Raw genomic sequence first — 115343 nt, 5'->3', positions numbered from 1 at the left:
GGCTAGTCTTTTAAGGCACTCTCCCGCATTCTCAGACAAACACGGATCGTCGGATCGCCTAATTTGTAAATTAGAACTGATAGAATCTGCTGTTATCGAGTTAAGCGTCACTCTGACATCTACCCCGGTTATCCAGAATCATTTGTTTGAATTTGAATGAATTATAAAAAATACTTTTAGATGAGGCTATAATGTAGGTATTAAGCGAATTATTTGTTGATGAGGATTTGAGAACAAAGTACATGAATTATTTATTGGGAATAAACAAGTAGCCTATCTACTCATTAGGTATAGGAGCTATTCTATTATGAATCGATATCATCCCATTCCAGTCCACTGGTATTTTGATTCATCGATTTATGAACTTGAAAAAGAATATATTTTTAAACAAAGCCCTGAATATGTCGGGCACCAACTGATGGTACCTCATTTAAATGACTACTATGTCCTGAAACGCAGTAACGATAAAGAAATGCTGATTCGTCATGAAGAAGGAATCAGTGTACTCTCCAATATTTGTAGACATCGTCAAGCTGTAATCTTATCCGACTCAGGAAATGTAAAAAGAATTCGCTGCCCTATTCACAGTTGGTCCTACAATACACAAGGTGAATTAGTCCATGCGCCGCAATTTAAACAAACCCCCTGCGTTAACTTGAAAAAAGATCAGGTGAGTGAATGGAATGGACTTTTATTTAGAGGCAACAATAAAATAGAAGCTAGCGCCTTTGATGCGAAAGCAAGCACTTTATTTGATTTTTCTGATTATGTGTTCACGCAGGCAAAACAGCAATATTATTCCTTTAACTGGAAAATATTCATGGAAGTCTATCTGGATGATTATCACATCCCATTTTTTCATAACGGATTAAGGCGATTGGTCGATGTGCGTCAACTGGAATGGACGATTAATGATGGACATTCCATACAATATGTGGGCCTACAATCTGATTTATCAAAATCAGGTTCTGCCAATTTTAAAGTGTACCAAGATAATTTACTAACCCAAGCACGTGATGACTTACCGAAATATGGCGCAGTTTGGTTAGCTTATTATCCCAATATCATGATTGAATACTATCCTTATATGCTGGTGATTAGTACGATTACACCAGTAGGAGTCGAACAGTGCATCAATAGTGTAGAGTTTTTTCATCCCAAAGATGTTTGGTTATCTAATCCCATTTTATGTGCAGCAGCACAAGCCGCTTATATAGAAACCGCTCAAGAAGATGAGGAAATATGTATTAAAATTCAGCAAGGAAGAAAAACGCTCTATGAGCAAGGCGAGAATCAAACTGGCCCTTATCAGCCTACAATGGAAGCGGCGCTCCCCTCATTTTATGACTATCTCTATGAAAAATTAAAAAATGAAAATTAGAGTCTGGTTTTCATTCGATTATCTTTGCCTACCCTATGCCCGAAATGCAATCAGGGATTACCAGATCCTAGAAACACACTACAGCAAGAGATCCTTTGCTAGGCTTGGGTTAACCATGGGTGTCATTATCGAGCAGAGTTCAAGGCCTCTGCTTCGAGCACCAAAGCGCTAATTAGCTCACCAGCAGGCATGCTTCTGCAAAGTGGAGCAGATTGTCCTGCCCACATGGACATGAAATCAATATTGTTTTTTTCCTTTGCTTTTCTTCTCATCGCTGTTGTTAAAGCATTTTGAATTGGATAGTCTAAAATATTTATTTTCTTTTTATCCATTCGCGCAATAAACTGGTTGTGAATCCCCCGTGCTAATTTTCCAGAAAAAGCTCGGGTAAGTACCGTATTATCCTGCTGCTGGTTCAGTAAAGTATGCTTATAAATCTCTGGAATACCGGCTTCAAAGCAACTGAGGAATGCCGTTCCCATTTGTACCCCCTCAGCACCTAGATCAAATGCAGCAATAATCCCTCTTCCATCCATAATTCCACCCGCAGCAATAATGGGAATTTTTATTTGATCGACTAATTGAGGTAGAAGACTAAACAAACCAATCAAACCATCTTCCTCTTTACCGATAAAAGTCCCCCTATGCCCCCCTGCTTCACTTCCTTGGGCAACAAGCGCATCAATACCACTTTCTTGAAGTGCATAGGCTTCTGCGAGTGTTGTTGCTGTACCGATTAAAAAGGTATCGTTTTTTTTAAATTGAGCGATCCATTCTGCATCCAATAGACCAAATGCGTAACTAAACACCGGGATCTTTTCTTCAATGAGAATATTGATTTGCTCCTCAAAGGACGGCGCGTAGGGTTCTGCAAGCGCTTCAACTCGTATCTTTAACTCAGCACAGGATTGTTCAATATCGTTGCATGATTCCTGAATTTGAGCTGTTGTGGCATGGTATTTCCCAGGAATAAAAAGATTAACCGCAAAAGGTTTGTTCGTTAATTCGCGAATTGCTTTTAGAGCCGAACGCAGTTCAGGGGGATTCATATATCCTGCACCCAATGAACCTAGGCCACCCGCATTACTTACCGCAGCAACTAATTCCGGCGTTGTGGCCCCACCAGCCATAGGCGCTTGAATAATTGGAAATTTTAAACCTATTTGTTCAGCCATTCTTGTCTGCCACATGTTTTTCCATCCTTTTTGCATTTCATTCATCATAAGGGCTATGCGCAACGAATACCATAAGTGTAGATTTCGCTCAAAAAAAATCCAATCTGTTATGTACCACTAATATTTTGAGAAGTGAGCCAGTCATCAGTTCTGGTAATTGCCCGCTTATTTTCTTAGAATGATATTTTTGTATGAAGGTTATTCTTTCCTTTTCATAATTTTTAAGAAAAATATCTGCTGCATCAAGTTAGGAGGACGCCATGAAAGCACAAGCGATATCATCTTTTGGTGATTCTTCAGTCTTTAAAACGATTGAACTTCCCAAACCTCAAATTAAACCCGGCTATGTACTCATTCGAGTTGTAGCAACTAGCGTAAACCCGGTTGACTGTAAAGTTCGATCTGGAGAATACGCCCATATTTCCCCCCCCTTCCCAGCTATCCTGCATAGTGATGTAGCAGGCATTGTTGAAGAGGTTGGTGATGATGTCACTGCGTTTTCTGTTGGTGACGAAGTTTATGGATGTGCTGGTGGCTTTCTTAACGAAAGTGGCGCTTTGGCAGAGTTTATGCTAGCTGATGCCCACCTCATTGCGAAAAAACCCAAAGAATTGAGTATGGTAGAAGCTGCTGCATTGCCCCTGGTTGCAATCACGGCTTGGGAAGCATTATTTGAAAAAGTAAAAATTAAATCGGGACAAAAGGTATTAATTCACGCAGGCACTGGCGGAGTTGGTCATATTGCAATTCAGTTGGCAAAATGGGCTGGGGCGGAGGTCTATACTACAGTATCCTCTTCAGATAAAGCAGACATTGTGAAATCACTAGGGGTTAAAGAGACGATTAATTACCGGATTGAATCAGTCCAAGATTATGTTAATCGACTGACTAAAGGCATCGGATTCGATGTGGTATTTGATACGATTGGTGGCGAAAATCTTGAAAAATCATTAGCGGCCGTTGCTCCATATGGCCATGTCGTCAGCATCCAGGCTAAGTCCACCCATGATATTTCCCATTTACATGCGAAATCAGCAAGCTTGCACGCCGTTTTTATGTTATTGCCTTTATTGCATAATAAACACCGCGAACGTCATGGCAATATTTTAAAAGAAATTGCACGCTTGACGGATGAGGGACATTTAAAACCACTTATTGACCCACATCTTTTCTATTTTGAGAATATTGATAAAGCGCACGCATTACTCGAATCAGGAAAAGCAGTAGGAAAAATTGTAGTTCAAGCTTATTAAAAACTTCGCGAACTGAGCTGTGCCCGAAAAGGTAACACATCCTTTAACCGGGCACGCATATGTAAATGACGCCCCTGGGTGCAGAGGCGTTTTAATTGATAGGTTTTGGACTAGGCTTTAGCAAACATTTATTGAATCTACAGTAAAGCATGGTGCTCGCGATAACTGCCGCAGGCATGCTCAATATATTTAAAAAAGGAATAAAACTGCTCAGGTTGATAGACAAACCAAACCCCAGTGAAAGCATTTTATTGTTGGCAACTTTTTTACGCGTTTCTTTAAAACTAATCAAATTATTATCCATAGCAAAATCTTGATACTGAATACTCAGGATCCATGCGTTAAAGAGAAACCATAAGAGCGGATAAATCGGTTGGAGAAAAGGTACAAAAAATAAAATACCCATGAGTAAAAAGCGAGGAAAAAAATAACCAAGAAATTCAGCTTGACGTTTTATACTACGGAGTACCATTTTAGAAAATGGTAAGGAAGGAATGGCACTGCCAAAAAGTAAATTTTGTGCTTTCTCAGCGAGTAAACCATTAAAAGGAGCGGCGATTAGATTAAAAAATACAGTAAAAAGAGATAAAAACATTAAGAAAAAGCTCAGTATAAAAAGAACAAACAAGACACTACTGAGAAAACTTAACCATGAGGGCAATTGATCAAGATAGTGATAAGCGTAAGGAAGTAAATAATGATAGATAAGATAAAACAAACCCGCAAACATGATCAAATTAATTGCTAAAGGCACGAGAATAAAACGCTTCAATCCAGGCGTAAAAAGATGATGAATCCCTTCTACCATGTAGCGCATCCCAACAAAAAAATTCTTCATTGTTTTATCCTCAAACTTTATTCCGAAATCAATGATCGCACTTGTCACTAAGCTTAAGTCATTTTTACAAGGAAAATCCTATTTTATTAAAATTTCTTTTTTAAAATGTTGAACAGAATAATGACCCGTTAACTTATTGTTATATAATAGGTTCTATTTGATAAGAATAAGGTCAATGCATGCCAGAGCAAAATATACCTGAAAAACAACCATCTCCATCGACAGAGGTTCCCAAGTTAGCCACCCTGGCTGCTCAAACAATTACAAAAACAAATCCTCATCTTTTTTTTACTTTATTCAACAATAAAAAACTACCCGCTGAAATTGAGAATAACTATATTATTCCTCCTGTACAGAAGCTGATAAATGAGCATGAAAAAATTTATTGGTCGAATGTGAACGAACGAAAACAGAGAGTGGAGAACTGTTCTTCTCGACTTGATAGTGACCCTTGTTATAGAAAATGTGCCAGTCTGACTATGGCGGCTTTGAGTGGCGGGGTCCATATTGGTGTCTATTACATTCTACGTGCAAGCGGGGTACCTGCTTCGACAACCTTTACTTTCCTGGTTACAATACCTGCCACTATCATTGTTATGGGTTGTTTTAGCCCCTTTGCTGTTCATCTATTATCAAAAGGAATAGCGAATTGTGTCATCCCAAGGGTACCATGCGAAAATGTTGATTTAAACGAAGAGGTTGCTCGTATTGAATCAGAGCAGTCCAAGGGTCACTTATCGATGGTATAAGGCCTTATCTCAGGCATAACGAGGATCGCTATACTGCAAAAGCCCGTTATGAAAAGGTCATTTCGCTGCAAGCGGTATGGCGGCTCTTGGCGCCGGCTTTTGTAACAACTTTGTTACAATTACAAGGTGTCTTGTTATACCCCTGTTACATTCGTTATTTAAACTAGCCGCAGATAACAATCTAAGAGGGGAAATCAAATGATTAAAAAATTATTGCTGTGCAGCGTAATAGGCGCTGCTGCTTTATTTTCCACTACAGCGTTCGCTTATTATCATTCACATGATGATTACCCACGGTTCAAATATTTTCGCCACCACCATCATCATTCAAGATGGAAAAATGCTCATCGATGGGTACCACCGAGAGACTACGTTATTGTAGAAAATGGAGCACCCAATCCAAACTACCATCAACATTACTAATCTTGAAAAGACTGATTTCTTCGAGGTATCGTCACTTTTGTACATGGCAGAATTTTGCATGAAGAATCATATCGTGTAATCTCAATCGATGTCTTTCCTGCTCAGGCGGGATTGACATCATTTAGAAGTAACCATCAACTTGTTTCACAGTTGATGCGCTTTCAAACCATCTGGGGCACAGGATTTTTTTGCTTCATGAATCCCTGCTCATAATCTGTTAAAATTATTTTTTTAAAATGAGCCCCCTTATTGAGCGACTTATGAAGCTGTTCATACAAATTGGTATTTTGGTTTTGTTTTCATTGCTTGTTGTTTATTCGATTTTGGCTGTTTATATTATTACAACTGCTGAACAGGATCAGAGAAAAAAAGCAGATGTTATTTTAGTCCTTGGTGCTAAAGCCTATTGGGCTAACACATACAACCCATGCCTTGTAGCTCGTGTACAACACGCAGTTGATTTATATAAGGCTCGCTATGCACCGAAACTTCTTTTTTCAGGGGGTAACGATAAGGAAGATGGGACAAATGAAGCACAAACAATGAAAGAAATTGCCCTATCATTAGGAGTGCCCGCCAAGGATATCCTCCTGGAATCTGCTTCAACTTCTACTTATGAAAACCTTCTTTTTTCGCAACCAATAGTTCAAGCACATCATTTGAAAACCATTATCTTAGTGACTGAACCTTTTCATGCCCCCAGAGCTCTATTAGTGGCGAAAAAATTTCATCTTGATGCTGTCAGCTCGCCTGCGGTTAATAGCATATGCTGGACCAAACACAAATATTTTTCACGTTATTTTCTCAAAGAACCACTCGCTATGATGCTTTATCAAATGAAAAATAAATTATGAATTTTTAAACTGTTTGATGAAAAAACCCTACGGCTCAGGACCCTATTGGATAAATTGTCTTGAACTATCTGATAATTACCAAACTGCTTCTTTTGTCATTTCCGAAGCGAATTAATCCATAAGAGCACCAAGCTCAGTTTGGAAACAGAATTCACCTGCGTGAGAATGACATGCGATTGCTTTAACAAAGCTATAAAAAGTAAAGGGTTACGTTAAAAACGTAACCCTTCGTTTTTTGGATTATGCAACTGCTACTAGGCATTTATTTGCCTCTAGTACAAGTTTCTGTTCCAAGCGTGTTGTCAGATTGCAATACCCAATTGGATTGTAATGAACCATCTGGCTTCACTTCAATCATTTGAATTCCTATGGTATCGGGCTTTCTAGGATCCCAGAATGAAGCTGAAATAACGTTCGTTAAATTAGGATGCATAACACCGGTACCATAAAGAACCGGATCACCCGCACTACTATCCCATTCTAAAGTAAATGTATCACCTGTTTTTGTAATACTCATAGGATAAGAGGCGGTATTATTCGCACCGTCAGTACGTTGGCATTGATAATTTCCCAACACCGAGGAAGTACTGTTATTACTCGTACTAGTAGCCATACCGGCATTACTTGTTGAGGAACCTGTATTGCTTGTCGTAGTATTGGAATTGCTTGTACTTGTGTTATCTGCATAAGCTGTTAGCGTTGATAGGGATAATGCAGTAACTAAATAAACATTCTTAATCACAGTTTTCATAATAAATTCCTTTTCTCATAATCACCTTTAGACGCGTTAATTCTATTGTTGCGTTACTTTGGTGCACGTTTCAGTACCACCCTTATCCTTGTTACTTTCTGCAAAAACACCATCCAAAGAGCCATCGGGTTTAATTGTGAAAATTTGGACTGTTGTTACCGTTGGCGATTTAGGTTGCCAAAAAATATAGCCAATTGCATTAGGAACATTTTTATTAAACAGTCCCTTACCAATGTAATAGGGAAATACACTTCCAGTAGGAATACCTGAAATTTTATAAACATCCCCATTCTTTTTAAATACAATCGTTTCAGTTCCATCATTCGGAGTAGTGAATGGATCATGATAGGAGCATTTATAGGATCCCGAAATATCAGGTGCATCCGCAGAATAGACACTGGGGGATAAGGCCAAAACACCTAACATTGTTGCTAGAGAAAGCTTATTAATGGCACGCATAAGAACTCCTTTTCTTAATAACTTAAAATGATTTTAAGGTACATAAGTTAATAATAAATATATGTTACTCAATATGGAAAAGCAAATTTCAAGTAGAATAATTTTTAGATAAAAAATTGATTTCAAAATGCAAAGACTGATTTCTGGATTTTTAGAAAAGAGCTTTGTAACCCATGAAAAAAACAATGATGAGTTTAAATGATACCTCAGAATAAGCTCACAACATGGGAAACCACCAGCGCGATGGCTCAATTGCCCATAGAGGGAATTTCCCCAGAGGAGCTAAAATCTTCTGAGTCGGATATTGGATTCTCTTCAAGAAAATCAATTAATTTTTTTAATCGCCCCTGGCTTACGGCTAAGGTTTCAAAAAAACCTAATTTCACTGATTGGCCATTGATTGCTGCTAATTTTCTTTTTTCTGCTGCCTGACACTTTAATGACTCCCATTCAGAATGTACTGAAAACGAATTTTTGGAGTCCTCACTGAAATTAAACTGCTCAATATATTTTTCCATGCAAAAGGCACAGATTGCAGCATGGACAATTTTTACCTCACTAGGAGACAGTATCCGTGCTTGCATTTTGACCCAAAAGGCAAAACTCCAAATCGCAGTAAACGATTTATCTTTTTGGCTGTTAAAATCCTCCTTCAATAAACGAAGGGTTTCTTTTACTGAGGTATCCTGTTCTTCTAAAAAGGCTGGCGCACCTCTGAATCGGTGAATAAAAGAATAAATCCAACGATTTTCATTCGTCGCATTAAGGAAGTTTCTACGCTCTTTAGGTAATAAATGAGCCGCATTATGCAATGCATCAATTTCTTTAATTGAGCGCATATTAATGTAATCATCATGAGAACTGAAAAATTGAGCACACTCCAAAGTGTGCTGAGTAAGCCAGTTAAAAATCGCCAATTCAGAACGCCGCTCTTCATCTGTCGTATGATAACGAAAGTAAATCAAGGATGGGATTAAAGCGAGTTGCTTCGAAGTACAATATTTACACATTAAATATAAAATGGACCTCAGCAGAAACATGATGTCTTCAAGTTTCTCAACTTCTTGTCGCCTGTTTGCACTGATTTTCTCATTCAACTTTAAAAATGGATAATGTTCCAGTTGACTAACCTCAGCATAGCCGAGCATTCGACTCGCACGAATAAATAAGGGCATAAGCTCGGTAATCTTGAATGAATCATTCATCACTGACAGGTGACTAAAATGATTTTTTAATTCTTCATACAAAATGGGATGATGAAAATCAGCATTCATTAAACCAACATTCACCAAGGATTGTTGTAAACTAAGCCAGGGCATGACATATGCTGCAGTATTCCATTGCGCACTTTGTTCGCAAGGGATATTACGAATAACCAAATTCCAGAATTCATTCACGAGTTCTTTGACAGGAACCATCATATCGGAATCCAGATCAAATTGGTCATTAAGCGGCTCGAATAGCTCAGATAATTTGGAGATGAGGCCAAGAACCTCTGAAGGCGTTTTTAATGGATCGATATTGCTTCTAAGCTCTATAACCTGCTTTTTAAACTCGCCGACTTTCATCCTTTACCTCCTGCTACGATCATGTTCATGAACTAAAATCTAACACAGAATAATGGGTTTTAGTCAACAATTAATTCAAATGACTGACATTTTAGTTAAACGGATGACAAAATATACATTGTCTTAAACTTTAAGGGGATGTCGTTTATTTTCAATTTTTCAAATGATCAGCAACACAGTTGCCACAACCCCTATGATTACCGCTAAGACCTCATTATTCCCTATCAACTCGTGGTTGTTTTTTCTAAGAAATGTTACAGGAAGTGTATTTCAGCAACTATTATGGCAATATAATCCGTTTGTTATCACTGCATAGTATTTTATTGCGTACGAAGGATGTCTAATTAAAATGTTTGATTTTACCGGAAGTTATACCGATCAATATCAATTAACGATGGCACAGGTTTATTTTTTGAAAGGCCACCAAAATACGACTGCTGTCTTTGATTATTTTTTTAGAAAACTTCCATTTGGTTCGGGATACGCTGTTTTTGCCGGTTTAGCAGACTTATTGGAAATACTAGAAAACTATCATTTCAATGAAGCTGATCTTGATTTTTTAACAAGTAAAGGGATGCATCCTGAGTTTCTTGAGTATCTGAAAACCTTTCGCTTTAATGGAACTATTTATGCTCCATCAGAAGGAGATATCGTTTTTCCCACAGCACCCATTGTGACCGTAGAAGCCAATATGCTCGAGGCACAATTGATTGAAACCATTCTTTTAAATTTACTCAACTTTCAAACCCTCATCGCAACAAAAGCAAGCCGAATACGACACGTTGCAGGAGATGGTCAATTAGTTGATTTTGGTTTACGTAGAGCACAAGGCCCGGGAGGGTATTTTGCCAGTCGTGCGGCGATTGTTGGTGGTTTTGATGCAACAAGTAATGTCTGTGCAGGACGTGATTATGATATTCCTATTTCTGGAACTATGGCTCATTCATTCATCCAAAGTTATGACAGTGAATTAGCTGCATTTCGTGATTTTGCTGAAATCTGGCCTAATAATTGTACTCTGCTTGTTGATACATACAGTACTCTGGAAAGCGGTGTACCTCATGCGATTCGCATAGGCAAAGAAATGGAGCAACAGGGGCATCGATTGCATGCAATTCGCTTAGATAGTGGTGATTTGGCAGATTTGGCAAAAAAATCACGCCACATGTTAAATGAAGCAGGATTGCATTATGTAAAAATAGTTGCCTCCAATCAATTAGATGAATGGAAAATTAAAACCCTGCGTGAACAAAAAGCACCTATTGATATTTTTGGTGTGGGGACAAATTTGGTTATCGGCGCCCCGGATGCTGCTTTAGATGGAGTATATAAACTGGCTTTTGCCAATGAAAAACCACGACTTAAACTTTCTGAATCAACAACAAAAATCACTTTACCTTATAAAAAACAAGTATTTCGCCTAGTGCATCAGGATGCCTTCTTAGGCATGGACGTTGTTGGACTTATGGATGAGACGAAATTAGATAAAGTCTACGCTCCTTTTGAAATGGAGCAATTGTTATCTCACGATAATTATCGGCAAGAACCTTTATTGCAAAAAGTCATGGAAGACGGCAAGCGGCTTATGCCATCAAAAACCTTACAGGAAATCGCCGAATTCAGTAGCGCACGATTGAGTCAACTACCTGAAGAATACAAACGGCTTGATGAACCCAGCACCTATCAGGTAGGTTTAAGCGAACAACTTAAAACAAAACGCAATGAACTCATTAAAAAATATAAAAATGAGTTCTAAAAGTCCCAAACTATGATTTGCGGGTTGTTACACAGAATTGGCCCCCACACATCCAATCAATATCGATCAGAACACTCATAAAGCATCCTTTCTCCCCCCGGGGAGAAGGTGCCCGCAGGGCGGATGAGGGAGTTAGGATTTTTCCCTCACCCCCCCCCTATCCCGAATCGGGAAAGGGGGTTTTATGCCAACCGCTGGGAATTGATAGCCTGACCTCAGCATAATCGCAATCTAAGAAGTCACTACCCCTCCAACCAGACGAATCTCCGACTTCATTGCTGCCGAAACCCGATCGCCGGGTAATACAATTCCCACTAAATTCAAAGGATCTACTGATGAAATGATTTGCGGAATCTCATCCAGTTCTTCATTTCGCATCGCCCGTAAAGAGTCTACAGCATAAGGTAAAGCAAATTGTTCGCCTAAAAATCCATCGACAAAACGGCCACCGCGTACTTCACCACGTAATTCAAGGCGTCTTAAGAAAATCAATAGATCACGCCAACGTGGAATATTTTTCTCGCGCACAAGCAAATCACGAAATACCACCCCATAGCGTTTCAATAACATCCAACATGCAGCTTCCACTCGTTTCTCTTGATCTGCTTGCGCATGCACATGCAATAAAGACCAACGTCCCGTACTCAATGGAAACAATGGTCTCCGTCGATATCGGCTGCTGTATTTACGTTTTGTACTAATCAGGGTGCGTACATTATCAAAACTGTCTGCTGTCACCATACCCGCGGCTACTAATTCCCACAAACCATTTTCTACCTCTACTTTCAGATTTCCCGTACCTCGCACGATATCCGCGTAAAAGGAAGCACCGTATTTTTGTAAAAATTGGTAAATATTGCGTGCAGGATGGCTTAAGCTCTCCACCTCTTCGATATTATCTACAAGTGCATGTGGTGGAATCCAATCGGCCTCCTCTCGCACAAAAAACGTAATCGGTGCATTTCGACTAGGGGATAAACGTCTTGATTTCTTCGTTTCTTCGTCCCCAACGGCTATCGAAGGATGAGGGGACATACGCCCCCAACCGACAAGACCACTCATACACAATTTATCTAACATCAACAGATCATAATCGTGTACCCGAGCTGGAAAGATATCGGATTCCCATGCATTAGCCGCAAGTTCAAAGCCTTGAAGTTGCTTAATCACCTCCAACAGCCCACTCTCCCCACGTAATTGATTCCCTTTTGCCACATGTTGCCATTTGAGTAACCAGGCCATAAATTGATTTCGAGTAACGGGTTTAATCTGTTTGCGTAACGATTCTGTTGTGTAACGATGGATGCGTGCTAACAAACGCCGTTCACACCATTCGATAGCACCAGCAGATTCTGCTCGAAAGCTCCCACGCAAGAGATAACCACTGGCTTCCAATTTTAAGAGCGCATGTTCGACATCCAAGGGTGAAAGTTGCAAACAATCAGCGAGTGTCTTTTGTGTGATTGGTCCTGTATGCGCAAGCCAGCCACGAATTGCTTTCAAGATACCCTCATCTTGTGTGCATGGCTCTTCCTCAATATCAACTATCTCGTTGCTCAATCGTGCTTTTGGAAAAATACAGTGAAAAGTCTTCTTTTTTTCAGCAGGGACATAATAATTTTTGCCGGTGACCGTAGCTAATACCGCTCGTCCTTCGAGCTGCAATTCAATAAAATATTTTTTCCAAATGGGTACTGTTGCTTGATACTCGGATAAGTGAATCATTTCGGGAAAAACAATCACTGTTTGCAATACATCATGTAATTCATCTGCGGAGCGGATATCTGGCCAAGCTTGTTGCTGAACTTCAGTGACTGCTTTGGGGTCGAGCTTACCTACTTCTTCCAACAACGCTTCAGGGAGTACACGACGCATTTCTACTGCTCGAGAACGTCGCTCCTCTAAGGGTGCATCATCTAAAAATGCGTAAGGATTAGCATTTAAAATTTCATGAGAAAATACAGAAGGCACTGGAGTATCTACCGCGAGACACTTAATCTGTTTGCATTCAATAGCCTGGATCACCTCCGCTAAGCCATCCATGTCTAAAGCTTCTGTAAGAATGTCTTTCATGGTCTCTTCGATAAGGGGATGTTCTGGCAACACGACATCCCGACCACCCAAATTATCCTGACATGCTGCTGCATCTGGAAAAACAGCCGCCAATAAATCATCCGCCAACATCCGTTGAATGTTAGGAGGCGTTTTTTTACCGCCACGAAAACGTAAGAGTGACAAGGATCGTGAAGCGACAGCGCGAAAGCGCACACCCAATAAAGGAGATTGCAACACCGCTTGGGTAACCACGTCTTTTAAGGTATTGCTATGTAAAAAATGAAATACATCCGACAAAGGAAAGCTGTGTTGTTCTGCCAAAGAGATATTTAATCCATTATCTGTAGCCGCGGCTTGCAATTCAAAATTAAATGATCGGCAAAATTTCTTGCGTAAAGCCAATCCCCAGGCCTTATTAATACGGGCTCCAAAAGGCGCATGGATGATTAATTGCATGCCGCCGCTTTCATCAAAAAAACGTTCTGCTATGACTGTTTTTTGTGTCGGAACTGCTCCGAGAATTTGCCTCCCTAAACGGACATACTCTAATAATTGTTCTGCAGCGCAATCATCTAAGCCACAATGACTCATCAACCATTGAATGGCCTCCTTAATTTCAGGGTAATGCTTTATATCAACAATTGGTGGACTTTTTTCTGGTAACAATTCACTAATTTTTTCACGCATCTGCGAAACGTGTTGTGACAGTTCTATGCTTCGTGCCGGAGCTTCACCAAGCCAAAAAGGCACGCTAGGAGGTGCACCATGGGCATCTTCCACGAGCACACGCCCATTCTCAACACGAAGTATTTTCCAGGAATTCGTACCCAATAAAAAAATATCACCGCGACTACTCTCAACGGCAAAGTCCTCATCTAAAGTGCCTACAATAGCATTATCAGGCATTGCAATAACAGTAAACAAAGCGTTATCCGGGATGGCGCCCCCGCTGGTAATCGCCGCCAGTCGACTACCTCGCCGTGCCTTAATCATGTGATTTACTTGGTCTCTATGAATATACGCACCATAGCGTCCTCGAGAACCGGAAACTCCCTCAGACAACATCGTAAGCAGTTCATCAAACTTTTCCCACGTCAGATGGTGATAAGGGTAAGCATTTTTAAAATGGCGAAAGAGTAGGTTCTCTTCCCAATCTTGGGTGGCACAAGCGGCCACGATTTGCTGCGCTAAAATATCTAAAGGCTCTTGTGGAATGATCAACTGATCCAAATCACCTTGGCGTATTGCATAGACTAGAGCAGCACATTCCAGTAATTCATCCCGTGTTGTAGCAAAAATGCGTCCTTTAGAAATGGCAGCATGCCAGTGCCCTGCTCTACCGATTCGTTGCAAAGCGGTGGCAATAGCACGTGGTGATCCAATTTGACACACCAAATCAATGCTGCCGATATCAATTCCCAACTCCAAAGACGCGGTGGCAACCAAGACTTGGAGTTCGCCTTTTTTTAATTTTGTTTCTGCTTCCAGCCTTAGTTTTCGCGATAAGCTCCCATGATGAGCCAAAACCTTCTGCTCGCCTAAACGTTGTTCCAAATGATGGGCCACCCGCTCCGCCAATTTTCGGGTGTTTACAAATACTAGAGTGGAACGATTTTCACCAGCATATGCGGCTATTTTGTCGTAAAGTTCGTCCCACATCTCGTTGGAGGCAACAGCGGTTAACTCACTTTCAGGTACTACAACCTGCAAATCTAATTGGCGTGCATGGCCTATATTGACTAATTTCACACTGGACTTTTTAGCGCCTGTTAAAAAATGCGCTACCTTTTCTAAAGGTTTTTGAGTAGCAGACAAGCCAATCCGAACAAACGGTTTTATGGTGAGTGCCTGCAAACGCTCGAGGGATAAGGCTAAATGCGCTCCTCGTTTGTTATTTGCTAACGCGTGTATTTCATCGACAATCACTGTATGGATACCCGCTAAATTAACACGACTTTTTTCGGCAGTGAGTAAAATATAAAAAGACTCCGGTGTAGTGATTAAAATATGGGGTGGCTGCTTGAGCATTTTTTGACGTTCACTGGTTGGAGTATCTCCAGTTCTCACCGCTACACGAATTTCAGGTAAATCAATACCACGCTCTTTGGCTAATTCAGTAATTTCCTGAAGGGGGACAAGTAAATTTTTTTGGACGTCGTTACTCAGTGCTTTAAGCGGTGAAACGTATAAAATCTCGGTCAGGTCCTGCAAACTTCCTGATATTGCTTGACGTACTAAACCATCCAAGCACGCTAAAAATGCGGCCAGAGTTTTTCCTGAACCTGTAGGCGAGGAAATCAGGGTGTCATTTCCTGATAAAATAAAGGGCCATCCCTGCTCTTGCGGTTCAGTGGGCTCACCTACTTTCTGGATAAACCATTCCTGTACGAGCGGATGTGCCCAAGTGAGACTTTGATGCTTTGTCGAACTCATGAAATTAATGATAAATGGGCAAATTCAATACATAGTATAGGCGATCTTACTGCCGTATAGCAGTGTCCTTTTTTGAGATTCTCCGCTCAGTCACCTCATCCCGAGTGCAAGGAGAAATCTTCACGAGGTGGCAGAATATTAGACCGACCACGCCCGTCTAGAGCAGCGAGGGCTCTCCACCCTGTGGCACTGTGGAGATACTTGCCCCTCCATTATTGCTATTCAGCCGCAACAAGGATGCGTTCGATTTCCTTATTTTTAAATACAACATGGCGATGCAAACCTACAGCAATTACTACTGGCGCAAACTCTTTCATTGCCTCAATTGCTTCTTCCTTTTGCTGCTCTGTGCTGTTTGGATGTTCAAAAATATCGGCATTCGCTAAAAACGCCGCAATTGTTCCTTTCCTAACGCTTTTGCCATCGATTAGTGCAGTATCCACTCCATCAGGCAATATATCTTCAGGACGAACTGAATTATGATTTGACATGCTTTTCTCCTTCCTCTTACAGGATAACCAACGGGTTCTTACGGTTGACGTGCTCTCGTGCTTTCAACCATTTCAGATTCATCCGATTCTGGTTGTACCGGTTTTATAGTTTTCCTTAATTCCTCCATTAATTTGGTTTGCTTGGCAGCCCATAATGTCGAACTCACATGAATTTTCTTGTACTCCGAAATAATATTTTCAACATTTTTTTGGGTTTTTTGTATGATCTCCGGATCGAAATGAGTTTTATCCTTTTCTGCTTGCTTGGCTAATCCAAGTCCCAGCTCTATAGTATCTTGGGTTCTATTATAATTAATACCTTTTTGCAAATATTTTTCTAACATGGAGCATGCTCTGTATACTAATTGAATAATGACGCGCATTTTAGCATTATTTGTTCATTAGCAAAACTAAGTTCAGATCAGCACACATCCAAAAAAATCGGCGCATCGTAGCTCATAATAGGACCCTCTGTACAAGACACTGGAAGCTGTCCCTAATAATATAGAAAACCATTGCAGCTAATATAAAATTATCACAAAATCCAATTGACACATACATCCACTTTTGTTCATTAATTCAAGGTAAAAAATGATTATTATAGTTTGTGGCACTTCATCTTCAGGTAAATCCACACTTTGTCATGAATTACACAATAGGCTTGGTGATGGCTGGCTCAGCTTCAGTACGGATGGGTATTTGGGCATGCTGGGTGACAAATTTGCGGGGCTCCATCCTGACAATCCGCAAGTTTGTATTCCCAATGAGATTTGCTATGCGCACCAATTTGCCGATGGAACCTTTGAGATCATGCCCGGGGCATTGTGTTCAAATGCTCTATTTAACCATACCGAATGTCCTGCAACTTCTTGCCGGACAAGGCTTCAGTATTATTGTTGATTCCTTTATTACAACTATTGAGGAATTTAAAAGTTATAAAGAAGCTCTAGAACGCTATGGCGTGTTATTTGTTTATCTTGATGCTTCCGAGGCAACGATTGCACAAAGAGAAGCAGCCAGGGGCGATCGATTAAAAGGATCAGCACTTCATTGGTTAAAGCGATTTGATTTTCAGGAGCATTGTGATTTGTGTATTAATACTGAAGAGATGAATACTCAACAAATTGGTGATGAGGTTTTTCGGGCCTTAGAAACCCGTATTACGCTACCCTAATACGGGCTACAGTAGGATAATTTACGATATTATTACGTTTTTTTTACACCTATTGGACTATAAGCCAGTGTTTAGACTATATAAAATCACCACACCCAATTCAAAGATGTTTGTCTAAGCATTTATGAACAATTATGTCGAACGAATTATCCCTGTTCCGGGTTTTACACTTGCTCTAAAAATTTGGCATCCCGAAAAACCCAACCCTGTTTTGTGTTTGCATGGGAAACTGGATAATGCGGCAAGCTTTGATTTCTTGGCACCATTGCTGCCTGACAGACAGCTTGTTGCGGTGGATTATCCAGGTACTGGATTTTCCAGCCATTATCCTCCGGGGGTTATGCCGCATTGGAAAAATGATGCCTTGTTGATGTTGCATCTCATCAAAGCATTAAAATGGGAGCATTTTGATATCATTGCCCATTCATTAGGCTCTTTGCTGGCCACAACCATTGCAATTGCCCAACCTGAGCGCGTGGGAAAGTTGATATTTCTTGATATTTTGGGACCCAAGGTCAATTTTATTGAGCACGCGATAACAAACTTACAAAACGATGCAGCACATTATTTATTCTATAACCCCCAACAAAGAACGCTGTTTACTGATCGTATTGCTGCCATCCACGATCGGATGAAGATTGGTTCGATTAGTTATCAAGCCGCTGAAGCTTTAGTTGAGCGCGGTACCGTAAAAAATAAAGAGGGCTGGCATTGGACTTTTGATGAACGTTTGCATTGTGTCGCGTCGACCCTTCCCTTTGAGGATGAACTAAGAGCGATGTTGCAAGCGATTAAAGCGCCATTGTGTCTCATTCGCGCCAAACAGGGGGTACTTTATCCTGAAGAAATTTTTCAAGCAAGAATGCGCGCCATAAAAAATTGTACGCTTTATGAGGTTGACGGGGGGCATCATGTACATATGGATAAACCGGGGCCTGTAGCCAAGGCAATTGATTGTTTTTTAATCCATTAGATTATTTAAAAACCTATAAATGCTCTTTTTTTGAAAAGAACTGTTATTTTAAGATCTGTTTGTGCTAAAGTGAGCTACCTTTTCTTGGCAATAACGAAAGATAAAATTTTTAATGTAAAGTAATGAGGTGAAAACATGGCATTTTTTAAGTGGAATTGGGGTGAAAAAAAAGTAGCTCAAGCGAGCGCAGGATTAAAAAAAGCTTTTTCAGAGAAGCCCAAGATCTATAGTATCATTCGTGACCTAAGGGTTGAATTACAAGCTGAAGTAAAAGAAACCCACTCTCAAGACATCATTAATGCGTTACAACAACTCGATGCTAGGTTAGATGAAATACAGCAAAAATTCAACGCCAACACCAGTAAAGCGATGAATGTCTTTGAATACGCGCGTCATCGTCGAGAATTTGCTGAAGAATGTCGCTCTGCTCTCTATAGTTACGAGCCAACCCTAATGGCAGCTCCCGGTTTTGCAAATAAGTTCAAAGCCTACCTCAATGCCTTCATGGAAGAGTATTTTGGAATTGAGTCATGTTTTGATGTAACTAAAAGTACCCTTGGCCTAAAAGCGGATTTTAGACAACGCTTTAATGCAGCAAAACAAGAGCTCATGCCTGAGGAAAGCGATGCTGATGAGTGCAGCTCCTGCTTTGGACTAATAAAATAAAGCAATAAAATTCGTAGCCCAGGTACAGCGCTACTGTCACATTAGACTCCCTTCTCCCCTCAAGGGGAGCAGGTGCCCTTTAGGGCGGATGAGGTGCTATGATTACCCTACCCCGCCCCGTTTTCGATTAATCGGTAAGGGGAATTTTTTAGCAAAACTATTTCGTTGCCCCTGATTACTCCGTCCTTACCAGAAATAATCTCTAATCTTAATTTTTAAATTCTTATCTTAACCTATCAGTGCTACTATTAATGAATTAAAAAATTTCAAAAGGAATTGTCTTATGCGCGATGGATCTGCACTAAACCTCATATTGCTCAACCAACTCAGTTTCTAGGAGTGAGCCCATGAGTCGCATCGTTCTTTTTACATCCGGATTAATTATCATATGGATTGTCGGCTACTTTCTCATTGTAGGCAGCCATGTGCTGATTCCTTTGGTCATTGCAGTTTTTATTTGGAATCTTCTCAATACTATCAGTAACATCATTCAGCAAATACCCAGGTTAGGCGCCCTTCTGCCCAATTGGCTCAGTATGATTTTTGCATTCACAATCGTTGCTGTTTTAGTTTTTGTTTTTATTAATATCATTACCAATAATGTAAATAATGTCATCGCAGCCTCAGGTCGCTATCAAGAACATTTATTAGCCATTTCTAATGACATTGATCGAAAATTTCATATTGAATTGTTAGCAAGTATTAACAGCATGATCAAAACCCTAAACCTGCAAACCATTATTGTTAATGTTTATGGCGTGTTCACTACTTTAGCAAGTTCAACAGTACTCATTTTATTGTATGTGGCATTTTTGTTTGTAGAGCAGCATTTTTTCCTAAAAAAAATCGATGCGTTGTTCCCTACATTAGAGGGGCGCCTACTCATTAACAACATTATTATTCACATTGTCAATAACACCCAGACTTATTTGGGTTTGAAATCCATTTTGAGTATTAGCACTGCCATCGCCAGCTGGATTATTATGAAGTGGGTTGGCTTGGATTTCGCGGAATTTTGGGCTCTGCTTATCTTTTTCCTCAATTTTATTCCCAATATTGGTGCGATTATCGCGATTGCGTTTCCAGCCTCACTTGCTATTGTCCAATTTACCGGATGGATTCCTTTTACTGAAATCATTTTAGGCTTAGGTGCAGTTCAATTTGTTGTAGGAAATTTAATTGAGCCACGTTACTTAAGTAATTCATTGAATCTAAGTCCCTTAGTCATCTTAATTGCATTAGCAGTTTGGGGTGCGATATGGGGAATATTAGGCATGTTTCTCTCAGTGCCTATTACCGTAATGATGATGATTATCTTCGCACATTTTGAAAAAACCCGTCCTATAGCGATTCTATTATCTCGAGACGGGGATGTCTTTAAAACCTATGAACTCTTACCAATGGAGAATTTACCCGAACAAGATTGGATTCAATATTAGGAGATTTGCCTTCTCCCCGAGGGGAGAAGGTGCGCTTTAGGGCCGATGAGGGCATAATTCAGTATCCCTCACCCTAGACCTCCCCAATCAAATGAGAGGCGAATTTTTAAACTACAGGCAATGAAAAATCGTTACTTACTGTGAGTTTCCCAAAACGCGATGTGAGCACCTGTAGGATCTTTAATAATTGCAAAACGACCCATCTCCCCTACTTGAGTTACTCCTTTTACCTCATGAGCTCCATTTTGCTTTGATTTTGCCAGCGTCTCTGCAAGATTATTCACCAAAATATAAGCCATCCAATGTGGGGGTATTTCTTTTTGTTGATTTGCAGGAATTTGCCACATCCCACCAACATCCTTATCTTTAGTTTGTATCAGCGTATAAGTCATCGTTTCGTCAGCATGGATTTCTTTAAATTGCCAGCCTAGTACTTTGCTGTAAAACTCTTTCGCCTTGTGCATATCCGCAGTAGCTAACTCATTCCAACAGAATTGTCCCATAGAAGGTTCTGACATGATTCATTCCTTTTTATGATAAGAGGTGTTTGAATAATAGCTTATAATTTCAAAAGATGTTAGAAACTGTGCGCTAAAAAACACATCACAAGAAAGTTATCGTCCAATCAAAAAGTGAATGACTATTAAAGCGATTATTATGAATAAAGGGGCCAGGAGAGATAAATTCCCTCTATTAATCGGTTTGGTTCCGGTGTTCACATTGACAGCCAGACTGTTTAAGTTAGTTGAATCATAAAAAGTATCTTTATCAACGATAATTGCCTGTGGCGGCAATTGTTCTGATTCAGTTTTAGTGCGGTTGGTCTTTTTGACGGCAGTACCTATGGCAAGAAACTCAATCAAGCCATTCCCCAATTGATACACGTAGGTTTTAACCCCCACTACATCATCTGCCCCAATGGCCTGTGCTTCTTCATTGATAATTGCCAAGGCATTTTCGCGGGCTTGATAAATCAAACGTGTCAACTCATTAATTTCTCCACGGACAAATGCTTTAATTGCAGAGGTAATTCCACCTACTAATCCTAGAGAATACACCGATGTGCCTAAAAGTAACTTCATAGGGGCATAACCTAAACGCGCCATATTCCACATTTCGATATTCGTCATGTCGCTGGTAACTACATCATTATCCACAGCCGTGATTAATTGCGGATTTTGCGAAGCAGTTCCTATCATCAGCATTTCACTAACCCCACCAAATGGCAGAACGGTTGTCTTAATACCCAGTACTGCGTTTGCTTTATATTGTCGCGCATGGGCGATAATACGATTTAAGGCCAAGTGCCTGGTTTTATTGAAAATATCGGAGTACTCCTTGATTTCTCCACGAGCCAAGGTTTTTAAACTACCAATTATCCCTCGACCCAAGCCCATAGAATAGGCTACATTGCCAAAAGCAAAACAAATTGGTTTGTACCCGGCATCAAGCTGAGCATACAATTCCTGCCCATCAGCTGAAGTTGAAAACTTATTGTGATCTGCCCCGCTGTCCGCATAAATCACCGAACCTATGGATAAAAATTCAATATTGGCTCCATGCATTATTAATTGGCTGGTCACTCCAGTGATCCCTGTTGCATTTTTGCTCACAGCCTCCTCTAACATTCGTTTGTATGCGGTTTCCCTACCCTCTTCAATAAGTGACGTAATCTGCGTTAACTCACCACCTAATATCGCTTTAAAACCAGAACCGACACTGCCTATAACTCCCAAAGAATGAACACTATTTCCAACAACTATAGTTCCCGGAGAGTAATTTTTAAGCTGTAAACAATATATTTCATTCCCAGATAATCCTGTTGTAACAGCCATAATCTAATCCTTAAAATTATAAATTTATATACATAGTTTAGAATGTTTTTGTACTATAGATAGTCTATTTGCATTCTACTCTCTTAGCTTAAATGAGGTGATCGTAGAATACTGTATCCCACGCCTCATGCTGTGGCACACGGTATTCCGATCGGAAATCCCTTGTTGGACTTGGGGTGACGAGGTACTGTTGTAAAAATTTCAGGAGGCACGGAATTATTTTTTAATTCCTATTTAATGGAGTCAATGCGTTTTGAACCGTATTAAAATTAAAATTGTTTTTTGCATTCTTACTGCAACTCCATTCACTGCAATTGCCGATAATGATATTTGCTCGGATTTATTAAATATTATAAGCGCTCCGAGTAATGTGAATAGCCCTTGTTCCATTCCCTTTAAAAAGGTATTCATTGAACTAAACTACATTGATCAACAATTACCCTATCATGCTAGTGTCCAACAAAATGCTCCTAATGCGAATATTCGTATGGGTTTAGCAGCAAATAATGAACTTTTTGTTCTTCCCCCCAATTACATTGGTCAAAAAACTTTTCCTGGAACAGGAAGTACAGATATTCGCTTTGGTTTAAAACACTCAATCTCCTATCAAAAAAATTGGGTCTTTGCACTGCAAGGAATTGCCGATACGCCGACTGGCAGTGCTGCTTATGGCAGCAATCACTGGGGCATAACCTTCAATGGGATTGCCTACTATGAAATGAACGATCAATTGAGCATTACCGGACAACTGGGTATCAGCAGACTCAGTGATCCCAAACTGAGTGGCGGCAATTATTACACGACGATCAACCCTGATATTGCTTTGGGTTTCTCACCGAGCGCAAAGGTTTCTCTTTATGTAGAGCTCTATGGTCAAAGTAAAATTAGCGCGGCTCAAAGTGCAGGCTTTAACTTTGATGGGGGCATCTTATTTCTAGCCCTCCCTAATACAGTATTAAATCTCAGTGGAGGACAACAGTTATACAATTATTTAGGGGGTTTTATGCATTACGTCAATGTGGGCATTGCGGTCATGTTGTAATGGGGCTATTCGTGCTCCCGAAAACAACTTGGAATTTCCAATCAAGACATCGACCTACTCCAGGGAGCTCCCTCGCGATGCTCAGGATGGCTTTGGGTGCGGAATGAACGAACAAACCTTATGCAAATACCAACGTAGTGTGTTCTGATTCGTCCTGATTTAAAAGACGATAAACATCTTGGGTATCGTTATTCGTATCATGTTGTTTTTGATACACATCATATAATCGATGAGCTACATAGAGACAGGTTAAACCCAAGGCAACTGGCCAAGATGCAGCAGCTGCAGTGATGATAAAGGCGATTCCTCCCACATTAAATGCTAGAGTTTTCCAAAATTCAAGACAATTTTTGTCGCATTCAGCATTCAATTTCTTTAAAAGTTGGTGATGATGTTCATCCTCTAAAACTGCACCATTTGCCAACTCACGCCGTACCGCAATTAAAGATTTTTGATATTTTTTGTATTCTTCCGCAGTATTATAAAGGGCATTACCCAGCAAACTAAATAATGCAAGTCCTGCCAAAGAGAGTGGACCGGTGCATAACAAACTGATGGCAAAACAGGTGGCAATTAAATTTGCAGCAAGAATGTTGATTGCAAAATAAGTACATTGAGCCTCCCATTCGTCATTTAATACATCGATTTGTCGTTGAATCACTGCCCGTTCAAAAGAAGTTGCATCTTTAAATTGCATCTGTAACTCCTGTAAACGATTCTGATATTTGCTGGCTTCGAAAAGCCATTGGGCTAAATATAAAAGCATGTCAAACGTAAGAAATGCGAGGGTTATTACTGACGCTGCTGACTCTGCAATATGAAAAAACTGATTGTAGGTAGTAAGCACCCCTACTACGGACCATACCAAATCACTGGCCATAGTAAAGCCACGCTTCTCCAGTTCTTGCTGCAACACTTTTTTTGTTGATAATTCATCACTTATTGCAGACTCTATAATGTGTTTCATCAAAAGAATCATGTTAATAAGAAAACGAAGTGCATAGAGAAAAATACCCAAATCCGTAATGGCTTCACGAGAATTATTTAAAAAATTAATCCCTTCGATAAAGCTGTACTGATTACCAAGTAACTTATTAACATCTTGAATTATTTCAGCAAAAGAACTTTTTTGAAGATAAATAATTGCATAATTTGCAAAACCGCGGCTATAAGAAAATTGAGAGCGGAAGGTATTTATATTGCCGAAATAGGTGCGCAATTTAGAAATACTGGTTAACGAAGAACCATTCGATCTTATTTTCTCTACTATAAACTCTGGAAAACTTTCAATCGATTTTTGTTTTTGCGGAGGGACGACTTTATAAAGTGTTTCCAGTTCTTGACGAAGTTTTTTAAATTTCTCCAAATCAGAGCCAACATAATCCAATTGATAATAAGAAATCAATAAATCGCACAGGAAGTACAAATAAAGCACTGTAAAATTCTCTTCGTTCCAAAGAGATTTATTTGAGATAACTATTTGATATAACGATGAAAGTTCATACTTTAACCGATCCAAATTAAAATCATCTTCTTTAAAAGAAAAATCAATTTTTTTAAAGGAATTGTTAAAAAAAGTATGTTTTATGAGACTTATTTTTGTTTTTCCCATAAAAAATCATTCAGGTGAGGTGAGATGTATGGCTCAATTGTACTACGAGTTATCAAAAACAGCTTAAAACAATACTGTTAAGTTTCTGAAAAAAATTAGTTAAAAAAAAGAAAAAATACTGCAAATTGGGAGTAAAGGAAAAAAATTTAAGAACAGAACTACCCCCTTTTTTTTCTAAAAACTAATTGATACACTCACTGCCCAAATGTCCATAAATCCGAGATATAAAGTTGATTCTTGATGCAAGTAATTCATCCGATTTTAACGAAATGAATTCATCAAAAAAAGAGAAAGTAGTTATTATCATTCCAACCTATAATGAAGCGTCAGTCATTCAAACGACCATAGAACAAGTTTTTGCATCGGTAGAAAGAACAGCGCGGTATGAAATACATATTTTAATTTTTGATAGTGACTCTACAGATAACACCCAACAAATCGTTGCGGCATTACAAAATAATTATTCAAATTTACATTTATGCAACGAACCAACAAAATCGGGGCTTGGCTCAGCTTATTTGCAAGCCATGAATTATGCTTTAACCTCTCTGGATGCGGATATTATTTTTGAGTTTGATGCCGATCTTTCCCATCAGCCCAAATATATTCTCCCTATGTTGGACATGTTGCAAACCTGTGATTGCGTATTGGGCAGCCGTTATGTAAAAGACGGCAGCATTCCTAAGGATTGGGAATTACATCGGAAGTTATTCTCTATCTTAGGCAATTATGTGGCAAGAGCCATTCTTACCCCTAAGTACAAGGATTTTACCAGCGGTTTTCGGGCTACTCGACGACAACAGCTTTTAAAAATTCTACCTCGTAGCTTCCTGACGAATCATTATGCATACAAAATACAACTGTTATGGCTTTTGCATAAAAACAAAGCAAAAATTCGTGAATATCCCATTGATTTTATTGATCGAAATGAGGGATACAGCAAATTACCTAAAAACAGCATTGTTGATTCATTACGCGTTGTTTTTACACTGCGATATCATGAAATCAAACGCTATTTAAAAATGTGTCTGGTTGGCTCTTTGGGTATCGCGGTACAATTTATTACATATAATATACTGCGTGAATATTTTCAATTTTCTCCTTTTCAAGCCTCACAAATTGCAGTGTGTGCAGCAATCATTAATAATTTCATTTTGAATAATAAAATTACTTTTGGCGACAAAAATAAAACAGCTTGGTCGTTAAAATTAAGACGTCTGCTCCTCTTTACCCTCTATTCAGTTTTTATTATTAACCTGCAAAGTTTTTGGCTGCGGTTTGGTGTCCTTTGTTTTGGGGGGGGGCCCTTGCGAGAAAATATCATTATGGGGGCAGGCATCGGTTTCATGTCCGTATTAAATTACTATGCTTATTCTCGTCATATTTGGGCTGAACAATTTGTTCATAGTCATTAAAGGTAGCACTGTTGATGATTAGGAATCGGCAGGGGAGCAATTCATCCCATGTCCAAACTGGAAGGAATAGATTCGACATGTCTCAAAGCAAATTAATCTCAAGGGACTTCTTTAATTTACAAAAAATTTATCCCTATCTCATTCTTTATTTTATCTTTTTACTGTTGATAGCACCCATAAACATCTTGTCGCTGGATACCTATTATTATTGGGATTGGAGCCGTCATCTTGCCTTGTCCTATTATGACGGTTCTCCCATGATTGCTTATTTTATTAGGCTTTCAACTTCATTATTTGGCCATAATCTCTTTGCTTTGTGTTTTGTGGGCATTACCATAACTGCAGTCACATGTGGTATTATTTATAAATGCGGCCGCTTTTTTTTATCCCACGAAGCAAGCTGCATCGCAATGCTGTCATGGCTCTTTTCACCGCTGGTCACCCGCGATATATTGAAACAAACTACCTATGACACCCCGCTTATTTTATTTTGGGCATTCACCCTTTATTACACTATTAAATTTATCCAAACAAGTAAAACAAGGGATCTCTATTTTATAGGGATCAGTGCCGGACTCATGATGTTATCCAAATACACAGGCATTGTTTTAATCCTTTCACTACTTATTTTTTTAATTTCCACACCGTACCGCTCGATTTTCAAAACAAAACATTTTTATTTTGCTATTTTTCTTGCCATCATTATTTTTAGCCCGGTTATTTTCTGGAATTATCAAAATCACTGGCAATCATTTATTTACCAGTTAACCACCCACAAACTCAATCTTTCAACATCCCCTTTTCTCCATACAATCAAAACCTTTTCCAGCATATTTGTTCCATCCTTGAACATCATGCTTCTTCCTCCCTTTTTTGTGCGAAATAAAGAGTTGGATGAGAAAAAAGCACTGATGGTGAAGTTATGTCGGATTATTTGTTTCACTTTCCTCGGTTTTTACTTATATACAGCAAGCAAAGCGGAGATTAGAGATTTTTGGCTTACACCTTATTTAATGAGCAGCGCGCTTTTATTGGGATATGGATTCACCACATTTCATTTCCGAAAATTGGCAATGGCTTTGATCGCCTCCTATGCCGTAATTAGTCTTTTTGTTTTAATTGACAATACGTCAAAATTTAATTTATTCAACTCAAAAAAACTTGTTTTCTATCATTTAATTCAAAAATTTAATGCTACAAACCCTAAATTACCGGACACAATTTTCACTTCCGGCTGGTTTGCAGCACGCATGCTTTTTTTTCTGCACAACAAACCTACCATTTATACTTTAGGCTGTGGCACCGCAAAAAATCAATATGCATTATGGGGTAATGACATCAATCAACGAATTACAGACAAAACAATAAAAGAGGCGTTCTATATTGATCGCTATGACAGGTCAATTTGTTTGGAAAAATATTTTGATCATTGTCAAAAGCTACCTACCACTACTTATAGTTTTAGGCATAAGCAATATGCACTTTATGTGTATCAATGTAAAAATTTTTAGAACATAAATTCCCTTCTCCCCATGGGGAGAAGGTGCCCGTTAAGGCGGGTGAGGGTATTTACTGCGCTAAATGCCTCCTCAACCTGCCCCTCTCAACCACAATGAATCACAAAGAATAAAATCATAGAGTTTACAGTTGCCTCATCTTTTTTTAATGTATTCATCAAATTATGTTACCATCCATGTTATTCGAACTTGATAAGGAATATCGATGCTTAAATTATTCTTTCTTTTTATGGCCTTGTTTTCTTCGGTTTGTTTTGCTGATGAAAAAGAAATCGCGATTACTATGGATGACCTACCTCTTGTTGCTTCAAGAATGAATAACCCAGGAAATCGGCAGCGCTCCACCGAACGTTTTACTGCAATTGTGCAAACATTCCAAAAATATAATGTTCCAGTAATAGGCTTTGTGATTGCAGGAGCTATAGAAAAGGGTCAATGGGAGTTTCTTGAACAATTTCGAAAAGCAGGTTTTATGTTAGGTAATCATACTTATTCACATTATGACCTGGATCAAATCAGCGCTGCAAAATACATCGCTGATATTGATCGTGCGGATAAAATTCTTACCCCGATAATGACCACCCCCAAATATTTCCGTTATCCCTATTTGGCGGAGGGCAATAAAGGGAAAAAGCAAGAGGTATATGATTATCTTAAAAAGCATAATTACACGATTGCCCCCGTAACCATTGATTCCAAAGATTTTGACTTTAACGAAATGCTTTATAAAGTCCCTTATCGCTCACGAGTGAATTACATTCAAAAAATAAAACCCCGTTATCTGGCCTATATATGGAAACAAACAGTACGAGCAGAGAAAGAGGGCAAAGGCAAAAAACAAATATTATTAATTCATGCCAACCTTTTGAATAGTTATGTATTGGGCGATATTTTGGAAATGTATCAAAAGAACGGATATAAATTTATCAGCTTAACCGAAGCACTGAGAAATCCGGCTCCGGGCATCATTTTTTCTCCTGCCCAAAAAAAAGATACTTTAGGAGAAACGCTGGAAAATGAACTCATCGATCTTCCTAAAACCAAACAAAATTATGTGACCCCTGAGTAACAGTCTTGGAGCAGTTGAATTAAGTAACAGAGTCATTGCCGCGCAGTCGGGAATTCAGGTTAGTTTGGGTTTGATTAGAGATCGATATTCCCCTGCGGCGAGGACAATTTTCTACCCAGTGACTTTATGGTGCTGCGCTGAACTCAAGCGGTACCAAACTACAAAATGACTCTAAGTGGGTAGACCAGATTAAACGCCGTCGTAATCAGGATTTAAGCTTCATGAGCGTATTTCTTGGTGCTAAATAAGAGCTACACTCTTACTAAGAAGGATAATTTTTTTAAACAGGAGGTTTTATGTTAGTACTTGCTATTGTCTTATTTCTTGCTGCAGCAGTCTGTGGCCTCTTTCTTATAACAGCGGTACTACAAGACAGGCCTGTTAATCAAGTGGTGAAAACCCTCCATGGAATTTGTGCAGGATTAGGATTAGTTATCATAATCGTTTACATGCTTTCGTTTATGACAGGACAGGCTTTAATCCTGAGGGCTAGCTTCATCATCTTAATTGCCGCTGCATTAGGAGGATTAACCTTCGTATCGCTCTCTAAGAAAGGAAAACCCCTTCCGAAAGCAGTAGTCATTGTGCATCCAATAATTGCCATCGTGGGATTAATTGCTTTGATAATCTATGTACTACCCTAGATATGAAGACTATTACTTCGAATAGGCTGCGTTTCGGTGCTCGAAAACGCAGCACTTTAGCCTGAGCTGAGGTATATCCTGATTACTCAGGTTCAAATCTATTCTGTAAACGTTCACGAAGTGATGCTACCAGCACTTTGGATGCTTTGTCTGGTGAGCCTGAATTAAAAGGTGGCTCAGGATCATACTCCAGACCAAGTTGTAAACTTTGTGCGATGTTTTCATTTGTAAGTTTCGCAGCAAGATAAAACGCCATATCAATACCCGCCGATACTCCTCCGGCAGTAATGATTTTTCCATCTTCGACAAATCGTTTATGAGTGGGTATGGCTCCCCAATGGCTTAGCCGATTCATCACGGCCCAATGGGTTGTTGCCTTAACCCCTGATAAAACTCCTGCTGCCCCAAGGATTAAACTCCCAGTGCATACTGAAGTAGTCCATAGAGTATTGACATGAATTTTTTTAATCCAGGTGAGTATTTCAGAACACTCACGCAATGCAGTCGCATTACCTGCGCCAGGAATCAGGAGAACATCAGTATGCGAAATCTCATTTACTGCATGCTCCGCAATCAAAGTAAGCCCGGAACAAGTACGTACTGGTCCCTGATTTAAGGCTACTCTGTGCACTACAACTTCCGGTAAGCGACTAAGCACCTCATAAGGGCCAATTGCATCCAGAGCGGTCATTCCTTCATAAAATAAAAAAGTAATCTGTAGTGGCTGATGCATTCCTTTTATCCCTTCTTAACGAATTGAGATTTTAATTTCATGGCTCCAATACCTTCAATTTTACAATCGATATCATGGTCGCCTTCGACCAAGCGAATGTTCTTTACTTTCGTGCCAACTTTTACTACCTGTGACGATCCTTTGATTTTTAAATCTTTGATTACGGTGACTGTATCGCCGTCTTGGAGAACTTGCCCATGCGCATCTTTAATAATGCGTTGTTCATTCTGGCTTTGCTCATCTGCGGCATCTTTCGCCCATTCGTAAGAACATTCTGGACAAATCAATTGGTTTCCATCTTCATAAGTATACTCTGAATTACATTTAGGGCATTGAGGTAGTGAACTCATATTTTTCCTAGTCAAAGACTGACAGTATACCAAAAATTGCACTAGTCTCCTACAGCAGTAATGAGTAAATGGCGTTGCTGTGGTTGATAACGATGCTCATAAAGATAAATTCCTTGCCATGTACCCAAAGCTAATTTCCCCTCGTGTATCGGAATAGTCAAGCTGCTTTGAGTTAAGACCGTACGAATATGTGCGGGCATGTCATCCTTTCCTTCAATGACATGTTTGAAAAGAGGATCGCCATCAGGCACTAAGCGGACTAAGAAGTGTTCCAGATCCCTACGAACTTGGGGATCATAATTCTCACAAATGATTAAAGAGGCACTCGTATGCTTGAGAAATAAGTGGCATAAACCGTGTTTTATTGTCGTTTTTGAGAGAAAAGACGCTACTTCTGCGGTAATATCCTCAGTTCCACGGCCTTGGGTATTAAAAGTAAGAGCAAATTGTTCGATTTTCATAGGTTTAAGCGTTTATTGATGACTTTATTTACTATCGCAAAATTTGGGTCATGATTCAAAGCAAATTATCAGGCTCTACCGCAGTCCCCTTAACCAGAACTGTTTTGTGCCGAGATTTATCTCCTCGTTTTAAGGTGACTTGCTTTACAGGTATTTTAAAAAGCTGTGCAACAAACTGCAACAATGCCTTATTGGCACGACCTTCAATGGGTGGCGTATTTAAACGGATCTTAAGTGCTCCTTCATGAAGGCCGACAATTTCTGTTTTTTTGGCACCAGGCTGCACATATAAATGAAGTGTGAAACCCTCTGCATCGCGTTGATACCACACAGTACAATGATTCCTTAGTTTTTATAGAGTAAATTAAATAGTTGAAAAAATCTGCTCTTTCTTGTGGGCACTGGCATTAAAATCCTCTCTTCCGCTTGTGGGAGAGGGGCTGGGGTGAGGTGTTGATTTTGGCGATTATATCTTCTATTTGTCTCCTCATCCGCCCTAACGGGCACCTTCCCCCCTGAGGGAGAAGGGATATTTCATTTGAGCGGCCTTATCTTGCCAGAGCGCAAATTATTTAATTGGTTAAACTAAAGTAAGACGCTACTTTTCCCATAGTTTCAAGGGCACCGTTATACGTTTTACCAAATAAGCCCATCTCAGCCTGTGCCTTACCGCGATTAAGCTCGGCCATTTTTTCCTTTGTTTCCTGCATCTCAGCAGTATGGCTGAAAAAAGAGTCAGCATGAGTCGCAACACTGGTTTCCTTTTTGCCCATTTGAGATTGAAACCAGGATTTTGCTTTAGGCGCTGGATTTTCTTTAGTAATGAGACGAACAGGGAGCGTTCCATCACTTAATTCTTGAGCCAGATTATCCCCTGCTTGTTGTAATTGCTCCAGTAGCAAGGCGTCATCCGTCGCAATTGCATGTCGAATTGTGGTATCACGAACGATCTGAAACATTTTTGTGTAATCAACACGCTTGCTTTCTTTCGCATGTTCCATATTTTTCTTGGCAGTGACGTAGGCTAATTTGTCACCCTCCATAATAATTCGCGGATCTCCAGCAAAAAGTTCAAGAATATTCGAGCGTCCGGTAGATAACATTGCGCCAATAGTTGTTTGAGTCGCCCCAGAGCCTTGATTTTCAAAAGTAAGATTAGGTTGTTTAGCAATAAACCGAATCAAATCTAAGGGGGGTACCACAGCAAGAACAACTCGTCTGAGAAGTGACCTGCCATTAGTATCTACTGCATTCACCAATTCAGGATGTTTCTTAATCAGTTTTTCTACTTCATCGTATTTTTTTTCAGCCACAGCTTGCCATAATGATTCTTCTTGAGGTGACATATTTTTCTCCCTATCCTAAAAAATAGGTCATATTATACCAAAAAAAAGGCACGCTGTGATATAGTCAATCAATTGTTGCGCAAAAAGTATTACATTCCTACACTACTTTGCGGTTTATTTTTTAATTGAATTATTGAGGAAAGGCTATCTTTTACATGATCTAAAGGCTCATAATCTATCCCTAAATCACAGGCATCACAAATTTTTTGAATATGAGAAGGATTCGCTCTATCAAATCCTATTGATTTGGCATCTTTGATTAGAGTTTCAATCTCCTTTATTTTCTCTGAAACTTCGGCTCCATACTCTTGCTGCAATTCATTTAAAATGCCGGATAATTCTTTTAACATTGATTCATAATGACGCTGTTTTTCCGGATCAAAGGTAATGAATTCTGTCCCATCTCGTATGGAGTTCATAAAAAAGCGATACCGATGGACATTGAGTGGATTTTCCTCATCAGCGATTGACTGATGTTCCCTCTGATCAATCTCATCTTCAGGGGGACTTAACTTCGCCTCAATCCTGTGCTCTTCAGGAAGCGAGGTCGGTTGCAGCTTTTTGTCATTAGGCAAGGTATCTTGAGACATCTTGTCGCTGCTCTGCTCAGCAACGGGCATAAGCGATTCCACTTCAATTTTTCCCACTGCTGACAAAGGATTGGCATGAGGATTATCATCCTTAGGCGTTGTAACTTGGGGCTTCTTCACGCTTTGAGGCTCAACAACAGGCATAAGGGATTCTACTTCCATTGTTCCCTCCACTAACAAAGGAGGGGCTTGAGAATTATCATCCTCAGGCATTATAGCTTGTGGCATCTCCTTGCTTGAATGCTCAATAGCAGGCATAAGGGATTCCACTTCCATTGTTCCCGCCACTAACAAAGGAGCGGCTTGAGGATTATAATCCTTAGGCGTTGTAGCTTGCGGATTCTCCTTACTTAAACGTTCTACGTCAGATAGGTGAGATTGTCTTTCGACTTGCTGTTCCTCAGGTAAATCCAAAGGAGGATTAGAAATTATGGGATCCTCATCAGGGTTTTTTTGTTTTAAAGAGGAACTGCCCGAGGTGAGCATCATGAAATCTGCACCCTCTTTGGGTACGGCAGCAATCATCTGCTTCATTAAATTGACATTCAATTCAAAACGATTTCTTACATCTTCTGGTAATAACGGTTGAACAATACCTGCGATGGTTTCTAATTCTTTATTGCATCGACTTAATAAAAGTTGGGTTGCCTCATAACCTTCTGCTTTTTTTAGCTCATCTTTATATAAGTTTAATTGACGTATGCCGGCATCTAACTGGCTTACTTGTTCTTTATCCAATTCATCGACAGGACATTTTTTCAATTCATCGAGGATAAAATTCAGACTCGAGCTTATATCCTCTAAAGCATGTGCACGGGCATTTTCATAGTGAGTAGACAGAGTCTGCATCTCCTGTTCCCACTCAAGCTGAATTGTTTGACTTTCCTTTTTAAAATTTTGGATGTTCTCTTGATGCTCCTCGTATATTATTTTTAATTGTGGCGACTCATCACGCATTTCTTCAAAAAATTGCTCAAGAATTTCCTGAACCTCTTTCAGTTTTTCCTCTCTGATTTGACGGTGCTTTTCAATAACCTCAATGTTTAGCATCGCTACATCGTATTGCTCTGTAGCTAAAGGTAGGAGATGATTCAATTCAGTCTCCATTTCTTCTTTTTTTGCCATGATGCTCTGATAAATGGCAATTGCCTTTTGTTTTTTTACTTCATTAATACGCTCATCTTCAACGATTAAGTCTAATGCCTTGCGCATTGAGTTAATATGTTCCTCATAAGTGGTATCCATTAATTTAATCTGTTTCATATGATGAACGTAGGTAATGCGCTTCATCTCCTCTTCGTAATATTGATACAAATCCATATTTGTTAAACCATAAAGCGATTTTTCCCATTCAGATGCAGGAAGACGATGGGGTTTAGGTTCCTCAGGCTGTCGTAGGATTGCAGATTCTTTTTTTCTCGGCAGATACACAAAATCCTGGAGTTTTGCTGCTGCTGCCTTAGCATGCTCTTTTTCTATCTCATCAAGTAATGCACGTTCTTTCGCTAATAAATCCTTATCTTCAAACAGTTTGCGGATTACATCAAAACGCCCTGTAACCGTAAGAAAGAAAAGTAGATTGTGTTCGCATAAATGAATAAATTCACTAAAAATCTGTTCATTTTGACGAATCACATCGTTTTTATTTTGAACCCCATTAAGCCTTCTGAGCCATCCTAGATAAGATACTAAAAGAGGATACGTTGCTTCAGATAACTCATGTTGTTTTAAAATTGCATCACTTGGATTGCCCATTACTCTTTTCAAATGTTCATCCGGTGATAGATGAATGCTTCCCATTGCCCAGCACCTTGATCATATTTTAGTTAAGTATAGTATTTTTTTTACTTACTGATTTAATATAAATCTAAAGCGAGTTCATTGGTAAACTAAAGAATATCGGGACATAGGGCACAGCGACTGAGCTAAAGAACATGCACAGAGGATGTCTCCTCCTTTCCTTGCTCCATCATCCCGAGCATAGTGAGGGATTTTGATGCTATAGCGTCGTGTGACCATGAGGAGCTCCCTCGTTGCGCGCTGGTTGACGGAGGGGAGAGGAGAAAACTTTAGTGTCGAACATTTTTAGGAAGATAATTAATCACACAATAGCTCAAACATTTGGCATTGGTAATCTCAAGGTCACGAAAATAGGTGATTTCTTTAAAATAAAAATCAAAAGTTTCTTGTATCGCTTCAAAATATCCTTTAATGAGCACAGAATAACGCATTTTTTCAGTATGATGGATTTCGAGTAATTTGGAATATAAAAAAGTAATCTCATGGGTACATTGTGTATGTGCTATTAAAGCAACATCAAAACAGTTGGCTTCACTCAATTTGATTTTTAATTTATTAATAAAAACAAGCATGTTGGAAATACAAAAGTTAATTTTTTCTATTTTTTCTTGATATACCTCACCTAATACATCAGGTATTGAATAAATCATTTCGCGTAAAAAATTTAAATCCGCTATGTAATTCCCTAATACATTGTGTTTCTTCGTTTCAATAAATCGCGCTTGCCACTCGACTAAGTGCATCACCGTACGTTTATAAGCAATCAGTTCCTTATTTTTGGAATTATCTCCTGTAGAAACTAGGTTACTTTTTTTCAGCTGTTCTATATGGCCCATCACCATGAAACATGCATTTTTAATATCTTCGAAAGTTAACGACTCGAAATTGTTTGTTTCAATTTTTTCACTGATATTATCAATGATTGTTACTACATCACGGGATAACATTGCTGTTCCAAATCAGACATCTTCTAGATCTGAGTATAGTTCAATATTTGAACACCAAAGGAACGGATTATAGAAGTTTTTTGATAATAACCACATACTTGCAGTATTTAAAACACGTAGCGCTTGGTACAGCGCTACTATTTTTACATATTTAATGCCACTATTTCAGAAGATGAATCATTCAATTCTTGTGGCACAACAGGTATAGGGTTCTCTTGATGAGGTAAATTGACTACTTGTTCCGCTTTAAACGTCGTGAGTTGCTTTTCAAATTCAAAAAGATCCGCCGGATGAGTAATGCGCTTGACGTAAACACTACCTCTTTGTTCTTCCTCTTTTATTTTTTCATTGAGGAAAATAATTTGTTGTTTTAGTGACGCAACTTGATCCGCAGTTTTTTGCTGTAATTGCTCAAGTTGACTCAGCAACTCACTCTGTTTTTTCTCAATATTAGAACGAAAAACATTCTCTAAATTTACGGTAGGTTTATTGACTAGATAATTAAACTCGATAACCCAATCATCTATAGTTTCTGGAGTAAAAACATAACTTGATGCATAAGAATAAATCTTACCCACTAAAGATTTCGTTTTCATCCCTTCTACAATTCGCTCACGCAAATCCTTAAATCCTATTTTCAATATAATATCTTGAATTTTATCAATTTCCTCTTCTTTTAAGTCAGGAAATTCAAAGGTTTTGACTAAGTCTCTATCGAGAAAACTACTGCGAATGTTATCAGGAAAAGCACTCAAGTCCTCAGGCCTCTGATCGACAAGCCAGCCCTTTAAAACAAGAATATCATTGACCTGATCTTGAAATTGCTTCGGAAATAGCTCTTTAGTAGCTGTAATTTTTCCTTTAAATTTTAGTAGCGGTAATTGCTCTTTTATCAATTGCTGCAGCATAGTGTTTTGCACATTAGCTTGGATTAGTTTTATGTCTAAAGCATCTCGCTCTTTAGTTAGCTCGTCTGCACGTGAATTATATTGGGTAAAATCATGAAATAAAGCATGCGCGCCAGAACCTTCAATCACTAAATCAAAATAATCACTAAAACCATTATGTCCTTTTTTAAGGGTCACATGGCCTACATTAAATCCGTTTAATCCAGTCAGTTTACCCTTAAGATTTTCAGCTTTGCATGTAAGGTACTTGCTCGTATCCAGTAATTCCCTATGCTCCTGACTCAATTTGTCGAACAAACTGCGAACCTTTCCGCGCAAATGGGCGACTGGCTTTTGTAATGGAGAATTTTTTTTAGCAAGCTCTGCTACTTTAGTTGAGAGAAAGTAATACATTTCATAAAAAGCATAGATCGTATTATTTTCTTTTTGTATTGCCGCCAATCCCCTTTTAATGGCCTTCCATTCATTTTTTCCAAGTAAGCTGGAATCATCATATTCCAAAACACCAAAGGTTGTATTCAACTGTTCTTTCATTACGTCATAAAGTGCTTCTTCTTTGCTGTGGTGAATAAAATCAGCATCCAGTTCGTTTTCGCCTGAACCAATTGCCGTTAACCGGTTAAGAGTTGCTAAAGTATCTTTGATTAGGGTACGTGTATTTTTATGCCCCAAAAATGGAAATATCCATAATCCTTCAAGCTGCAATTCTTGTTGTGCTAGTACCCTATACAAATTCTTAATTGCAATTTTTTTCCCATCAAGATCGTTTGCTTCTTTTAATTGCTGCACTGCATCTAATATAGCTTCTGCAGCAGCTGCAGCGGTAGAGCGCTCAAGCAAATACTCTAGACCACGATTTTCTATCTTTGCCCAAGATAAAGTGGATTCCAACTCATCGACCAGTTCGACGACAACGTTATCCAAATAAATTGTTTTTAAATTCTGAAGTTCATTTGGCTCTTCAAGATCTGCTTCTCTAAATACGCGCATCATCTCATGAATGATGGGTTGCATGGCATATTTTTCAGTAAATTGCTCTTCAGGCAAATATTTATTGGCATAATCTCGCAAACAAACAATGAGATGATCAAAATTTTGTGCCTGGGCAACTTGAGCAAGCAATATGGATCGCACCTTTTTATTTAAATAAGGATTATTTTCTATGATACGCTTGATATCTTCAGCAAATAAAAACACCTGATTTTTAACAAAATCATTGCGATATGAATTGACATCACCGTCGGCAAATCGCAACATGGCTCCATTGACATCCAATCCGGATAGGAGATAGCGATGTGCTTTTTTCTTCTCCAACAGCATTGCTTTTTGGTTTTCACGTACTGCTATTCGACTTAGCTTCAATTGCTCAGGCAATGACACTCCGTCCAAATAGTGACAACGCAAATCATTCACTGAGCCCTCTATGATGACTGGCCTTGCTTTTTCTTTAAGAAAGGCCCGTTTCTGCTCCCAAATCAAATTTACAGCGCCTTCATAAGCAAGCACCGCATGATCCAAAATCATTTTCTGCTGGTGTTGTTTGACATCCGAACGAGCATATGGGCTTGGGTATTTTTTTTGCGGATCAGTATATTCCAGACAATCAATCCATTTTTTATTCAAATCAAGAAGTAAATCCTCTCTTTGCTTCAATAATTCAACATCCAGAGTTCTCCATTCAGATTGAGGATAAACAAGATGCAGAAACTCTTTCCATTCCTGGAATTGTTGTAAAACAACATGCTGTATTTCAGAAACTTTCTGAGTGTAATAACGCTCAACAGCACTGTCTTTAGTTTTCTTAGCTAATTCTTGATGTTGATTTTTTGGTTGCGAGGAGATGACGAACTGCTCATTGATGCCAAACAGACTACATTGCTCTGCTAACTCATCCTTTTTACTTACGGATTTACAAAGAGCAATAATCCGACCCTGTTTTTTATAATCATCAATCAATTCCTTGGTTGAACTTGAATCGACAAAACGCATCTCAGGCTCAATAGTAAACTGCCAATCCGGATGTTCCTGTTGCAGTCGAACATGTAGAAATTGATGTATCAGATAGGTAAAACCCTCTTGAGATCCTTTTTGGCTCAAGGGAATAGCAGTGTGAAGTGCTGAGTCAGAAGGTAGAATAGCAAAATCCTCCCCTTCAACTAAACGTTGGGCTTCTATGGCTGAATTGATCCATAAATATAATTGCTCATCAGGTATCGCGCGTAATTGCACCTTATGCTGACCTGTTGGCGTATGCCGGTCCAAAAATTCTTTTAATCGTTCAACATCCAGACCCTCACTCCAAACTGTACCTTGAGCTAGAGTTGTGAATTTTCGCTGATGAATAAATGCATGGACAAGTGGATAAATCCAGGCATAGGAATGATTCTCATCGGCTTGAACCAGATGATAAATGGTTTTTTGATTTAATTTTGAAAAATCAGAACCACAAAGAATTAAGTTACTTGATACAGGATGACCGTCTTGATAAGCGATTAATGGTTCATTATCAACCTTGGCCCGAGAGCGGTATAAGGCCAAATCGCCTACAGTAGAATAATTTATCCCACCCACTTGATACGCTCCCTTAGGGGAATCCGCGCGAATACGGCCTGAAGCAATACCAAGCGAGGTCAGAAAATCTTGAGTCCCTTTATCATCATGAGTCACCCTATTTCGGTTGGCAGTGCAGACATCAATGGTTCCACCCTCAGCCTCAACCCACTGCATGACAGCAAGTAATGATGCACTGACATCAGCTTCCTCGGTCTCAACTTCCATCAGCATATTGTTCTGCTGACCTCTAAGTGAGACTAAAACGGAAATAAGTTGCGTTGTATCTGCAAATAAACCGGTAGCCCGGAAATACTGTTCACGGAGTACTGCAAGCAATTTTACCTGGGCTTTCAATTTTTCCTGAGCATCAAGACCAGGTCTTCTTAGGGTGCCAATCAGTATATCGAAAAAGTCACGCAACTCATCACGGCTGACTTGAGTTAAATTCTCGTATTTGAGGATAGTCTGCTTCGAGGGCTCATCCCCTACAACCAGCGTAAATGGTTTACTTCTACCGATAGCATTGATGTAAGTAATTTGTTGTGCTAAATCGTACTGTTCTTGGCTACTTAAAGACGTTCCCTCAATACTGTCTTGAATATTGCCGATAACCCGCATTATTTGTGAGCTTTCAAATTGCTCATCAAGAATTTGCTCTGTATCCTTTATGATCATCCCAAATTCATTGTTTTTTGGCGCACGGGCTGATTTGGGATCCTTATCGAACGCATCAATATAAGCCATCAGCTCATGATTATAACCATTTAAGGCATCGATAAAACCATCTATATCCGGATAAGGTGGTGAATCAAATAATTTTGCCAATTTCTCTAGATTGTAATGATTTAATTCAAGTCCTGCTTGCACTTCTAGTATGCGATGAATGTTTTTATCGGTTGTACGCTCACCGAATGTAAGTAATATTTTTGAGCAGATATTTAAATCAGAATCGCCCATACCGTTTAATTTATCAACTAAGTTAATAAACGTCTTTTCTTTGCCATTGGCACAGGTTTTCATTAATAAAACAAGCATGGGCACCAGTGAAGGTACCTTTGCTCTGGCCTGAGTCACTGAGGTAATTTTCTCAACCATGGTTTTTAGCAAGTGTTCATCAACTTCAGGACCTGCATTTTTTATGACTTCAATTAATGCATTGAATAATTCTTTAGAGTGCTTTTCATTCACCCCTGCTAGGGATTGAAGGGCGATTATTTTCTTCAAAGGAAATAAAGAGTTTTGCGTTAAATTATAAGTACAGGACCAACGCAATAAAGATTCATACGCTTGCTCACCGAAAATTCCTCGGTATTGTGTTAAATAATGAACCTCACTCAAAACCCGATGCAATTGTTTTCCAGAATATCCCGGTGCATCTTTTAATACTTTGCCTATTATTTCTAAAGGAGATGCAGCTGAAAGTGGCTCATCTCGACTTAGGGTTTCCAATAGAGTCTGTATTTGAACTACAGTAAGCGCTTTTTTTCCTGGTAGTTTGGGTTTGATTTCATCAGCTAAGGCTGAAATACAACGGCGGAAATCGATACTGTTTTTATTTTTAATGCGAGTGAGTGAATTAATCAAGCCATTCGCTTCATCTAATCGGTGCCTCCATTCTAGAAACAGCTCATCAATAGGAAGATCGGTATCTAATTCTTCAAGGTGTGTAAATAGAAAATCCTCAAGACCCTCATTGGAGGTCTGTAACGATTCTAAAGCAGCGCTTAAGCTGGATTGTAAACTGGCCTTTATCCTGGGTTGCAGTGCAGCCATAAAGGATTGCTCTGAAAAAAATTCATCTCCCAAGACCTCCGTCATTGCTACTTTTGCTTGAGGAAATCCGGACAAAGTCCAAGAAAACATTCTACGGCTCAATAAACTCTTAACCTCTTGCTCTTCTTCAGCTAAAGCATTGAGAACCGCCCGTGGACTAATAGGTTGTTGGTTCAAATAATACAGCACCAAGTTATGTGCATCTAACCAGGGCTCCAGATACCCTTTTATTTTTTCGGGTAACGCTGCCAATCTCTTCTCGAGTTGACATTGCTCATAGTTTTGTCTCATCAGGTTAAAAAAATCGATTGCTGTTTCATGAGCCGATTCTTTTCCTATTTTTAACCCAGGCAATTCCGTGTGCACTATTTCAAGAATACTTGCTTTTTGATCTTCAGCTTCAGTAAATTCGGCCTTCCTGACTGAATCAACAGTTTTTATGAGTTGCTCTAAAGACGGCAAACGATAAGAAGCTTCTATGTTAATATCGGTCAGAATCGCTAATAACTGCTCTCTACGATTGTCTTGCATCGCACGCACTGCATAGGCGAGCGCTTTTATTTTAGTCTCAAACTCACTATCTTCTGCATCCTGTTGCGTCACTTTCGTTATTTCATCATCCAATAAGGACAAAAGTACAACAATCCGAGATAATGTTTCCGGTTGTTCCTGAAAAAGTTCAGGCAAAAATCGAGCCAGTTTAGAAGATGAAACTAAGTGGTTGAGTAAATTGGTATAAGAAAATTTTTGGATGGGCACAGTATTGGTCTGCTCCATGGCCAAACGTCTTTTATAATGCTCAATAATCAATCGGGCCTCATCACCAAACTCAGCCGTCAAACTTAAAGCGAGAGCACTCAATTCTTGAAACTCATGACGTGCTTGGTCGGGAGCTTGGGCTTTTGTTTTTTGCAGGGTTACTAGGACATCAACAAGTGAATCCAACTCATCCGCCGTAGGCATTGATTCCCAGTTTTGAAGCGCCAGTGATTTTGCGAGCCCTAAAATTAACGAGGATAATTCATGTTGCAAGTTCTCATCAAACTGCTCTGCTGTTGCAATCAATTTGCCGACAAGTTTTTGAATCGATGCATCAGGATATTCAGTATGTGTCACAGTGCGTTGACCGGTGGTCAATAAAATGACGACATGAAGTAATAGTGCTTTATTTTGATTATTTAGATTATTATTTTTACTTATTTCTCGTTCAATTTTTTGATAGACATCCAGACTGAACGCCCATTCTTGTGTCCCGATAAATCGATAAAAACGTGTGATGAACTCTTCATAGGAACAATCAACAGGAGTCAGCCATCGACTCACTTGCCTAGGAATTGTAGGAGTCGAATAATCTGGAATCTCTTCATCGACACCAGCCCTTAAATTCATATGCCGTGATACCAACTGATAATTGTAATCACGGCTGGCATAATAGGCACTGTGAACATCCAATCGATCTAAATACCTCAGTTGCTCTTCCGGATCGCCACTGTTATTTATAATGAACAGCAAGCAATCTAAGGCAGACTTCATGTGTTTGATATTTGTTACAGTACAGGAGAAGGGTAACTTGAGCTTCTTGTGCTCCAATTGCTCCAAGAAATAGTTATAAGCTGCAAATAAATCATTAAAGTCAGTAGGAACTCCTGCTGCTTTATGTTGAGCAACTAAAGTAAGCCACCAGGTTTTCTGTTCACTGCTTAATTCGCTCAATTTTTTCAGGTTTGCTAAACCTTGAGGAGACATTAAGTCAAGATAGCGTTCCGGTTTATCGAGAAATAACGCCTCAAAATCGTTAAAAAATTCTTTTTCATGGAATGTCTTAATCTGTTGCAATAAAAGTAAAACTCCGCCAGCTCCAGTATGAATGAGCACCTGAGCAAGACCCTGATAGTTACGATCAGTTAAGGGTAAAACCGCTAACAAGCTTTTTATGCATTTCAATTTTGGTGCATCATGTTCTGCTAGCTTAGATACAAAAAAAATAAACGCTGCCTGGCGTTGCTCGGTTGAACTCTTCGCGCTCAGTAACGAGTCAAATTCTGCCTTATAACGCTCAACGGACTCAGAGTCTTTTTTTAAATAAATAAATTGTAGGTAGGAGCCAACAAGGTGGCGGACCTTTTTATAAGGCTCCTCAGGGACGAGGGATAGAGGACTTATTTCAGGATGTTGATATGGGGCCTCATTATCCTTTCGCTTTCTCAGAGTCGCTTTTTGCTGTTGATGCTGCTGCTCATGGGGAATTCGGTATTGAAGCTGTAAACCAATACTCGAATGATTTGTACCCTCAACCCAATTCTTTTTGGCTTTTCGTATTTTAGGGGTATACGGTTGGATGGAGGACTTAGATAACTCTATGATTTGTTCTTGGAATTCAAGAGCAAATTTTTGACGTTTACTTAACAAATAGGCATTATCAAAAGAGAGTTGATAACGCGACTGGTGCGAGGGAAATTCGAATTTGTAAATTCGGGAACGCTCCGGGCTGAAAAGAAATGCAAGTAGTTCCTCGTAATTTTTTTGAGAAAATGCGTCACATTGCAAGGCGACCGTTACTTCTCCTGAAATGAGCTTATCTTGCTCATACGTAACTTCCAAGTGGGTAGTAAAATCCTTGACCTTATCAAAACTCGCTTCGCCCACAGTGATTTTCATGTAACCAGGTCCCCCAAATAATAAATACTAAGACTTTATTATCCAAATAGTGCTCAAATATATCACACTTTTAATAAATAAAATATTAAAGAAAATTAGAAATGGATTGAAAAATTGATTAAAAAACATCGAGAACGGAGCTTAATAACTGCTGTGTATAAACTTCTTTAGGGTTTTTAAAAATCATTTCACAACTTCCAAATTCAATACCTACGCCATCTTTCATCACAAATACCTCATCAGCAATATAGGAAACAACGCCCATATTATGGGTAATAAATAAATAAGAAATGCCTGTATCCTGCTGCAATTCTTTTAATAAATTAAGAATCTGTGCCTGAACCGAAACATCCAGGGCACTCGTTGGTTCGTCACAAATCAAAATATCAGGTTCTGTAGCTAAAGCTCGAGCAATACAAATTCTTTGTCTTTGCCCACCAGAAAATTGGTGGGGATAACGATGTAAACTGCTGACAGGCAAATTAACTTGGTTCAACAGTTTTTTCTGTCGTGCACTAATCAAGGAGCGCTTCATCCCTTGGGCATGCATGCCTTCAGCGATTATTTCACCCACAGTCATCCGCGGATTCATAGAGGAAAAGGGATCCTGAAAAATAATTTGAACTTTTTTTCTGTACTCCCTTAAAGAGCGCCCTTTTAATGCCAGCACATCCTGCTCTTTGTAAAATAAATCGCCTCCAGAAATCGGTAATAAACGCAATAAAGCACGGCTGGTCGTTGTTTTACCACATCCAGACTCACCTACTAATGCTAATGTTTTTCCTTGTTGTAGACGAAATGAAAGACCATCAACGGCTTTAAATAAGGTTTTGTGACGACTGAATAGCCCTTTTTTCTGAATAAAACTAACGGATAAATCCTCCACAGTCAGGATCGTTTTTGCTTCGGTATTAGTCCCGCTCCAGATGATTTTATTTTTTTGCAAAGGAGGTAATTCATCATACTCAGGATATAAATGACAGCGTACCAACCGCCCGTCTTGCTCCTGTATTTGCGGCTCCTCTACTGGACATCGCGAGAAGGCATAAATACAGCGTGGATGAAAACGACACCCTGAAGGCATTTCATCCAAAGCCGGTACAAATCCACGAATAACCGACAGGCGTTCCTCTCGTTTTGCCATAGAGGGCACCGAAGCCAATAATTGCTGTACATAGGGATGTTGCTTGGTGCGGGAGAAAAAATCTTCTACAGAAGATTGTGCGACTACTTGCCCTGCATACATCACACATACGCGAGAGGCCATCGCTCTCAGTACTCCAAGATCGTGGGTGATCAGCAGTAAGCTCATCTGATGAGTTTGTTGTACTTTCTTCAATAAAGAAAGAATTTGTGCTTGAATGGTTACGTCTAAAGCAGTTGTTGGTTCATCCGCAATCAATACATCAGGTTTACATGCCAAAGCCATCGCAATGACTACGCGCTGTTTCTGGCCACCGGACAATTGATGTGGGTATTGATGAATTTTAACTTCTGGCTGAGGCATTTCTACCTCATGCAGTAAGGACAGTAATGCTTCATGCAATTCGTGGTGGGTCAATGAGTTACATCGCAACAACGCCTCTGCCAGCTGTTCTCCAATCGTCATCACCGGATTAAGCGCAGTCATCGGCTCCTGAAAAATCATTGAGATCTTACGGCCTCTCAACTGTCGCATCATGTACTCTGGTAAATCCAGAATGTCTTGTCCATCCATGTGGATTTGACTATTCACGCCATAAACACCAGATTTAGGTAATAGACGCATCAAAGCCAGAGACGTTAGGGATTTACCGCAACCTGACTCCCCCAACAACACTAAGGTTTCACCAGGATGTAAATTAAAACTGATCTCATCCAAAGCCGAGACCCGTTGATGGTGATCTTGAAAAACTACAGATAATTGATGAATTTCAGCACTTGTCTCTACCATATTTTTTCTTTCAACCCAGATTAAACCTAATCCAGGAAAGCATCCCTACTGATTCCCAGATATGATTTAATCAATCCAGGTATTGATAATATTCTGAAAAAGTCAAATTTGAGTCAGGCTGAGAGAAAATGATTTCTTAAAATGCGCACACAGTTATCTATGCTGCGCTGTTTCGGGAATCACTTTCTCTCAAGATGCGCCAAATGTGGCTTTTTCCCAAGAGTCTTTACTTGTCAGTTGCAGAATAGAGGCTCTTTATAATAGATTTAGAAAAGGAATATTCGTCTTTCGTCCTACTGTATCATAATGTATGGTAAAATAAAGATAACTTTTATTAGAGAAATACCCATGTCAGAAAATTATACTGCCCAAGCAATTGAAGTCTTAAGTGGACTCGAACCTGTTCAACGACGACCCGGCATGTATACCGATACAACGCGTCCAAACCATTTAGCTCAAGAAGTAATTGATAACAGTGTCGATGAGGTATTGGCCGGCTTTGCAAGCCATATTCGTGTTACCCTTCATGAGGATGGTTCTATTGAAGTTGAAGATGATGGTCGTGGAATGCCCGTGGATTTACATCCGCAATTAGGCTTAAGTGGTGTGGAAGTCATTATGACTCGATTACATGCCGGGGGCAAATTTTCAGATAAAAATTACAGCTTCTCAGGTGGTTTACATGGGGTGGGTGTTTCTGTTGTCAACGCACTTTCTGATCGTCTGGATGTTACCATCAAACGTAATGGCATTATTTACCAAATGTCTTTTGCCAATGGCGACAAAGTATGCGAATTAAATGAAACAGGCATTACTAAAAAAAGAGATACAGGTACGATTATTCGTTTTTGGCCAAATCCTAAGTACTTTGATACTACTCGTATTTCAGTCAAACATTTAACGCACGTACTCAGAGCAAAGGCGGTGCTCTGCACTGGCTTGTCCATGACTTTTGTCAATAAAACAAGCAATGAAGAAATGCATTGGTGCTATGAGCAGGGACTTATTGATTATTTAAATCAATCGTTACCTGATGGAGATTACTTACCTGAGGAGCCCTTTACAGGCGAATTCAAAAGTGACGAAGCAACGGTTGACTGGGCCTTGGTTTGGTCCAATGGGGGAAGCGCTGGTTTCAGTGAGAGTTATGTCAATTTAATCCCCACGATTCAAGGCGGTACCCATGTTAATGGCTTACGCTCTGGCTTGTTTGATGCGATGGCAGAGTTTTGTGAACTGAGAAATTTACTACCCCGAGGCATAAAACTGACTGCAGATGATTTGTGGGAACCTTGCCAATACGTCCTATCCGTGAAAATGAAAGAGCCGCAATTTGCAGGCCAAACTAAAGAACGTTTGAGTTCCCGTCAAATTTCCGCATTTGTCAGTAATGTGGTTAAAGATGCTTTTGCACTTTGGCTCAACCAACATCGCAATCAAGGTGAGGCCATTGCCTCTTTAGCAATCGATCGAGCGCAAAAACGGTTGAGACAAGCCAAACAAGTAGCACGCAAACGGGTCAGTCAAGGCCCTGCCCTCCCCGGCAAATTGGCTGATTGTTTGCTCACTGATCTCAGTCAAGCTGAATTATTTTTAGTCGAAGGAGACTCAGCAGGAGGTTCTGCAAAACAAGCACGTAACAAAGATTTCCAAGCGATTTTGCCCCTCCGTGGAAAAATTCTTAACTCTTGGGAGGTGGATTCATCTCAAGTTTTAGCGTCGCAGGAAATTCATGATATCTCAGTAGCTATTGGGGTTGACCCTGGTTCATCCGATCTGAGCGGCTTGCGTTATGGTAAATTATGTATTCTCGCCGATGCAGATTCAGATGGCGCACACATTGCTACGCTAATCTGTGCCTTATTTTTACGGCATTTTAAACCACTAGTCCAGGCAGGCCATGTATTTGTTGCCATGCCGCCTCTTTATCGAATTGATGCAGGCAAAGAAGTTTATTACGCACTCGATGATGAGGAGAAAAATCGTATCCTCAACCACTTGGCTCAAACATCTCGAGCAAAAACCAATGTTCAACGATTTAAAGGTTTGGGTGAAATGAATCCCATTCAATTACGTGAAACAACGATGGATCCGAATACCAGACGGTTGGTTCAGTTAACTTTGGATGATGAACAAGGGGCTGAAGCAATTATGGATATGATGTTAAATAAAAAACGCGCCAGTGATAGAAAAGTCTGGTTAGAAAGCAAAGGCAACTTAGCTGAAGTGTAACTCATTAATTTTTGTCCATTGATTCACTTAATGGAGGTTGGGCCCTTGGCCCAAGAAAAACTCCATCCTTCATTTCGTCTAAAACGATGTTGGGCCAAGGCCCAACCTACATCTAAAACTAATATTACCACTTTAATAACGGAATCAGATTAGAATAATCATCGGTCCATAAGAACTGTTCGTTACTTGCATCAAACCGCCAGTTAGTCCCTTTCATCAATTGAAAAGCAAGAGCTTCATTAAAGGTCAAAAAGGCCCACTCCGAATCAAACTGAGCTAATGCCGGAATTCCTTTGTTATGTATATAAAATACCATCAGCTCTAAAGACCTGCCCGCAGCATTAATCACAGGCAATAATTGCAAATGCCGATTACTTAAATTAATTAATATCCCACCATCTTTGGTAATTTTTTGTTTGTATAAAGTAAATGCTTCAAAAGTTAATAAATGTACTGGTATTGCATCAGAATTAAAGGCATCGACTATTAACAAGTTCTGGGAATGATCGGGCAATTGTTCTACCGCTAATCGTCCATCATTTTTTATAATAGTCACCTGCGCAGGACAATCTCGTAAGTAAGTGAATAGAAAAGGATTGTTTGCCAATTGGATGACCTGATTATCAATTTCGATTACTTTAATGTGATCCTCCCTTCTAAATTGACAAGTCATCGTCCCAATGCCTAAGCCAATGACGGTTACTGACAAAGAACGCTTTTGTTGTTGCATGGCATCAACTACGGGTCGAAGCGCTCCATAATAAGAACTACTTCCATTAGGTTTTTTCTCGTCCATCACCTGTAATCCATGCACTGTGGACTGATTGATTAAAGCATGTGTTCCTTGTTTATCTATTACTTTTTTTACCCCATAAAAATCACGTTCTTGTATTAAAATAGTCTCGTCCTGTAATAAGGGTGAAAAAATAAACCCAAATAAAATCAATAAAGACAGGATTAAACTGGTTCTATTTTTTTGCCAAACAATGATCAGAATTAATGCCAGAAGAGCACACATTTGAAATGAGGTAAAACCTCCTGGCCAATGAAGATCAAGGATGAGGTAATGAAATAGCAAAAGAGCCAGTACCACCAGAGGAAGCCACCAACCGCTTTTTTTTGTCCGTTGAGGTAAAGCAAATAAACTGAGCAAGATTGCTAAAGGATATTCGTACACCTGATTAAACCAATGGGGGGCTATAACTCCATTAAATACACCGGCTAATACGCCACCAAGAGCCAAACAAAAATAAAATAAAGTGAGTGATTGTGGTTTTGGCCTACTTAAAAACAATTGGCCATGGCAGAGTAAGGCTAGAATAAAAAAATTTAACAAATGAAAGACAATACTTTGCCAAACCTTTATTTGAGTTGCAGTTAAAATAAAGCCAATGATTGGAAAAATAAGAAAAAAAATACTGTTTTGTGCTATCCATGAGAATGAAATTAACGGTTTTTTCGTAAATATCAGTACAAAAGTAAGCAGATACAATGCCAAAGGCAATACCCAAAATAAAGGCGTTGCTGCGATATCCGTAGTAATATATAGAGTCACTCCAAGCATTAAGCTACAGGGAACAAAACTGAAAAAAATCCAATAGCCTATTTTTTGCCAATGCCACTCTTGGACTCGTTTATTTTGTTCTTCCAACGGTTGATATTGAGGAACATAGAGAACAATAAACAACAAAACCACATAGAGTACATAGAGTATACTCCATAAGTAGTACTGATTTTTGAGCCCAATAAAACGCTCAACTACCCAAGGATAAAGCAATAAAGATAAAAGACTTCCCAGATTCGAAGCAGAATATAAAAAATAGGGATCCGCCGCCCCTTTTTCTTTAGTCTGGCTGTATGCAAACTGTAATAAAGGTGCTGAAGCCCCAATAACAACTAGGGGCAATCCTAATTGGGTTAACAAAGCAAATAAAATACTCCACTCTGGATAATCATTAAAACTCACAGGCTTAAATAAAAGAGGAAAAACTAAAAAACTCAAAATAACAAGTACACTGTGTATCAACCGCCATGAAAAAGAGTTATTCAAAAAGCTAAGCAATGCAGCATATAAATAAGCAAACAATAGGATCACTTGAAAAAATAGCATACATAAAATCCAAACTGCTGGCGTTCCTCCATAAAAAGGCAACAAGGTTTTTGCAACCATAGGTTGAATGCTAAATAAGAGAATGGCGCTTAAGAACAAACCGATCGGGAATAAGAAACGCACAACAATCCTTGGCTAAAAATCCAAACTGATAACAATGCATTGTAAGATTAGAAGAAGTATTCTTCAACGTAAGCCTAGATACCTAAGTAATCGAAATACGAGGGTCTATTGCTTTTAAAATGCATCAACAAAAGCTATATTAAAGGTCATTTTATATTTCTGGAGTAACTATGGATAGTTTTCCTCGAGAAGATTTTCCTAATGTCAACACGAGTAGTTATGATCAAATAAGAGATACTTTAAAAACGGGCAACCTTTTATTTGCATCCGGTAATTCTTTAATGTCTTCGATGATTAAAGGAGCAACGAACAGTGTTTGGAGCCATATCGCATTTATTGTACGTCTAGAAGCGATTGATCGCATCATGGTCATGGAAAGTGTTGAAACCATTGGCGTACGCACTGTTCCTTTAAGCAGTTATGTGCGTAACTATAACGGAAGTGGGAAGGGATATCCTGGAAGGTTAATGGTGGCACGTTATCAGGATTTTCCGACTGACGCGCTTCCCAATTTATCAAAGCAAGCCGTTGATCTACTTGGTTACCCTTATAATACAGAGGAAATTCTTAAAATCGCTGCTCGTATAGGAATGGATGCATTCGGATTTGACAACACGAGCCCCGAGGTTACCTCGCCTCATGCATTTATTTGTTCAGAATATGTAGCCATTTGTTATAAATCGGTTGGTATTACTATAGATTATAATCAAGAAGGCTTCATTGCGCCGGCAGATTTTGCCCGGTCGCCACAGGTACAGCCAATTTCTTATATTGCTACTGAGTAATAAATCTTCATTCCTCCTATTCCCGTCATCGCGAGCATAGCGGGGATCTGCTGGCTGCGGCACAACGCACTCGTTAAACTCGGGATATGGGAGGAACCAGTGGAGCTCACATCGATCGCATCAGGCAATTTGATTGCGCTAATGAACAGGGTAAACTGCCCTTCTAGCGCGAACGGGGGAGGAAATTTTTTACTTTTATTCCTAAGACGATTCACCAATTGTTTTAAAATCGTGTTCACCGAAAATTGCAGAGTCAAAAGAATAGTATTTAAATTCCAGGAGATTATTGCTTGGATCTTTCAGGAAAAAAGATTGATGTTCAATACGCGTTCCTTTAAATCTAATTTTTAGAGGAATTTCAAAAGGTATTTGTGCCTTTTTAATTTTTTCCCAGAAGGCATCAAATTCGTGTTGTTCAAGAAAAATGAGGCCGAAATGTCTCGGGTAAATACCTTCTTGCGCTGGGGGAAGAGTATCAATTTTATGTGCAACGATTTGATTATTGCCAAATTTCAAAATTAAAGCATGCTCTGATTCACGCCCTAGGGAAAAACCCAATTTATGATGATAAAAATCTTTTGCCGATGCAAGATCATGAATCGGGAATGCAAGATGGAATAAAGTATTCATAGATAGGTTTTCTTATTATTTTTATATTTTTTCCATTTTCCTTGGCATAAATTCATTTTAATCGACACAATTCTTATAACTGGTCTATGTTATAGAAAGGAAAACTGAATACATCCTAAATAATATAAAATTTATATTATTTAAGAAATAAGTATGTAAGAATATTTGCTATTTAACTTTAACTTCAAGTATAAAATGCATTTAAACAATTTTTTTGATTATATAATTCACGTTGATGTTTATTTAAATGCCATTGTTTCAACTTATGGATTTTGGACCTATTTTATTCTATTCGCGGTGATCTTCTGTGAAACTGGACTTATTGTGACACCTTTTCTACCGGGAGACTCTTTACTTTTTGCTGCCGGAAGTATTGCAGCCCAACCTGGAAATCCTTTAAATATTTCCCTTCTATTCCTACTGCTTTTTGTCGCTTCAGTCTTAGGAAACCAAATCAATTTCCTGGTGGGACGCCTACTGGGCCCACGTATTTTTTCTACTGATAAATCCTGGTTACTCAATAAAAAGCATTTGCAGGAAACTCATGCTTTTTATGAGAAGCATGGGGGAAAAACGATAGTTTTTGCACGTTTTCTTCCCATCATACGCACTTTTGCTCCCTTTGTTGCGGGTATAGGAACGATGCGAGTGGTTCATTTTTCACTCTACAATTTGATTAGCGCCTTAATTTGGATTGCTAGTCTGTTAAGTTTGGGTTATTTCCTGGGTTCAATCCCCATAGTTAAAGAAAATTTTTCCGTAGTCATTTATGGCATCATATTCATTTCTATTTTACCGCCCATTGTTACTTTGTTGGGTCGCAAACGAGCCTAGCTTGAGCCTAAATGGCCCGATTTTAGAGCACCGAAATGCTGCATACATCAGTATGTGCGCATCAGAGCACAGAAATTCAGGGCCATTTGGCCAAAATGACAGGACCTATTCCCATTTCGCTAGCTTGAGCCTTAATGGCCCGATTTTAGAGCACCGACGCGCAGCATACACCAGTATGTGAGCATCGGAACACAGAATATCGGGACAGTTTGGCCAAGACAGTAGAAATGGGGATAGGTCCTAATTGGCAATCAATAATTGCGACAACATCCCCTGTTGAATCCACCCCTTGAGATAAGAAGCAGCTTTCATCCCTACCTCCTCGGGATTAACCCATTGACAAAGCCCCTCGCAAAGAGCACCAAAGGATAATCCTTGTAATATGCCATCCAAAAGCCAAGCCTCTTCTTCAGACATACTGTAAAATCGAAGCATATATTCCGGTGCACGCCATAAAACCCAGGGAGTTGGGGCTGAATTTTGTTGCAACTCAGGTAACTCGTGATCATGAGATAAAGCTTGCCAAAGAGGAATTGTATTCCAAAAGTAATTGATTCGTTGCAGGGATGGATGAAGAACAAATTGTAAATTTGCCCAAGCTTCAGGTGGAACAGCAGCCATATCCTCGATCCGAACTACTGGTGCATCAGCAGAATCAAAGGCCAGGCTCATTCTCCACTCAAAATCAGCTAATTCGGCCAAATAGGGATATTGTGGGTAATTGTGCTTAATGAACTCAGATAATAGGTCGCCATACCAACGAATGGAGCGATAACAAGAAGGATGAGCATTGATATAATACGTTGATAACTTATTAAACTCCTCAGTTCCTAAATAAGAATATAAGGTGGGAAAATTGGTACTCAAGCTTTCAATTAGCCTAAGTTTATAAGCATCACGATAAATACCTAGGCGAGTATCCACGGAAACCAGTTCAGTTTGCACAATAGAATTATGGATTTCAATGTGTTCTGTTAATAAAAATTTTTGAAATTGATCTTGTAGCTGCATAAGCTGGGTCATACAAGCACCTCTTCAACCAAAATGGATTCTGCAATTCGGCGTGCATGATTGATTTCCGCAAGCAACTCAGCAAGAGGAGGCATATTATCATCTCGTTCAATCATCGTTGATATGGGGCCAAGATGTTGCAATGTGGCTGCATAAAGATCCCAAACGGGTTTAATGACTGGAGCATCATGGGTATCAATAATGTAATCTCCATGATTCGAGTGACCCGCTAAATGGATCTGAGCTACACGTTCGGGAGGCATAGCTAAAATATAATCCATAGCATTAAATTGATGATTTATAGAGCTGACATAAATATTATTGACATCGAGCAAAATGTAACAATCCGCTTGCCTGACAATTTCTTGAATAAATTCCCATTCGGACATTTCAGATTGTTGGTAAGTAAGATAGCTGGAAACGTTTTCGATTAACAGAGGACGTCCTAAAAAATCCTGTACCTGCTGAATTCGTGAAACAACGTGGCTTACTGCTTCACGCGTATAGGGAATAGGCAATAAATCATGAGCATTAATGCCGTTAACTCCAGTCCAGCATAAATGATCAGAAATCCATTTCGGTTCGACCCGCGCCGCTAACTCCTTCAGTTGTTTTAAATATTCTCCATCCAGAGGGTCCGTACTACCTAATGAAAGTGACACGCCATGCATCACCATAGGATAGTGAGCTCGTATTTGGTCCAGATAGTACAGCGGTTTTCCGCCCGGAACCATATAATTTTCGGTAAGAATCTCAAACCAATCCAGATTAGGTTTTTGCGTTAATATTTCTTCATAATAATCAGGTCGTAATCCCAAACCAAAACCTAAAAAAGGCATTTTTTGAGTCACTTTATATTTTGGGCTGTCCATAGATGAAATCCGAGGGAAATTTGAAACCAGGCACGCAATACATGCCTGGAGTAAGGCAATGCTTAGTGTGAATTACTCAACAACAGTACCACCAGCTTTTTGGCAATCTTCTTTAGACATTTCGCTCATGCCTTTGCCTTTGCAAGCATTTTGGCCTTTACAAGCGTTGTTTGCAGTTTTGCAAGCGCCTTGACCTTTACAAGCGTTACCACCTTGGCATTTAACCATACCAGAAGCTGCATCAGCAGCAAAAGCTGGAGCAATAGCAAACATTGAAGCTGCACCAATTGCAAGAGCAACGCCTGTTAATTGTAATTTGTTCATTTACTTAATTCCTTTTAGAGTTAGTTAAATAAGCTATAGGCAAAATAAAATTTAGCCACTTGCATTTTAGAAAGTAATATTTAATTTTGTCAAGTTACCTTTGAAAATTAATGGTTTTCCATGCTCAAAGCCTCCCATGCCGTATTATCAATTTCGAGAAGGTTCTCCACATCAGAACAGGGAATTTGCGTCGGACAACATGCTGAAATCTGGGCCTTTTAAAGATAATCCCCTCGTAATCGCTACAATTGTCTATAATCAGAATAAATATGTACTGCTTTAACGATAGATTATGAATGCACCCTTATTTACCTCAGAAGAAATTTATGAATTCATCAAACAACATGAACCCTTCAGTTTGATGAGTCAGGCTTGTCTTTTAAAACTATCTCGTGTTCTTGAAATAGAATCACAAACTGGCGATTCCCTCTTGATTAGAAAAGGGGAGAATATGAATGATCTTTACATTCTGATTAAGGGTCGCCTTTATTATCAAGTCACGGATACAGAGGGAAATGTGACTTATCAAGGCGAATTACATGAAGGGTCAATCATTGGAGAAATGGCACTGTTGTCTGACTTACCACGCTCAGCCAATGTGTACACATTACGTGATAGCATTATCTTAAAGTTATCCAAGAACAATTTTTTGAAATTATGCAAATCTCATCCGGAACTTTTGAACAAAATAACTCAATTCACGATTAAACGATTGACTGACTCACTGCAAGGAATTCAGCCTCCAGACTCTCGTAACAAATCAATCGCCCTGATTCCTATAAAACCCATTTATGACCTCGAATTTCAGTTGCAAGAAATGATTTTCCGTTTTTCTTATGGAGAAAAAATTCTCTTGTTAACCAGTAGTTATTTAAAAAATAAAAAAAACTTTCTCGATGAGAATGGAACCATGAGTGATCAAGGAATTTTATGGATTGATCAACTCGAAAAAGAATACTCTTTTATTTTTTACCTCGCTGATGAAACAATAACAAACTGGACTAAATTTTGCGTACGCCAAGCCGATTCAATCGCGTACTTAGCGCTCGCAGAAGAACATAATTCTGATTTATCTGAAGTAGAACACTATGTATTACATTCCCAACATAATTTTATTAAACGTAGCGTATTAGTGCTGATGCATCACGCTGCAACTCCACCTCATAATACTCAAGCTTGGCTCGAAAAAAGAGCGGTAAATACTCACTTCCATGTTCGAAGCAATACAGAGGCCGGTATTGCTCGGATGATGCGTATCTTTACTGACAATACTATTTCTCTGGTACTCAGCGGTGGTGGTGCTCGAGGTCTTGCTCATATCGGCGTTTATCGCTTGCTAGAAGAAAGAGGGATACCCGTAGACTATATCGCTGGAACCAGTATGGGCGCAATGCTCGGTGCCGTTTTTGCTATGGGGTATTCTTCGGCTGAGCTGTTGAAATTGGTCGAAGATTATTTGATTAAAGGCACTAAGATTGATTTTACCTTCCCCTATATTTCAATTGCTACTGGAAGAAGAGCCACAGACAGTCTGATCGAACTCTATGGTGAACACAGTAAAATTGAAGATTTATGGCTTAACTATTTTTGTGTATCAACAGATTTGGTCAGCAAAAATTTGTATGTCCATGATAGGGGTCTACTATGGGAATCAATTCGATCAAGTATTTCTCTCCCTTTTATTTACCCTCCGGTATCTTTCAACGATAAGCTACTTATTGATGGAGGTGTACTCAATAATATACCCACTGATGTCATGCGACAGTATTCACATAGCAGCAAAATCATTGCCTCTAACGTTAATAATGCCACATCGTTCAAACTGTCCCCATTGCCTTACTCACTTTCTGGTTGGAAATTGCTTTACAATAAATTTTTGGGAAAAGAGTCCATATTGCCCATTAATTTAGGTGAGTTAGTACTGCGGCTTTTAACCATAAGCTCCCATCAAAATACTGCGAAAATGATGGCTATGGCAGATTATGGTATTACTTTAAAAGTAGACAATTACGGAATTTTGGACTTTAAAAAATTTAAAGAAATTATCGACGCAGGTTACCAACAAGCAAAAGCGCAGTTATCTGTCCAAAATTTACCTGAACTCATCAAGAGTAAATCTGAGTATTCTCGCGGAAAAATGATTTAAAAAATCAACCTTCGCGACATTCTTGCACGCACTGCCCGGCTATTTTTTTGCTTTTCTCGCCATGACCTGATCAAAAATAATTCTTTTTTCTGGAGGCAAAGATGCTCGTCGCAAAGCCATCATTTCTTCGAGAGTTCCTTGGATGCAATCTGGAGTTAGCCTATCAAGAATTAAAAAGCCATTTAAGTGATCAATTTCGTGCTGTAAAACCCGCGCATAAAATCCTTCTTCAATTTGTTGATGAAACTGGCCTGATTCATCATAGTAGCTGACGGTGATTTGCTCATAACGAGGGACCTTTCCTGATTTGCTGGAAACCGAGTAACACCCTTCAAAATCGTAATTCATTCCAGAGCCTGCCACCGGTTCGTAACTGGGATTAATCATAATATGCATCGAATAGAATTGTTTCACATTATCCCGAAGTAACGTCGCCTCTTCAGGAATATAAATCGCAATAATTCTTCGCGAAACATTAACCTGAGGTGCAGCCAGCCCCACGCCCCCCAAACCATGTAATTTACGTTTCATGGCACCAATTAAATCCTTATCTGCTTGACTTAAAGGAAAGGCAACTTCCTGAGCTTTATCTTTTAGAACCTGACGATATTCAGGCTGCTCTACAGTAACTATATCCATCGCCATACTCGTTGAACTCCCCATTAGGAAAAAGAATAATACGATAGCTAAACCTAAGGTACGCATCGACTTAATTCGTTTTTTTCAAATTTAAAGTGTGTACTGAAAAATAATCATCTGCCTGATACATATGATCCGCATCAATACCCACGCGCAGTGCCTCAACCAAATCGGATTGATATTGGCTAATCACACGAATCTCAGAAGCTGGACTATCTTTAAGTTGTCTCGTCACCAAATAATTCAGTAATGACATGGTTGAACCAGGATTCATCGCTTGCGTTTCATCCTGTGTTTTAAACAGCTGGTAACGATAGGACAAACAAAGAAAAATGCCTGGTGCAATTTCAACTGGAGTTTTATCTTCTTTGACACTTACATCAACATTCCGATAAAAATTGAGGTATGGGTATTCTTTGCGCAGCAAATTAAGAATCTGTAACACATGCAATTCATTGGTATTGGCTATGAAATAAATAGGGTCCCTTTTAGGCTGAGACGCCGATGAATGGGAGGCTCCCTGTACTTGTAAATCACTTCGTTCTGCTTCACGAATTAATGCAGGAAGATAATCCGTTTTTGTTTCATCCCAACTAATTTGCGAATTCCAAGCATTTTCCAGGAGCATCATTGCAAAAGTTTTAGAATACAACTGCTTACTCCTCAGTTGCTCCAGTTCACCCAACTCAGGAGTTGCATCTTTAAGAAAAGAAAAAATGTGCAGTAACCGCTCGAGAAATTGTTCGGTGCTGAGCATCCCTAACCGATAAGGCTGAATTAATTTAGAATCATTCCTACCCAATTGATACATAAGCCAAGCATAGTTTGTCCATGATTGAAAAAAACTGGAACACGAACTGAAACAACCGGTCGAATAATGATCGCAAAGCTCTTCAAAGGACCGAACACAGGTATTTATTGGTTTTAAGGCATGTATGGAAGATAAATTAACAATGAGCGGCATGGTTACAGTCCCTGTTATTTTTTTGCGCGATTCTATCTCAAATGATGGGGCGTTTCAAATTGAGACCATCCCTGATTGCAAACCACCATTTGTTCATCTACTTAAACCCCATAAACTCTTTTTAATAATTATGATAATATTACCTTTCGCCAAACATTCATGTTTATGCATGCAGCTAAATACAATACATCTGCGTCAATTGAATCAGCTCGATGAGGGTCATTTTCTCCTGACCATGCAAAAAAGCCGTGATTTTCACTACCCTTTTGTCAGCGCACCACAAACCCATGAAGAATTTCAAAGTTATTTACAAAAATCCTTGCAAGAAGATCGTCGGTGTTATTTGGCATTAAATCAAAACGAAGACATAATTGGCGTGTTTAACATCAGTGAGATTGTGCGAAGCGTCTTTCAAAGCGCCTATTTGGGTTATTTTGCATCGGTAACCCATGCGGGCCAAGGCTTAATGAGCCAAGCATTAAAATTGGTTTTAAAAGAAATTTTTTTAAACTTAAAGTTACACCGGCTCGAAGCAAACATCCAACCCACTAATACTTCATCCATACATTTAGTCACCCGAAATGGGTTTCTCAAAGAAGGATTTTCACCAAGATATTTGAAAATAAATGGTATATGGTGTGATCATTTTCGTTTTGCCTTAACTCATGAAGACTGGCTAGCGAATCAATAAAGCGATTCCTGGATTGTAGCCTGGGTGTTTGCAACGGTATTTTTGCCCCATTACCAAACTCTCGCCAATAATTTCCTGTATCCAGTAATGACGTGATCTGCAGCTAAAAATTGATGGCGATCGTAGCTGGTCATTAAACCAATGACCTGCATCCCTGCAGCTTTGGCCGCTTTTACTCCATAGGGTGTGTCTTCGATAACCAAGCAACGCCCAGGAACAACATCTAAACGTTGAGCCGTTAATAAATATCCTTCCGGTGAAGGTTTTCCGGCCTGCACATCCTCAGCAGTAACAATCGTATCAAAATATGCATGCAATTTTCCTTGTCTTACTTTAGAAAGTACTGTGGTTATCTCACCGCGACTGGAACCACTACAAATAGCAATTTTTTTTACCTTAGGGGCAATTTTAAAGAGGAACTGGTCAAAGTCTACAATCAGTGGTAATGGGTCACACGTATTAATAAGGTTCGTATAAGCTTGTGTTTTTTGCTGAATCAAGCGTTGAACTTCTGCCTTGGAAAAATTGAGTCCCTTATTGTGAAGTAACTTAGGAAACATATCTTTGTCGGATAAACCCAGGTAATGTTCCATATACTCGGGATAACTGATGGTTATTCCAAATGGCTTAAGTACATGACTATATGCCTCATAATGAATAGGCTCACTGTCTAAAATAACCCCATCAAAATCAAAAATAATTGCATCAAACATGGTATTCAAATTTGCGTTTATCAAATTAGAAGCGATTGAGACACTTTAGCATTCCTTGCATTAAAACGTAAATCGAATCGAAACGTGACATCCTTTTTAACTCGCTAATACTCACTAGCAAATGAGGTATCTCTTGCCATGGAGAATAAAAATTAATTGCTTGTATTTATCAGAGGACTTCGTTCATAAACTTGAATTTCATTTTCTGGGTCTGCTCTTTCTTCTACACCTGCTGAATTCTTCGGCGCTTGTTTTTCCAAGGTCCCGCTCTCGGCTATCACAGGGCTCCCAAGTTGAGCCATCGCCTTGGGAGCATTGGGAATAGTTTTTCCTTCAGATGAGGAGGCATAATCAGGGTCGACTGATTTTTTTTGCAGGGGCATAGTCGCCCCCCCCGTATATTTCCCTTCAATTTTCCCCGTTTTTTGATTAATGACCAAAGCATAGGGAGGGTTATACAATGAAATCTTGTCGTTGATTTTTGTCTTATAAACTCGACGTGTTTCTCCATAGTCAAAATCAGTATCCATACCAAAAACATCTTGAAAAAAAGCTCTGAAATTTCTTCCATGCCCAAACAACCAACAATCTCGTTGAGTAACCGTATTAATCAACGTTTTAGTTTCGAGTATTTTGTCACCATGGTATTTTAGGTTTTGACAAACATCCGGTTTATCGCCATCAGAAAGAATTTTATTTTTGCCATGCTGCTCTATTTTTTCTGCAGCACTCTTTCTTTTCTCATAAAGCGGGCTGAAATCCTCATCACTATGTGTCCAGATGGACAGTTTTAAAAGAAGTTTTTTAAACGGAGAGGTCCAAAAAGAAAGCTGATCATATAACTCCTGCATATCAGCTATCGAACGCACATCAAAACCCGAAGGTGAAACACTGTTTTCTGTCAAAAAAGGCAAAACCTTTATGTCTGCATTATTAATTTCTTGGGGAATTACTAAGCTAGCAGTTTGCATGGCTCGATTCATTGGCGAGACAGCAATCAAGGGAGGGTGCTCTTGCGAGGAGTAGCACAATAAAGCGCCACTGAGTTGATTCGTTATGGCCATGTTTTTTTCAGCCTCTTCTGAAATCGCTGCATTAGGACTTAGGCCCAGTTTCTTTTGTCCCAACATGCCGCATTCCCCATGACGGCTGAATAAGACTTGAGCCGTAATTTCCATTCCGCGGGCATCAAGATACAGTCTGTCTGTCTCGTGAATTTGGGCTAATATTTGACTTGATTTTGCGCCCTGCGCGCCATTTAATTGTATGATGAGCTTCTTAATTTCCTTTAAATAAAGCGTTTCCAGAGATAGAAAGAATGCTTCTGGGTGTATGTGTTGATTCGATTCAGGCGGAAAGAATTCGGCTTGAATGCTTTTTACAGTATCAGCAAACGACATGCAACATCCCACAAAATAAACAATATTGACACTTATTGTACAAGAAAACACTCGCTTTGATAAGCCTTTTTTATAATATGGAGAGAGTGCATTGGTCTGCATTCAAAAGAACTTCTTTACCAAGAGGTAATACACAGCGTCTGGGAAAATGTCCATAAGGAAAATTTTTAATACAAGGAACTTTGAGTCGCAACGCCCACTCCTCAATCACGTCATCTACCGTTCCATCACGTTTGGGAAAATATTTTGCTGTACAACGCGCAAATTGACCAAAAATAACCCCTGCAACCTGTGTAAAGACCCCAGCTAAATCCAATTGTGAGAGGCGACTGTCTACTTGATAAGGTTCCGCACCCACATCCTCCAGCAGTAAAATACAGTGCTTAACCTCCGGTTGAAAAGGTGTCCCCATCAATGAAGTCCAAGCTTCTAAATTTCCACCCACCAACCGCCCTTTAACCACTCCAGGCTGCATGGTTTGTCCTTTTTTGATTTGAAAGGCCTCATTTTTTAGGCATGCCCAAAGAGTCTGCTCAATTAAAGAGTCAAGTTTACCTGCTGCCAAATCACCAAATACAAAGCCAGAACAAGAAACCAATCCCGTTTTCTTGTATAAAGCAGCTTGCAAGGCGGTAGTATCACTAAATCCACTTAAATGCTTAGGTCGAGATTGGATGAGTTCATAATCAAGAAGAGGGAGTATTCGTTGTGATCCATAACCTCCCCCCATAGCCATAATCATTTTGACTTCATCATCCATAAAAAAATCCATAATGTCTTTAGCCCGATACTCATCCTCACCAGCTAAAAACCGATCGACAGCATGCACATGTTGTCCTAATTTCACCTGAAAACCGTTTTGCTCTAGATAGGAAATACCCACTTCGAACAATTCAGGAAGCATAGGACTTGATGGCGTAACCAGCCCAATGGTATCTCCCGGTTTTATGGGTTCAGGGTACAGATAGCGCATCCTCATTCTCCAAACAGGCCGAGTATTTTTTACAAAATATAACATTGCAATGTCACTCTGGATACCGCTCATCAAACCAGATGCTCTCCATAAAGTGTGAGGGTTTGCTTCAAGGCTCTATTGACGCATATTATCTTTCATCCCAGCGCACCAGGATTCCCTCCTGGTAGACCGGCCCTCTAGGACAGGATAATGAACAAATTGCTCCTCTGAACTTGACAAAGTAAAAAGATAAACCAGACTTTAAGAACCCTAAATGGAATTTGGTGTTATGAAAAAGCATCCCTATTCTCCAGCAGAGGTTTATCATCTTTTGGGGCCTAGTCCAGTGGTATTGGTCACAAGCTCTCTTGATGAAATGAACAATATCATGACTATGACATGGCATACGATAATGAATTTGCCCCTCCCATTATTGGGACTATGAAGTGTACGTGGAGGAAACTATGGCTACTTCAAAAAAAAATAAAGAAGTAAAACCTCTAATGAGTGAAATTGAAGCAATTTATAAGCGACGTGCTGTACGTAATTACACCGCAGATAAACTCGACAAAGCCGTCATTCATTCATTGCTTGATTCTGCAGTTCAAGCGCCAACGGCCATGCATGAAGAGCCTTGGTCCTTTGTTGTCATTCAAGACCAGGATACCCTAAATCAGTTATCCAACAGCGTGAAAGCACTGATCTACACTGAGGCCCATAATTATCCCAAAATACAAATGAGGCATCTGCAACAACTCGTAAATAATCCTGATTTTCATGCATTTTATAATGCAAGTACGCTCCTTGTTATTTACAGCAAATACCACGGCCCTTTTGTGGCAGCCGATTGTTGGTTGGCTGCTGAAAACTTAATGCTGACTGCCTGTGCCCAAGGACTAGGGACCTGTGTTATTGGTCTTGCCGTTTCAGCACTCAATACCCCCGAGTGGAAGACAAAACTCAATCTTCCCTCTGATATCACAGCAATTGCGCCAATTATAGTAGGTATTCCAGCGAGTGTCCCCGCGGTGGTACCTCGTAAATCACCAGAAATTCTGGCGTGGAGATAAATTGGCCCTATGCACTAAGTCACCAAGCAATCGCCCATTATAAGATTCCTTTATCGGTCAGCAGATCATGGGTTGCTTTTTGATAAGTGTTTAAAAAATTATCTTGAACCACTACAGCCATATTATCAATCGCTTGTACCGTTTCTTCTCTCTTAATAAGCCCCATTTTGAATTTCCAATTCTTGGGTAAAGTAAGCTTTGAACCCAGCTCAGCCAGGGATTGCTGCGTTTGAGGTATTTTCTGGACACTAAAGGATTGCATCACAAATACATTACCGTGGGGATCGATGAGCTCATAAACAGGTTTGCCAGCATCATAGATCCAAGTTGTTTTACGGGCTACTTTTCGTTGTTCGTAAGCAGGTTTTACTAATAAATCCTTTAAACTGATATGAATTACGCCAGCTTCTCGCATGGCCAGTCCATTAAATTTCTTAATTTTGGTACTCACTAGCTCGGAATTCTGCATTCCATCAATCATCCAAAAGCGAGGACCATTAAGATGGACATGGGGAGAACCTACTTCTTTTTTCACGTCATCAAGGGTTATTTTATCCCAGAGTGCTGATGGGCAATCATTGAGCCCTATTGTATTGTAAACAGCATAGTCCATCAGATTTTTACTGTAAATAATCTCGCAATAACGTTGCCCGCGAAGATGAGTTATTTGGGCCGCAGAGGAAAACGATGGAATAATCGCTAAAGCCAAGGATACAGCAATAAAAGTGTGTGCATAACCTCTACGCCACATGGTTACCTCCTGTATGTTTTATTTATTGGAAAGATCTTGCAAAAAATAATACATAAGAAATGGATTAAAATACAGTTAAACTGTTTTGGAGCAATCTAAAAACGGGGGGTTGCCAAGTTATCGCACCTATTTTTCATGCATCCTCTTTATCAGCTAGCCAGGCGCTCGACTCGTAGAACTACTGTGCTCCATGATTGATTCATATGCTTTTGTAGTTTGTTTGTCCCTTAGTGCTTTTCTAAAGAAATTAGCTGAGCTTGCATTTGTAGCAATCTTATTTATTTCGTTCATCGCCTCGTCAGCTTTTTGGGGATCTGTCATGCCCAATTTAGCTTGTTCATAAATTTTAAAAATATGAGGGGGAACTATTTTAGATTTCCCATCCACTTCGATTTCTTTTCCAGTCAAGGGTCCTAATTTTACCTTCCACTTCGTATCTTCAATTAGCTCCTTTATCTCGTTAAGTGCAACAACAGCATTTGCTTTTTTAATAACTAGTTTTGGGTCGTGATCATATGCTTTTTCAAATTCTTTAAAAGTTGCCATATTCTGAGCATTGTATTTTTCCCAAAGTTCATCTTTTAATGGTTTCTGTACCGGCCCTGAAGCTAGTCTGCTAATCCCCACGCTTACTTCTTCTGCATATTTTCTATAAATCTCTATAATTCTGATCTCTATTGTTGATGGCGGCTTTTGATGCAATTTCCTCTTTTCAGCGATTGGCTCCCCTTCCTTCCTAAGAGTAGGGGGAGATGGGGGTTGTTTTTCATTTTTCTTCTGATGCTCAGGGGATATCTCTGGTTGCTGAGCTATAGGTTGTTCTTTTTTTGCCGATTTTATGCTTTCATTAATTTGTTCGTATTGGCTAAGTATTTTCTTATACGAGCTTTCTGCCAATTCGGTGAGCCGTTGGAGTTCTTGTTTATTTTTATCAGTTTGATTGCGTTCATATTGGGTATTTTTAAATGAATCCACCATTCCTTCAAGGCTATTTAACACTGTTCTAACGAATAATAATTGGGTCTCGCTTAAATTTTCTTGTTTTAGCATCTCAAATTTTTCCCTTGCATCTGCAATGTGTTTCCCTAGATTTTCTTGTGCATCTGCTCGTTGCTTTTCAAATGCCAGATAATCTTGTACAAATAAATTATCCTCAGCACAGGATTTGCTATGGCGTGTGACTTTGTCCAACTTACCCTGATCAAGTGCGCTTTCTCCGACTTCACCTAAAGCAGACTGAAGTTGATTTAACTGTTCAACCTGAATGTCTTCTTCTTTTATTTGAGTCAAGATCGTATCTGCTGTCTTAATTGCAGTAGCTAATGTTCCATGTTTCATGGCAAGCGCATTGGCTCCAGATTCTGCAGGAAATACATGCATCCTATCAAGGGCTAAGACCTCACTTAAGTCTCCTCTCTCTTTTTCAGTAAGGCTGTCAAAAACAGATCGTGCTAAATTGCGATCAATATTTTCAAGGACATATTTTTGAACATCCACCGGCTTGCCTGTAATTTCACCGGTAATCGCTTGGCGTACCGTATCAAGGGACTTAGTTACTGCCTCAATCTGCTGATTTTGCCCTAGAGCTAATGCTTTTTTTGCCTCTAATTCATCTTTAAGTGCTAAATATCGTTGAAAATTATTGACTTTACGTTCGAGAGCGGTCAACTCCTTATCGGCCTTTTCAAGGACAGAGAGCTGATCTGCTAAAGTGTCTCCCTTAGGAATTTTTGACCACTCACCGGATAAAGTAACAGGATTCGATGCAGCTTGGACCGCATTCTCTAAACCAGATTCAAACTGCACATTTAAGCTGATATTTTTTAGTCGTTTCAATAAATTCTTTTCCATCGTAAAAGGCATTTTTTGTTTTGTATCGGTATAAGCCATGTCACCATAATGCTTCTTATATTCATCAGCACAATGTTGATTGGCCTTGTGTATCTGTGCTTCAATAACATTTACTTTACGGGACGAAATACCGGTACTGCATTTTATTAATAATTCATTGGTAAATTGGACTACTTCCTTAAGAGAATCCTGAGCAAATTTGTTATAAGTCTCTTCAATGGGATTGACTTTGCCATATTCATCAATTTTTGCTATTCCTGCAAAACTTTCATTGAATTCAGTTATCTTTTCTTTACGTTTCTCGACATTGTCTTTTGTTTCATCAAGGATTTGTTTGTAGTAATCTATTGCCGCATTATAAAGTGCTGTCAGCATTACTTTTTTGGTAAACTCGATGGTATTTTCATAATTGGTATATCGGGAATATTTATCACTAACATGTTCCCCAAAAGAATTTTTTGCTGCAGATAACTGGACTCTTAAAGCGGATATTTTATTTTCAAGTGACCTTCGTGTTTCTTGTAATGCGCTTCTTGATGCATGAAGATTGTTTTGTGAAAATGAAGTAACACGTGGGTCTTGAGCAATGGCCTGATTGAGTGCAATTTCTCTCTTTTTTAATTTACTTAATTGTTGCTCTAAGCCTTCAATTGCTTGTTCAATGATTACTATTTGGTTATGAGTGGGTTCCAATAAGCTCTTTGTTCCATATGATGCATTCATTTTTTTGACTGCATCTTCCAGATCGACATCTCCTTTTTTGATTATTTTTATAGCCGCTGGAAACGCAACGGCGTCAGGAAACTTTCTCGGGCCTTTTACAAGAAAATCTTCTCGTTCTTGAGCAAGATCTCGTTCTTTTTTATTCTCGGCTGCTCTCTTTTTATTACTTTGCATCAACTTAGAGATAGCTTCGGGAATAACAGGAAGCCTCCAAGTTTGCTGTTCTTCAAGTTCTCCATAAGTACTTTTAACTTCACACTGTGCAGCCGTATATTTCTCTTTAAGTGCTGATTCAAGAACTGATTGACCGGGAGAGGTGTTGGCTTCGACAGGCGGTATGTTATGACGGACTACGCCGTCAGTTACAGTATAGTCTACTTGAAAAGCCCCCTCTTTTTTTCCTGAAATTAACACATGGGTCCGTAATTCCTGTCGCCCATCGTATAACGTTAATTCGCCACTTTTTATCATTTGGGCTACAATCGATTGGGCAATGAATTCGAGTTCTTTAGGGGTATTCGCTGGTTTATCAGGTTCATCAAGAAATTCAAATGGTGTATCATCAAAAGTAACCGTCACATCAATAACGATTGGAAGACTTACAAATTTACCAGGCCGTTCAATAGAAACTACAACCGATTTCATGCCATTAGCCCTATTTTTATACATATATCTCAAGTATAGTACCATTGGATCAAAATAAATCCACCAGACTCTAAAAAGCTACATGCGCAATAAGAAAAATCGAGTCAATCGTTTTTTTAAGGCAAAACATTACACTAGGGAACAAACTTCCCAAGGGGTTTACTATGCGCTTCAATTGCGTCATATGCCTCTTGAGTTTGCTCATCTCTTTTTCTTAAAAATTGAAATTTAACCGAATGAGATATTGCTTTTGTGGCAATTGCATTTATTTCGCTCATAGCCTCATCAGCCTGTTGAGGATTATCTCTACCTTCTATGGCTTTTTTATAAATTTCACAAATATGCTTGGGAACCGGTCTTTCTTTGTCATTGATTTTAATTTTTGATTTACTTCCCAAGAGCCCTGTCTTCCACTGAGTCTCTTCAATTAAGTTAATTATTTTGTCAAGTGAAGCAACCGCTTTTTCTTCTTTAATTTTACTTTCTTGTTCTTTAATGTATTTTATTTTAAATTCTTCAAGACTCCCCTCTGCATTTTGAACTGTGAAAAGTTCTTGCCAAGTCGAAGAATCTTTTTGAGATAAATTTTGAGTTTCCACTCTCACCTCCTTAAAATAGTTTTCATAAATCGCTCGAATTCGGGCTTCTATCGTTGATTCAGGCTTGCTTCGAGAAATTGCCCCCTTGTTAGGAGTTGGCGGGGTTTCAGAAATTTCTGGTGGTGGTGTTTTATTTTTTTTCCTCACTGTTTCAGGTGGGTCTGCTTGTTCAGGAATTACTCGTTGAGGTGCTTCTACAGTCACTGGTACCTCAACTGTTTGCGATCCTTGTGCCAATTTTATCCGTGCAATGATTTGTTCGTATTCGCTAAGTATGTTCATATACGAGCGTGTGGCCAATTCAGTGAGGCGTTGCAATTCTGCTTTATTTTGCTCAGATTGCTTGTGTTGATAATCGATCTCATCAAAAGAGTTTGCGACACGGTTAAGTGATTGTCGTTCGCTCTCAAATGTCGTTAACCATTCCTTATTTGCCTGTTTTATCGATTCAAATTTTTTCTCAACGTCTCGGATTTGTTCGGCGAGTATTTTCTTTGCATTGAATAATTGCTGTTGAAATATTAAACTGTCCACAGATAAATCATCTTTGGTATAGGAGTCGCGCAGCTCTATGACTTTCTCCATGTTACGCTCATCAAGCTGGCTTTCTTTAACTTTATCTAATGCAGACCGAAGTTGATTTAACTGTTCAACCTGGATATCTTCTTTTTTTATTTGATTTAAGTTCTCTACTGCTGTTGCAATTTCATTAGCTAATACTGCATATTTTTCGGCGAGAAGCTCGATCTCTGATTTTTCAGGGATTTTAGTTAACTCAGGTAACACTGTAATCAATAACTTTTTATTCGCTTCAGGAAGTTCATTTAAAACAGATTTCGCTAATTGTGAATTAATATTCTGCAGCACGTGTTTTTGAACGTCCTCAGGCTGGCCTTTAATTTGGTTTACAATCGAATCGCGCGTCTTGTTAAAAGTCTCAGTTGCTTCATCGATTTGATTTTTTTGCTTTGAGGCTAATACTTTTGTTGCTTCTAATTCAGCTTTAAGTGCTCTATATCGCTGAAAATTTGTAACTTTTTGCTCTAGTTCAGTTAATTTAGTTTGTGGAGCGTCTAAATTTGTAGGATCCGATGCTTTTTGGATATGGGATTCTATATTAGATTCAAATTTAGTATTTAAGTTAATCTTTTGCAGCGTACCTGATCCAAAGACAGCGAAAGATCGTTCCATTTTAAACGGAATCTTTTGACTTTCATCTCTATAAAGTAGATTATTGAAATTCGAATTATTTTCCCAATGTGTGTTTGCCTTTGCTAACCATTTATCAATAAATTTAGGTTCGGTGATTTTTATTACCTCGTTAGCAATTTCTACTACATCTCCTAGCGTTTTATTTGCGAAAGAATTATAAGTTTCTTCAATGGAATTGACCTTGCCATATTCATCAATGATTGCAATCCCCCCAAAGTACTTATTGAAATCTTTGACTCTGTTTTTACGTATTTCTGGTTTTTTTTCTGTGTCTTTAAGAAGTTTGTCGTAATAATCCAGTGCGGCATTATAAAGTGCAGTAAGCATCACTTGTTTGGCGAACTCTTGCCCATTTTCATATATTTCATACTGGGCATAGTTACTTTTAACATGTTTCTCAAAAGAGCTTTTTACTTTAGAAAAATTTTCACGCAAGGTGGATAGTGTATTTTCAAGCTCCATTCGTGCTTTTTCTAATTCACTTTTTGATGTTTGTAGATGACCTTCTGCAAAGGACACAACTGTATTCGTTCCCATAGTCTCTTTTAATACAGCTTCTTTCTTTTTTAATTCAGTTAATTCTGTATCTAGTGCCTTAATTTCCTCTTCAACAGTTTCTATTTGCTTAAGAATTGAATTTAATTGGCTTTCTGTTCCATAAAGCGCACTCAATTTTTCGACTGCTTTTTTCAAGTCAATATCTTTTTCTGCTGTTGCATTTCTAGGTACTGGAAATGCTTTAGGGGCAGGAAATTCGCTGGGCCCATTTGCAAGAAAATCTTCTTTTTTTTTGGCAAGGTCTCGTTCTTCTTTAGCGTTGGTAGCTCTTTTTTTATCTTCTTGAAGCAACTGAAGGTAGGGAATGTGGGGCAGCGCCAATGTTTGCAAAGCGCTAATCTCACTATAAGTACTAGTCAACGCTACCGTTCCTAATCTTTCTTTAAGTAATCCCTGCAAACTTGGTGGTTTTTCAAGAACAGATATTCCGGAAGGATTAGTAAATCTTACTTGCAATACACCCTCCTTTTTTCCTGAAATTAAAACATGTGTTCGTAGTGCTTGGTTCGCGATATCGGGGGAAAAATTTATCTCATGCTCTATTATTTTATTTGCGACAATCGATTGAGCGAGTGATATAAGTTGTTCTTGTTCTTGCTGTGCATTTTTTGGTTTATCAGATTCATCAAGAAATTCAAATGGATCATCATCAAAAGTAACCATGACATTAACTGTTGATTTAGATCGTTTAATACCAATTACCACTATTTTCACATTTAATCCTGATTGATACACCTTTTACTAGTATAGTACGAGGTAGATAACATAATTTACTAATTGCACAAACACCTATCACTTATTACGAAATTAAGATAATTCGTGGGCTATGCCTAATCCTCCATATTTGCAAAAACTTCAAAAGGTTACTCTTTGATTTTTATGAAAAAGTCATTTTTTTATATTGTTCTTCTTGAATAAATCGGACATAATTTTATTAATGTTACAATTCCTGCGCTGTAGGCATCAAAGTAATTCTGCTGGGTTTTAGCGGTATAGAGAAGAGCACGTATATTCTTCAACTAGGGACTGATTCGGAAAGGGCGTTTTTATGCAATGGAAAGGAATACTGCATTCTTGCTTTAGTTTAGCAATCCTATTAGGCGCACCATCAGCCCTAGCTTATGATGAACCGGTTGTAAATTTAGGTTATACCAGTTTTTATGATGGAAGTCCGCCCTCAGGACCCGGTTTTTACTTTCAAGATTATTTTCAATACTACACATCCAATCGTTTTAACGACAAAAATGGTAATGAATTGCCTCTGCCCCGCACCGATCTTGACGTTGTTGCGAATGTGACCCAGTTTATTTATGTGTCTACAAAAAAAATTTTCGGCGCTAACTTAGGTTTATCGACACTCCTGCCCTGGGTGGTCAATGCCAAGGTACGTGATGGTTTGGACAATAGAGTATTAAAAGCTGATAGTGGTCCTGGTGATTTGTGGATCGGTCCTGCACTGCAATTTGATCCGATCATGCGCAAAGACGGAAGAGGACCTTTATTTGTTATGCGTCTGGACCTGGACGTGATTATGCCCATTGGGCGATACAGCAGTATCAACGCGATTAATCCCAGCAGCCACTTTTGGTCTTTAAATCCTTACTGGGCTTTTACCTTTTGGATGACACCTAAATGGTCCACCTCCGCAAGACTGCATTATCTGTGGAATGGTGTGAATCATAGCCCCAATGTGTCCTTTGGTCCGAATGTGCATTCCACTCAGGCAGGACAAGCTGTTTTTGGGGACATTGCGGTGGGTTATGCACTCATGGAAAAGCTTACTGTGGGCGTAAATGGCTACTTTTTCAATCAAATTACCGACACCCTAGTTAATGGTGTTGGGGTTCCAGGCCGCAAGGAAAGTGTGTGGGCGATTGGCCCAGGAATGGTGTACAGTCTTAGCAAAAATCACTTTGTCTTTTTAAATGTGTATTCTGAGCAAGATGCTAGAAATCGAGCTCAAGGCACTAACGGGATACTGCGTTTTGTGGCTCATTTTTAAGCTGGATATCCCCCTCACCCTAACCCTCTCCCCAAAGGTGCGAAGGGATTAAAACCAATTAATTCAAGACTCACCTAAGGAGTGAAGGGATTAAAACCAATAAAATTAAGACTTTCTAAAGAAGGAAGGAACAAAACAAAAAATTGCTCCCCTCTCCCGCTTGCGGGAGAGGGTTAGGGTGAGGGTATGAAATCGTTTTTCCTTAACCAACAACCAATAAGACTTACTGCCCAATAACTGACGACAATTTACCCTATCCCCACCACCTGGTTTAGCGATAACGAAAACCTCACCAGGATGCGTTGCTACTCGTGCAGAACGTCATAAATCTTCTATCCCTAGAGTCTTGACACTATTTTTAATGCAGCAAGACTACCCGCCACAGGTGCCTAATGTATGGGGTTACCCATGAAATTGCCGATTTATCTGAAGAACCCTTACGTTTAATCGCTCTTTATTGATTTTGTTGGTTTACTTTATATAATCCCTCGCACTCATTCAATTTCTTAGAAGGGATTAGATTGAAAGTTGCTATTATTGGAGGTTCTATAGCAGGTTGTGCCTTGGCCTTATTATTGAAAGATCAGTTTGAAGTCACGGTTTTTGAGCGAGCCCATGATTTAAAGTCTCGCGGAGCAGGGATTACACTTTCTATTGAATTATTAAATCATTTAATTGCCCAAAATCTTATTGATCAAGACACATTAGCCCATACATTAACAATGCGTAGTTTTTATTGCAAAACAGCGAATGAACCAGTTCATGGGAAATTTTTATGGCAACAGGGAATTTCCATGGCCAGTTTGCATTGGGACACTTTATTTATTAACTTTAGGAAACGAATCCCTGATTCGATCTATCGTCAAGGTGTTAAAGTCATTGGGGTACAACTTGATGAACACGCTGGCCAAATTACTTTGGCGTCTGGTGAAACCGAACGCTTTGATTTGATTGTATTTGCTGATGGGGTGCAATCCATAGGCAGAACGTTGATCACCAATACACTGCCGAAATATTCAGGCTATGTAGCATGGCGAGGGACCCTAGAGTTTGAGCGCATAAAAAATAAAACCCTTTTCAACGATCAAGCACGATACTATTGTTTTGATAAGGGTCACTTATTAACCTATCCGGTATATCACCATCAGACCAATAAATTGAACTGGGTATTTTATGAAAAATTAACGCATAAAGACCTAGAAAATTTAGGTTCAACCACTTTAAATGACTTTTCTTTAGAAGCGAAACACCATCTACATCAATTAGCACGAGACCAATTGCCTGAGATTGCAGCACAAGTTATTTTCGATACCCCTAGTCCTTTTATGCAAAAAATTGTGGATGTCTGTGTCAATCGCCTTATCACTCAAGGAGCCCTTTTATTGGGTGATGCAAGTGCGGTGTTACGGCCGCATGTGGGAAATGGTGCTTCCTTAGCGATTCAGGATGCACTCAGTCTTAGTGAACACCTCAAGCAATACGATGATTTCCAAAAAGCAATTTCTGCATGGGAAAAAGATTCTCTCCCCAAACGCCTGGCTATGTATGCGTTATCAAAACGAATGGCGGACGCTTTAGTATTGCACCCTGTTCCATGGCAAGAAATAAACGAAGCTGAAATGGACGTGTGGTGGGAACAAATCATCCTAGGAGAAAAGTGGTATACAACTCCCACCCAAAAGACTTAGGCGCATTTTTTCCCTCACCCCTACCCCTCTCCCGAAACGGCAGAGGGGATATTTTGTTGCCCTCAATTTCCTTGCTGCCCTATGGGATTTTTTTTATCACTCTCTGATTACCTTCTCCCCCAGATTTTTTTCTAATACCGGCTGATTTCCCTTCTTCCCATTTTTTTTGTAGTACCCTCTAGTTTCCCTTCTCCCCAGGGGGGAGGGTGCCCTTTAGGGCGGATGAGGGCCAGGATATGTTCAATTGCCTATACCTTATCCAAATCGGCACGTTCTGAATTCCACTGACTCCATGTTCCTTGATATCCCTTTAAAAATTGTTGTGCAAACAGATAAAAACGAGAAAGAAAAATGAATCTTTGCTCGTAATAAGGAGTTAGGAAAGGATCAGCGCGATGCACTTCAGACAAATTATAATAGGGAGGTATTGAGGCATGTCGTGCAATAATTTCTTCAAAACTTACTTTATCTGCATTTTTTAACATGTCAAACATTACAAAAAAAGTCGTGGTCCTGCCCTTTCCTCCGCGACAATGTAGATGAAACCAGGTATCTTTAGAAGTATTTTTAATTATTTCCAAAAACGCATCAACCTCTGAATCAGTTGGTGCAGCATGATCAGTAACATATAAACGGTGATAATCAAAACCTAATCGAGAAACCAAATCCGCTTCATTTTTTACTACTTTAACAGGAATGGTTTTGCCGCTGGAGTATTCCTTGGCTGCAAACTGTTGTGAGGATAAAACGCCATTTATCTTTTTCTGAGCTCTTAATGACTTTAGCCAATGTTCTTGATCTGCAAGGCTTTGAGCGTTAGTTTTTCCTCGATTTATCCAATCGTACTCACTCACTAAGGTAATCGCCCTTCCATTAATGTAACCATGGCTTTCTTGACGTAAATCCAGTACCAACACTCTTGACCTACCGTGCTTGGCAAGATACTCAGAGATATCTTTCCACCCCTTTTCACTTGGCTCCTCACTACCAGAAATCGCTAAATTTCCAATGCCTAGGGTATTTCCCTGGTATGCAGCGGCGATCATGGAGGCATCACGAAACCATTTTAATGGAGAAAAGGAAAATTCACTGTCTTCTACGATACAAGGATTATGGATACTGCCATCACATACCTTAGTTTCTGTTTGTGCGAAACCCAATCCCTGAGTCAACGAAAAGGTGATAAAAGAAGCGATTATGTGCTTCAGGCTCATCCATAGCCTCCAATTAAGAAAACATAAATCCATTCTATGTTAATTTTTTTTCCTACTGCAAGAGGGCCCCTGATATTAAGTGAAGTGAAATATGCTTTCTCCCTTGGGGAGAGCATGCCCTTTAGGCGGATGAGGGTATAGATTATGGTTGCCCTCCTCACTCTCCCCTCTCCCATCAGTGGGCGAGGGGAATTTTCGTATCGTTTATCCTTGTTGCTGGATAACCATCCATTTTTTATACAATCGTTGCCATGCTGCCTTACTCTCCGGGTTCACCCAGTCATAGCCAATAGAGTTCCAATCCTGATCCTCGGGATTAAAACCAAGATTGCGGATGTAGTCTGCATCACAAATAAAAAATTGATTTTTAAATGGCAATAAAAAGCCACCGTGAGCACGTTGATATAATTTAGCTTCCGCATAATGGGCAAACCAATGATTCAAAAATCCGCCACGAATAAAAGGCAATTGGCACTTCAAATCACTCCAGGATTTAAAACCTCTACCCATTGCAATCACTGCAAGTGCCTGTTTACGCTTAACTTTCGTGTTTCTAATTTCCTCAAGAGTAAAATTGGCAAACTCAGGCAAATTTTGAAAACGTTGCGCCGCTTTTTGAGCGGTTGTGTGATTTGGAGAATACAACGATTTTAATAAAATAGACGCTTGAATTTTATACTCTTCAACGCGAAATGAAGTATGTGGTTTATTCATATGAATCCCCTTTGCTCTCTGCCAGACACCCACTTTTCCAGCAACAAAAAGGTTAATGAATAATTAAATAAATCAATTAATAACCAGGGTGAGATCCTCTTTTGTGGGTATAGGCGTCCCATGAAGCCTGTAGGAGATCTTAATCGATAAACGGCTTCTTGTAAATATTTTGTTCATTAATTGAGTGGAAAGGACCGCCATGCTTTAGCCTCGGTGCAGCCCGAAAAATTCGCGCCATACCTAAGCAATTTTCTTCTGACAATGTCATGGACACACACATATACGTGAATAACGCTTATTTTGTAGGAACACAATAAGAATTAATAAAATGCATTACACTGTGGGCGAAATGGGGACTCCATAAATCCTGATGTCCTTTATTGGAAAATTCAATCCATTTTTTAGGTTGATTGGCATGATTAAAGAGGACAACGCCTTGCTCATAGGGCACAATTTGATCCAATTTCCCATGCAGCATTAAAACAGGGGTATAAATTTTTTGAATCCGTGATAAAGAATCATACTTATCCCTTAATGGCATGAATAACCAAGGATAATGAAATCGAGCCAGAGCGGTGAAAGACGTGTAAGGAGACTGTAAAACCAGAGCACATACGGGAAATTCCGTTGCCATTTGTGTGGCAACCCCAGTTCCTAATGATTCGCCATAAAGCACGATGCTCTTGGTCTGGATTCCCTGGTGCTGTAAAAACTTCATAGCCGCTCGAGCATCCTGGTACAAACCAGATTCGCTTGGTTTTCCAGGATTGCCGCCATATCCGCGGTATTCAAGCAATAACACGCCAAAACCTTCTGATAAAAATTGACGAACCAAATACATACGATAACCAATATGACCTGCATTGCCATGCAAATACAGTATCGTCGGTTTCTTATCCACAGAAGGTTTGTACCAAGAATTTAAAGTCAATCCATCGGCAACAGGAATTTCAATGAGTTGCATATCTTCCGCTTCAAAAGCCTTTCGATCAGGCTGCCCCGGGGATGGAAAATAAATGAAATAACGCTGCAATGAAAAAGACAATACGAAAATTAAAATAAAAACAAAGAGAATCACTAGCAATTGTTTGAGCATCATCTTATTTCATCGTTATTGATTGAGTGTCACTGCAAAAAGGGATAATCAGTATATCCTTTTCCACTACCTCCATATAAAGTCGCGCGGTCTAATTCATTCAATGGTGCATTCTTTTTAAATCGCGTCACCAGATCTGGATTGGAAATAAAATACCGTCCAAAAGCAATAAGATCAGCATAGCCACTTGAAATCGCTTCAACTGCCATTTCTAAATTATACCCATTATTCACCATCCAGGGTCCGTCAAACGCTTTTCGTAATGCATGGAAATCAAAACCATAAAGGTCACGTGGTCCTTGAGTTTCTCCTTCAATAACATGAACATAAGCCAAATTGAATCGGCTCAGCTCCTGGACAAGGGGAAAAAAAACGGCGCTAGGTGACGTTTCGGTAACGCCATTGGCATGACTTACGGGTGCAATGCGGATTCCTGTTCGATGTGCACCAATTTCAGAAACAACCGCACTGGTCACCTCCAGAGCAAAACGCAGTCGATTTGTGATCGAGCCACCATATTGGTCAGTCCGAAGATTGGTACCATCACACAAAAATTGATGAATGAGATATCCATTCGCAGCATGAATTTCAACCCCATCAAACCCAGCTGAAATTGCATTCCTTGCAGCAATTCGATAATCTTCGATAATTGCCGGAATTTCACTTCGCTTTAATGCACGTGGTGTACCAACCTCGACAAAAGTACCATTTTCAATAAATGTGCGTTGTCCGGTTGCCGGAATGGCAGAGGGAGCAACGGGAGCAATACCTCCTGGTTGAAGAGAAGGATGTGAAATTCTTCCTACATGCCAGAGTTGCAAATAAATTGCCCCACCACGTGCATGAACCGCATCCGTTACCAATTTCCATCCTGCAATTTGTTCCTGAGAATAGATTCCAGGCGTCCAAGCATATCCTTTGGCTGTAGGAGAAATTTGTGTTGCCTCTGCAATGATTAAACCTGCGTCTGCACGTTGTGCATAGTAGGTGGCATTCAGTTCTGAGGGAGTATCAATTCCATGTATTGAACGGTTTCGGGTGAGTGGAGCCATGACGATACGGTTTTTTACAGTAAGGTCTCTCAATTGAAATGGAGTAAACAAAATTTCGCGATTTGTGGTCATTATTCCCTCATGCCGTTTTTATTCAAAAAATAATTCATCTTATTTCTTTATATAGAATAGCCTTTTTATAAAGGATAGAAAAACTCGGGTGCGAATAAAATCATTCTATCTATGTTTCACTCTAGATTATAGGTAAGATTGTTTAGTTGAATTGAGTTGAACTGATTACTTTTATAAGGAAATAGAAATGTATCAAAAAATTTTAGTTGCGATTGATGACAGTGATACATCAATGCATGCCTTTAATGAAGCCATTGAGTTAAGCAAAATACATCATGCAAAATTACTCATTGTGCATATAACCAATGAGTTTTATGCCCCATATGTGGGAACCGGAGTGGATTATGAAAAACTGGAAGCTTCATTTAAGGAATACGGCCACCAATTTTTGAGCACGATGCAAACAATTGCTCGGGAGCGCAGTGCAGATTGTGAGGCTCAATTACTTGAAATGAATTCAACGCAAGAAACCGTTGCAGATAAAATCATTGCAGCAGCAAAACAATGGCCAGCCGATTTAATTGTCGTTGGAACTCATGGTCGACGAGGTTTTCAGCATTTATTATTAGGCAGCGTTGCTGAAGGAGTGATTCGCAATGCATCCATACCGGTTCTACTTATTCGCGGCAAACAATCAACTCAATGATTTCAAAAAATTAAGACCCAATGATGCATAGTATCCTGCTGATAGTTTGTTATAATGCAGCAAAAATTACTAATTGGGTCTATTTTAATGCCACTGATTCATGATTTTCATGAAATTGAAAAGCACTTTTTTTCGCTCATCAGCTTAAGTTATCTTGATTATCAAACAATCGCTGCATTTGAAACCGGAGTACTTGCCTCAGGGCTTAATCCTGCTTTTGTTACGCAAGTCAATGAGCACTTTTTAAAAGATTTGGAGCAATGTAAATCATACTTCTCCCAAAAAAATGTACCTTGGGCACTGGTAATTCCTGAAACAACACCCAGTTTATCAAAAGAGGAATGTCAACTACCTCCAGATTATAAATTAGTCGATAGCGGTGTGGGGATGGTATTTGATCTTTTATCGCATAATCTGCACGCTGCTGACGTCGGACTTGAATTTAAATTAATGAATGACGATTTAGATACCTGGAGTATTCCCCTGATTCATGGTTTTCAATCAACACCAGAAATTACTCAGATTTATACGCTACGACATGCCGAGGCATTGAAAAAATGCAAAGGAATTTACCATTTTTCTGGATTCCTCGCGGGCGAAGCGGTTGTATCGATGACATTAACCGTCAAGGAGCACCTTGCCCGCATCGATGATCTAGCCACACTCCCTAACGTTCAAAAGCGTGGCTTTGCAAGTGCCATGATGACTTATGCATTAAAAAATGCTTTGGCGTTGAAGGTCCAAAACTGCTTTTTAGAAGCATCAAAAGCAGGTCTAAATCTGTATCAACGCATTGGTTTTCAACCACTTTTTACAAACCATTACTATGAGCTATAAACCTGGTGCACGCAGTCCTATCATTAATTTAAATTTTTTCTCATCGTCGCTTGGGGTGCGTTTGGTACAATCGGTTTCTCTTCGATCGTTCTCACCTCTGAAAATTGTTCGCTCTTTATCGCCTCGAGATTAGCAGGTGCAGATAAAGTTTGATTATTGTAGGACAGCAATTGCTGAATGATTTTGGGCTCAGTGACTTCCTCAATCACATGGATCACTTTTTCCCTAGTCACCTCGTCAAGCCCAAGCCCCTGTATCCTTTTGATTAATAGTTCTGTTGGCGATAAAGATTCTGAACTTTCCTTCTCTGCTTTTCCGTGGAGTTCCTTCCACTTTTCCGATACCATTGGAACAATTTCCTTTTTTGATTGGGATAGCGCTGAAATTACGGAGTCCCTGGACCCTATATCTCTGAGCTCAATCTCTTCTGAAACTCTCGTTAATTGCTCGCAGTGTTTTTCTATCCGTCTTTGAAATATACCATGATTAGCAGCTGGAACTTGAATCAGTTGTGCTTCATTCACCGCAACGGTTATTCCAAATAAATCGAACACCTGCTTAACTTGTTGCTTTGTTCTCGCAATGACCTTCAGCGACAAACTGTTATCCTCAAGCCATAAATAACTCAGGTCGACTTTAGGATCTCGAGGCCCATTATCTTGGCTCAGCAAATCGCGCAAATGAGGCAAGGTTATGAATTTATAAGTGGGTTTAATCAGCAATTCCTCCCTTTTTTGATGGTACTTTAGCTCTGCATTTTTAATCAGTTGACTCAGCGCATCGCCATTGATAGTACAACTTAATCCCTCATCACTTTGTTTGCACTCAAGCCCAAACTCTTTCTTTAGTTGGCCGGCAAGATTTTTATTGGTTGTAGTTAGGGTATAAGTCCCATTTGCTTCCTTTTTTAATTGAAAGGGAATTCTGCCACTTTGGGGATCAAAACGCATCGTATTCAGAAACACTTCACCATCATGAGACATCACCGAAGCAGGGGAAAAATATTTCTCGAGATGATCAAGCAAATCAATTTCCTCGGCAGTTAATAATATTCGTTGTTGAAACGTGGCTAATATATGTTGGTTGCTGTTCCTGGCAGTTGCTGCCATTTCATCAATAAACCCAAGGTAATCAGCAAGTTCTGCATCATGCATCTCGTTTTTGATGCCCATGTCCATTAAATCTATTTTTATTTGAGTAAAATATAAATCAAAAGTAGATAGTTTCCCTGAGCATAGCCCTATAATTTGCGCATCAATTAAAGCCTGTAAATGACTCCCTTCGCGGCTTTGCTCTCTAAGTCTTCCTAGGACATTTAATAATTCTTCTGGGGATGGTGTTTTTTCTTGAATTCGATTCAATTCCTCTCTTAGCCCTGGATAACTTTTTATTACCTCTTCACTGGGATTTTCTCCAGTAATCATTTTTCTGAATAAATGAACTCCTTCCATGCGTTCAGACAAAGCAGTGTCATAGAAAATACTGTAGTTTCGATACATAAAATGGCGGGCAAAACCAATCGTTGAAGAGCTTCTAAACAGTGCAGGAGCTTTAGCAAATTTGTCTTCAAAGGAAAAATCATCACTTAAGCTTGCTGCAACACCCTCTCCCTCATAAGGTTTGCCGTAATCATAACCATAAAAAGCCTCATCGGCGAAGCCTTTATTTTGTGCTTCCTTGCCTATACCATCCCGATCGCCAACTCCAATCCCATAAATTAAATTCTTAGCTAAGCCATAAATATATTTAGAGCGCTTGACCGGTGCGTCCTTATCCTCAACCAACACCCCATTGTAATCAGGCTCAGAACCGCCATAGAGAAAGTGAGTTAGTTCTTTTAATCCATTTTTCCAGCCACAAGCCAATACTGCATGGACTTCCCCTTTACCTTTATTAATCCAAACAATTTCTTGCCTTTGATTTTGGGCACTAAAAATTCCCGCAAAACGAGTACCAACAAATTCTCTTAGTGCTTCTTTATTCGCTTTGATTCTGTCTTTTTGCCCTTCTGCATAATCCAGTTTGTACATCCAGGCGCTTAAGTGATTGTTCTTAGCAACAGCCGTTTTCACTTCACCGCAAAGCCAATGGATACAAGGAGTTATTTCTCCCTTAGCATGAGGTCCTTTGATGTGAGTGTTGATAAAAATTGAAAAAATAATTTGCTTTTGGTGCAAATCCTTTTCTTTACTCAAAAGTTCCTTCAAGTCTTGGAGTTTTTGTACATCAGGAACTTGTTGAATGGATGGCAAACGATCTTGAGTTAAAAGCTTATCCAGTTCTAGAAAAAATAACTCATCGATATCAATTGACCTAAATCCTGGCTCTACTCCACTCGGTTTTTCTGCATAGCAGAATTGTTTGTCGCCAAACATACTGCCTAATCGGGTAAATTCAGCATTTTTACGTAAAGTGAATTGGCCTATTTGCTCTCGGGACGATTCGACATAATCTAACGAAGGACTGACTCTAGGCTTTGGCTCTTCGAATTTTCCTAGCACTGGAGCACTTTTTGAGACATGACCCACTGCACTTGCTCTCCTTTGAATGGGCGGTAATAAACTCTCTTTCTCTGAGGATTTTATACCTTGAGCATTTAAGATATGCATTATCAAACCATCTGGTTGGATATGAACAGTTGATTCCGTACCTAACTTGACACCAAAATTTTGTGCACAAAATTTTCTGATAAATTTACCTAAGCCACTATTTGAGCCACGAAATGATTTTGAAATCAGAGCATATTCACTCACAAAAACATCCAAAAGTGCAAGAAGTTTGGCATCATCAGATAATGTTTGATCCTTCTTTATTCGGATTATTTCCTCATTCAGTCTTTCTAAACTGTTTTCTCTTGAAGTATCTACTTCGAGTCCACTCAACAGATTACTGATTTCAGTGTACTCCTTTGAGAAGTGGTTTGTTTTTATGAGTGACTTTCGTTGATTCGGTTCAATACTTTTAGAAAACATATCATCTCCCCCTAAGGATTTATGATAGAAATACATGTTCAAAACGGGTGTTTTACATGCACTCAATTAGATCATAATTTAATCATACCCCTTCATGATTAACTAACTATTAAGCAGTTTGTAAAAATAATGCAACCTCATATTGCATTAAATGAGAAAAATGACTATTTTTTTGATCCCGATATAGGTAAAGTATAGTACACAAGACCAAATCAAAATCACATGGATATTATTATAGACAAAATGTTCAATTTATTTTTGATGCAAACGAAGATATAATGATTCAATGGAGACGGTTTCTAGATGCGATTGAACCAAAATGGCAAATGGCAAAAGCGCCTGATTCATCCACATTCCATAAGGCATATTGATTTATGACCAATCAAGGAAAAGATAAAAAATCATCATCCTTTACCTTATTTCCAGTGACACAACACAATGGAACGGTAGTGTATTATGCCTCTGATTTTTCCCAGGAGTTAGGCCATTCGGTTTATAAGGGACATCAATGTACATTGATCGACAATGAACCTGTTGATTTAAAACCGCGGCGCGTTAATAAGGAAGAGCTGATCATTGATGAAAAAAAGCCGGTATCAATAAAGCTTTATGACGACAGACAACATCCGTCTCCTTTTCAATTTTATGCGTCACAGAAAGCGCTCTTAAATATCGAAGGCCGGGATGTGCTTATCATGGATTATATTGATGGGTTTCATATTTACCCAGATTCCAGCGACAATCCAGAACTAAATCAATTAACTTTTTTTCAAGCGGTCGATGTGTCTTGGCAATTAATTCTAAGACTGAACCACCTTCATTATAACAATACCAGCGGCTCTTCCATTGTTCATGGTGACATCCATGGTGAGAATGTCAAAATAAAAATGAATGCCATCATGGATGCTGAAGAAAAAAGATATAAATTTGAGGTGTCTTACTTAGATCTCGATTATGCCAAACCCATAATTCGAAAACCGCAAATCCCTCAAGGGACTCCTGAACATATCGCCTCTGAAATACTTCAAGGCGACTATTCTGAATCGAGTGATTTTTTTGCATTAGCACCGCTTTTATTGAGTGTCTTTGGTGCGAAAAATCCCCTAAAAAAAATAATTGAATTCAGAAATAATAATCCACATATGAAGTCAGATAAACTCATTAGGGCATTTCGTGAGCTTGGTTTTTGTAGCGAAGGTCTCTTTGAGCATTTTGATAACAAACCGAGCCCATTTATTTGTGAGTTGATAAAAAAATTTATCCTGCAAATGGGTGAAAAAAATAAGGAAAGTAGACCTTCACCCGATGCAATACTTGAATTCTTTACAGCATTAAGGCAATTGCTCCTCATCGATGAAGGGGCTGATAACGATAAAGAGTGTTTGATCTTGCGGCTTTGTATCGCTGCCAAAGAGGAGCGTTGGTTAACCGAGAAAAAATATCAAACCTTATTTTTTAATTTGAATGAATCGTTGCAAAATAGATTAATTACGTTAATGAACCAGAATCAATGCATTATCCTCTATAAAATTGCTCAAGAAAAAAAAACGCCTGTCTCACTGGTCAATCAATTAAGGGCAAAAATTGCAGTTCATCTAAGGGAACAAATTGATTTATTAGGAACATCATCTTGGCCAAATCTGCTTTTCTTATCTTCAATAACGCGACATGACCTGCAATGGTTACTTGACTGTTATGAACATAATGATGCCACAGTTTTTTACTCGGAAGAATATAAAAAAACAAGAAAAAAATTAGCGTGTTGTGCTGAAAAAAATTTAGTGCCGTTAATCTCCATTGTTACTGAAGGAATTACTAGTACTATAGACTCCTCAACTCCAAGTATTAACGAGGACCGAATACATCAGATTACTTGATCAGGCATTGGAAAAGCCCGTCAAGCAATTCAGTTAGATGGCTAACAAGATTACGCATTATACAGAGCTCATCTGAAGGATCAGGACAAATCGAGTATCGGGGGTTGCTAACTGGCTTCTTATGAGAACAACAGTTGGTCTTACTATTGGATTTGGAAAATCAGATAATCTGGCAGCAGCTTATGAGATAGCCGTATCAGCAACGTTGCTTGCAACCTCGGCACAGTTATTTATCCCATTGCGTCAAGTATGGTATTGGGATGTTCTAGGGTCTGGAATAATTACAGGTCTATACTGACAATAGACATCACCCGAAAAAAATATGAAATTGAGGCATTACTGATGACCTATTTTTTTCACCGGATTTTCTTGTCAGATCCTAAATTTAATGCCGTTTCAGATTGTATATCCTCTTCAACTACGACTTCGACTTCGGCTTTTCTCTTTTTATTAGCTTCCGGGGTACTTAAAACTGCCAAATCACTTCTCGATAATAAAGTGGGGGTACTCGCTTTTTTTCTCCAGCCAAATACATTAATGTTTGAATCTTCTTTTAAATTTTTCGACATCTCAAATTTGAGAACATTTTGCAAAGCTTTGGCACAATGATTGTTAAAAGCGTGCTTACAGGATTCTTTTCCTAAATCCAATAGAAGATACTTTGAAGGTGAGTCTTCTAACTCATCAAGCCTTTCCTTCTCCGTTTTTTGAAACCAGCCACTTATCCCAATATCATCAAGATCTGGTGGATAAAAAGCAAATTTATTATAAACGGCAAGGGAATCTGCTGTTGGACTGACGGACATTTGCGTCTGCCTTGTATTTACGAAAAAATTAAAAGCCTGCACCATCATTAAGTTAGCCAGTCCTTTACAGCGATATTCTTTACTTACAAATAGACTATATAATTGGGATATATCTTCTGAATTTTGGATTAGCCTTAATTCGATAAAACCAATAACCTTGCCTTTATCTCGCAAAACAAGCATTAAATCACATCTCTTGCCATCTTTATGGAGCGATTTTCCATTTTTGTTAAATAGCTCAACCGTATCATCCTCTAATTTTTCCTCTTCTTCATTTTCAAAATAAATTTCTGCCATCGCGCTTTCGTTCTTCACGTAATTGAAAAAGACAGAAATATCATCTTTATTAGGATAATCTAGAACATACTTCGGCGTACTCGGTGGAACGACATTATCATCTACTTTTCCTTCCATAATTGATGCCCAAATAAAAGACCAATAGCTTAATTATAATTCCAATAGATAATATATTCAACATAAAGGATATTTTATATAATCAAGCATTAGGATGCATGAAACAGTGGTGGGATAAAATGAGATTGATCAATTTTTGAATCATGACCGCATAAGAAAATACGAAATTGGTAAGATCAATGAGGATATGCTCATTTCTCCATTAGTATATACTTATATGAATCCAGTTGTTTTTTCTACTCTTTTAATAAAGTCAATACGACTTAAAACAGGGGGATCGTGTGGAAAACAAACAATGGCAGTCGCTCTGGTATGTGCTGATGATTTTTTGGATGATTATCCTATTCCAGAACTTTTTTTTCGCCTCACATCCTGTCAATATTGCTTACAGCGATTTTATCACTCTTTTAAAAGCGGATAAGTTAGATAATGTCCTACTGGATGAAAGCTACATTACCGCAAATGTGAAAACAGAAGGTTTGGTAGGCTTACTCCCTGAAGATAAATTAAATGAAATAAAAAAATATGGTGGTCAAGAACCACAAATCACGACCGTACGTATCAATGATCCCTCTCTGGTATCCACTCTGGAAGCTGCAAAAGTAAAATTTAATGGGCAAGCTGAAAATAAATGGATAACCCTGTTGTTATCTTGGATTATTCCTGCACTGCTTTTTTTTGCATTGTGGAGTTTTTTGTTAAAACGTATGGGCTCAGCTGCTGGTGGGGTCTTAGATGTTGGGAAAAGTAAAGCCAAAGTGTACATGGAAAAAGAAACACATGTATCCTTTCAAGATGTCGCAGGAGTAGATGAAGCCAAAGCCGAGCTTATGGAAGTGGTCGAATTTCTCAAAAATCCACAACATTATACGCGTATAGGAGCTCATATCCCTAAAGGAGTGCTTTTAGTTGGCCCCCCCGGAACAGGGAAAACACTGCTTGCACGCGCCGTAGCAGGTGAGGCTGGAGTGCCATTTTTTTCAATTAATGGATCCGAATTTGTAGAAATGTTTGTTGGTGTTGGCGCAGCGCGAGTGCGGGATCTTTTCACACATGCCCGAGAAACAGCCCCTGCAATTATTTTTATCGATGAACTGGATGCTTTGGGGAGAGCACGTGGTGCTTATGTCACTGGCGGGCATGATGAAAAGGAACAGACTTTAAATCAGTTGTTGTCCGAAATGGACGGTTTCGACGCCAGTGAAGGATTAATTCTACTTGCCGCAACCAATCGCCCGGAAATTCTTGATCCGGCATTATTGCGCGCTGGACGTTTTGATCGTCATGTACTGGTGGATCGTCCTGAAAAAAAAGGTCGCATAGAGATTTTGAATGTCCATCTGAAGAAAATAAAACAAGCCCCGGATGTTGATCCTGAAAAAATTGCTGCCTTAACCCCAGGTTTTTCTGGTGCTGATTTAGCAAATCTCGTTAATGAAGCGGCTTTACTTGCCACCCGTCATAATGCCGACTCAGTCAGTATGGATGATTTTACTAACGCTGTAGAGCGGATTGTAGCCGGTTTAGAAAAAAAGAACCGTTTGCTCAATCCTGAGGAACGTAAGGCTGTGGCATATCATGAAATGGGCCACACTTTAATCGCACTCTCCTTACCCAATGTCGATCAAGTGCATAAAGTGTCAATTATTCCGCGCGGAATAGGCAGTTTGGGTTATACCATTCAGCGCCCTACTGAAGATCGCTATCTCATGACTGAAGAAGAATTAAAAAATAAGATGATGGTTCTTCTTGGAGGCAGAGCGGCTGAATTTGTAATTTTTGGCCACTTTTCAACTGGAGCGGCAGATGATCTCGCCAAAGCAACGGATATAGCCCGTAGCATGGTGATGCGTTATGGGATGGATAAAGAACTTGGACCGGTGACCTATCAGAAAGAACACACGACCTTCCTGGAATCACCTATAGCCCATAACGAGCGTGAATTTAGCGAAGAAACTGCGTGTGAGATTGATACCGCCGTTCGCAAAATTATCCAATCTGCATTTGATAATGCCGTGGCCATCATTAAAAAACGCATCAAGATTTTAGAGAAAGGAGCAACCCTGTTATTGCAAAAAGAAACATTGAATGAAGAGGATCTAGTTGCATTGAATATCAAGGACAATTGATTCGAAGTCTTGCTGCAGCACAACAAGCCTATCATGAAATTCCCTTCTCCCCATGGGGGAGAAGGTGCCCGTCAGGGCGGATGAGGGGATTAATCACAATTTATGTCCTCTCACCCCTACCCCACAAATGGAGAGGAAATTTTTAACTGCATCGTTCATTGCGTCATTGACTGTTCCTGGCTTAAAGGATGTAACGCACTCGTTTTATCAAAATGAATTAATCCATCAAACTGATAAGGCAATTGTGTAAAAAAATAATGACTATATCGTTCAGACTTAGGCAAATAAACCACACCTATAGCACGTTGTAAACGAGGAATGTTTAAATAATGCTCGAGTTTCTCATTATCTAATAAATTTAAGAAAAAATTCTTGTATTGAAGATGATGAAATAATTCCTCATAACTTCCTGGTAACCCAGGCTGTACTTGTTTTTTCTCTCCGGGCAGCCCCCAATCGGATGCAGCCATAACCGTACCTTCATAAGTCGAAAACCCAAGCGAATAAGAATGCGTATCATATTGTTCTCGTACTAATTGCCCCAGGTTAAACTCTTTACGCTCCCCCATCTCAGTGGCTCGTGAATCACCCACATGTGAGTTATGTGCCCAAATAATGATTTTAGCCGGTTTCTTGAATCGGGCTTCTAAATGATCAGCCAACACGTTAAGTGTTTCTGCCATATGTTGATCTCGGATATTCCAGGTTGAAACCCTTCCTTCTAACATGGAGCGATAATAGGTCTCAGCATTTTTGACCAAACGAGCATTTTGAGTTGCAAAAAAGTAGGCGTCTTCAACCGCTATCCCATCACGATGCAGGTATTCAAACGCACGATGTTGTAATTCAACTAATTGAGCTACTGCTTCATGGATACACGCTTTTTTGATTCCAGCATGGATTAAATAACCATACATTTGCGGATCTTGATTCACATGATCAAAACACGCATAACGCTGTTTTGCACGTTGGGCCGCATCAGGGTCAATTTTGTTTAGGAAATCAATGACTGCGTGCATGGAGGAATTCAAACTGTACAAATCAAGGCCATAAAATCCAATCTTTTGGGCGGCAGCTAACTGGTCATTGTATTGACGCAACCAACTCAAGAAGGGTGGCAGAGTAGTATTTCGCCACATCCAAACAGGGAAACGCTGAAAATTATCCAGAGCCTGCTCACTGGAGGTGACGCTTCCTTCACCTTGTAAATAACGATGGACACGATGCGCATCAGGCCAATCCCCTTCAATTGCAACGGCCATAAAACCATGCTCCTCAATCAGGCGTTGAGATATTTTAATACGTGCCTGATAAAACTCATGTGTTCCATGGGTTGCTTCACCAATCATCACAAAACGAGCATTTCCCAATTGCTCTAACACCGCATCATAGTTTTCGTTTTGGGCTTCGAGAGGGAGTACTGAATTATCAAGTGTATCAATTAACATTTGTAGCGCGTCCCTATTCATAAAAGCCTCCTCAACTCACGCATTCCATCGTCACAACAAATCTCCAGCGTTACGTGCTCAGAATTGCAGAGCAGCATGACGTTATTTTATTCAACACAATACTGGTCAAACCATTTTTTTGCCAGATCCGCTACCTCGCTTAATTTTCCAGGTTCTTCAAATAAATGGGTTGCCTCAGGAACTATTTTCAATTCGGTAGTGCAATTCATCTGGGACATCGCTTGTTGATTCAGTTCAATAACCTCATCATCATACCCCCCTACAATAAGTAAAGTAGGTGTTTTGACTTGAGGTAAATAATTTCTGGCCAAATCAGGCCTGCCACCTCGGGATACAATTGCATGAATCCACTTAGGCTCCTGTGCTGCCGCGACAAGTGCTGCCCCACCTCCGGTGCTTGACCCGAATAAACCGATAGGAAAATGGTATGCTGCTAATTCATTGGTACACCAATGAATGACATCAATAAGCCGAGAGGCTAATAAATGAATATCAAAACGAAATTCACGAGTCACATTATCAATGATGTCCTCTTGTGATGTAAGCAGATCAAAGAGCAAGGTCGCGTATTTTCCCTCATTCAAGGTACTTGCCACATATTGATTACGACTACTGAAGCGACTGCTTCCGCTTCCATGCGCAAAAATCACCAGTCCCTGAGCCTCTTCAGGGATAAATAAAAATCCATTCAGGTACACATTTTTACTGGGAATTGTCACCGGATGTTGAATGTCTGCGGTATAGGTATTCATGAGTATTCCTTTTCCTGCACCTATCATTATTTCAAGTATAGACTTGTTCAATGATTTGTTAGTCAATGAGCTTAGGATGTACAGAAAACTCAAAATCTTAAAAAAGGAAAAATGGGACTTTTTGTACTCAGGATATAAACCAAAAGACGAGGCTACCGCTGAGAACCATTCCGAGTAATAATAGCGTAGATTGTAAGGCAAAGCGCTTTGGTGTTAAGCTCCATAAAAGTACTATTTTAGATATAAAACTCGCTCCGATCGCAGCATAAAGCATCCAACATGCTTGATCGATTTGCACTTTATCCCCTAAGTAAAGTAAGGCCGTTGCTAAAGAAATACCGTGAATTTCAAGCAGCCCTCCCAGAAATGAAATCAAGAAAACTCCATTGATGGAAATGATACGTTTCGCCATCGCTACCAGTACTAGCAATAACCCAATAAGAATTGAAGTACGTAGAATAGATAATAAATTCAAGGGAGATTCTAATAAAATAACATTATGTTTTCTCTCTTTTTGATGATGAAGCAAAATGACTGCAAATAGGATTCCTGTGCTTATCATTGCAATGAGCGGTCCAAGAATTGAAACCAGTAAGACAGGCGATGCGACAAAAATGATAATAATCACATCGACAAGCATAGCCACTGTGGCAAGCAAACCAGAAGCTAAAATAGCGTGATCTGACTGAGGGTATCGCTTTAAGGTCTTGTGAACTTGGGCAAAAACAGCAGTACTCGAAACTAATCCGCCCAGAAAACCACTTAAGGGGATACCAAGACGTTCGCCAAATAGATGAATGGCCACATAACCACACAGTTGAATGCCGCCGACCGTTGCAATTAATAAACCAAAAGCTCTTGGATTAAAAAACTGCCAGGGATCAATCGTACGATCTGGAAGAAGCGGCAAAATACCCAAAGTAAAAATAACCAATACAATGACCGTTTCCATTTCATGGGGCTTGAATTTTTTCCGCGCCAAGAGATGAAGTCTTTTTCGTTCAATCAGTATGAGTAAGATAATGGCACTCAGGGTTATTGCTACTAAAGGCAAGCGAGGCACCATATAACCAAGACAAAAAATCAGTCCTGCCGTAATTTCTGTTAAAGCACCAATATTACTGTTCTTTCGCTGATTCGCGCTGATTTGAAAATAATTGAGCAGTAAGATGGCAAACACAAAAGCACTTGCCGTCACCGTAAGCCCGGGTTGGTTAAGGGTGGCAATTAAAGTTCCGAGAATTGATAATAAGGTGAAGGTTCTGACCCCAATAAATTGCGCCCCCTCCGGATGGCTGCGCTCACGCTCAATGCCGATCAGAAAACCAATCAAAAGCGATATAATAAATGATGTAAGTATCTCTAACATAAAGCACTCTTCCCTGGGTCTATTTTATAGGTTCAAAACACGTTCCAGGCATTGGCGCGTATCAACTAAATTGAAATCTCCGTAATAAATGGATTATAGTACATCTATGTCACTATTAAGTAATTGAATTAACGTTTAAAAATAAGGGGCACTTATTCATGGATAATAGAAATCCCTGGGCTTTAAACGTCCCTATTGATGCGTTTTTCTTTGACTGTGATGGTACCCTCTCCCTTATTGAGGGAATTAATGTGCTGGCAACGATGAATGGCGTCGCCAAAGAAGTACACCAAATTACAGCGCGATGCATGGGAAAAACCGGCATGACACTCGATGATTATCGACAGCGATTGACCTATGTTCAACCCACAAAAAAACAAGTAGAGGAACTCGCAGAATGCTATAAACGACATACAGCCCCTGGAGCCCAGGACCTCATGCAATTATTGCTTCGTTTACATAAAAAAATTTATATTATTTCCGCAGGGATCAAAGCAGCAGTGGTTCCATTTGCGCAAACGTTAGGAATTCCTCCAAGTCATGTACTCGCCGTAGACGTTTATTTTGATGAAAAAGGGAACTATCAAGGATTTGATGAACAAAGCAATATGACCCAAGGCAATGGTAAAACCGTAGAAATCGCCTCCGTATTAAAGCCTGGTGAACACTCCTTATTAGTAGGTGATGGAGTCAGTGACTGGGAGGCTCGAGAAACAGTGACCCGATTTATTGGTTTTGCTGGACTTAGCCCTAAAGAGTGGGTGAAAAAGCATTCCAATTTTTATATTTGCTCTACAAGTTTTTACCCAATAATTCCTTTGGGGCTGACGCAAAACGAGTTGAATCAATTGTCGTCACAAGACTATGCTTATTATGAAAAAGGACTTAAGGATATTTACAATTCTGTTGTTTTGATCAAGGGGAATGACCATGTTTACAATTCAGGTTCTTGATAACATATCGCCGCAAGGCTTAAGTTTATTTCATCCTGACCTTTATCAATTAGGTCTTAACCCTATTGATCCAGATGTGATTCTAGTGCGTTCCCATAAATTGCATGATCATCAGTTTGACAAAAATTTAAAAGCAGTAGCCCGCGCTGGGACCGGCACCGATAATATTCCTGTTGAGGCGCTTACCCAGTTGGGTATTCCAGTATTTTATGCTCCTGGAGCAAACGCCAACGCCGTCAAAGAACTGGTGATGGCTGCCATGATAATGGGCTATAGGCATTTAGATGAAACCCGCACTTTTATTACCGAATTGTCAAAAGAGGACAATCAATTATTAAATCGAGAAATAGAAACTAAAAAGAAACAATTTATTGGACACGAGATTTCTGGTAAAACGCTAGGCGTCATAGGATTAGGTAATATCGGTGTTAAAGTCGCTAATGCCGGACTGGCTTTAGGAATGAACGTATTAGGTTTTGATACCAACATGACCTTAACTAATGCACTGGCATTGATGCCTGGAGTTCAAAAAGTAATGGACATGAATGAGTTGCTTATTCATTCAGATATTATTACTTTGCATATCCCTTTAAATTCTGCAACCACTCATTTAATCAATGAAGAAAATATTGCGCTCGTAAAACCACATACACTTCTACTTAATTTTTCACGCGAACAAATAGTCAGTGAAGCAGCAATTTTACAACAATTGACCAGTAAGCGTCTCATGGGCTATATCACCGATTTCCCTACCATTAATTTAGCGGGACACCCCAATGTCTTGTGCTTTCCCCATCTGGGAGCAAGTACTCAGGAAGCAGAGCAAAGTGCGGCTGAAATGGTAATCCGCAATGTCTGCAATTATTTAGAGCATGGAATCATTGAATATTCGATCAATTTTCCCAATATATCCCTCTCTACTTCTCAAGTATCTAATTGTTATCGCTTACTGGCGATTAATGAAAATACTCCTGGAGCTATGGGTAAAATCACTCAGCACATATCAAAACTTGGATACAATATTGAACAAATGGAAAATAAATCCCGTGGACCAATTGCCGTGAACCTTATTGATATATCAGGCGTCAAAGAAGACCTACCCAAGCTGTGCGATCAATTGAAGCACATTCCCAATTTAATAAATATACGACTGGTCTCCAGCTATCAAAAATAGTAAGCCGTCCCCCTAAGCGTGGTAAGGGATCTCCCATCGTAACAGAGTACTGCAACATAGGCTTATCTCATTTTGCTCTTTACCTTTTGACACCCCAAAGGCAACTTATTGGGGTTCAAAAGAGCAACGTCAAATTAAGGCTTTTATAAAAAAAAGTGTTTAATTTTTGAAAAACACTATTTTCTTTACTAAACTTCTAAATGTTATTCCCTTATTTAAGATATTTTTACTCTATTTTATAAGGATTGCTGTGCATAATATTGAGTTACTCGCCATTCGTGATAACAAAACAAATGGCATGGCGGTTTGTTTAAAGCCAAGAATTCCATACATTATTACCCCATCTCTGGTTCATGAGGTTCGGAAATTACAAAATAAAATAGCGGAGCGATACTACACTTCACCATGGGATGGAATTTATTATATCCTTTGGTATTTACATTATGATACCGCACCATGGAAGGGGCTCGATTTTCATTTTATTCATGAAGCATTACTCAGCCATCATGAGCGCAAAATGGAGCATTACATTGAAAGTGTATTTGAATTGTTGTTTATCAATTATGTAGGTTTTGGCCTTCCCTTGATTAACTGTTCTATCATCAACAGAAAACTCAGCGGAATTTCAAAAGATTTCTTCTATCTCAATCGCATCAACTTCATAAAACGCTATAAAGAACTCAATTGCCCTGACCTGAATAAAGCGTCTTTTCGTAAATTGAATTTTAATTCTGAAATAAAAAAAGCCTCATTTCCCCTTAAAATTTATACGCGCAATAATTTTTATTGTTTTGATTCTATCGATTTAAATTCAATGAAAAAAATTCTTGGCTCACATCGTTATGCACCCATACCCCAGCCACAACAAAATGAAATAAAAACGATATTTTATCAACTGAGCCAAGAAACAATTACAAAAATATATCAATTAGCATCAGAAAAAATCAATTTAATTGAACGATTTGCGTTGATTCAGTCTTTAGAAAATAAATTGAAGTAATTTCTTTACTTGTGACCGGATTAGCACGCGTAATCCGGGCTACCATTTACAACGCAATAGAGTATAATATGAAAAAATTTTATACAGAAAAGGTTAGTTAATGTTTGGACTGAATGACAAAGTAGGCAAATCTTTTTTTAAGGACGCGAAATCCGATGAGCTCTTTGTTACCAGTCGCTTTTTTACCTTACAGGGAGAAGGACCATTTCGGGGGCATCCTGCCTATTTTATTCGATTAGCTAAATGCAATTTGGCGTGCTCTTTTTGTGATACTTATTTTGATGCCGGCGAATGGCTTGATTTTGACTCCCTGTTGGAAGAGGCCGATACAGTCATCCATGCTTTTTTTCAAAAACGTAATCTTCCTACCCCTTCTTGGGCGCAAGGACTTGATAAAAAAATGATTCTGGTAATTACTGGAGGGGAACCTTCATTACAACAGAATTTATCTGCATTTTTAGAAAAAGCTCAACCCTATTTCCAACATACTCAAATTGAATCCAATGGTATTTCCATTCTTCCTGATCTTCCTCGATGCACGACTCTGGTCGTTAGTCCTAAGTGTCTGGAAAAAGAGGGTAAAATAATTCGGTATCTGAAGCCTCACAGCAAGATGTTGGAACGAGCTGACTACATGAAATTTGTTGTGTCAGCCCCCGAAGATAATCAATATACACCCTATAGTGAAATACCCCAATGGGCGCATGAATGGGCCGAAAAAACAAAAAAACAAGTCTTTGTCAGTCCCATGAATCGATACCTAAAAGAACCTCAGCGTGCACAAGCGATTCGCGATAAAGGGCGTGATCTAACCTTGGCAGAGCGTTCTGAAATCAACGAAGTAGTTAGTTTTTGGGAACCTGGTCTGTTAAATCTGGAAAAAAATCAACGTAATCACGAATATGCCGCAGAATATTGCATGAAATATGGGTTTATTCTTAACTTACAAATCCATCTGTTTGCAAGTTTGCCTTAAGGTTATTGGGTTGCGCAGCCGGATTAGCGCAGCGTAATCCGGAATCTTTTGGACATAAACCCGAATTACGCTGCGCTAATCCGTGCTACAAAATTTTCTTACTAATCTGAACATACCATGTCATGGCCACAACATATAGGTGATTTAATTTGCCCACATCCATTAGGACATTTTGCTACTTGAACATGGCCTTTATCCGTTTTGACCATATCACTTACTAAGGGTGTATTGCATTTACTGCAGGTTAAATTTTTCACGCCCATTCCACATTTATGGCACTTGTACTCCATTACAAACCCTCCTAGGAAAATAAACTTCTTGTGATGTACAGAGATAAATTATGAACTTTTAATACCGAAGGTCACTTGTGGTTTACCCTAGTAATGCGGCATTTAATGCCTCATCAATATGATGTTCATCAAATACTTGCACACCATGTTCCATCAAGAGTGCTGTATTAACGCCATCTCCTTGCATCAACGTACGTGAAAATGTTCCATCATAAATCATCCCCGAGCCACAAGAAGGGCTCCGAGCCTTTAAAATGGCCACACGTATCTGATGTTTCTTTACAAGCTCCAGTGCTTTTTGTGCCCCTCTGAGAAAAAATTCAGTAACATCATGATTATTATTGGTTTTTACTGAAGCATTTCTCTTTAATACATCAATACCCGATTGTTTCTCTTGAATCTCGGCTGGCGGTCTTGGTGTGGGCAATCCCCCGGCCATTTCCGGACAAATTGTGATGATGTTTCCTTCTTTCAGCCATTGCTGCAACAGGGGATGATTTTGCAAACAGTCACTACCGTCATAACGAACTTTTTCGCCAAGAAGACAAGCACTCATCAGTATTTTAGGCATAAAAACCTCTTTTCTAATCAATATATTGAGAAATCACTTCTGACTCAAGGCGACCTGCTACTGAGTCCCGCTCACTCGTTTATACCCGACGTGCTGCGCATAAATCGGGACATCGGCGATCAAGAAGACTGTTTTAGAGCTTAAGTCTTCTTAACCTAAGTGCATTAAAAATCACAGAAACAGAACTTAATGCCATCGCGCTTGCGGCGATAATCGGATTAAGTAATAGTCCTGTTACCGGATACAGCACCCCAGCAGCCAACGGAACGCCTAATCCATTATAAATAAAAGCAAAAAATAAATTCTGCCTGATGTTACTCATGGTAGCACGGGATAGATGATGCGCTTTAACGATACCAGTCAAATCACCATGCAGCAGGGTAATGCCTGCACTTTCAATTGCAACGTCGGTTCCCGTACCCATGGCAATACCAACATCAGCGATTGCCAAAGCGGGCGCATCATTCACCCCATCCCCGGCCATGGCGACAACAAGGCCATTGTCTTTCAACTCACTGACTACACGACGTTTATCTTCAGGCATAATTTCAGCAATCACCTTGTTGATTCCTAATCGCTTCGCAACAGATTGCGCGGTTTTTTGACTATCCCCAGTCAACATGTAGATCTCAACCCCATTTTTTTGCAGCGCATCAATAGCCTCAGGTGTGCTGGGTTTTATTGGATCTTCAACTGCCAAAATAGCGACTGTTTCACCCGCGATAGCCATAAAAATTACTGTCGCTCCTTGAGCACGTAATTCATCAGCTCGTTCACTAAGTGAGGTTTGCGCACTTCCATACTCCTGCATCAACTGCAGATTTCCAAGTGCTATAAGGGATTCATTGACTTTTCCAATAACCCCTTTCCCAGGGATCGATTCAAAATTTATTACGGTGCTGAGCGACAACTGTTTTTCTTTTGCAGCCGCGATAATTGCATGGGCAAGTGGATGCTCACTATGATGTTCCATTGTAGCTGCTAGAGTGAGTATTTCATCGGTTTCGAATTCTTTATCCGTAATAATTTGAGTTAGTTTGGGACGACCCAAGGTCAGCGTACCCGTTTTGTCCACAACCAGTACTTGAACTTTTTCCATCTGTTCCAGTGCTTCGGCATTTTTGACCAATACTCCATTCTGCGCCCCTTTGCCCACACCAACCATAATGGACATGGGTGTTGCTAAACCTAACGCGCAAGGACACGCAATAATGAGTACTGAAACAGCCGCAAGCAACGCATAGCTCAATGCGGGTTGTGGACCCCAAAAAAACCAAAAGAAGAATGCCAATACTGCAATAAAAATCACTGCAGGTACAAACCAACCTGAAACAATATCCGCCAAGCGTTGAATGGGGGCACGGCTGCGTTGTGCTTCACTCACCATACGTACAATATGTGAGAGCATGGTGTCACTGCCAATATGTTCTGCCTTCATCACGAAGCTGCCATTTTGGTTTATGGTCGCACCAATCACCTTGAATCCTACCTCTTTGCTTATTGGCATCGATTCCCCGGTCACCATTGATTCGTCCACATAACTATGCCCTTCGAGTACTTCTCCATCCACGGGAATTTTTTCACCAGGCCGAACCCGAAGCTTATCCCCAACCTGCACCTGCTCAAGGGGTAGTTCCTCTTCATTACCATTTGAGTCAATTCGACGCGCACTTTCAGGAGCTAAATTCAATAAAGCTCGGATCGCACCACCTGTTTGTTCTCGAGCTTTCAATTCTAATACCTGTCCAAGCAACACCAAAGTGGTAATCACCGCAGCGGCTTCAAAATAAACATTGATTAATCCTTGATGATGAAAAGCAGCGGGAAAAATACCTGGAAATACCATTGCAATGGTACTGTAAATCCAGGCGACGCCTATTCCCATTGAAATCAGCGTAAACATATTCAGCTGACGTGTTTTCAATGAGAGAAATCCACGCTGAAAAAAAGGTAAGCCACACCATAAAACTACCGGTGTAGCCAATACAAATTGAATCCAGGCCGATCGATTGGCATTAAGAGTATGTTGAAAGAGATGCCCGCCCATTTCTAATACCACCACCGGGATGCTCAAAATAAGTGCCAGCCAAAATCGATCCTTCATGCTTTTGTATTCGGGATTTTCTTGTTCTGCCGAAACGGTCTCCGGTTCTAAGGCCATACCACAAATTGGACAATTACCGGGACCGGGTTGCCGAATCTCTGGATGCATAGGACAGGTATAGAGCCCTGTTTTAATTCCATGCTCATCTGGAGCATGTTGCTGATGCATCCTATGGTGTTGGTGACAGTCCTTATGAGTATTTACTGGTTCCGAACGATGTTCGTGATCACAATGTCCATGTTTCATCTTTCACTGATCCTTTATTGGTATCATGTTTTCCTGAGAACCCTCAACCCTAGCACTCTCCCACAAGTGGAGACGGGATTTTTTAATGTGGGGTAGCTTTCTACCATTAAGTGTAGCAGCCCCCTTCTCCCCTTGGGGAGAAGGTCGCCGTTAGGGCGGATAAGGGTACCAATTATCGTATTAAATCCTCAATGGACCATTCATCATGTTGCAAGACATTTGCAATCACTTGATTAAATTCCCGCGCAATTAATTCTTTGCACTCAGGCGTTACTGGACCATTAATCGAAATTAAATACTCTCCTTCCTGATTTCTTGAAAATAAGACCCATAAAGAACGGTTATTTACGGGGCGATCCTCACTTCCAAAATGATTGGCATACTTAAATTTGAGATTCGTCACACTAGGCTCAGGAGCAGCCTTACTAAAAAAGGAAGGGGTAATGTTTATGAGAACCCTTAACCGCTCCGGTTTTTGTAGGGCGATTTTGCGGTTCAATAATTTATTGAGTTTTCTTTTCACTGAACTATTGAAACTAATGGCTTCGGCCCAGCTTAGGTATTTAAGATAGAAATCAACCATCAATGAATTAAGCTTGGTTTTCCTAAATTGTTTCATTAATTGCAATCTATTCCATCTATAAAATAAATAATGGCTTATTGTGAATCCCGAATCTTTAAATTCACTGTTTTTAATGATATGCGAGCATTTTTGAAAAGAAGCTGTTTTTAATTGTTGTTCCTCAATCGACTTAATCAATTCAATAAAGTTATGATGCTTATCCAGGGTACTATTTAGCCGTTTATACTCTGAGAACATACCAACAATAGACTTGTATTGGCTCCCCTCCCTACCACTATGGATCAGAATAAAAGGTATTTTCTTTTGCTGACTTAACTTATAAAAAACAATATGACATGCAGCGATTAACCCAAGACTGACATTCATATTTTGAGCCCTATGCCATTCAATAAACTGTTCGGCATGATGCGAATCAATAGGATAATGGAATAAATACTTTTTCTGACTGTCTATAGGCATAAAGTATTTAGGTCCTAAGTACAGCATTTTAAAGCCCTTGTTATAACTCTGCCAAAAATTAATTTTGTGTTTTAAATTTGCTTCATACAGGTGATTACTTTTTTTGACATAATTGAGATAGGAATCTTTTTCTGGTTCCAGAATCAATTCCTGGCCATGGGCCAACGCGTCATAGTATTTTCTAAATTGATTCAATACATAGTCACATGAGGGTCCATCAACGATGATGTGAGGGATTATCATGTGCAATTCGTGCAAATCGCTGTTGATTTTATAGAGATAGACCCTAATGAGTGGCTGTTGGGTTAATGGGATTTCATCCCTCATGTTATTTTGAAACTCCTGATTAAGCTCGGTCTCTTCATTATTCAGGGAAATGTCTTTATAGAATAATTCAAATTGTCCTTTTTTTCTCAATACTTGAATCGGTACTTCCTTGTCGAATTGCAACCAAAATGCGCTATTTTGTTTTATAACTGCCTCAAATGCCTGCGCAACATAATCCTTATTCAGCTTACCTTGAATCTGTAACTGTGTGCCAATATTATAGGGATAACCGAGTCTATTGAGCACCCAAAAAACATATTGAAAATCACATAAAGGAACTTCTTCACCAACTGTATTTACAGCCTCTTGCTGTTCTTTTTTATTTTCAAAATCAAATACATTTTGTAATTCATTCGCTATATTTTTAGCAATCTTGCCCACACTGGGATCATTAATAAAATATTCGATGGATAAGTTCAGAGTCGGACATTGCAATTTATCATGAATGCGATTGCGAATTTCAATCGCCATCAGCGAGTCCAAACCCAAAGAGAATAATCCATCATTGACCTTAATCTGTTTTAAATCGTCTAAACCAAGAACCTCTGCAGCGATTTCACGCAAAGCTTCGCTCAAGATGGAGATACTTTCTTCTTTGGAATGCTGTCGGAGCGAATTTAAAAAATGCTGATTGGCTGGACGACTCTGTTTCATCAGCTCGGCAAGCCATGCCTGCTTGGGCGAATATTTAAAGTAAATATCCCAATTCATAGGACACACGGCAATTTGCGCTAACTCGCTTTTTAATAAAACATCAAGGACATCGATACTGTCTTTCTCTAACAAGGTAAAGCCACGTTGTTGCATTGCCTGTCCTAAGTTTGCGCTCATGCCCATCGAATGAAACGGCCCCCAGTTAATGGCCAACGCCGGCAACCCTTGTTGTTGTCTCAGATAAGCTAACCCATCCAAAAATCCATTGGCAGCGACATAGTTCGCTTGCCCTCTGGCACCGAGTATGGACGCTGAAGAGGAAAATAAGACAAATAAATCCAGTGGAATATCTTTAGTTATCTGGTGCAAAATCAATGCACTGTCCATTTTTGCACTGAGTACACTTTGCATCTCCTCATCGCTTAAATGAACCAATAAACCATCGTGCACAATACCAGCAAGATGAAAAATACCTTGCAGTCGTTTAGAACTGTGTTCAATCTCAGCAATAATCTGTTCCATTTGCTGATAGTTACTGGCATCGGCCTGATAATGTTTTATAAAAACTTGTTTTTTACGAGCACGATCAATCAATAGTCTGATTTCAGGGGAACATTCAGACCGACTCGTAATCACAATATCATGGACCCCTCGACGCATGAGATACTCAATTAAAGATTTTGCCAATGCACCAGTTCCGCCGGTGATCAAATAAGTCGCATCACTTTTAAATAACATCTCCTGATGGGGCACCTGTGCAGACAGCGGTGCCTTCTTTAATCTAGGAATATAAAACGTCTCGCGGATTGCAAATTGATTTTCAGCGCTGTGAGCAGCAAAAAGATAATTTAATATCTCGGGCAAAGTACTCGTTGTCCCTAAATCGATTGCATAATTATTAATGAGTTCAAGCTCATTACTAAAAGTTTTCCAAAAAGCACAAGCCATGGTGTGATAAGGGTTTACCTTATCTGTCTCATGAATCGAATAGGCGTTTTCAGTGACTAATATGAAGCGATTAGGTTGTGACTTAAACATCTTTTGACAACAATGAAACAGATCATTGAATTGACTTTGATTGAATAAATAAACAATGTTTTTATTTTCAATAGGTCCTAACTGATTAGCATCCTGAATGAGTTGATAATCGAGATCACCCAATACTGCTTTTGCTTTATCGGGATCATTTGAAATGACTAATAACTCAGGAAGCTGTATCTGAGTCAACACGTTGAATTTGAGGGGACTCCATCGGATTTGATATAGGTGTTGGAGATAGGATTCATAAGGAATGAAATGACTTTGCGTCACTTTTCTCAGTTTAAACTGTTCCATTTCACCAATCAGTACCCCTGAATTATCATAAAATTTGATATCAAAACATAACTCATTCGCGTGTTCAGACGCTCTTCGAACTACATGGATCCACACGCTGCGAGGGGCCTCCTGGATTGTAGTCATTCGTGCAAATGTATAAGGCACATAAACAGAGTGCTCCTCATGATTCATTTTGAAGAACAAAATACTTTGCATCATGCCCTCAAGCAAAATAGGAGGATAATAATAGTTAACACCTTGACTGTTTGTAGTCATTACCACCCTAGAAAGAACACCATCGGTATGAATGTAACTCTCTTGGAGCACCCGTAAATCATCGCCATAAAATACGGCATGCTTTTTAAAATGTTCATAAATTTGTGATGCATCCAATTGCCGTTCAGAAGATGATTTCAAATCATGAAAATCAAGGAACTCCGACAGGGTCGGTACGTGCGAATTGATTTCCATTTCAGAGAATAATTGCCAATTATCCTCTTCTTTGGCAAAAATATTGATTTGATATTGTTCGTCATTTTTCGGTTTCACATGCAATTGAAACTCTTGATCGTGTTTCGGATACAATGGACGTTCAATATGAAAGTGTTCTATTGAAAAAGCATTATGCTTCAATACCAACCTGGCTGCCGACAAACCTAATTCAATAAATGCTGTGGCTGGAAAAATGACCTTATCAAAAATAAAATTTTGATTGATATAGGGTAAATGTTCTAAATCCAGCGTGTTGCTGAATAAAAATTCATTGCCGGGCATCGAGAACATCTGCCCTAAAAGAGGATGTACTGCATCAGCTGAGGGGCGGCTCGAAGTGCTTTTATCAATCCAAAACTCAACTGTATCAAATACATAATTAGGTAAGTTCACTTTGTTAAATTGATAACCGCTGTCTTTATAGTATAAAGCCCAGTCAACTTGTGTTCCCTGCATGTAGGCTGTCAGCAGAGACTGAAGCATGGACTCATTTTGCACATCAAGGGTGCTCTTTTTTCCGTGTGATAGTGCAAACTGTCCTGTTTCTAATAAATGACTTGCCTCTTGAGCATTATGGGCTATTAAAGCCAATCGATAAGGCTGCTGAGCACGGCAGGTTGCTGCTGTAAAACAAATATCACCAAAATCGTCTCGTGTTGTTGCCAAATACTGCTGATAACTGTGCGCTAAATGCTCCAGGGATGCTTGCGAATGGGCAGAAAGAATCAATAATTGGACTTTGGCCGATGGCGTTGGCTTTTGTTCTGCCGGTTGAGGAAACTCTTGTAAAATCACATGCGCGTTAGTCCCGCTAAAACCAAAAGCATTGACCGCGGCAGATCTTAATTTAGATCCGGTATTCCAATCGATTTTTTGCAAAGCAAGGAGGGTATCACCCAATTGGATATGGGGGTTTAATTTTTTAAAATGGAGCAACTTATAAATTTTTTTCTTTTGTAAGCTCAGCACCGTTTTGATCACACTCGCCACGCCAGCAGCACTTTCAAGATGGCCAATGTTGGTTTTAACTGCACCAAGATATAAAGGATTATCCTGAGAATGTTCTTTTCCATACACTTGGTTGATTGCATGAACCTCTATTGGATCCCCCAAAGAGGTACCGGTTCCATGCGCCTCAATGTAGCTGATGTCACTCGCGGATAAATCCGTTTGACTTAGAGCCTTCATCATCACTTCTTCCTGGCTTTTACCATTAGGAACAGTCAATCCCGCAGATCGCCCATCACTATTTACCGCGGACGCTTTAATGACCGCCAAAATAGTGTCTTTATCACGAAGCGCATCCGATAGTCTTTTAAGAAAAAGTACCCCACAACCTTCTGCACGGGCATACCCATCGGCCTGTTCATCAAAAGTTTTACAGTAACCATCAGGAGCTAAAGCTTTAGCTTTACATAAAGTGATATTCGACTCAGGTGATAACAGCACATTGACACCACCAGCCAATGCGTAATCAATTTCCCGATTTTTTAAACTCTGACAGGCATAATAAATAGCAACTAAAGAGGAAGAGCAGGCAGTATCCACACTGATTGATGGACCTTTAAAATCAAAAGTGTATGCTACTCGGCCAGGGATAAGATTGGAGACATTCCCTGTAATCGAATAAACACTTAATTCTTCATTGGAGAAACCTGATTTTTCCAATTGCGCATAATATTCATTGGGACCTACACCGGCAAAAACTCCGGTCAAACTGCCACGGAGTGACTCAGGCAAATAATTTGCGTTTTCTAAAGCCTTGTAAGAGCATTCTAAAAAGATGCGTTGTTGAGGCTCCATTAATTTTGCTTCGCGAGGGCTAATACCAAAGAAATTTGCATCAAAACATTTAATATTTTCGATTAATCCGAGTTTATTGACATAGGATTTTCCTGGCGCATCCATATCGGGATCATAATATTTTTGATTATCCCATCGTTCAAGTGGAATAGCTCTCATGCCACTTTTTGCCTCGTCAAGCAAGGTTTCAAATGCTGCTATATCAGGAGCATTAGGAAAGGTACAACTCATACCGATGATAGCAATTGAATCCTCTTCCTTTCCAGCTACAGGCTTGGAAGCGGGCTGAGTAATTAAATACTTATTGAGTTCTGATTCAATATGCAAGGCCAGTTTGTTTATAGATGGGTAATCAAAACCAATGGTCGCCGTTACTTTAAGGGTTGGTGCCAGTTTTTCCTTAAGTTTGCTTGCCAGCTCAGTAATCATCAATGAATCAAAACCCAGCTCAAAAAATCCTTCATCCTCATCCAACTCGTCTGCATTGGTGATTTCAAGAATCTCATTACAGATAGCACATAGCATCTCTTTGCAGGCTTGGAAGCGATTTTCTTCCCTCGTTTCAAGATAATCATTGAGCCATGAAGATAAATTTTTATGGGCAAACTGCTCTGCAGCATTCAGCTCATCAGCTAAATGTTTATGAAAGGCAGGTACAGGCTTGGGAACAAAGTCCAGCATGAACTTGAGGTATTCCGGTGAAATAATGGCTGCGTGGCTTAGCTGTTCATTGATGAGAATTTTAATGAAGGTATGACCTTGTTCGTTACTGATTAACGATTGCTTCAAACCTTGATCTTGGGAGCGTTTTTTTGCCATACCTACTTCGCCCCAAGGTCCCCATTCAATCGCAGTCCCGACCATCCCTAAACGTCGACGTTCAGCAATCAAAGCATCGATGAAACTGTTGGTGCCGCTGTAAACGGACTCTTTGTTACTACCGAACACAGAGGAAATTGAAGAATAGACAACAAAGAAATCCAAATCGAGGTTTTTACTCAATTCATGCAAATACCAACTGCCTTGTACTTTGGCAGCAAATAAATAATCGACATCCTCATTTTTATGCTCGAGTAATGGCGCCTTAATTGCTGCTCCGGCAGCATGAATAATGCCTTTGAGCAGCCCATCCGCATTCAACTCTAAAAGTATGTGACGCATTTTTTCTTCGTCAGTCACATCGACACTGACCGTACGAATGGTTCGCCCTGTATAATTGTATTGAATTTTTTTTATTGCTTCTTTTACTGCAGGTTTATCCGGATTTCTGGAGGTCAGGATAACCTCTCGCGCACCTGCAGAAAGCAATGCTTGTGCCGTGATCAGACCTAAACCACCACAACCACCGGTGATCAGATAACGGCCTTCACCATATAAAGAGGGCCTTCTGTCCAATAATTTGGTTTTTTTTAAGCGCGTTATGAACCGTTTACCTTCACGATATGCCACAACATGCTCATACCATTGATCAAAATTATGCTTGATTTCATCGACGATTTGCCCAGCATAATCTTCATCTTCCGTTTTTTCTGCATCGATTAAAATGGTATTGAATTGAGGTAACTCTAAAACCAAAGTTCGGCAGAAGCCAATCAGTGGACTATTATTCAGGTTAAGCGGACCCGCTGCAAGTTCAGGGATTGCATTCGCGGTGAGGACGATTAATTGCAATGGAATGCTTTTGTTATTGAGATCTTTAACTAAGGCTAACAGTTTTTTTATCGTGTTCTTTTGAAAATCAATACTGGATTCAATATCTGCGGTCGAGGGAGCATCCAATCCCATCGCAAAAATAATTCCATCCAAGTGTTCTAACGAATGATTCTCTTCCTCTAGAATAATGTCTAATCCCTGCGCGCTAAGACGAGGAGCAAGCTGTCGCGCACCAATAAGAAGCCAGTTATTACCCTGCATTTTGCGATGAGTGCGAGTACATAGCTGTTGTTGCCATTGCAATTGAAAACACCAATCTTGAGGCATAGGGATATCTTTTATTTTGTCTTTCGTTTCAAACCAATGTTCTTCACGATCAAACTCGTATAGAGGAAGTTTGACTTTGATCAATTGGGTATTCAGCGACTGATAAAAATCAGTCCAATTGATCATAAAACCGGCTTCATAATCAGCCTGTAATTGCGCCAGTGACCGTGTTTGTTGTGAGGAAAAGGGATTGGTTTTTTCTTTTTTGATCGAATGGATCGTGTATTCATTTTTTTCAATAAGCACAGCCGCTTCTTTTGCGGTGCTGGCTTGAATTGCGACTCGAAATAAAAAATGGTTTCGACACGTTGCTGCGGTGTAGCAAATATCCGCAAATTCCTCATGGGTATTGGCTAAATATTTTCGATAACTTGTTAAAAGTAATTCAAGTGCCGTTTTACTTTTTGCTGAAAGTACTAATAGAGACTCTTGGGGAAGTATGCGCGATTCTATTGTTCTTACAGGAGCTTCTTGCATCACGATATGCGCATTGGCACCACTAAACCCAAATGAACTCACGCCGGCACACCGTAAACCTTCCTCCTTAGACCAATCCATAGTACTCAACGGAATGACTGTATTTTTAAGCTCAATGGCAGGATTCAATTTTTTAAAGTTAAGGTGTTTAAACAATTGATGCGTTTGTAAACTCAAAATGGCTTTAATCACACCAGCTACACCTGAGGCACTTTCGGAATGGCCTATATTCGTTTTTACCGAACTAATATAAAGCGGTTTCTCTTCGCTATGGTACTCACTAAAAATTTTACTCAAGGCATTTACTTCAATAGGATCAGCCAGCGGCGTACCCGTACCATGTGCTTCGATGTAATCGATATCTGCAGGCGATAGCTTTGCTTTGGCAAGCGCACTCCGAATTACCTCTTCCTGAGCAATACCATTAGGTACAGTAAAACCACCACTTTTACCGTCACTATTAATCGATGTTCCTTTAATTACTGCAAGAATCGTATCATTATCTTTTAAAGCAGCACTTAATCGTTTTAAAACAATAACACCGCATCCCTCACTACGCGCATAACCATCCGCATCCTCACTGAAGGTTTTACAACGGCTTTCAGGAGATAACATTCTGGCTTTTGACAGGGTAATGTTGGAATCCGGAGCCAGTAAGATATTCACTCCACCCGCAAGGGCCATATCACAATCACCATTTTGCAAACTCAAGCATGCATCATGAATCGCAGTCATTGATGAAGAACATGCGGTATCAATTGCTTGTATGGGTCCATGAAAATCAAATGCATAGGCCACTCGGCCGGGTATCGCATTTAAAACATTTCCGGTTGCAAAATAAATATTGAGATCGTCCAAACCGACGCCAAGACCCGCCAATAATCGGGGGTACTCATTGGTACCGCAACCAACAAAAACCCCAGTTTTACTGTCTTTAATCGCAGCCAGGGATAAATTGGCGTTCTCCAAAGCGTGATAGCTCGTCTCCATGAATACCCGTAATTGGGGAGACATGAGCTTGGCCTCACGTGGGCTGATATTAAAAAAATCTGCATCAAATTTCTTGATGTGTTCAATTAGGCCAAGTTGCTTGATATAAAGTCGCCCTAAAGCATTGACATCAGGATCGTAAAATTTTTCATTATCCCATCGTTCCAACGGGATATCACTCATACCACTTTCGCCGCGTTCTAATAGGGATAAAAACGCATCGATATTTTCTGCTTTGGGAAAACGGCAACTCATTCCAATGATCGCAATAGGTTCATTATTGAGTACATTGACCGTGGGTTGTCGATAAACTGGCTCTGGCATCTGGATTTGTTGAAGGTGTCTGGCCAACTTATCCAAAGTTAGAAAAGCAGGAATTGCCATTTTATAGGAGAAAAGCGCATAAACACTCTGCTCAAGTTCAGTGAGTAACTCCTGGTTGAACCCTAAAGAGCCAAAATCCTGATGTTCCTCAATGTGTTCTTTTTTTAAAAGGGTGTGTATTTGAGCGGCCAGTTTTCCTTTAATCGTCTCTACTTGTTGTTCTTTGGATTGCAGACCTAAATGATTGAACCCATTCCTGGTTCTTGGCTCATGCCAATAGGGCTTTCTATCGAAATGATAAAGTGGTAAATCTGTTTTATTAAATGGAACATGATCTGGATCAATTTTTATATTAAATCCAGCAAAATACGCCTCATAAATCTGCTGTGCATCAGAGGCTAGTTTTTGTATCTCTTTTTTTACAGAGACCTTGCGCACCTCAAAATCTTCAGACTGAATCTTTTGAATCAAGGTTTCTTTATCTCGAGTAACCATCGCACAACGATATTTTAAATGATCGCGACAGTTGATGAGTGTAAAACAAATATCATGCAAACTCGTGGGCGTCTCTCGAAGATACAGTGCATATCGTGCCAACATGTGCCTTAATGAATACTCACTATTTGCTGACACAACAAAACATTTTGCTTGCCCATCATCTAATGATGGAGAGGGCAAGTCATCATCAGCTGCTTCTTCAATGATGGCACTGACATTGGTTCCACTAAATCCATAGTTAGATATCTGCACATGCCTCTTTTTATTTTTTTGCTTCTTAAATGCAATGGCTTCTACCGGTAAAAGTGCAGGTATACTTTCAGGATCTATCGTTTTGTTCGGTTTCGTATAGTGTAAATTGGCTGGAATTTTTTCATGCTTTAATGCGCCAATTGCTTTAATCAGTGATGCAACCCCTGATGATGAAATACTGTGACCTATATTACTTTTTACTGCACCAATAATCAGAGGATTATCTTGGCTATGATGCCCTTTATGGATCTGTTGTATGGCATTAAACTCAACTGAATCACCAACAATGGTACCCGTTCCGTGCGCTTCAATATAATCAATATCACTTGGCGTTAAATGAGCTTGTGCCAGCACTTCGTGGTGAAGGGCAATTTGTGACTTAATATTTGGAGCAACCAAAATCGTCCCATCATCACCATCCTGATTCATGACAATACTTTTAAGTACCGCATGGATTGTGTCTTGATCTTGAATCGCATCACTTAAGCGTTTTACAATAACCACGCCACACCCTTCGCTTCGTACATAACCATCAGCATTTATATCAAAACTGCTGCATTGATCCCGCGCAGATAACATGTTTGCTTTAGTCACACTGATAAAACTTTCAGGACAAAGGCTTAGATGAATACCCCCCACAATTGCCATAGAACATTGCTTCGTTCTCAACGAGGTTGCAGCAACATAAAGCGCTGCCAATGAAGAGGAACAGGCTGTATCTACAGCCATGCTGGGGCCTTTTAAATTAAGAAAGTGCGAAAGTCTTCCTGCAGCAGCACTGCTGGCGGCACCAATCTGGGTATACGCATTAAACTCGATATTGTCTTTATAATTGAGTTGGCTGTAATCCTGAGTGGAACAACCATAGAATACTCCGGCATTTGAATTATTTAATGAGTCCAGTGGTATGTTGGCATGATTTAAAGCACGAATCGCCACTTCTAAAAAAAGACGATGTTGGGGATCCATTTGTTTGGCTTCGATTGCAGATATTTTAAAAAAAGATGCATCGAATAACTGAGGATTATTAAGAAAACCTCCCTTGCGACTAATTATTTTATCGGGTTTCTCACGATCAGGATCATAATACTCATCAATATCCCAACGCTCTTTTGGCATTTCTTTGATAGGCGACAGCCCCTTGAGCAGCATCGCATAAAATGCCTCGACATCTTCTACATCGGAATCAACTCCAGGAAATTGGCAATTCATTCCAATGATTGCAAGAGGTTCATTGAGAATGTCTTTTAGATTCAATTCCTGGTTTTTTTTCACCACTTTAAAATACTCCCATACCACCAGAGACAATGCCATTAAGTTTCATGGCGAGGAACACCTGAGGCAGTGCACAAAATAAAAATAAAAAATAGCAATAATAAGGACTTATAACAAGACACTGAATTTTTGCGTGATCGGACAAACATACTTTGATTTTGTTTAGTGCTGAATATCAGTTTCTTTTATATGCTTATTTATCAAATCCCCATTACCTTAATTTTATCTGAAAAAAATAACATCAAGGTTCAAAAATTTATTCAAAAAGTTCCTTGAAAAGGGACTTTATGACACTCATACTTATTTAATAGCACAAAAGATTCAATAGAACAAAAAAACAGAACAAGAATACTTCTTTGTCGCAGTGTTGACGGGGAGTGGTATTTGATTAATACAACACTCCATGATAGGTTATTTATTTGATGAATGATTTAATCACGGAAAATAACATTAAAACTTATGGCCAGGCTTTAAAGCAAATTCGTTCCTTATTGAGACGAGTGACGGTTCATCCCTCAGAAGTAAAGTTAATTAAAAATCAAATTCAAGAGAGCTATAAAAGCTTTGCACATATTATTTTTGATAAGTCCTTTTTGAACTGGGGATTATGGAATAAACAAGTATATAGTGAATATGCTGCATTGAACTTTGATTTTTCCAAAATATGTACGATACAAGATATCTATTCGCCCTTACTTGTCTTTTTTCTGATAAGTCCATTGGTAAAGATGCAGTTTTTTGATAAAAAACTGCTTGAAATTGGCTGTGGTAATGGTATTGGTTTAAAAGTGAGTTCCGAATTACTCAAAACAAAATATGCTTTAGGTGTTGATTTAACGAAAGAATTAGTAAACCATGCACAGCATAATTTCTACACCGAAAATAAGATCAATTACATTCAATCTGATGCAGAATGTTTGCCTTTTGAAAGTAACAGTTTTGATATTATAACAAACCTTGAGAGCTCTCATCTTTATCCGCGAATTGAGCTATTTTTTTCAGAAGTTGAGCGCATTTTGTCCCCTAATGGTTTTTTTTGTTATTCTGATCTGAGTATTAAAGACAAATTACAAGCAAAAAAATTTGAAGAATATCTTGAGACAAGTAACTCTCTAAAAGTAATTCACAAGGTAAACATAACTCGAATGGTTCAATCGGCCATTTATCACCGCTTAGTTGTAAATGAGAAAAAAATATTACCTTACATTGATTCGATGATGGGTGATGATGAAGAACTTCAAGATTTCGTTAGCTCCATGGGGTTAGCATTTCTTCCTTGGTGGTTTTTTTTGTTTAAAAAATCAGCTCTCCGCCAGATGGCAAAAAAAGAGCGCAAAAGAAACCTTATTTATGGAAAGAAATATTATTTTTATTATTTAGTTCAAAAGGTTAATCGATGAAAATTATGGATGTGAAAACCATAGATTATTTTTATGGCGACGAAGAAAAAATCAAGAATATTCTCTATAAGTCTAAGGAGCCTCTGCTCATAAAAATAAAAAACTTTGAGGGTAACTTTGATTTAGATTATTTCGAAAAACACATTCATGCCGATACAACCTATGCTACTTTTGAAAATAATCGTCGCGTTGCACATCAACCCGCTGATTTTGGAACAATAATCGCTAAAATAAAACAAAATATGCCCTACCGAATATTCGGTCAAATTCTTACCGAAAAACAGTCTGCTGAGATTGAAAAACATATCCCCCTTTGGCAACATATTCCCTTAAGGCCAAGATACTTCAATAAGACTTTAAAAGTAATCTATTTTTTTGGTGGCCAAAACACGCATACCTATATGCATTATGACAGAGAGCATTGCAGCAACCTTCATGTATGTTTAAGCGGTAGAAAGAGATTTTTATTATTCACTCAAGATCAGAGTGAAGCGCTCTATAAACTTCCTTTTGTGAGCGATAGCTTGATTGACTTTAGCCGACCTTTGGAAGAAATAAATCAAGAGTTTCCAAGATCAAAACAAGCTGAAGGATATAGAGTGACGCTTGAAAAAGGAGATATGTTGTTTATGCCAAGAAATTGTTGGCATTATACTGAATATCTCGAGCCGTCTTCTTCCGCGTGCTATATTTTTTATCCTCAAAAAATACTGCATATTTATGGGTATTTTACAGGATATTTTTTCCTGGGGTTTAAAGAGCCAACTGGTTTTTTGATTAGTAATTGGCCGATTGTTAAAAAATTTAGTGAACGGTATGCTTTAGCAACGGGAGTAAAAAAATATCTGATGAAAATGGTTGAGTTTATGATATTTCCAATTATATTGCCTATTGTAAGTATACTTGCCATTATTGCCCATAAATTAAGACCCCGCCGCGTTTATTAATGTTTCACCAATCGACAAAATACATTCATCATCGCAATCTGCTCGATGTTTGTAGGAGTCGCCTCGAGTAGAGTTGGGGAATATACCACAATCGCCAAAGACTGCGCTCTTGATATCGCAACATTGATTCTGTTTCTATCAAAGAGAAAACTAAGACCTCTGGGTGATTCATGCACATTACTGGCACACATACTCAAAAAAACAATTGGAGCCTCTTGTCCTTGAAACTTATCCACACTACCCACCTTAGCCTGCTCCCCCAGTGCCGCTTTTAATTTGCTTACTTGATGATTGTAGGGAGCAACAAAAAGAATATCCTTCCAACCAATCGTTCTTAGTAAGCCTTTTTTTTCTATAAAGGTTCTCCCCAAGAGCTCATGGGTTAATAACACAATCTGCTCCACTTCCTCATCACTGGCTTGTGTATTTCCCTCATGAAAAACAGATATGGGAATAATACCGGCCTCTTTATTGAGAACCCCCTTATAACCCTCTGGAACCTTTATTATTTGCTGGGCATTTTGAGGGTCAGTTTCCAGCTTGCCTTCATATATCGCCTCACTAATAAATTGATTGACTGCCGGATGCATTCTATAAGTAGTACCTAAAAAAACCCCCATAGAGTCAGGGATAGTAGGGGTTGTATGGACTAAGTAATCCAATATGGATAAACCACTTTCATCAGGATGGCTTCCTTGGGAAGGCTGACCTAGCTGCATTTGATCACCCATTAAAATAATATTACGGGTTGAGCGGCTCATCGCAATTAAATTGGCCACACTGACTTGCCCTGCCTCATCAATGAATAAATAATCAAAGGCATCAGCTAATTCTTCTCGAGCAAAGCCCCAAACAGTAGTACCTACGACACATCCGGGCTGAATGAAATCGATGATCTGTTTGTTTTCCAAGACAGCGATATTTAATCCCTCAATTTGTTCCTCGGTATTACGTGTACAAGCAAAATGTCCTTTTATTCCCTCCTCATCGCAATAGGCAACCGTATTCAGCAATAAGTTATTGATCGCCTTATGGCTGTTTGAGGAAATTCCTATTTTTTTTCCTCTTTGCACAAGCGCTGCGATTAAATGTTTTCCTGTATAGGTTTTACCTGCACCCGGAGGACCTTGAAGGGTAAGATAGCTGTTATTTAAATTTAAAACGGCATCAATGATCTCCGCTAATCGCTCCTCAGGATCATGACTTGGTGCGATCGCCAATCCTCGTTGATGATCGTTAATGCGCGGATACGATTTGCTCAGAAAATCCAGTATCGCAGTATTCTCGAGTAACCCCTGTTCAAATGACGCAGCCTGCTGCGCAATCGCTTCAGGAATTGAATGCGGATCAACATATTCATTGGGAACTAAAGTAATCGGATCATCGGGTTCACTTTTCATTTGTAATACAATAATTCCATGTTCCAGATCACTATCGTCTTCACAATAATTGGCCGCAACAGCCTTACCGTCTTCGGTTTCCTCGCCTAAAATAAAATACTGTTTGGCATTCCCTTTAAATTCCTGTTCTGGATCAAAAAAATATTCATAGGCCAAATTGCGTGATCTTGGCGAGGGCTTGTACGGTGGTTTAGCAGTTCGCCGGCAATAGGCCAAACAATCAATATCATCGAGTAGCTCCTCTCCAGTGAGCCCCAATCGATCAAACATGCGCCAAAACACAGGTTTGGCTTCACGTCGGTGGAACTCAATAGACCATGCAAAAATCAGGTTGATTTTCGCGCGTTGCAAATCCCCCTCTTCTTTCAAGCGTTCTGCTTCCTTCAACAATCGATCGCGTAATTGAATCCGCTCACTCAATTCTGCCTTCACTTGAAGCGCAACAGCTTCGGTTTTACCCAAGTAACTAATACCTTGCTCTAATTGCCGTTCCCTCAGCCAATCAACTAATTCCTGAGTCGAATTGCAATCATCAATATTGTATGCGCGAATATCATTTAATATTTTTGATGTTTGCCAACCTTCCCCATCGGGTTTTTCTCGCCAATTCTCATAAACAACAACGGAGTCGCCTCCAGAACCTACCTCAGTATTTCGTTTACCTCGGTATAAATGCTCTATATTTTTAATCGAATAGCGTGGCTCCCCAACAATCAGTGAGTTTTTAACGATCTTATATAAATCGACAAATACTTCATTACGCAAGAGCTGATCGACTTCATCTTCACAAACACCATATCGCCCCATGAGTCGTCGACATGCAGAAATTTCATAATTGGCATAATGATAAATATGCATTTTCGGATCGTGTTGCCAACGTTGATAAGCCCACATCACAAACGCTTGAAAAGCTTCTTTTTCCTGTTCAGCGTTATGTGCCCAAAAATCTTTGTATTGGCGTTGGGCTTTTTCATCAAAATAAGTCACTCCCCATAGATACTCCAATCCCCCTTCCTCTAAAGGAAAACCTTCAATATCAAAAAAAATATCATGCGGTGATGCAGGTGGTAAAAGCGCCAAGCCCTGCTTTTGTCCAGGAACATGAGGCATTAATTGATATAAGGGGATTTCCTTCCCACGGCTTGCTTTTTGAATTTTGGCTTGTTCTTGCAAACGCACAAACCGCTCAGGCTTTATCCCTTTGACCCAAGAACAGGTGCTATGAGCTAATTCGGTCATCGTATTGATGTCGGCTTGCTGCAACTTTTTGACTTGTCCTGAGGTGATGGTTGCTACCTGAATTAAATGATCCGCTTTGGTTAATAGCTCTTCAGCATAATTACTCCATCTTCCCCAATTTTTAGATGCAGCCGGATCGGGACACTCAGTGAAATCAAAATTCTGATGCGCCGATAAAAACTGCTGCTTCAAATTTTGGTAGAAATACAAATAATCTGCCGTGCGAAAGCGTCTCTGTTCCTGATTTCCCAAAACCACAGTGATGAATTCAGCTCCCCCGCCTTGCATTGCTTCGAGCATTTCTGCATAACAACATAATTGCAACAGAAAACTGGGTTTCACTGATTTGGCGAGCTTGGTGTCCCAAACCTCATAACAATAATCCCCAAATCGACTCTTACCTGGTATTTTTATTAAGAAATCAGCATATCCCTGAAATGGAAGCAATTCTAAATGCGCTTGATAAATCACATCAGCGCCACTTTTCATGGCAATTAAAGTTGAATCATAAGAGTTTGCCTGTTGATGCAAATTGACAATGGATAATCCTTGTTTTTCAAAAAGGGTCAAAAGATCCAACTCATGTTGATTTCCCAAATGTTGCAGTACATCCACTAATTCATTTTTTGCATCCGGTGAGGGTAATAAATCAGGATGCACCACTGCAAGATGTTCTATCCAGGACACAAAAGGACTCTCCATATACTGAGTCAGATCAGAGGGCGAGAAGACTAAATGGCTCGATTCGATGTACATTTTCGATAGAGATTCATAGGGCTTATCTTAAAAGTATATCAAAATATTGGTTCAATGAACTGTTAATCTAACTGTATGATTTTATATGCTTTTAAAAAAGAGGCATGTTGCCTGAAAATAATATAAAATCTCGGCCAATAATAATTTGATAGCCTGGTGTTAAACCAGACTGCAACCTTACATATAGCCCCGAAATGGAAGAAAAACACGAACAAATTTCCCCAGAAGCTCAAAAAAGTATTAATTTAGCAGTTGGTTTTTTATCAACCTCTATCGCGATGTATG

The 115343-nt window shown here is 39.4% G+C and carries 81 protein-coding genes and 1 pseudogene (1 of these 82 running past the window's edge); 36 read left to right on the top strand and 46 right to left on the bottom strand.

Going from position 1 to position 115343, the window contains the following annotated elements; all coding sequences use genetic code 11:
* Window positions 1-307 precede the first annotated feature (307 nt).
* Window positions 308-1381, top strand: coding sequence for an aromatic ring-hydroxylating oxygenase subunit alpha (locus tag OQJ13_RS13375; RefSeq protein ID WP_265711324.1), 1074 nt, complete (start codon window positions 308-310; stop codon window positions 1379-1381).
* A 125-nt stretch (window positions 1382-1506) separates the two neighbouring features.
* Here OQJ13_RS13375 and OQJ13_RS13370 read toward each other — a convergent pair whose 3' ends face one another.
* Window positions 1507-2571, bottom strand: coding sequence for an NAD(P)H-dependent flavin oxidoreductase (locus OQJ13_RS13370; protein ID WP_265711323.1), 1065 nt, complete (start codon window positions 2569-2571; stop codon window positions 1507-1509).
* 245 nt (window positions 2572-2816) lie between these two features.
* Here OQJ13_RS13370 and OQJ13_RS13365 point away from each other — a divergent pair, with 245 nt between their 5' ends.
* Window positions 2817-3809 (top strand): zinc-dependent alcohol dehydrogenase family protein, encoded by a 993-nt coding sequence (locus OQJ13_RS13365; protein ID WP_265711322.1) that lies wholly within the window; start codon window positions 2817-2819, stop codon window positions 3807-3809.
* A gap of 91 nt (window positions 3810-3900) precedes the next feature.
* On the opposite strand, the gene cysZ is transcribed toward OQJ13_RS13365, so the two are convergent.
* Complete coding sequence (gene cysZ, locus OQJ13_RS13360) at window positions 3901-4647, bottom strand: sulfate transporter CysZ (RefSeq protein ID WP_265711321.1); 747 nt, start codon at window positions 4645-4647, stop codon at window positions 3901-3903.
* A 179-nt stretch (window positions 4648-4826) separates the two neighbouring features.
* Between cysZ and OQJ13_RS13355 the strand changes: the two genes are divergently transcribed.
* From OQJ13_RS13355 to OQJ13_RS13345, 3 genes are all read left to right on the top strand, one after another.
* On the top strand, window positions 4827-5396 hold the full coding sequence (locus tag OQJ13_RS13355; protein WP_265711320.1) for a hypothetical protein: 570 nt from the start codon (window positions 4827-4829) through the stop codon (window positions 5394-5396).
* A gap of 198 nt (window positions 5397-5594) precedes the next feature.
* A complete protein-coding gene (locus OQJ13_RS13350; RefSeq protein ID WP_028382279.1) occupies window positions 5595-5819 on the top strand; it encodes a hypothetical protein in 225 nt (74 codons plus the stop codon).
* Between the two features lie 260 nt (window positions 5820-6079).
* Window positions 6080-6673 (top strand): YdcF family protein, encoded by a 594-nt coding sequence (locus tag OQJ13_RS13345; RefSeq protein WP_265711319.1) that lies wholly within the window; start codon window positions 6080-6082, stop codon window positions 6671-6673.
* Between the two features lie 262 nt (window positions 6674-6935).
* On the opposite strand, the gene OQJ13_RS13340 is transcribed toward OQJ13_RS13345, so the two are convergent.
* From OQJ13_RS13340 to OQJ13_RS13330, 3 genes are all read right to left on the bottom strand, one after another.
* Window positions 6936-7424, bottom strand: a complete 489-nt coding sequence (locus OQJ13_RS13340; RefSeq protein WP_265711318.1) for a hypothetical protein — start codon at window positions 7422-7424, stop codon at window positions 6936-6938.
* Between the two features lie 42 nt (window positions 7425-7466).
* A complete protein-coding gene (locus tag OQJ13_RS13335) occupies window positions 7467-7883 on the bottom strand; it encodes a hypothetical protein (protein WP_265711317.1) in 417 nt (138 codons plus the stop codon).
* Between the two features lie 248 nt (window positions 7884-8131).
* On the bottom strand, window positions 8132-9451 hold the full coding sequence (locus tag OQJ13_RS13330) for a hypothetical protein (protein WP_265711316.1): 1320 nt from the start codon (window positions 9449-9451) through the stop codon (window positions 8132-8134).
* Between the two features lie 349 nt (window positions 9452-9800).
* Between OQJ13_RS13330 and OQJ13_RS13325 the strand changes: the two genes are divergently transcribed.
* Complete coding sequence (locus OQJ13_RS13325) at window positions 9801-11207, top strand: nicotinate phosphoribosyltransferase (RefSeq protein WP_265711315.1); 1407 nt, start codon at window positions 9801-9803, stop codon at window positions 11205-11207.
* Between the two features lie 231 nt (window positions 11208-11438).
* Here OQJ13_RS13325 and OQJ13_RS13320 read toward each other — a convergent pair whose 3' ends face one another.
* From OQJ13_RS13320 to OQJ13_RS13310, 3 genes are all read right to left on the bottom strand, one after another.
* Complete coding sequence (locus OQJ13_RS13320) at window positions 11439-15695, bottom strand: DEAD/DEAH box helicase (RefSeq protein ID WP_265711314.1); 4257 nt, start codon at window positions 15693-15695, stop codon at window positions 11439-11441.
* Between the two features lie 218 nt (window positions 15696-15913).
* Entirely contained in the window at window positions 15914-16186 is a 273-nt protein-coding gene (locus OQJ13_RS13315) for a hypothetical protein (protein WP_265711313.1), read from the bottom strand.
* A 38-nt stretch (window positions 16187-16224) separates the two neighbouring features.
* Window positions 16225-16530 (bottom strand): hypothetical protein, encoded by a 306-nt coding sequence (locus tag OQJ13_RS13310; protein ID WP_265711312.1) that lies wholly within the window; start codon window positions 16528-16530, stop codon window positions 16225-16227.
* 247 nt (window positions 16531-16777) lie between these two features.
* On the opposite strand from OQJ13_RS13310, the pseudogene OQJ13_RS17100 reads away from it, so the two are divergent.
* From OQJ13_RS17100 to OQJ13_RS13290, 5 genes and pseudogenes are all read left to right on the top strand, one after another.
* Window positions 16778-16879: pseudogene (locus tag OQJ13_RS17100) on the top strand (phosphotransferase-like protein); the annotation flags it as partial.
* A complete protein-coding gene (locus OQJ13_RS13305) occupies window positions 16830-17360 on the top strand; it encodes a phosphotransferase-like protein (protein WP_416209911.1) in 531 nt (176 codons plus the stop codon). The pseudogene OQJ13_RS17100 and the gene OQJ13_RS13305, both read left to right, overlap by 50 nt.
* Window positions 17361-17484: 124 nt before the next feature.
* Entirely contained in the window at window positions 17485-18333 is an 849-nt protein-coding gene (locus OQJ13_RS13300) for an alpha/beta fold hydrolase (protein ID WP_265711310.1), read from the top strand.
* Window positions 18334-18468: 135 nt separating this feature from the next.
* Window positions 18469-18999 carry a hypothetical protein gene (locus OQJ13_RS13295; protein ID WP_265711308.1) on the top strand — a complete coding sequence of 177 codons (531 nt, stop codon included), beginning with the start codon at window positions 18469-18471 and terminating at the stop codon, window positions 18997-18999.
* A 347-nt stretch (window positions 19000-19346) separates the two neighbouring features.
* Window positions 19347-20438, top strand: coding sequence for an AI-2E family transporter (locus tag OQJ13_RS13290; RefSeq protein WP_265711306.1), 1092 nt, complete (start codon window positions 19347-19349; stop codon window positions 20436-20438).
* Between the two features lie 131 nt (window positions 20439-20569).
* Here OQJ13_RS13290 and OQJ13_RS13285 read toward each other — a convergent pair whose 3' ends face one another.
* Complete coding sequence (locus OQJ13_RS13285) at window positions 20570-20956, bottom strand: VOC family protein (RefSeq protein WP_265711305.1); 387 nt, start codon at window positions 20954-20956, stop codon at window positions 20570-20572.
* A 96-nt stretch (window positions 20957-21052) separates the two neighbouring features.
* Window positions 21053-22273, bottom strand: a complete 1221-nt coding sequence (locus tag OQJ13_RS13280; protein ID WP_265711304.1) for a heavy metal-binding domain-containing protein — start codon at window positions 22271-22273, stop codon at window positions 21053-21055.
* 253 nt (window positions 22274-22526) lie between these two features.
* Between OQJ13_RS13280 and OQJ13_RS13275 the strand changes: the two genes are divergently transcribed.
* Window positions 22527-23315, top strand: coding sequence for a transporter (locus tag OQJ13_RS13275; protein ID WP_265711302.1), 789 nt, complete (start codon window positions 22527-22529; stop codon window positions 23313-23315).
* Window positions 23316-23433: 118 nt separating this feature from the next.
* On the opposite strand, the gene OQJ13_RS13270 is transcribed toward OQJ13_RS13275, so the two are convergent.
* Entirely contained in the window at window positions 23434-24927 is a 1494-nt protein-coding gene (locus tag OQJ13_RS13270) for a hypothetical protein (RefSeq protein WP_265711301.1), read from the bottom strand.
* Between the two features lie 230 nt (window positions 24928-25157).
* On the opposite strand from OQJ13_RS13270, the gene OQJ13_RS13265 reads away from it, so the two are divergent.
* From OQJ13_RS13265 to OQJ13_RS13250, 4 genes are all read left to right on the top strand, one after another.
* Complete coding sequence (locus OQJ13_RS13265) at window positions 25158-26342, top strand: glycosyltransferase family 2 protein (RefSeq protein WP_265711300.1); 1185 nt, start codon at window positions 25158-25160, stop codon at window positions 26340-26342.
* Between the two features lie 77 nt (window positions 26343-26419).
* Window positions 26420-27853, top strand: coding sequence for a glycosyltransferase family 39 protein (locus tag OQJ13_RS13260; RefSeq protein ID WP_265711299.1), 1434 nt, complete (start codon window positions 26420-26422; stop codon window positions 27851-27853).
* A gap of 211 nt (window positions 27854-28064) precedes the next feature.
* Window positions 28065-28928, top strand: coding sequence for a polysaccharide deacetylase family protein (locus OQJ13_RS13255; RefSeq protein WP_265711298.1), 864 nt, complete (start codon window positions 28065-28067; stop codon window positions 28926-28928).
* A gap of 296 nt (window positions 28929-29224) precedes the next feature.
* Window positions 29225-29572: a hypothetical protein gene (locus OQJ13_RS13250; RefSeq protein WP_265711297.1), complete on the top strand. Its 348-nt coding sequence runs from the start codon at window positions 29225-29227 to the stop codon at window positions 29570-29572.
* Between the two features lie 82 nt (window positions 29573-29654).
* On the opposite strand, the gene OQJ13_RS13245 is transcribed toward OQJ13_RS13250, so the two are convergent.
* The 9 genes from OQJ13_RS13245 to OQJ13_RS13205 all read right to left on the bottom strand — a co-directional run bounded on the left by OQJ13_RS13245 (window position 29655) and on the right by OQJ13_RS13205 (window position 45624).
* Window positions 29655-30305 carry a DJ-1/PfpI family protein gene (locus tag OQJ13_RS13245; RefSeq protein WP_265711296.1) on the bottom strand — a complete coding sequence of 217 codons (651 nt, stop codon included), beginning with the start codon at window positions 30303-30305 and terminating at the stop codon, window positions 29655-29657.
* 5 nt (window positions 30306-30310) lie between these two features.
* Window positions 30311-30655 carry a zinc ribbon domain-containing protein YjdM gene (locus tag OQJ13_RS13240; protein ID WP_265711295.1) on the bottom strand — a complete coding sequence of 115 codons (345 nt, stop codon included), beginning with the start codon at window positions 30653-30655 and terminating at the stop codon, window positions 30311-30313.
* A 41-nt stretch (window positions 30656-30696) separates the two neighbouring features.
* Entirely contained in the window at window positions 30697-31116 is a 420-nt protein-coding gene (locus OQJ13_RS13235; RefSeq protein WP_265711294.1) for a secondary thiamine-phosphate synthase enzyme YjbQ, read from the bottom strand.
* Window positions 31117-31171: 55 nt separating this feature from the next.
* Complete coding sequence (locus tag OQJ13_RS13230) at window positions 31172-31447, bottom strand: DUF167 domain-containing protein (RefSeq protein ID WP_265711293.1); 276 nt, start codon at window positions 31445-31447, stop codon at window positions 31172-31174.
* A 241-nt stretch (window positions 31448-31688) separates the two neighbouring features.
* The gene (locus OQJ13_RS13225) at window positions 31689-32462 is read right to left on the bottom strand and encodes a hypothetical protein (RefSeq protein ID WP_265711292.1); all 774 of its coding nucleotides are present in this window, start codon (window positions 32460-32462) and stop codon (window positions 31689-31691) included.
* A gap of 89 nt (window positions 32463-32551) precedes the next feature.
* Window positions 32552-34852 (bottom strand): hypothetical protein, encoded by a 2301-nt coding sequence (locus OQJ13_RS13220; protein WP_265711291.1) that lies wholly within the window; start codon window positions 34850-34852, stop codon window positions 32552-32554.
* A 269-nt stretch (window positions 34853-35121) separates the two neighbouring features.
* A complete protein-coding gene (locus OQJ13_RS13215) occupies window positions 35122-35799 on the bottom strand; it encodes a hypothetical protein (RefSeq protein ID WP_265711290.1) in 678 nt (225 codons plus the stop codon).
* A gap of 143 nt (window positions 35800-35942) precedes the next feature.
* A complete protein-coding gene (locus OQJ13_RS13210; RefSeq protein WP_265711288.1) occupies window positions 35943-43691 on the bottom strand; it encodes a hypothetical protein in 7749 nt (2582 codons plus the stop codon).
* 118 nt (window positions 43692-43809) lie between these two features.
* Complete coding sequence (locus OQJ13_RS13205; protein ID WP_265711287.1) at window positions 43810-45624, bottom strand: ABC transporter ATP-binding protein; 1815 nt, start codon at window positions 45622-45624, stop codon at window positions 43810-43812.
* Between the two features lie 348 nt (window positions 45625-45972).
* On the opposite strand from OQJ13_RS13205, the gene parE reads away from it, so the two are divergent.
* Entirely contained in the window at window positions 45973-47856 is a 1884-nt protein-coding gene (gene parE / locus OQJ13_RS13200; RefSeq protein ID WP_265711286.1) for a DNA topoisomerase IV subunit B, read from the top strand.
* 124 nt (window positions 47857-47980) lie between these two features.
* Here parE and OQJ13_RS13195 read toward each other — a convergent pair whose 3' ends face one another.
* Window positions 47981-50089: a fused MFS/spermidine synthase gene (locus OQJ13_RS13195; RefSeq protein WP_265711285.1), complete on the bottom strand. Its 2109-nt coding sequence runs from the start codon at window positions 50087-50089 to the stop codon at window positions 47981-47983.
* Between the two features lie 170 nt (window positions 50090-50259).
* Here OQJ13_RS13195 and OQJ13_RS13190 point away from each other — a divergent pair, with 170 nt between their 5' ends.
* Entirely contained in the window at window positions 50260-50874 is a 615-nt protein-coding gene (locus tag OQJ13_RS13190; RefSeq protein WP_265711284.1) for a YiiX/YebB-like N1pC/P60 family cysteine hydrolase, read from the top strand.
* Between the two features lie 201 nt (window positions 50875-51075).
* Here OQJ13_RS13190 and OQJ13_RS13185 read toward each other — a convergent pair whose 3' ends face one another.
* The gene (locus tag OQJ13_RS13185) at window positions 51076-51504 is read right to left on the bottom strand and encodes a VOC family protein (protein ID WP_265711283.1); all 429 of its coding nucleotides are present in this window, start codon (window positions 51502-51504) and stop codon (window positions 51076-51078) included.
* Between the two features lie 195 nt (window positions 51505-51699).
* Here OQJ13_RS13185 and OQJ13_RS13180 point away from each other — a divergent pair, with 195 nt between their 5' ends.
* Window positions 51700-52338 carry a DedA family protein gene (locus OQJ13_RS13180; RefSeq protein ID WP_265711282.1) on the top strand — a complete coding sequence of 213 codons (639 nt, stop codon included), beginning with the start codon at window positions 51700-51702 and terminating at the stop codon, window positions 52336-52338.
* Window positions 52339-52578: 240 nt separating this feature from the next.
* Here the strand turns inward: OQJ13_RS13180 and OQJ13_RS13175 are convergent, their stop codons facing one another.
* The 3 genes from OQJ13_RS13175 to OQJ13_RS13165 form a co-directional block, all read right to left on the bottom strand.
* Window positions 52579-53361, bottom strand: coding sequence for a DNA-binding domain-containing protein (locus OQJ13_RS13175; RefSeq protein WP_265711281.1), 783 nt, complete (start codon window positions 53359-53361; stop codon window positions 52579-52581).
* Window positions 53358-54221: a DUF692 domain-containing protein gene (locus OQJ13_RS13170; RefSeq protein ID WP_265711280.1), complete on the bottom strand. Its 864-nt coding sequence runs from the start codon at window positions 54219-54221 to the stop codon at window positions 53358-53360. Before OQJ13_RS13170 ends, OQJ13_RS13175 begins: the two co-directional genes overlap by 4 nt.
* A gap of 72 nt (window positions 54222-54293) precedes the next feature.
* Window positions 54294-54545, bottom strand: coding sequence for a hypothetical protein (locus OQJ13_RS13165; protein WP_265711279.1), 252 nt, complete (start codon window positions 54543-54545; stop codon window positions 54294-54296).
* Between the two features lie 292 nt (window positions 54546-54837).
* Between OQJ13_RS13165 and OQJ13_RS13160 the strand changes: the two genes are divergently transcribed.
* Window positions 54838-56691, top strand: a complete 1854-nt coding sequence (locus tag OQJ13_RS13160) for a cyclic nucleotide-binding and patatin-like phospholipase domain-containing protein (RefSeq protein WP_265711278.1) — start codon at window positions 54838-54840, stop codon at window positions 56689-56691.
* Window positions 56692-56730: 39 nt separating this feature from the next.
* On the opposite strand, the gene def is transcribed toward OQJ13_RS13160, so the two are convergent.
* Both def and OQJ13_RS13150 read right to left on the bottom strand, forming a co-directional pair.
* On the bottom strand, window positions 56731-57336 hold the full coding sequence (gene def / locus OQJ13_RS13155) for a peptide deformylase (protein ID WP_265711945.1): 606 nt from the start codon (window positions 57334-57336) through the stop codon (window positions 56731-56733).
* A 64-nt stretch (window positions 57337-57400) separates the two neighbouring features.
* A complete protein-coding gene (locus OQJ13_RS13150) occupies window positions 57401-58294 on the bottom strand; it encodes a hypothetical protein (RefSeq protein ID WP_265711277.1) in 894 nt (297 codons plus the stop codon).
* Here OQJ13_RS13150 and OQJ13_RS13145 point away from each other — a divergent pair.
* Window positions 58266-58985: a GNAT family N-acetyltransferase gene (locus OQJ13_RS13145; RefSeq protein ID WP_265711276.1), complete on the top strand. Its 720-nt coding sequence runs from the start codon at window positions 58266-58268 to the stop codon at window positions 58983-58985. The genes OQJ13_RS13150 and OQJ13_RS13145 overlap by 29 nt on opposite strands.
* A gap of 50 nt (window positions 58986-59035) precedes the next feature.
* Here OQJ13_RS13145 and OQJ13_RS13140 read toward each other — a convergent pair whose 3' ends face one another.
* From OQJ13_RS13140 to OQJ13_RS13130, 3 genes are all read right to left on the bottom strand, one after another.
* On the bottom strand, window positions 59036-59698 hold the full coding sequence (locus tag OQJ13_RS13140; RefSeq protein ID WP_265711275.1) for an HAD family hydrolase: 663 nt from the start codon (window positions 59696-59698) through the stop codon (window positions 59036-59038).
* A gap of 152 nt (window positions 59699-59850) precedes the next feature.
* Window positions 59851-61098: a histidine phosphatase family protein gene (locus tag OQJ13_RS13135; protein ID WP_265711274.1), complete on the bottom strand. Its 1248-nt coding sequence runs from the start codon at window positions 61096-61098 to the stop codon at window positions 59851-59853.
* A 70-nt stretch (window positions 61099-61168) separates the two neighbouring features.
* The gene (locus OQJ13_RS13130) at window positions 61169-62071 is read right to left on the bottom strand and encodes a S66 peptidase family protein (RefSeq protein WP_265711273.1); all 903 of its coding nucleotides are present in this window, start codon (window positions 62069-62071) and stop codon (window positions 61169-61171) included.
* A gap of 446 nt (window positions 62072-62517) precedes the next feature.
* Here OQJ13_RS13130 and OQJ13_RS13125 point away from each other — a divergent pair, with 446 nt between their 5' ends.
* A complete protein-coding gene (locus OQJ13_RS13125) occupies window positions 62518-63123 on the top strand; it encodes a nitroreductase family protein (protein WP_265711272.1) in 606 nt (201 codons plus the stop codon).
* 37 nt (window positions 63124-63160) lie between these two features.
* Here OQJ13_RS13125 and OQJ13_RS13120 read toward each other — a convergent pair whose 3' ends face one another.
* The 3 genes from OQJ13_RS13120 to OQJ13_RS13110 all read right to left on the bottom strand — a co-directional run bounded on the left by OQJ13_RS13120 (window position 63161) and on the right by OQJ13_RS13110 (window position 70176).
* The gene (locus OQJ13_RS13120; protein ID WP_265711271.1) at window positions 63161-63874 is read right to left on the bottom strand and encodes a hypothetical protein; all 714 of its coding nucleotides are present in this window, start codon (window positions 63872-63874) and stop codon (window positions 63161-63163) included.
* Between the two features lie 153 nt (window positions 63875-64027).
* Window positions 64028-67093, bottom strand: a complete 3066-nt coding sequence (locus OQJ13_RS13115; protein ID WP_265711270.1) for a hypothetical protein — start codon at window positions 67091-67093, stop codon at window positions 64028-64030.
* A 134-nt stretch (window positions 67094-67227) separates the two neighbouring features.
* The gene (locus tag OQJ13_RS13110; protein ID WP_265711269.1) at window positions 67228-70176 is read right to left on the bottom strand and encodes a hypothetical protein; all 2949 of its coding nucleotides are present in this window, start codon (window positions 70174-70176) and stop codon (window positions 67228-67230) included.
* 334 nt (window positions 70177-70510) lie between these two features.
* Here OQJ13_RS13110 and OQJ13_RS13105 point away from each other — a divergent pair, with 334 nt between their 5' ends.
* Together OQJ13_RS13105 and OQJ13_RS13100 are read left to right on the top strand one after the other, a co-directional pair.
* Window positions 70511-71464, top strand: coding sequence for a SphA family protein (locus OQJ13_RS13105; RefSeq protein ID WP_265711268.1), 954 nt, complete (start codon window positions 70511-70513; stop codon window positions 71462-71464).
* Window positions 71465-71985: 521 nt separating this feature from the next.
* Window positions 71986-73152 (top strand): FAD-dependent monooxygenase, encoded by a 1167-nt coding sequence (locus OQJ13_RS13100; RefSeq protein WP_265711267.1) that lies wholly within the window; start codon window positions 71986-71988, stop codon window positions 73150-73152.
* A gap of 248 nt (window positions 73153-73400) precedes the next feature.
* Here the strand turns inward: OQJ13_RS13100 and OQJ13_RS13095 are convergent, their stop codons facing one another.
* The 4 genes from OQJ13_RS13095 to OQJ13_RS13080 form a co-directional block, all read right to left on the bottom strand.
* Window positions 73401-74366: a fused DSP-PTPase phosphatase/NAD kinase-like protein gene (locus tag OQJ13_RS13095; RefSeq protein ID WP_265711266.1), complete on the bottom strand. Its 966-nt coding sequence runs from the start codon at window positions 74364-74366 to the stop codon at window positions 73401-73403.
* Between the two features lie 204 nt (window positions 74367-74570).
* Window positions 74571-75080, bottom strand: a complete 510-nt coding sequence (locus OQJ13_RS13090; protein WP_265711265.1) for a hypothetical protein — start codon at window positions 75078-75080, stop codon at window positions 74571-74573.
* A 295-nt stretch (window positions 75081-75375) separates the two neighbouring features.
* A complete protein-coding gene (locus OQJ13_RS13085; RefSeq protein ID WP_265711944.1) occupies window positions 75376-76176 on the bottom strand; it encodes an alpha/beta hydrolase in 801 nt (266 codons plus the stop codon).
* Between the two features lie 29 nt (window positions 76177-76205).
* Window positions 76206-77300 carry an alkene reductase gene (locus OQJ13_RS13080; RefSeq protein WP_265711264.1) on the bottom strand — a complete coding sequence of 365 codons (1095 nt, stop codon included), beginning with the start codon at window positions 77298-77300 and terminating at the stop codon, window positions 76206-76208.
* Window positions 77301-77487: 187 nt separating this feature from the next.
* Between OQJ13_RS13080 and OQJ13_RS13075 the strand changes: the two genes are divergently transcribed.
* Together OQJ13_RS13075 and OQJ13_RS13070 are read left to right on the top strand one after the other, a co-directional pair.
* The gene (locus tag OQJ13_RS13075; RefSeq protein WP_265711263.1) at window positions 77488-77946 is read left to right on the top strand and encodes a universal stress protein; all 459 of its coding nucleotides are present in this window, start codon (window positions 77488-77490) and stop codon (window positions 77944-77946) included.
* Between the two features lie 54 nt (window positions 77947-78000).
* Window positions 78001-78783: a GNAT family N-acetyltransferase gene (locus OQJ13_RS13070; protein ID WP_265711262.1), complete on the top strand. Its 783-nt coding sequence runs from the start codon at window positions 78001-78003 to the stop codon at window positions 78781-78783.
* 23 nt (window positions 78784-78806) lie between these two features.
* Here OQJ13_RS13070 and OQJ13_RS13065 read toward each other — a convergent pair whose 3' ends face one another.
* A complete protein-coding gene (locus OQJ13_RS13065; protein WP_265711261.1) occupies window positions 78807-81755 on the bottom strand; it encodes a hypothetical protein in 2949 nt (982 codons plus the stop codon).
* Window positions 81756-82129: 374 nt separating this feature from the next.
* Between OQJ13_RS13065 and OQJ13_RS13060 the strand changes: the two genes are divergently transcribed.
* Together OQJ13_RS13060 and OQJ13_RS13055 are read left to right on the top strand one after the other, a co-directional pair.
* The gene (locus tag OQJ13_RS13060; protein WP_265711260.1) at window positions 82130-83632 is read left to right on the top strand and encodes a protein kinase domain-containing protein; all 1503 of its coding nucleotides are present in this window, start codon (window positions 82130-82132) and stop codon (window positions 83630-83632) included.
* 121 nt (window positions 83633-83753) lie between these two features.
* Window positions 83754-83930 carry a KUP/HAK/KT family potassium transporter gene (locus OQJ13_RS13055; protein WP_265711259.1) on the top strand — a complete coding sequence of 59 codons (177 nt, stop codon included), beginning with the start codon at window positions 83754-83756 and terminating at the stop codon, window positions 83928-83930.
* Window positions 83931-83988: 58 nt separating this feature from the next.
* Here the strand turns inward: OQJ13_RS13055 and OQJ13_RS13050 are convergent, their stop codons facing one another.
* A complete protein-coding gene (locus OQJ13_RS13050; protein ID WP_265711257.1) occupies window positions 83989-84852 on the bottom strand; it encodes a GNAT family N-acetyltransferase in 864 nt (287 codons plus the stop codon).
* 281 nt (window positions 84853-85133) lie between these two features.
* Between OQJ13_RS13050 and ftsH the strand changes: the two genes are divergently transcribed.
* Complete coding sequence (gene ftsH / locus OQJ13_RS13045) at window positions 85134-86981, top strand: ATP-dependent zinc metalloprotease FtsH (protein WP_265711256.1); 1848 nt, start codon at window positions 85134-85136, stop codon at window positions 86979-86981.
* Window positions 86982-87136: 155 nt separating this feature from the next.
* Here ftsH and OQJ13_RS13040 read toward each other — a convergent pair whose 3' ends face one another.
* The 3 genes from OQJ13_RS13040 to OQJ13_RS13030 form a co-directional block, all read right to left on the bottom strand.
* On the bottom strand, window positions 87137-88450 hold the full coding sequence (locus OQJ13_RS13040; RefSeq protein ID WP_265711255.1) for an erythromycin esterase family protein: 1314 nt from the start codon (window positions 88448-88450) through the stop codon (window positions 87137-87139).
* Between the two features lie 86 nt (window positions 88451-88536).
* Window positions 88537-89202 (bottom strand): dienelactone hydrolase family protein, encoded by a 666-nt coding sequence (locus OQJ13_RS13035; RefSeq protein ID WP_265711254.1) that lies wholly within the window; start codon window positions 89200-89202, stop codon window positions 88537-88539.
* Window positions 89203-89329: 127 nt separating this feature from the next.
* The gene (locus OQJ13_RS13030) at window positions 89330-90571 is read right to left on the bottom strand and encodes an MgtC/SapB family protein (protein WP_265711252.1); all 1242 of its coding nucleotides are present in this window, start codon (window positions 90569-90571) and stop codon (window positions 89330-89332) included.
* A gap of 158 nt (window positions 90572-90729) precedes the next feature.
* Here OQJ13_RS13030 and OQJ13_RS13025 point away from each other — a divergent pair, with 158 nt between their 5' ends.
* From OQJ13_RS13025 to OQJ13_RS13010, 4 genes are all read left to right on the top strand, one after another.
* The gene (locus OQJ13_RS13025; RefSeq protein WP_265711250.1) at window positions 90730-91524 is read left to right on the top strand and encodes an HAD-IB family phosphatase; all 795 of its coding nucleotides are present in this window, start codon (window positions 90730-90732) and stop codon (window positions 91522-91524) included.
* Window positions 91502-92698, top strand: coding sequence for a 3-phosphoglycerate dehydrogenase family protein (locus OQJ13_RS13020; RefSeq protein WP_265711249.1), 1197 nt, complete (start codon window positions 91502-91504; stop codon window positions 92696-92698). The genes OQJ13_RS13025 and OQJ13_RS13020 overlap by 23 nt, the downstream gene beginning before the upstream one ends.
* A 250-nt stretch (window positions 92699-92948) precedes the next feature.
* Window positions 92949-93698: a hypothetical protein gene (locus OQJ13_RS13015; RefSeq protein WP_265711247.1), complete on the top strand. Its 750-nt coding sequence runs from the start codon at window positions 92949-92951 to the stop codon at window positions 93696-93698.
* Between the two features lie 100 nt (window positions 93699-93798).
* Window positions 93799-94674: a 7-carboxy-7-deazaguanine synthase QueE gene (locus OQJ13_RS13010; RefSeq protein ID WP_265711246.1), complete on the top strand. Its 876-nt coding sequence runs from the start codon at window positions 93799-93801 to the stop codon at window positions 94672-94674.
* Window positions 94675-95046: 372 nt separating this feature from the next.
* On the opposite strand, the gene OQJ13_RS13005 is transcribed toward OQJ13_RS13010, so the two are convergent.
* The 3 genes from OQJ13_RS13005 to OQJ13_RS12995 form a co-directional block, all read right to left on the bottom strand.
* Window positions 95047-95535: a DUF523 domain-containing protein gene (locus OQJ13_RS13005; RefSeq protein ID WP_265711245.1), complete on the bottom strand. Its 489-nt coding sequence runs from the start codon at window positions 95533-95535 to the stop codon at window positions 95047-95049.
* A 133-nt stretch (window positions 95536-95668) separates the two neighbouring features.
* Window positions 95669-97885, bottom strand: coding sequence for a copper-transporting P-type ATPase (locus OQJ13_RS13000; protein ID WP_265711244.1), 2217 nt, complete (start codon window positions 97883-97885; stop codon window positions 95669-95671).
* Window positions 97886-98057: 172 nt separating this feature from the next.
* Window positions 98058-109319 carry an SDR family NAD(P)-dependent oxidoreductase gene (locus OQJ13_RS12995; protein WP_416209926.1) on the bottom strand — a complete coding sequence of 3754 codons (11262 nt, stop codon included), beginning with the start codon at window positions 109317-109319 and terminating at the stop codon, window positions 98058-98060.
* 419 nt (window positions 109320-109738) lie between these two features.
* On the opposite strand from OQJ13_RS12995, the gene OQJ13_RS12990 reads away from it, so the two are divergent.
* Both OQJ13_RS12990 and OQJ13_RS12985 read left to right on the top strand, forming a co-directional pair.
* Complete coding sequence (locus tag OQJ13_RS12990) at window positions 109739-110716, top strand: class I SAM-dependent methyltransferase (protein WP_265711242.1); 978 nt, start codon at window positions 109739-109741, stop codon at window positions 110714-110716.
* Window positions 110713-111663 carry a cupin-like domain-containing protein gene (locus tag OQJ13_RS12985; RefSeq protein WP_265711241.1) on the top strand — a complete coding sequence of 317 codons (951 nt, stop codon included), beginning with the start codon at window positions 110713-110715 and terminating at the stop codon, window positions 111661-111663. Before OQJ13_RS12990 ends, OQJ13_RS12985 begins: the two co-directional genes overlap by 4 nt.
* Here the strand turns inward: OQJ13_RS12985 and OQJ13_RS12980 are convergent.
* Window positions 111660-115058 carry a TM0106 family RecB-like putative nuclease gene (locus OQJ13_RS12980; protein WP_265711240.1) on the bottom strand — a complete coding sequence of 1133 codons (3399 nt, stop codon included), beginning with the start codon at window positions 115056-115058 and terminating at the stop codon, window positions 111660-111662. The genes OQJ13_RS12985 and OQJ13_RS12980 overlap by 4 nt on opposite strands.
* A gap of 194 nt (window positions 115059-115252) precedes the next feature.
* Here OQJ13_RS12980 and OQJ13_RS12975 point away from each other — a divergent pair, with 194 nt between their 5' ends.
* Window positions 115253-115343, top strand: the beginning of a protein-coding gene (locus OQJ13_RS12975; protein WP_265711239.1) for a hypothetical protein. 122 nt of this gene lie beyond the right edge of the window; 91 of the gene's 213 nt are visible here — the first part of the coding sequence; the start codon lies at window positions 115253-115255; its stop codon lies beyond the right edge, outside the window.

This window comes from Legionella sp. PATHC035 (genome assembly GCF_026191115.1).
In the GTDB taxonomy this organism is placed as follows: Bacteria; Pseudomonadota; Gammaproteobacteria; order Legionellales; family Legionellaceae; genus Legionella.
Note: the sequence above shows the minus strand (reverse complement) of the source record. Positions and strands in the feature narration are given on the sequence as shown.

Bases quoted from the DNA above. Each gene is read 5' to 3' on its own strand.
- OQJ13_RS13125 (WP_265711272.1), top strand. From the start codon at position 62,518: ATGGCTACTTCAAAAAAAAATAAAGAAGTAAAACCTCTAATGAGTGAA.
- OQJ13_RS13310 (WP_265711312.1), bottom strand. From the start codon at position 16,530: ATGTTAGAAAAATATTTGCAAAAAGGTATTAATTATAATAGAACCCAA.
- OQJ13_RS13205 (WP_265711287.1), bottom strand. From the start codon at position 45,624: ATGGTAGAGACAAGTGCTGAAATTCATCAATTATCTGTAGTTTTTCAA.
- OQJ13_RS13065 (WP_265711261.1), bottom strand. From the start codon at position 81,755: ATGTTTTCTAAAAGTATTGAACCGAATCAACGAAAGTCACTCATAAAA.
- OQJ13_RS13140 (WP_265711275.1), bottom strand. From the start codon at position 59,698: ATGTTTGATGCAATTATTTTTGATTTTGATGGGGTTATTTTAGACAGT.
- cysZ (WP_265711321.1), bottom strand. From the start codon at position 4,647: ATGAAGAATTTTTTTGTTGGGATGCGCTACATGGTAGAAGGGATTCAT.
- OQJ13_RS13180 (WP_265711282.1), top strand. From the start codon at position 51,700: ATGCATTTAAACAATTTTTTTGATTATATAATTCACGTTGATGTTTAT.
- parE (WP_265711286.1), top strand. From the start codon at position 45,973: ATGTCAGAAAATTATACTGCCCAAGCAATTGAAGTCTTAAGTGGACTC.
- OQJ13_RS13370 (WP_265711323.1), bottom strand. From the start codon at position 2,571: ATGTGGCAGACAAGAATGGCTGAACAAATAGGTTTAAAATTTCCAATT.
- OQJ13_RS13375 (WP_265711324.1), top strand. From the start codon at position 308: ATGAATCGATATCATCCCATTCCAGTCCACTGGTATTTTGATTCATCG.
- OQJ13_RS13145 (WP_265711276.1), top strand. From the start codon at position 58,266: ATGGAAGATAAATTAACAATGAGCGGCATGGTTACAGTCCCTGTTATT.
- OQJ13_RS13165 (WP_265711279.1), bottom strand. From the start codon at position 54,545: ATGAACAAATTACAATTAACAGGCGTTGCTCTTGCAATTGGTGCAGCT.
- OQJ13_RS13225 (WP_265711292.1), bottom strand. From the start codon at position 32,462: ATGTCACCTCAAGAAGAATCATTATGGCAAGCTGTGGCTGAAAAAAAA.
- OQJ13_RS13170 (WP_265711280.1), bottom strand. From the start codon at position 54,221: ATGGACAGCCCAAAATATAAAGTGACTCAAAAAATGCCTTTTTTAGGT.
- def (WP_265711945.1), bottom strand. From the start codon at position 57,336: ATGGCGATGGATATAGTTACTGTAGAGCAGCCTGAATATCGTCAGGTT.
- OQJ13_RS13215 (WP_265711290.1), bottom strand. From the start codon at position 35,799: ATGTTATCCCGTGATGTAGTAACAATCATTGATAATATCAGTGAAAAA.
- OQJ13_RS13255 (WP_265711298.1), top strand. From the start codon at position 28,065: ATGCTTAAATTATTCTTTCTTTTTATGGCCTTGTTTTCTTCGGTTTGT.
- OQJ13_RS13150 (WP_265711277.1), bottom strand. From the start codon at position 58,294: ATGCCGCTCATTGTTAATTTATCTTCCATACATGCCTTAAAACCAATA.
- OQJ13_RS13325 (WP_265711315.1), top strand. From the start codon at position 9,801: ATGTTTGATTTTACCGGAAGTTATACCGATCAATATCAATTAACGATG.
- OQJ13_RS13070 (WP_265711262.1), top strand. From the start codon at position 78,001: ATGCAGCAAAAATTACTAATTGGGTCTATTTTAATGCCACTGATTCAT.
- OQJ13_RS13120 (WP_265711271.1), bottom strand. From the start codon at position 63,874: ATGTGGCGTAGAGGTTATGCACACACTTTTATTGCTGTATCCTTGGCT.
- OQJ13_RS13060 (WP_265711260.1), top strand. From the start codon at position 82,130: ATGACCAATCAAGGAAAAGATAAAAAATCATCATCCTTTACCTTATTT.
- OQJ13_RS13040 (WP_265711255.1), bottom strand. From the start codon at position 88,450: ATGAATAGGGACGCGCTACAAATGTTAATTGATACACTTGATAATTCA.
- OQJ13_RS13130 (WP_265711273.1), bottom strand. From the start codon at position 62,071: ATGCGCTATCTGTACCCTGAACCCATAAAACCGGGAGATACCATTGGG.
- OQJ13_RS13320 (WP_265711314.1), bottom strand. From the start codon at position 15,695: ATGAGTTCGACAAAGCATCAAAGTCTCACTTGGGCACATCCGCTCGTA.
- OQJ13_RS13105 (WP_265711268.1), top strand. From the start codon at position 70,511: ATGCAATGGAAAGGAATACTGCATTCTTGCTTTAGTTTAGCAATCCTA.
- OQJ13_RS13355 (WP_265711320.1), top strand. From the start codon at position 4,827: ATGCCAGAGCAAAATATACCTGAAAAACAACCATCTCCATCGACAGAG.
- OQJ13_RS13345 (WP_265711319.1), top strand. From the start codon at position 6,080: ATGAAGCTGTTCATACAAATTGGTATTTTGGTTTTGTTTTCATTGCTT.
- OQJ13_RS13240 (WP_265711295.1), bottom strand. From the start codon at position 30,655: ATGAGTTCACTACCTCAATGCCCTAAATGTAATTCAGAGTATACTTAT.
- OQJ13_RS13270 (WP_265711301.1), bottom strand. From the start codon at position 24,927: ATGGGAAAAACAAAAATAAGTCTCATAAAACATACTTTTTTTAACAAT.
- OQJ13_RS13090 (WP_265711265.1), bottom strand. From the start codon at position 75,080: ATGAATAAACCACATACTTCATTTCGCGTTGAAGAGTATAAAATTCAA.
- OQJ13_RS13365 (WP_265711322.1), top strand. From the start codon at position 2,817: ATGAAAGCACAAGCGATATCATCTTTTGGTGATTCTTCAGTCTTTAAA.
- OQJ13_RS13010 (WP_265711246.1), top strand. From the start codon at position 93,799: ATGTTTGGACTGAATGACAAAGTAGGCAAATCTTTTTTTAAGGACGCG.
- OQJ13_RS13280 (WP_265711304.1), bottom strand. From the start codon at position 22,273: ATGGCTGTTACAACAGGATTATCTGGGAATGAAATATATTGTTTACAG.
- OQJ13_RS13220 (WP_265711291.1), bottom strand. From the start codon at position 34,852: ATGGGAAGCATTCATCTATCACCGGATGAACATTTGAAAAGAGTAATG.
- OQJ13_RS13300 (WP_265711310.1), top strand. From the start codon at position 17,485: ATGAACAATTATGTCGAACGAATTATCCCTGTTCCGGGTTTTACACTT.
- OQJ13_RS13210 (WP_265711288.1), bottom strand. From the start codon at position 43,691: ATGAAAATCACTGTGGGCGAAGCGAGTTTTGATAAGGTCAAGGATTTT.
- OQJ13_RS13075 (WP_265711263.1), top strand. From the start codon at position 77,488: ATGTATCAAAAAATTTTAGTTGCGATTGATGACAGTGATACATCAATG.
- OQJ13_RS13340 (WP_265711318.1), bottom strand. From the start codon at position 7,424: ATGAAAACTGTGATTAAGAATGTTTATTTAGTTACTGCATTATCCCTA.
- OQJ13_RS13005 (WP_265711245.1), bottom strand. From the start codon at position 95,535: ATGCCTAAAATACTGATGAGTGCTTGTCTTCTTGGCGAAAAAGTTCGT.
- OQJ13_RS12990 (WP_265711242.1), top strand. From the start codon at position 109,739: ATGAATGATTTAATCACGGAAAATAACATTAAAACTTATGGCCAGGCT.
- OQJ13_RS13290 (WP_265711306.1), top strand. From the start codon at position 19,347: ATGAGTCGCATCGTTCTTTTTACATCCGGATTAATTATCATATGGATT.
- OQJ13_RS13000 (WP_265711244.1), bottom strand. From the start codon at position 97,885: ATGAAACATGGACATTGTGATCACGAACATCGTTCGGAACCAGTAAAT.
- OQJ13_RS13190 (WP_265711284.1), top strand. From the start codon at position 50,260: ATGGATAGTTTTCCTCGAGAAGATTTTCCTAATGTCAACACGAGTAGT.
- OQJ13_RS13315 (WP_265711313.1), bottom strand. From the start codon at position 16,186: ATGTCAAATCATAATTCAGTTCGTCCTGAAGATATATTGCCTGATGGA.
- OQJ13_RS13175 (WP_265711281.1), bottom strand. From the start codon at position 53,361: ATGACCCAGCTTATGCAGCTACAAGATCAATTTCAAAAATTTTTATTA.
- OQJ13_RS13095 (WP_265711266.1), bottom strand. From the start codon at position 74,366: ATGAGCCTGAAGCACATAATCGCTTCTTTTATCACCTTTTCGTTGACT.
- OQJ13_RS13135 (WP_265711274.1), bottom strand. From the start codon at position 61,098: ATGTCGTTTGCTGATACTGTAAAAAGCATTCAAGCCGAATTCTTTCCG.
- OQJ13_RS13085 (WP_265711944.1), bottom strand. From the start codon at position 76,176: ATGCTCAAACAATTGCTAGTGATTCTCTTTGTTTTTATTTTAATTTTC.
- OQJ13_RS13035 (WP_265711254.1), bottom strand. From the start codon at position 89,202: ATGAATACCTATACCGCAGACATTCAACATCCGGTGACAATTCCCAGT.
- OQJ13_RS13250 (WP_265711297.1), top strand. From the start codon at position 29,225: ATGTTAGTACTTGCTATTGTCTTATTTCTTGCTGCAGCAGTCTGTGGC.
- OQJ13_RS13285 (WP_265711305.1), bottom strand. From the start codon at position 20,956: ATGTCAGAACCTTCTATGGGACAATTCTGTTGGAATGAGTTAGCTACT.
- OQJ13_RS12980 (WP_265711240.1), bottom strand. From the start codon at position 115,058: ATGTACATCGAATCGAGCCATTTAGTCTTCTCGCCCTCTGATCTGACT.
- OQJ13_RS13335 (WP_265711317.1), bottom strand. From the start codon at position 7,883: ATGCGTGCCATTAATAAGCTTTCTCTAGCAACAATGTTAGGTGTTTTG.
- OQJ13_RS13055 (WP_265711259.1), top strand. From the start codon at position 83,754: ATGAGAACAACAGTTGGTCTTACTATTGGATTTGGAAAATCAGATAAT.
- OQJ13_RS13295 (WP_265711308.1), top strand. From the start codon at position 18,469: ATGGCATTTTTTAAGTGGAATTGGGGTGAAAAAAAAGTAGCTCAAGCG.
- OQJ13_RS13020 (WP_265711249.1), top strand. From the start codon at position 91,502: ATGTTTACAATTCAGGTTCTTGATAACATATCGCCGCAAGGCTTAAGT.
- OQJ13_RS13260 (WP_265711299.1), top strand. From the start codon at position 26,420: ATGTCTCAAAGCAAATTAATCTCAAGGGACTTCTTTAATTTACAAAAA.
- OQJ13_RS13235 (WP_265711294.1), bottom strand. From the start codon at position 31,116: ATGAAAATCGAACAATTTGCTCTTACTTTTAATACCCAAGGCCGTGGA.
- OQJ13_RS13025 (WP_265711250.1), top strand. From the start codon at position 90,730: ATGGATAATAGAAATCCCTGGGCTTTAAACGTCCCTATTGATGCGTTT.
- OQJ13_RS13185 (WP_265711283.1), bottom strand. From the start codon at position 51,504: ATGAATACTTTATTCCATCTTGCATTCCCGATTCATGATCTTGCATCG.
- OQJ13_RS12985 (WP_265711241.1), top strand. From the start codon at position 110,713: ATGAAAATTATGGATGTGAAAACCATAGATTATTTTTATGGCGACGAA.
- OQJ13_RS13350 (WP_028382279.1), top strand. From the start codon at position 5,595: ATGATTAAAAAATTATTGCTGTGCAGCGTAATAGGCGCTGCTGCTTTA.
- OQJ13_RS13050 (WP_265711257.1), bottom strand. From the start codon at position 84,852: ATGGAAGGAAAAGTAGATGATAATGTCGTTCCACCGAGTACGCCGAAG.
- OQJ13_RS13030 (WP_265711252.1), bottom strand. From the start codon at position 90,571: ATGTTAGAGATACTTACATCATTTATTATATCGCTTTTGATTGGTTTT.
- OQJ13_RS13245 (WP_265711296.1), bottom strand. From the start codon at position 30,305: ATGCATCAGCCACTACAGATTACTTTTTTATTTTATGAAGGAATGACC.
- OQJ13_RS13115 (WP_265711270.1), bottom strand. From the start codon at position 67,093: ATGAAATCGGTTGTAGTTTCTATTGAACGGCCTGGTAAATTTGTAAGT.
- OQJ13_RS13330 (WP_265711316.1), bottom strand. From the start codon at position 9,451: ATGAAAGTCGGCGAGTTTAAAAAGCAGGTTATAGAGCTTAGAAGCAAT.
- OQJ13_RS13305 (WP_416209911.1), top strand. From the start codon at position 16,830: ATGAATTACACAATAGGCTTGGTGATGGCTGGCTCAGCTTCAGTACGG.
- OQJ13_RS13160 (WP_265711278.1), top strand. From the start codon at position 54,838: ATGAATGCACCCTTATTTACCTCAGAAGAAATTTATGAATTCATCAAA.
- OQJ13_RS13080 (WP_265711264.1), bottom strand. From the start codon at position 77,300: ATGACCACAAATCGCGAAATTTTGTTTACTCCATTTCAATTGAGAGAC.